This is a genomic window from Mycolicibacterium neworleansense (genome assembly GCF_001245615.1).
Lineage (GTDB): Bacteria > Actinomycetota > Actinomycetes > Mycobacteriales > Mycobacteriaceae > Mycobacterium > Mycobacterium neworleansense.
In genome coordinates this window covers 899,932-1,013,503 of the sequence record NZ_CWKH01000003.1, presented here as the reverse complement: position 1 = coordinate 1,013,503, position 113,572 = coordinate 899,932, and the positions used below count along the sequence as shown (strand labels likewise).

At 66.0% G+C, this 113,572-nt stretch carries 108 protein-coding genes, 1 tRNA gene and 1 pseudogene (2 of these 110 running past the window's edge); 58 read left to right on the top strand and 52 right to left on the bottom strand.

Annotation, left to right across the window (positions count from 1 at the left end):
* Positions 1-3,235 carry the 3' end of a non-ribosomal peptide synthetase gene (locus BN2156_RS29565; protein ID WP_456152360.1) on the top strand. It extends 10,190 nt beyond the left edge of the window, so only the last 3,235 of its 13,425 coding nucleotides appear in the window; the start codon falls outside the window, past its left edge; its stop codon occupies positions 3,233-3,235.
* A gap of 8 nt (positions 3,236-3,243) precedes the next feature.
* Here BN2156_RS29565 and BN2156_RS29560 read toward each other — a convergent pair whose 3' ends face one another.
* From BN2156_RS29560 to pks2, 3 genes are all read right to left on the bottom strand, one after another.
* Positions 3,244-3,909: a methyltransferase family protein gene (locus tag BN2156_RS29560; protein WP_090518390.1), complete on the bottom strand. Its 666-nt coding sequence runs from the start codon at positions 3,907-3,909 to the stop codon at positions 3,244-3,246.
* 36 nt (positions 3,910-3,945) lie between these two features.
* On the bottom strand, positions 3,946-4,758 hold the full coding sequence (locus tag BN2156_RS29555; RefSeq protein ID WP_264035380.1) for a GAP family protein: 813 nt from the start codon (positions 4,756-4,758) through the stop codon (positions 3,946-3,948).
* 450 nt (positions 4,759-5,208) lie between these two features.
* Positions 5,209-11,526 (bottom strand): sulfolipid-1 biosynthesis phthioceranic/hydroxyphthioceranic acid synthase, encoded by a 6,318-nt coding sequence (gene pks2, locus BN2156_RS29550; protein WP_268872695.1) that lies wholly within the window; start codon positions 11,524-11,526, stop codon positions 5,209-5,211.
* 426 nt (positions 11,527-11,952) lie between these two features.
* Here pks2 and BN2156_RS29545 point away from each other — a divergent pair, with 426 nt between their 5' ends.
* From BN2156_RS29545 to BN2156_RS29520, 6 genes are all read left to right on the top strand, one after another.
* Positions 11,953-13,692, top strand: a complete 1,740-nt coding sequence (locus BN2156_RS29545) for an AMP-binding protein (RefSeq protein WP_090518388.1) — start codon at positions 11,953-11,955, stop codon at positions 13,690-13,692.
* A gap of 21 nt (positions 13,693-13,713) precedes the next feature.
* Positions 13,714-14,514 carry an alpha/beta fold hydrolase gene (locus BN2156_RS29540; protein ID WP_090518651.1) on the top strand — a complete coding sequence of 267 codons (801 nt, stop codon included), beginning with the start codon at positions 13,714-13,716 and terminating at the stop codon, positions 14,512-14,514.
* 303 nt (positions 14,515-14,817) lie between these two features.
* On the top strand, positions 14,818-15,237 hold the full coding sequence (locus BN2156_RS29535; protein WP_090518650.1) for an MmpS family transport accessory protein: 420 nt from the start codon (positions 14,818-14,820) through the stop codon (positions 15,235-15,237).
* Positions 15,234-18,116: an MMPL/RND family transporter gene (locus tag BN2156_RS29530; RefSeq protein WP_090518387.1), complete on the top strand. Its 2,883-nt coding sequence runs from the start codon at positions 15,234-15,236 to the stop codon at positions 18,114-18,116. Before BN2156_RS29535 ends, BN2156_RS29530 begins: the two co-directional genes overlap by 4 nt.
* Positions 18,117-18,151: 35 nt before the next feature.
* Positions 18,152-20,986, top strand: coding sequence for an MMPL/RND family transporter (locus tag BN2156_RS29525; protein WP_090518649.1), 2,835 nt, complete (start codon positions 18,152-18,154; stop codon positions 20,984-20,986).
* 148 nt (positions 20,987-21,134) lie between these two features.
* On the top strand, positions 21,135-21,461 hold the full coding sequence (locus BN2156_RS29520; protein ID WP_090518386.1) for a hemophore-related protein: 327 nt from the start codon (positions 21,135-21,137) through the stop codon (positions 21,459-21,461).
* 8 nt (positions 21,462-21,469) lie between these two features.
* On the opposite strand, the gene BN2156_RS29515 is transcribed toward BN2156_RS29520, so the two are convergent.
* Positions 21,470-22,387, bottom strand: coding sequence for an IclR family transcriptional regulator (locus tag BN2156_RS29515; protein WP_090518385.1), 918 nt, complete (start codon positions 22,385-22,387; stop codon positions 21,470-21,472).
* Between the two features lie 100 nt (positions 22,388-22,487).
* Here BN2156_RS29515 and BN2156_RS29510 point away from each other — a divergent pair, with 100 nt between their 5' ends.
* The 4 genes from BN2156_RS29510 (at position 22,488) to BN2156_RS29495 (ending at position 26,727) form a co-directional block, all read left to right on the top strand.
* Entirely contained in the window at positions 22,488-23,615 is a 1,128-nt protein-coding gene (locus BN2156_RS29510; protein ID WP_090518384.1) for a hypothetical protein, read from the top strand.
* 3 nt (positions 23,616-23,618) lie between these two features.
* Positions 23,619-24,398, top strand: coding sequence for an SDR family oxidoreductase (locus BN2156_RS29505; RefSeq protein WP_090518383.1), 780 nt, complete (start codon positions 23,619-23,621; stop codon positions 24,396-24,398).
* Positions 24,399-24,468: 70 nt separating this feature from the next.
* Entirely contained in the window at positions 24,469-25,620 is a 1,152-nt protein-coding gene (locus BN2156_RS29500) for a sulfotransferase family protein (RefSeq protein WP_090518382.1), read from the top strand.
* An 84-nt stretch (positions 25,621-25,704) separates the two neighbouring features.
* A complete protein-coding gene (locus BN2156_RS29495; protein WP_090518381.1) occupies positions 25,705-26,727 on the top strand; it encodes a TIGR03617 family F420-dependent LLM class oxidoreductase in 1,023 nt (340 codons plus the stop codon).
* Here the strand turns inward: BN2156_RS29495 and BN2156_RS29490 are convergent.
* From BN2156_RS29490 to BN2156_RS29480, 3 genes are all read right to left on the bottom strand, one after another.
* A complete protein-coding gene (locus BN2156_RS29490; protein WP_090518380.1) occupies positions 26,724-27,203 on the bottom strand; it encodes a hypothetical protein in 480 nt (159 codons plus the stop codon). The two genes, BN2156_RS29495 and BN2156_RS29490, sit on opposite strands and share 4 nt — an antisense overlap.
* Positions 27,203-28,366 carry a 3-ketosteroid-9-alpha-monooxygenase, oxygenase component gene (locus BN2156_RS29485; RefSeq protein WP_090518379.1) on the bottom strand — a complete coding sequence of 388 codons (1,164 nt, stop codon included), beginning with the start codon at positions 28,364-28,366 and terminating at the stop codon, positions 27,203-27,205. Before BN2156_RS29485 ends, BN2156_RS29490 begins: the two co-directional genes overlap by 1 nt.
* 107 nt (positions 28,367-28,473) lie before the next feature.
* Positions 28,474-29,109 (bottom strand): hypothetical protein, encoded by a 636-nt coding sequence (locus BN2156_RS29480; protein WP_162490998.1) that lies wholly within the window; start codon positions 29,107-29,109, stop codon positions 28,474-28,476.
* Positions 29,110-29,170: 61 nt separating this feature from the next.
* Between BN2156_RS29480 and BN2156_RS29475 the strand changes: the two genes are divergently transcribed.
* On the top strand, positions 29,171-29,695 hold the full coding sequence (locus BN2156_RS29475; RefSeq protein WP_090518647.1) for a gamma carbonic anhydrase family protein: 525 nt from the start codon (positions 29,171-29,173) through the stop codon (positions 29,693-29,695).
* Here BN2156_RS29475 and BN2156_RS29470 read toward each other — a convergent pair.
* Genes BN2156_RS29470 through BN2156_RS29450 form a run of 5 tightly spaced genes read right to left on the bottom strand, consistent with a single transcriptional unit; the run spans position 29,692 to position 34,232 of the window.
* Positions 29,692-30,111, bottom strand: a complete 420-nt coding sequence (locus BN2156_RS29470) for a nuclear transport factor 2 family protein (RefSeq protein ID WP_090518378.1) — start codon at positions 30,109-30,111, stop codon at positions 29,692-29,694. The two genes, BN2156_RS29475 and BN2156_RS29470, sit on opposite strands and share 4 nt — an antisense overlap.
* A 1-nt stretch (position 30,112) precedes the next feature.
* Positions 30,113-30,991, bottom strand: a complete 879-nt coding sequence (locus BN2156_RS29465) for a TIGR03619 family F420-dependent LLM class oxidoreductase (protein WP_090518377.1) — start codon at positions 30,989-30,991, stop codon at positions 30,113-30,115.
* Positions 30,992-30,993: 2 nt separating this feature from the next.
* Positions 30,994-32,169, bottom strand: a complete 1,176-nt coding sequence (locus tag BN2156_RS29460) for a thiolase family protein (protein ID WP_090518376.1) — start codon at positions 32,167-32,169, stop codon at positions 30,994-30,996.
* Complete coding sequence (locus BN2156_RS29455; RefSeq protein WP_090518375.1) at positions 32,169-33,230, bottom strand: thiolase family protein; 1,062 nt, start codon at positions 33,228-33,230, stop codon at positions 32,169-32,171. Before BN2156_RS29455 ends, BN2156_RS29460 begins: the two co-directional genes overlap by 1 nt.
* Before the next feature lie 9 nt (positions 33,231-33,239).
* Positions 33,240-34,232: a Zn-ribbon domain-containing OB-fold protein gene (locus BN2156_RS29450; RefSeq protein WP_090518374.1), complete on the bottom strand. Its 993-nt coding sequence runs from the start codon at positions 34,230-34,232 to the stop codon at positions 33,240-33,242.
* 58 nt (positions 34,233-34,290) lie between these two features.
* On the opposite strand from BN2156_RS29450, the gene BN2156_RS29445 reads away from it, so the two are divergent.
* From BN2156_RS29445 to BN2156_RS29430, 4 genes are all read left to right on the top strand, one after another.
* Complete coding sequence (locus tag BN2156_RS29445) at positions 34,291-35,322, top strand: LLM class F420-dependent oxidoreductase (protein ID WP_090518373.1); 1,032 nt, start codon at positions 34,291-34,293, stop codon at positions 35,320-35,322.
* A gap of 110 nt (positions 35,323-35,432) precedes the next feature.
* Positions 35,433-36,113 carry an acetoacetate decarboxylase family protein gene (locus BN2156_RS29440; protein WP_090518646.1) on the top strand — a complete coding sequence of 227 codons (681 nt, stop codon included), beginning with the start codon at positions 35,433-35,435 and terminating at the stop codon, positions 36,111-36,113.
* The gene (locus tag BN2156_RS29435) at positions 36,110-37,315 is read left to right on the top strand and encodes a cytochrome P450 (RefSeq protein ID WP_090518372.1); all 1,206 of its coding nucleotides are present in this window, start codon (positions 36,110-36,112) and stop codon (positions 37,313-37,315) included. Before BN2156_RS29440 ends, BN2156_RS29435 begins: the two co-directional genes overlap by 4 nt.
* A gap of 147 nt (positions 37,316-37,462) precedes the next feature.
* Entirely contained in the window at positions 37,463-37,804 is a 342-nt protein-coding gene (locus BN2156_RS29430; RefSeq protein ID WP_235625534.1) for a hypothetical protein, read from the top strand.
* Between the two features lie 71 nt (positions 37,805-37,875).
* Here BN2156_RS29430 and BN2156_RS29425 read toward each other — a convergent pair whose 3' ends face one another.
* Positions 37,876-38,676, bottom strand: a complete 801-nt coding sequence (locus tag BN2156_RS29425; protein ID WP_090518370.1) for a crotonase/enoyl-CoA hydratase family protein — start codon at positions 38,674-38,676, stop codon at positions 37,876-37,878.
* 69 nt (positions 38,677-38,745) lie between these two features.
* On the opposite strand from BN2156_RS29425, the gene BN2156_RS29420 reads away from it, so the two are divergent.
* Genes BN2156_RS29420 through BN2156_RS29410 form a run of 3 tightly spaced genes read left to right on the top strand, consistent with a single transcriptional unit; the run spans position 38,746 to position 42,399 of the window.
* A complete protein-coding gene (locus BN2156_RS29420) occupies positions 38,746-40,395 on the top strand; it encodes a medium/long-chain-fatty-acid--CoA/3-oxocholest-4-en-26-oate--CoA ligase (RefSeq protein WP_090518369.1) in 1,650 nt (549 codons plus the stop codon).
* Positions 40,395-41,516 carry an NAD(P)H-dependent flavin oxidoreductase gene (locus BN2156_RS29415; RefSeq protein ID WP_090518368.1) on the top strand — a complete coding sequence of 374 codons (1,122 nt, stop codon included), beginning with the start codon at positions 40,395-40,397 and terminating at the stop codon, positions 41,514-41,516. The genes BN2156_RS29420 and BN2156_RS29415 overlap by 1 nt, the downstream gene beginning before the upstream one ends.
* Before the next feature lie 46 nt (positions 41,517-41,562).
* Positions 41,563-42,399, top strand: a complete 837-nt coding sequence (locus BN2156_RS29410) for a class I SAM-dependent methyltransferase (RefSeq protein WP_090518367.1) — start codon at positions 41,563-41,565, stop codon at positions 42,397-42,399.
* 210 nt (positions 42,400-42,609) lie between these two features.
* Here the strand turns inward: BN2156_RS29410 and BN2156_RS29405 are convergent, their stop codons facing one another.
* On the bottom strand, positions 42,610-44,163 hold the full coding sequence (locus BN2156_RS29405) for a succinic semialdehyde dehydrogenase (protein WP_090518366.1): 1,554 nt from the start codon (positions 44,161-44,163) through the stop codon (positions 42,610-42,612).
* 127 nt (positions 44,164-44,290) lie between these two features.
* Here BN2156_RS29405 and BN2156_RS29400 point away from each other — a divergent pair, with 127 nt between their 5' ends.
* Entirely contained in the window at positions 44,291-44,686 is a 396-nt protein-coding gene (locus BN2156_RS29400) for a VOC family protein (protein ID WP_090518365.1), read from the top strand.
* Here BN2156_RS29400 and BN2156_RS29395 read toward each other — a convergent pair.
* A complete protein-coding gene (locus BN2156_RS29395; RefSeq protein WP_090518645.1) occupies positions 44,623-45,339 on the bottom strand; it encodes a helix-turn-helix domain-containing protein in 717 nt (238 codons plus the stop codon). The genes BN2156_RS29400 and BN2156_RS29395 overlap by 64 nt on opposite strands.
* A gap of 42 nt (positions 45,340-45,381) precedes the next feature.
* Here BN2156_RS29395 and BN2156_RS29390 point away from each other — a divergent pair, with 42 nt between their 5' ends.
* Entirely contained in the window at positions 45,382-45,936 is a 555-nt protein-coding gene (locus BN2156_RS29390; protein ID WP_090518364.1) for a TetR/AcrR family transcriptional regulator, read from the top strand.
* On the opposite strand, the gene BN2156_RS29385 is transcribed toward BN2156_RS29390, so the two are convergent.
* The 4 genes from BN2156_RS29385 to BN2156_RS29370 all read right to left on the bottom strand — a co-directional run bounded on the left by BN2156_RS29385 (position 45,922) and on the right by BN2156_RS29370 (position 50,770).
* The gene (locus BN2156_RS29385; RefSeq protein ID WP_090518363.1) at positions 45,922-46,896 is read right to left on the bottom strand and encodes an NAD-dependent epimerase/dehydratase family protein; all 975 of its coding nucleotides are present in this window, start codon (positions 46,894-46,896) and stop codon (positions 45,922-45,924) included. The two genes, BN2156_RS29390 and BN2156_RS29385, sit on opposite strands and share 15 nt — an antisense overlap.
* 69 nt (positions 46,897-46,965) lie before the next feature.
* The gene (gene fadD17, locus BN2156_RS29380; protein WP_090518362.1) at positions 46,966-48,477 is read right to left on the bottom strand and encodes a long-chain-fatty-acid--CoA ligase FadD17; all 1,512 of its coding nucleotides are present in this window, start codon (positions 48,475-48,477) and stop codon (positions 46,966-46,968) included.
* A gap of 2 nt (positions 48,478-48,479) precedes the next feature.
* A complete protein-coding gene (locus tag BN2156_RS29375) occupies positions 48,480-49,577 on the bottom strand; it encodes an acyl-CoA dehydrogenase family protein (protein ID WP_090518361.1) in 1,098 nt (365 codons plus the stop codon).
* Between the two features lie 14 nt (positions 49,578-49,591).
* Complete coding sequence (locus tag BN2156_RS29370) at positions 49,592-50,770, bottom strand: acyl-CoA dehydrogenase family protein (protein ID WP_090518360.1); 1,179 nt, start codon at positions 50,768-50,770, stop codon at positions 49,592-49,594.
* A 165-nt stretch (positions 50,771-50,935) separates the two neighbouring features.
* Between BN2156_RS29370 and BN2156_RS29365 the strand changes: the two genes are divergently transcribed.
* The 12 genes and pseudogenes from BN2156_RS29365 to BN2156_RS29310 all read left to right on the top strand — a co-directional run bounded on the left by BN2156_RS29365 (position 50,936) and on the right by BN2156_RS29310 (position 62,620).
* Positions 50,936-51,127: a ferredoxin gene (locus BN2156_RS29365; protein ID WP_036391771.1), complete on the top strand. Its 192-nt coding sequence runs from the start codon at positions 50,936-50,938 to the stop codon at positions 51,125-51,127.
* A 12-nt stretch (positions 51,128-51,139) separates the two neighbouring features.
* Positions 51,140-52,057: a 3-oxoacyl-ACP reductase gene (locus BN2156_RS29360; RefSeq protein ID WP_090518359.1), complete on the top strand. Its 918-nt coding sequence runs from the start codon at positions 51,140-51,142 to the stop codon at positions 52,055-52,057.
* 271 nt (positions 52,058-52,328) lie between these two features.
* Entirely contained in the window at positions 52,329-53,093 is a 765-nt protein-coding gene (locus tag BN2156_RS29355; protein ID WP_003879810.1) for an MlaE family ABC transporter permease, read from the top strand.
* Entirely contained in the window at positions 53,090-53,932 is an 843-nt protein-coding gene (locus tag BN2156_RS29350; protein WP_090518358.1) for an ABC transporter permease, read from the top strand. The genes BN2156_RS29355 and BN2156_RS29350 overlap by 4 nt, the downstream gene beginning before the upstream one ends.
* Before the next feature lie 15 nt (positions 53,933-53,947).
* Complete coding sequence (locus BN2156_RS29345; protein ID WP_090518357.1) at positions 53,948-55,153, top strand: MCE family protein; 1,206 nt, start codon at positions 53,948-53,950, stop codon at positions 55,151-55,153.
* A complete protein-coding gene (locus BN2156_RS29340; RefSeq protein WP_090518356.1) occupies positions 55,153-56,199 on the top strand; it encodes an MCE family protein in 1,047 nt (348 codons plus the stop codon). Before BN2156_RS29345 ends, BN2156_RS29340 begins: the two co-directional genes overlap by 1 nt.
* Positions 56,192-57,250 (top strand): virulence factor Mce family protein, encoded by a 1,059-nt coding sequence (locus tag BN2156_RS29335; protein WP_090518355.1) that lies wholly within the window; start codon positions 56,192-56,194, stop codon positions 57,248-57,250. Before BN2156_RS29340 ends, BN2156_RS29335 begins: the two co-directional genes overlap by 8 nt.
* Positions 57,247-58,629 (top strand): MCE family protein, encoded by a 1,383-nt coding sequence (locus BN2156_RS29330; RefSeq protein ID WP_090518354.1) that lies wholly within the window; start codon positions 57,247-57,249, stop codon positions 58,627-58,629. The genes BN2156_RS29335 and BN2156_RS29330 overlap by 4 nt, the downstream gene beginning before the upstream one ends.
* Entirely contained in the window at positions 58,626-59,822 is a 1,197-nt protein-coding gene (locus BN2156_RS29325) for an MCE family protein (protein ID WP_276020985.1), read from the top strand. Before BN2156_RS29330 ends, BN2156_RS29325 begins: the two co-directional genes overlap by 4 nt.
* Positions 59,823-61,437 (top strand): annotated as a pseudogene (locus tag BN2156_RS29320) (MCE family protein). It abuts the gene before it with no gap.
* Positions 61,437-62,135: an Rv1363c family protein gene (locus tag BN2156_RS29315; protein WP_090518352.1), complete on the top strand. Its 699-nt coding sequence runs from the start codon at positions 61,437-61,439 to the stop codon at positions 62,133-62,135. The pseudogene BN2156_RS29320 and the gene BN2156_RS29315 overlap by 1 nt, the downstream one beginning before the upstream one ends.
* On the top strand, positions 62,135-62,620 hold the full coding sequence (locus BN2156_RS29310; RefSeq protein ID WP_090518351.1) for a mammalian cell entry protein: 486 nt from the start codon (positions 62,135-62,137) through the stop codon (positions 62,618-62,620). The genes BN2156_RS29315 and BN2156_RS29310 overlap by 1 nt, the downstream gene beginning before the upstream one ends.
* Positions 62,621-62,627: 7 nt before the next feature.
* On the opposite strand, the gene BN2156_RS29305 is transcribed toward BN2156_RS29310, so the two are convergent.
* The 5 genes from BN2156_RS29305 to BN2156_RS29285 form a co-directional block, all read right to left on the bottom strand.
* The gene (locus BN2156_RS29305; protein WP_090518350.1) at positions 62,628-64,079 is read right to left on the bottom strand and encodes an alpha,alpha-trehalose-phosphate synthase (UDP-forming); all 1,452 of its coding nucleotides are present in this window, start codon (positions 64,077-64,079) and stop codon (positions 62,628-62,630) included.
* Positions 64,080-64,244: a hypothetical protein gene (locus BN2156_RS30965; RefSeq protein ID WP_090518644.1), complete on the bottom strand. Its 165-nt coding sequence runs from the start codon at positions 64,242-64,244 to the stop codon at positions 64,080-64,082.
* A gap of 45 nt (positions 64,245-64,289) precedes the next feature.
* Positions 64,290-64,679 (bottom strand): intersectin-EH binding protein Ibp1, encoded by a 390-nt coding sequence (locus BN2156_RS29295; RefSeq protein ID WP_090518349.1) that lies wholly within the window; start codon positions 64,677-64,679, stop codon positions 64,290-64,292.
* A 97-nt stretch (positions 64,680-64,776) separates the two neighbouring features.
* Positions 64,777-65,115 carry a hypothetical protein gene (locus tag BN2156_RS29290; protein ID WP_407661759.1) on the bottom strand — a complete coding sequence of 113 codons (339 nt, stop codon included), beginning with the start codon at positions 65,113-65,115 and terminating at the stop codon, positions 64,777-64,779.
* Between the two features lie 56 nt (positions 65,116-65,171).
* A complete protein-coding gene (locus BN2156_RS29285) occupies positions 65,172-65,531 on the bottom strand; it encodes an intersectin-EH binding protein Ibp1 (protein WP_090518642.1) in 360 nt (119 codons plus the stop codon).
* 265 nt (positions 65,532-65,796) lie between these two features.
* Between BN2156_RS29285 and BN2156_RS29280 the strand changes: the two genes are divergently transcribed.
* Positions 65,797-66,705, top strand: coding sequence for an enoyl-CoA hydratase (locus BN2156_RS29280; protein WP_090518348.1), 909 nt, complete (start codon positions 65,797-65,799; stop codon positions 66,703-66,705).
* A gap of 2 nt (positions 66,706-66,707) precedes the next feature.
* Entirely contained in the window at positions 66,708-67,544 is an 837-nt protein-coding gene (locus BN2156_RS29275; RefSeq protein ID WP_090518641.1) for an SDR family oxidoreductase, read from the top strand.
* Positions 67,545-67,548: 4 nt separating this feature from the next.
* Here the strand turns inward: BN2156_RS29275 and BN2156_RS29270 are convergent, their stop codons facing one another.
* The 5 genes from BN2156_RS29270 to BN2156_RS29250 all read right to left on the bottom strand — a co-directional run bounded on the left by BN2156_RS29270 (position 67,549) and on the right by BN2156_RS29250 (position 72,956).
* Positions 67,549-68,436 carry an NAD(P)-dependent oxidoreductase gene (locus tag BN2156_RS29270; protein ID WP_090518347.1) on the bottom strand — a complete coding sequence of 296 codons (888 nt, stop codon included), beginning with the start codon at positions 68,434-68,436 and terminating at the stop codon, positions 67,549-67,551.
* Between the two features lie 63 nt (positions 68,437-68,499).
* The gene (locus BN2156_RS29265) at positions 68,500-69,006 is read right to left on the bottom strand and encodes a (2Fe-2S)-binding protein (protein ID WP_090518346.1); all 507 of its coding nucleotides are present in this window, start codon (positions 69,004-69,006) and stop codon (positions 68,500-68,502) included.
* A complete protein-coding gene (locus BN2156_RS29260) occupies positions 68,999-69,883 on the bottom strand; it encodes an FAD binding domain-containing protein (RefSeq protein WP_090518345.1) in 885 nt (294 codons plus the stop codon). The genes BN2156_RS29265 and BN2156_RS29260 overlap by 8 nt, the downstream gene beginning before the upstream one ends.
* A complete protein-coding gene (locus BN2156_RS29255; RefSeq protein ID WP_090518344.1) occupies positions 69,880-70,584 on the bottom strand; it encodes an SRPBCC family protein in 705 nt (234 codons plus the stop codon). Before BN2156_RS29255 ends, BN2156_RS29260 begins: the two co-directional genes overlap by 4 nt.
* A gap of 2 nt (positions 70,585-70,586) precedes the next feature.
* Positions 70,587-72,956: a xanthine dehydrogenase family protein molybdopterin-binding subunit gene (locus tag BN2156_RS29250; RefSeq protein ID WP_090518343.1), complete on the bottom strand. Its 2,370-nt coding sequence runs from the start codon at positions 72,954-72,956 to the stop codon at positions 70,587-70,589.
* A 115-nt stretch (positions 72,957-73,071) separates the two neighbouring features.
* On the opposite strand from BN2156_RS29250, the gene BN2156_RS29245 reads away from it, so the two are divergent.
* The 4 genes from BN2156_RS29245 to BN2156_RS30960 all read left to right on the top strand — a co-directional run bounded on the left by BN2156_RS29245 (position 73,072) and on the right by BN2156_RS30960 (position 75,953).
* The gene (locus tag BN2156_RS29245; RefSeq protein ID WP_090518342.1) at positions 73,072-73,725 is read left to right on the top strand and encodes a M15 family metallopeptidase; all 654 of its coding nucleotides are present in this window, start codon (positions 73,072-73,074) and stop codon (positions 73,723-73,725) included.
* 95 nt (positions 73,726-73,820) lie between these two features.
* On the top strand, positions 73,821-74,522 hold the full coding sequence (locus BN2156_RS29240) for a cutinase family protein (protein ID WP_090518341.1): 702 nt from the start codon (positions 73,821-73,823) through the stop codon (positions 74,520-74,522).
* Positions 74,523-74,613: 91 nt separating this feature from the next.
* A complete protein-coding gene (locus BN2156_RS29235) occupies positions 74,614-75,759 on the top strand; it encodes a glycoside hydrolase 5 family protein (protein ID WP_210436725.1) in 1,146 nt (381 codons plus the stop codon).
* Positions 75,760-75,797: 38 nt separating this feature from the next.
* A complete protein-coding gene (locus tag BN2156_RS30960; RefSeq protein ID WP_090518340.1) occupies positions 75,798-75,953 on the top strand; it encodes a hypothetical protein in 156 nt (51 codons plus the stop codon).
* A gap of 21 nt (positions 75,954-75,974) precedes the next feature.
* On the opposite strand, the gene BN2156_RS29225 is transcribed toward BN2156_RS30960, so the two are convergent.
* The 3 genes from BN2156_RS29225 to BN2156_RS29215 all read right to left on the bottom strand — a co-directional run bounded on the left by BN2156_RS29225 (position 75,975) and on the right by BN2156_RS29215 (position 77,343).
* Positions 75,975-76,379, bottom strand: a complete 405-nt coding sequence (locus BN2156_RS29225) for an HNH endonuclease (protein ID WP_090518339.1) — start codon at positions 76,377-76,379, stop codon at positions 75,975-75,977.
* A 47-nt stretch (positions 76,380-76,426) separates the two neighbouring features.
* Positions 76,427-76,501, bottom strand: a tRNA-Thr gene (locus BN2156_RS29220).
* Between the two features lie 26 nt (positions 76,502-76,527).
* On the bottom strand, positions 76,528-77,343 hold the full coding sequence (locus BN2156_RS29215) for a hypothetical protein (RefSeq protein WP_090518338.1): 816 nt from the start codon (positions 77,341-77,343) through the stop codon (positions 76,528-76,530).
* Between the two features lie 96 nt (positions 77,344-77,439).
* Between BN2156_RS29215 and BN2156_RS29210 the strand changes: the two genes are divergently transcribed.
* Both BN2156_RS29210 and BN2156_RS29205 read left to right on the top strand, forming a co-directional pair.
* Positions 77,440-78,159 carry a response regulator transcription factor gene (locus tag BN2156_RS29210; RefSeq protein WP_003879841.1) on the top strand — a complete coding sequence of 240 codons (720 nt, stop codon included), beginning with the start codon at positions 77,440-77,442 and terminating at the stop codon, positions 78,157-78,159.
* Positions 78,160-78,190: 31 nt separating this feature from the next.
* Entirely contained in the window at positions 78,191-79,624 is a 1,434-nt protein-coding gene (locus BN2156_RS29205) for a sensor histidine kinase (RefSeq protein ID WP_162490997.1), read from the top strand.
* Here BN2156_RS29205 and BN2156_RS29200 read toward each other — a convergent pair.
* Positions 79,584-80,000 (bottom strand): HIT family protein, encoded by a 417-nt coding sequence (locus tag BN2156_RS29200; protein ID WP_090518337.1) that lies wholly within the window; start codon positions 79,998-80,000, stop codon positions 79,584-79,586. The two genes, BN2156_RS29205 and BN2156_RS29200, sit on opposite strands and share 41 nt — an antisense overlap.
* 153 nt (positions 80,001-80,153) lie before the next feature.
* Here BN2156_RS29200 and BN2156_RS29195 point away from each other — a divergent pair, with 153 nt between their 5' ends.
* Positions 80,154-81,122: an acyl-ACP desaturase gene (locus BN2156_RS29195; protein WP_090518336.1), complete on the top strand. Its 969-nt coding sequence runs from the start codon at positions 80,154-80,156 to the stop codon at positions 81,120-81,122.
* Positions 81,123-81,129: 7 nt separating this feature from the next.
* On the opposite strand, the gene BN2156_RS29190 is transcribed toward BN2156_RS29195, so the two are convergent.
* From BN2156_RS29190 to BN2156_RS29150, 9 genes are all read right to left on the bottom strand, one after another.
* The gene (locus BN2156_RS29190; RefSeq protein WP_090518335.1) at positions 81,130-81,957 is read right to left on the bottom strand and encodes an SDR family NAD(P)-dependent oxidoreductase; all 828 of its coding nucleotides are present in this window, start codon (positions 81,955-81,957) and stop codon (positions 81,130-81,132) included.
* Positions 81,958-81,986: 29 nt separating this feature from the next.
* Complete coding sequence (locus BN2156_RS29185; protein ID WP_090518334.1) at positions 81,987-82,412, bottom strand: nuclear transport factor 2 family protein; 426 nt, start codon at positions 82,410-82,412, stop codon at positions 81,987-81,989.
* Between the two features lie 91 nt (positions 82,413-82,503).
* Complete coding sequence (locus tag BN2156_RS29180; protein ID WP_090518333.1) at positions 82,504-83,637, bottom strand: NDMA-dependent alcohol dehydrogenase; 1,134 nt, start codon at positions 83,635-83,637, stop codon at positions 82,504-82,506.
* Positions 83,638-83,729: 92 nt separating this feature from the next.
* The gene (locus BN2156_RS29175; protein ID WP_090518332.1) at positions 83,730-84,278 is read right to left on the bottom strand and encodes a nuclear transport factor 2 family protein; all 549 of its coding nucleotides are present in this window, start codon (positions 84,276-84,278) and stop codon (positions 83,730-83,732) included.
* Positions 84,275-84,487 carry a ferredoxin Fdx gene (locus tag BN2156_RS29170; protein WP_090518331.1) on the bottom strand — a complete coding sequence of 71 codons (213 nt, stop codon included), beginning with the start codon at positions 84,485-84,487 and terminating at the stop codon, positions 84,275-84,277. The genes BN2156_RS29175 and BN2156_RS29170 overlap by 4 nt, the downstream gene beginning before the upstream one ends.
* Before the next feature lie 10 nt (positions 84,488-84,497).
* Positions 84,498-85,856, bottom strand: coding sequence for a lanosterol 14-alpha demethylase (locus BN2156_RS29165; protein ID WP_090518330.1), 1,359 nt, complete (start codon positions 85,854-85,856; stop codon positions 84,498-84,500).
* A gap of 17 nt (positions 85,857-85,873) precedes the next feature.
* Positions 85,874-86,683 carry an SDR family oxidoreductase gene (locus BN2156_RS29160; protein WP_090518329.1) on the bottom strand — a complete coding sequence of 270 codons (810 nt, stop codon included), beginning with the start codon at positions 86,681-86,683 and terminating at the stop codon, positions 85,874-85,876.
* On the bottom strand, positions 86,684-87,886 hold the full coding sequence (locus BN2156_RS29155) for a cytochrome P450 (RefSeq protein WP_090518328.1): 1,203 nt from the start codon (positions 87,884-87,886) through the stop codon (positions 86,684-86,686).
* A gap of 22 nt (positions 87,887-87,908) precedes the next feature.
* Complete coding sequence (locus BN2156_RS29150; protein WP_090518327.1) at positions 87,909-88,520, bottom strand: TetR family transcriptional regulator; 612 nt, start codon at positions 88,518-88,520, stop codon at positions 87,909-87,911.
* A gap of 188 nt (positions 88,521-88,708) precedes the next feature.
* On the opposite strand from BN2156_RS29150, the gene BN2156_RS29145 reads away from it, so the two are divergent.
* The 5 genes from BN2156_RS29145 to BN2156_RS29125 are packed head-to-tail and all read left to right on the top strand — an operon-like array spanning position 88,709 to position 93,489.
* Positions 88,709-90,178 (top strand): aldehyde dehydrogenase, encoded by a 1,470-nt coding sequence (locus BN2156_RS29145; protein ID WP_090518638.1) that lies wholly within the window; start codon positions 88,709-88,711, stop codon positions 90,176-90,178.
* Between the two features lie 10 nt (positions 90,179-90,188).
* Complete coding sequence (locus tag BN2156_RS29140; RefSeq protein ID WP_090518326.1) at positions 90,189-90,938, top strand: SDR family oxidoreductase; 750 nt, start codon at positions 90,189-90,191, stop codon at positions 90,936-90,938.
* Between the two features lie 31 nt (positions 90,939-90,969).
* On the top strand, positions 90,970-91,818 hold the full coding sequence (locus BN2156_RS29135; RefSeq protein ID WP_090518325.1) for an NAD(P)-dependent oxidoreductase: 849 nt from the start codon (positions 90,970-90,972) through the stop codon (positions 91,816-91,818).
* Positions 91,819-91,829: 11 nt separating this feature from the next.
* Positions 91,830-92,273: a carboxymuconolactone decarboxylase family protein gene (locus BN2156_RS29130; RefSeq protein WP_064884702.1), complete on the top strand. Its 444-nt coding sequence runs from the start codon at positions 91,830-91,832 to the stop codon at positions 92,271-92,273.
* The gene (locus BN2156_RS29125; RefSeq protein WP_090518324.1) at positions 92,263-93,489 is read left to right on the top strand and encodes a hypothetical protein; all 1,227 of its coding nucleotides are present in this window, start codon (positions 92,263-92,265) and stop codon (positions 93,487-93,489) included. The genes BN2156_RS29130 and BN2156_RS29125 overlap by 11 nt, the downstream gene beginning before the upstream one ends.
* A 29-nt stretch (positions 93,490-93,518) precedes the next feature.
* On the opposite strand, the gene BN2156_RS29120 is transcribed toward BN2156_RS29125, so the two are convergent.
* The 3 genes from BN2156_RS29120 to BN2156_RS29110 all read right to left on the bottom strand — a co-directional run bounded on the left by BN2156_RS29120 (position 93,519) and on the right by BN2156_RS29110 (position 95,490).
* The gene (locus tag BN2156_RS29120) at positions 93,519-93,992 is read right to left on the bottom strand and encodes a hypothetical protein (RefSeq protein ID WP_235625533.1); all 474 of its coding nucleotides are present in this window, start codon (positions 93,990-93,992) and stop codon (positions 93,519-93,521) included.
* Positions 93,992-94,546, bottom strand: a complete 555-nt coding sequence (locus tag BN2156_RS29115) for a sensor domain-containing protein (protein WP_264035378.1) — start codon at positions 94,544-94,546, stop codon at positions 93,992-93,994. The genes BN2156_RS29120 and BN2156_RS29115 overlap by 1 nt, the downstream gene beginning before the upstream one ends.
* A 68-nt stretch (positions 94,547-94,614) precedes the next feature.
* Positions 94,615-95,490 carry an EspA/EspE family type VII secretion system effector gene (locus BN2156_RS29110; protein ID WP_090518322.1) on the bottom strand — a complete coding sequence of 292 codons (876 nt, stop codon included), beginning with the start codon at positions 95,488-95,490 and terminating at the stop codon, positions 94,615-94,617.
* 119 nt (positions 95,491-95,609) lie between these two features.
* On the opposite strand from BN2156_RS29110, the gene BN2156_RS29105 reads away from it, so the two are divergent.
* Positions 95,610-96,317 carry a M15 family metallopeptidase gene (locus BN2156_RS29105; RefSeq protein WP_090518321.1) on the top strand — a complete coding sequence of 236 codons (708 nt, stop codon included), beginning with the start codon at positions 95,610-95,612 and terminating at the stop codon, positions 96,315-96,317.
* A gap of 15 nt (positions 96,318-96,332) precedes the next feature.
* Here the strand turns inward: BN2156_RS29105 and BN2156_RS29100 are convergent, their stop codons facing one another.
* Together BN2156_RS29100 and BN2156_RS29095 are read right to left on the bottom strand one after the other, a co-directional pair.
* Positions 96,333-96,962: a TetR/AcrR family transcriptional regulator gene (locus BN2156_RS29100; protein ID WP_090518320.1), complete on the bottom strand. Its 630-nt coding sequence runs from the start codon at positions 96,960-96,962 to the stop codon at positions 96,333-96,335.
* A 38-nt stretch (positions 96,963-97,000) separates the two neighbouring features.
* A complete protein-coding gene (locus tag BN2156_RS29095; protein ID WP_210436741.1) occupies positions 97,001-98,227 on the bottom strand; it encodes a cytochrome P450 in 1,227 nt (408 codons plus the stop codon).
* A 109-nt stretch (positions 98,228-98,336) separates the two neighbouring features.
* Between BN2156_RS29095 and purD the strand changes: the two genes are divergently transcribed.
* A complete protein-coding gene (gene purD / locus BN2156_RS29090) occupies positions 98,337-99,605 on the top strand; it encodes a phosphoribosylamine--glycine ligase (protein ID WP_090518318.1) in 1,269 nt (422 codons plus the stop codon).
* Here purD and BN2156_RS29085 read toward each other — a convergent pair.
* Entirely contained in the window at positions 99,602-100,435 is an 834-nt protein-coding gene (locus BN2156_RS29085; RefSeq protein ID WP_090518636.1) for an alpha/beta hydrolase, read from the bottom strand. The genes purD and BN2156_RS29085 overlap by 4 nt on opposite strands.
* Positions 100,436-100,561: 126 nt before the next feature.
* Between BN2156_RS29085 and BN2156_RS29080 the strand changes: the two genes are divergently transcribed.
* Complete coding sequence (locus BN2156_RS29080; RefSeq protein WP_162490996.1) at positions 100,562-101,200, top strand: TetR/AcrR family transcriptional regulator; 639 nt, start codon at positions 100,562-100,564, stop codon at positions 101,198-101,200.
* A 10-nt stretch (positions 101,201-101,210) separates the two neighbouring features.
* Positions 101,211-102,650, top strand: a complete 1,440-nt coding sequence (locus BN2156_RS29075) for an APC family permease (RefSeq protein ID WP_090518317.1) — start codon at positions 101,211-101,213, stop codon at positions 102,648-102,650.
* On the opposite strand, the gene relZ is transcribed toward BN2156_RS29075, so the two are convergent.
* Positions 102,647-104,371: a bifunctional ribonuclease/(p)ppGpp synthase gene (gene relZ, locus BN2156_RS29070; protein WP_090518316.1), complete on the bottom strand. Its 1,725-nt coding sequence runs from the start codon at positions 104,369-104,371 to the stop codon at positions 102,647-102,649. The two genes, BN2156_RS29075 and relZ, sit on opposite strands and share 4 nt — an antisense overlap.
* A gap of 50 nt (positions 104,372-104,421) precedes the next feature.
* Here relZ and purB point away from each other — a divergent pair, with 50 nt between their 5' ends.
* From purB to BN2156_RS29055, 3 genes are read left to right on the top strand one after another with little or no spacing between them, the layout of a single operon-like run.
* Positions 104,422-105,840, top strand: coding sequence for an adenylosuccinate lyase (purB, locus tag BN2156_RS29065; RefSeq protein ID WP_090518634.1), 1,419 nt, complete (start codon positions 104,422-104,424; stop codon positions 105,838-105,840).
* A gap of 2 nt (positions 105,841-105,842) precedes the next feature.
* On the top strand, positions 105,843-107,057 hold the full coding sequence (locus BN2156_RS29060; protein ID WP_090518633.1) for a cytochrome P450: 1,215 nt from the start codon (positions 105,843-105,845) through the stop codon (positions 107,055-107,057).
* Between the two features lie 9 nt (positions 107,058-107,066).
* Positions 107,067-107,645: a DUF1707 SHOCT-like domain-containing protein gene (locus tag BN2156_RS29055; RefSeq protein WP_090518315.1), complete on the top strand. Its 579-nt coding sequence runs from the start codon at positions 107,067-107,069 to the stop codon at positions 107,643-107,645.
* On the opposite strand, the gene BN2156_RS29050 is transcribed toward BN2156_RS29055, so the two are convergent.
* Positions 107,590-108,489 (bottom strand): type IV toxin-antitoxin system AbiEi family antitoxin domain-containing protein, encoded by a 900-nt coding sequence (locus BN2156_RS29050; protein WP_090518314.1) that lies wholly within the window; start codon positions 108,487-108,489, stop codon positions 107,590-107,592. The two genes, BN2156_RS29055 and BN2156_RS29050, sit on opposite strands and share 56 nt — an antisense overlap.
* Before the next feature lie 92 nt (positions 108,490-108,581).
* Positions 108,582-109,205 (bottom strand): hypothetical protein, encoded by a 624-nt coding sequence (locus BN2156_RS29045; protein ID WP_090518313.1) that lies wholly within the window; start codon positions 109,203-109,205, stop codon positions 108,582-108,584.
* 30 nt (positions 109,206-109,235) lie between these two features.
* Between BN2156_RS29045 and BN2156_RS29040 the strand changes: the two genes are divergently transcribed.
* Both BN2156_RS29040 and BN2156_RS29035 read left to right on the top strand, forming a co-directional pair.
* Positions 109,236-110,123 carry a phosphoribosylaminoimidazolesuccinocarboxamide synthase gene (locus tag BN2156_RS29040; protein WP_090518312.1) on the top strand — a complete coding sequence of 296 codons (888 nt, stop codon included), beginning with the start codon at positions 109,236-109,238 and terminating at the stop codon, positions 110,121-110,123.
* On the top strand, positions 110,120-112,267 hold the full coding sequence (locus tag BN2156_RS29035; protein ID WP_090518311.1) for a S9 family peptidase: 2,148 nt from the start codon (positions 110,120-110,122) through the stop codon (positions 112,265-112,267). The genes BN2156_RS29040 and BN2156_RS29035 overlap by 4 nt, the downstream gene beginning before the upstream one ends.
* Here BN2156_RS29035 and BN2156_RS29030 read toward each other — a convergent pair.
* Positions 112,196-112,642 carry a DoxX family protein gene (locus tag BN2156_RS29030; protein WP_090518310.1) on the bottom strand — a complete coding sequence of 149 codons (447 nt, stop codon included), beginning with the start codon at positions 112,640-112,642 and terminating at the stop codon, positions 112,196-112,198. The genes BN2156_RS29035 and BN2156_RS29030 overlap by 72 nt on opposite strands.
* An 84-nt stretch (positions 112,643-112,726) precedes the next feature.
* Between BN2156_RS29030 and BN2156_RS29025 the strand changes: the two genes are divergently transcribed.
* Together BN2156_RS29025 and BN2156_RS29020 are read left to right on the top strand one after the other, a co-directional pair.
* Entirely contained in the window at positions 112,727-113,272 is a 546-nt protein-coding gene (locus tag BN2156_RS29025) for a TetR/AcrR family transcriptional regulator (RefSeq protein ID WP_090518632.1), read from the top strand.
* Between the two features lie 18 nt (positions 113,273-113,290).
* A protein-coding gene (locus BN2156_RS29020) for a glutathione peroxidase (RefSeq protein ID WP_090518309.1) crosses the window boundary here: on the top strand, positions 113,291-113,572 show its 5' portion. Its footprint extends 207 nt past the window's final position; only the first 282 of its 489 coding nucleotides appear in the window; it begins with the start codon at positions 113,291-113,293; its stop codon lies off the right edge, out of view.

Sequence of the window (113,572 nt, the reverse complement as noted above, 5' to 3'; positions counted from 1 at the left end):
GCAGTTGAGTGCCAGTTCTGATGTGGCAGTGGGCTTTGCGATCGCCGGGCGTAATGATCCCGCACTAGACGATCTGGTGGGGTTCTTCGTCAACACAGTGGTGTTGCGGACGGATCTTTCCGGAGACCCCACGGTCGCCGAGTTGTTGGAGCAGGTGCGTCAGCGCAGCCTGGGGGCGTTTGAGCATCAGGACGTGCCGTTCGAGGTACTGGTCGAGAGGCTCAATCCGACGCGGAGCCTGACCCATCATCCGCTGGTGCAGGTGCTGCTGACGTGGCAGAACTTGCCCTGGACGCAGAACAGTGGTGATTCCGCTGTGGAAACGACGATGGGCGATGTTCGAGTCAACCCGCTGGCGGCGGAAACCCGCACCGCCCGAATGGACTTGACGTTCGCTCTGGAGGATCGTTGGACCGAGGCCGGTGAGCCTGCGGGTATCGGTGGTTCGGTGGAGTTTCGTACCGATGTGTTCGATGCGGCGACTATCGAGGGGCTGATTGCGCGGTTGCAGCGGGTGTTGGTGGCGATGACGGTGGATTCGGCTCGGCGGGTGTCGTCGATCGATGTGTTGGACGTTGTCGAGCATGCTCGTTTGGATGTGGTCGGCAACCGTGGGGCGTTGTTGGCGCCTGTGAGTGGTAGGGGCTCGATTCCGGAGGTGTTTGCGCGACAGGTGGCTGGTAGCCCGGATGCTGCGGCGCTGACTTTTGGTGGTTGTTCGTTGTGTTATCGGGAGCTGGACGAGGCGTCGAATCGGTTGGCGCGTTTGTTGGTTGGTGTGGGCGCGGGTCCGGGGACGTCTGTGGGTTTGTTGACGGGGCGGTCGGCTGATGCGGTTGTGTCGATCCTGGCCGTGCTCAAGACCGGGGCGGCCTATCTGCCGATGGATCCGGTGGTGCCCGATACGCGGATCGAGTTCATGATCGGCGACGCCAAGCCAGTCGCCGCGCTGAGCGGCGGTGCTCTGAGTGAGCGTCTGCGTGCCTGCGGGGTTGAAGTCATCGATGTGAGGGATCGGCGGATCGATGATCAGCCGAGCAGTGCTTTGCCGGTGCCGGCTGCGGATGATGTTGCGTACGTGATCTACACGTCGGGTACGACGGGTGTTCCGAAGGGGGTGGCGGTTCCGCATGGCAACGTCACCGGCTTGGTGACGTCGTTGGATGTGGGTTTGCCGTCTGTGGGGGTGTGGTCGCAGTGGCATTCGTATGCGTTTGATGTGTCGGTGTGGGAGATCTGGGGCGCTCTGCTGCATGGTGGACGTCTGGTGGTGGTGCCCGAGGCGGTGGTGGCTTCGCCGGATGAGTTGCACGACTTGCTGGTTGCCGAGCATGTGACGGTGTTGAACCAGACGCCGTCTGCTGCGGCGGCGTTGTCGTCGGATGGTTTGGAGTCGACGGCGTTGGTGGTGGCTGGTGAGGCGTGTCCTGCGGAGTTGGTGGATCGGTGGGCACGGGGCCGGTTGATGGTCAATGGTTATGGGCCGACGGAGACGTGGTACACGTCGTTCAGTGCGCCGCTGGTGGCGGGGTCGAAGGCGGTGCCGATCGGTAGGCCGGTGCCGGGCGCGGCGTTGTTTGTCTTGGATCGGTGGTTGCGTCCGGTGGTGCCGGGGGTGGTTGGTGAGTTGTATGTGGCTGGTTCTGGTGTGGCGAGTGGGTATTTGGGTCGGGGTGGGTTGACCGGGTCGCGGTTTGTGGCGTGTCCTTTCGCTGCGGGGCAGCGGATGTATCGGACTGGGGATCTGGTGCGTTGGGGTGTTGACGGGCAGTTGCACTATTTGGGTCGGGCTGACGAGCAGGTGAAGATTCGTGGGTATCGCATCGAGTTGGGTGAGATCCAAACGGTCCTGGCCGATCTGGAGGGTGTGGATCAGGCGGCGGTGATCGCTCGTGAGGACCGGCCGGGCGACAAACGCCTCGTGGGTTATGTCACCGAGTCAATCAGCGGGACAGTGGATCCGGCGGCGCTGCGGGCGCAGCTGACGCAGCGATTGCCGGCGTATATGGTTCCGGCAGCTGTGATGGTGTTGGACACCTTGCCGTTGACGGTGAATGGGAAGTTGGATCGTCGGGCTCTGCCGGTGCCGGGGTATGTCGATGCTCGGCAGTATCGTGCTCCGGCGACGCCTACTGAGGAGATTCTGGCGGGGGTCTATGCCGAGGTTTTGGGTGTGGAGCGGGTAGGGGTCGATGAGTCGTTCTTCGATCTGGGTGGTGATTCCCTGTCTGCGATGCGGGTGATCGCCGCTGCCAATGCCCGTTTGGGTGCCGAGTTGGCGGTGCGGGTGATGTTCGATGCGCCGACGGTGCGCAGTTTGGCTGCGCAGGTCGGTCGGGATGAGAGTTCGCAAGAAGTGGTCCCGGTCGAGATTCTGAAGGCGGGTGAAGGTGTTCCGTTGTGTTGTGTCCATGACGGTTTCGGGTTGAGTTGGTCGTATCGGGCATTGGGCCAGTATGTCGATGGCCCGATCGTCGGTATCAACCGAGCTTCACCCGATGGCGAGGCCGAAGCGCTGTCCATCCAGGCTATGGCGGCGAACTACGCAGATCGGCTGCAGGAGCTGTATCCGGTTGGGCCGTATCGGATTCTGGGCTGGTCATTCGGTGGTGTGGTCGCTCATGCATTGGCTGTGGAGCTTCAGCGGCGCGGGTGTGAGGTTGAGCGGTTGGTGTTGCTCGACGGCCTGTTGAACCCGAACAGATTCTGGAAGAGCATCACCAGGAAGATCGCGAGCACTCGAGCGGTGGCCGAAGGATGGGTTCTGGATTACATCCTGCGGACCAACAATGCTCGGGTCCCAGTGCATTGGGGACCGCTGAGCTATTCGCGAATGGCTGACATCCTTGCGCAACAGGGTTCCAGTCCTCCGTCGCGGCAGTTGGTCGAATTCATGGCGCGCAGTGTGAGCTCGGGTCAGTTGTTGTTGCTCGACCATGAGCCGGATGTGTTCGACGGCGACGTGGTGATGTTTTCGGCTGCGCGACGTCGAAATGCTGCGATCGGTTCTGGGATCGTGTCGCGGTGGGCGAGTCTGCGGAACCGAGGGGCTGCCCGGTCCCTTCTGCAGAGTTGGCGACCGTACGTTTCCGGTGAGATCGAGGTAGTGCCGGTCGACTGCACCCACTTCGAAATGTTCATCCCGGAATCGCTGGGCGCGTACGCACAACAGCTCAAATCACTACTGGAAAGTGCCAGAGCATCGACTTGTAACGATGCATTACCGGAACCCTAGCCCGTCCGTCACCAAATGAGCGGAAGCATGCGGTAGCGAACCTTTTGTGTGTACTCGCGATATCCGTCCAGTTCTTCGCGAAGTAGCCGTTCTTCGTCGTAGATGCGGAAGACAAGCACCAAAAGGCATGGGACGGCGAAGAGAAGCCCCCAGTAGGAACCGAGCGCAAGAGGGATCCCGGCCAATAGAAATATGTCGCTGGTGTACATGGGATGCCGAACCAGCCGGTACAAGCCGGTGGACACAAGTTCCTGGCCGTCCTCGACACGGATTGTCACGGCCGCATGGCTGTTCTGCGCGAGGACCAGCGTCAGGCCGCCAACTCCGACCGCGACCAGAACGTTGCCGAGCAGAGAGATCGATGTCGGAACCGCGGACCAGCCGAAGCGATGGTCCAATGCGCTGACCACAATCATCGCCGCCCACAGCAGCAACAAGGTGGTCGCAAGGACCTTTTGTGGCTTTCGGGTCTCTGTGGCCGGCATCCGGCGCTCGAGGACAGCGGGATTCGTGCGCAGGAAGTAGCCGCCGGCAACCCATCCAGAGATGACAATCACCGCGAGAAATACCCACCCTTGCCAGTACTGGACTGTGCCGGCCGGCAGGAACACCAGTAGTGCAACGATCAAGATGCCAAGCGTGCCGCTGGCCAGCGTTTTCATCAGAGATTTCATGGCACCTCCAGCCCTCCGCCCTGATCGATCGGCATCTCAGAGACCGCCCATGCCTCGGAGCACCAGGGACGCCCCGACCACCACACAGATGGCTGCCGCGAAAGTCTGACGATGTGCGGTGGCCCATTCATGCAACTTGCGCAGCGCGGCTTGGGTTTTCACCGGTGCAACGGCATTGCTGACGAGAATGAACTCTTCCACGAGAAGTACGCCGAAGACGAACGCGATCAGTGCGACCAACTGGATCTCGAACGAGGCACCCGAGGCGACGACGATGGCCAGGGCGAAAAGAACCCCGTCGAGTGGCGGGACCACAATGACACCGATGACGAAGGGGATCCACGGGGACCCGTTCTGCCACGCCTCGCGGACGCGCCCGACCAATCCCCGGGATTTGGGATCGGCGTCGGCATCGTCGGAGTTGGAGTACAACAGCCTGGTGATCGCCGGAGGTGCGCCGGAATCATCCACGAGTGTCGAGGTGGCGACGCCGCCGTCGCCCGCCGACCTCCGATGGCTGCCGGCGGGGACAGGTTTCCGTAGCACGTTGCGGGCCAACAGGAATACGGCGACCGCCAGGAGCACTATGCCGATGCTGATTGTGATGCGCTGTGTGAGCGGGTCTGTCGTCGGGTGCGCAAACTTCTTCGCGAAAGCGGACGAGGCCGGTGTGGAGTGGAGCACGACCAGTGGAATGACAAGGCTGGCGATCCCGATCAGCACTGCGCCTGCCCAGTAGGCGAGCAGGTTCTGCACGGGCCGCGGCCGCGAGAGTACCAACAGGATGATTCCGAGACGCACAGGATTGATCGTTGTCAAAAGTGCCAGTACTACCAACGAGCCCCACATGACCGGAATCCTACCTCTTGTGATATTTGCTGCTGGGTTTCTCGAAACTTGATCTTGAGTAACTTGGTCGCTCGCGGCCCTGCGATTCCGCCAGGCTGCACAATTCATGACGACGGGAACTCGAACCGCGTGACCTCATCGCCCACCGCCTCCTCGTGCTAGGTGAAACTCTGGTGCCCTTCCTCCGATTCATCGGTATCACGATCTTCAGAATGATTGTCAAATAACCAGTTTCATAACATCGACCCCGGGGTAGCCGTCGTGACGGTCAAGAACCGTCGATCGGCTGAGTACCCGCCGGGAGCTGTGGACGCGGGGTGGGAGGAAGTGGCCGGTGATCCGCCGCGGTATCCGTGCTCTGACTTGTCCGGTCGACAGGCATGGGAGTCTCGACGTCTATATGTGTGTTTGCTGCGAACACGCTGATCGATCTGCATGCCCTTCCGCATCTCAGGCAGCCCCCGCAGGAAGGAGCTTCTCGCACAGCAGGTCCGCCAAACCGCGTACGGTCGTGATCCCCGTGGCAGAGATCCGTATGCCGGTTTCGTTCTCTATACGGGTGCGTAATTCGAGTGCTCCCAGCGAGTCCATGCCGTATTCGGAGAGTGGTCGGTCGGGATCGACACTGCGGCGCAGGATCACGCTCACCTGATCGGAGATGACATGCTGTACCTTCGCAGGCCACTCGTCCGGCGGCAGCGCCTCGAGTTCCGCACGCAACTTGTTGGTGCCCGTCGTTGTTTGACCGGTAGACCTGAATGCCTCGGCGAAGGGGCTCCGTTCAGCGAACACGGACAACCACGGCGCGCCCGTGATCGGCGCATATCCGGTGTACGCGCGGTCATGGCGCAGTAGAGCCTCGAACGCGTAAGCACCTTCGTCAGGAGCGATCGCGATGCCGGCGCCTTCGGCCAAGGCAGTGCCGCGGCCGATCTGGCCCCAGGCGCCCCATGCGATGGCGGTGCCCGGCAATCCCTGCGATCGCCGCCACAAACTGAAGGCATCCAGCCAGCTGTTGGCGGCAGCGTATGCGCCCTGACCCGGTGAACCGACCAGCGCCGCGGCCGACGAGAAGGAGCAGAACCAGTCCAAAGGCTGGTCCGCGGTGGCGGTGTGCAGGTTCCATGCACCGTAAACCTTTGGTGCCCAGTCACGGTCGATGAGCTCATCGGTGATGTTGGTCAGCGCCGCGTCCTCGATAACGCCCGCCGCGTGCAACACGCCGCGCAGGGGATGCCCATCGGCGGTGGCTACGGCCACCAATCGCTCGGCGGTGCCCGGCTCGGCGATGTCCCCGCACTCGACGAGTACGTCGACACCCGTGGCACGGATACGCTCGAGGATCTCCGACGCCCGAGCGGTTGGCTGCGTGCGAGAGGACAGCACAATTCGTCCACATCCACTGGCCGCCATCTTCTCGGCGATGAACAATCCGAGACCGCCGAGGCCACCGGTGATGATGTACGCGCCGTCGGGCCGGAACACCTGCACCTGTGACGGCGGGACCACCAGCCGGCTGGAGCCGGTGTGTGGAATGTCGAGGACGAGCTTGCCGGTGTGTTGTGCGCCGCTCATCATCCGAATCGCGTTGGCCGCGTCGGCAAGTGGGTAGCGCGTGATCTCCGGCACCGGCAGATCACCCTCCGCCGTGAGTAGGTACACCGTTTCGAGCAGCTCACGGAGTCGTTCGGGATGGCTGACGGACATCAGCGCCAGATCGACGGCGTAGAACGACAAGTTGCGGCGGAAGGGGAAGAGCCCCAACCGAGTGTCGCCGTAGATGTCTCGCTTGCCGATTTCGACGAATCGCCCGCCGAATGCCAGCAATTCGAGCCCGGCACGCTGGGCGGCGCCGGTGACCGAGTTCAGCACGATGTCGACGCCATAGCCATCGGTGTCCTGGCGGATCTGATCGGCGAACTCGAGGCTGCGAGAGTCGTATACGTGCTCGACACCCATGTCTCGCAGCAGTTGCCGTCGTTGCTCGCTGCCGGCGGTGGCGAAGATCTCCGCGCCGGCAGCGCGGGCGATGGCCATCGCTGCCTGCCCCACCCCGCCCGTTGCGGAGTGGATCAACACCTTGTCCCCGGATTTGATCCGGGCCATGTCGTTGAGCCCGTAGTAGGCGGTGGCGGTCGCGATGGTCAGTGCTGCCGCCTCGGCGTCGGTCAGGCCGGCGGGCACGGTGGCGGCCAGCTGCGCGTCGCAGGTGACGAAGGTTGCCCAGCAGCCTTCGGCGCACAGGCCGGCGACACGATCGCCGACCTGGTGGTCGGTCACGCCGGGACCGACCGCGGTGACCACGCCGGCGAAGTCGATACCGAGTTCGGGTAATCGGCCGTCGAAGGCGGGGTAGCGCCCGAACGCGACGAGCACGTCGGCGAAGTTGATGCTGGATGCGGCGACCGCGACCTCTATCTGTCCCGGCCCCGGGGGAACATGCTCGCAGGCAACAAGTTCCATCGACTCCAGGTCGCCGGGCGTACGGATCTGCAGTCGCATCCGGTCGCGTTCGAGATGGGCGATGGTGGTCCGGCGTTCCTCGGGGCGCAGCGGGGCCAGGCACAGCCGTGCGGTGTACCACCGGCCATTGCGCCACGCGGTCTCGTCCTCTTCGGACCCGCTGAGCAGTTGCCGCGCGAGCTCCCCCACGTCGGTGGCGTCGTCGACGTCGATCTGCGTGGCGGACAGGTGCGGATGTTCGGTGCCGATCACCCGGATCAGGCCTCTTAGCTCGGCCTGGTCCAGATTGGCCACATCGCCGGCGACGACCGTCTGAGCGTTGCGGGTCACGACGTACAGGCGAGGTAGTTCGCCGCTCATCTCCGGTAGTTGGCGGGCGATGTGCACCAGATGCCGCACATACTCGCGGCCCAGAAGTGGTGACTGCTCGGTGTGGTCGCCGTTGTTGGGCGAAGTCAGGACGACCACGGCGGTAAACCGGCCGTCCCGCAGATGGTTGCCGAGCTGATCGCAGGTCACCGAGTCGTCGGGTTGATTGGGCCAGCTCATGGTGGTGCATTGTGCGCCACGGTCTTTCAGGATCCTGCTCAGCTCGTCGGTGACCGCATCGGGACCGTCGGAGGCATTGATGAGCAGCCAGGATCCGGCTTCTGCGTATTCCACCTCCGGCAGTTCCCGGGGCCGCCATTCGACGGTCAGCAGTCGTTCACTGAGAACCTGATCATCGTGTCGGCTTCCGGAGATACCGGTGCCAAGGCGAAGGCCCTGCACGGTCAGCAGGACTGCGCCGTCTTTGTCGAGCACATCGATGTCGGCCTCGATACCGGAGGCGTCGGCGTTGATCAACCGCGTGTAGCAGTAGTGAGCATTGCGGGCCGAGTTGTAGATGCGTAGGCGACGCACGCCCAGCGGCAATCCCAGCACATCGCCGCCGAGGGCCTGAACGTCGGGATGAGCCTCGACCGATTGGAAGCAGGCATCGAGAAGCGCCGGATGTACGCCGTACGCGTCCTGCTGTGAGCGGATCGAGCGGGGGAGTGCGACCTCGGCGAGGACCGTGGGGGATTTCGCCTCGCCGGTACGTACGGTGACCAGACCGGTGAACGCCGGACCGTACTGGATACCATGCTGACCCACACGACTACGCACCTCGGCGCCGTCGTCGTCGCAGGGGTGGGCGACAAGGATTGCCGGTATGTCGTAGGCGGGCGGTTGCTCATCCGCGGAGGTATGCAGGACCGCGGTTGCGTGCCGGGTCTGCTGGCCGTCCTCGTCGGTCTCGACGGTGAATGTGGCGGCGCCGGGGGACGACACCGAGGCGGAGGCTCCGACCACAGTCTGTTCGTCCAGCAGCAACGCCTGCTCGAAGCGGATATCGCGGACTTCGGAAGCCTCGCCCAGCACAGCCTGGGCGGCGGCCAGTGCCATCTCGCAGAACGCCGCTCCTGGAAGTACTGCCACAGTGCGTATTTGATGATCGGCGAGCCATGGCTGGGCGGCGGTGCCGACATCGGCCTGCCACACGTATCGTTCGGGTTCCTCGCGCAGCCTGACATTGGCGCCCAGTAGCGGGTGGACTGCTATGGTGCAGCCACCGTGGGTCGGGGATTCCTGAGCGCCCCCACTGAGCCACAGCCGGCGGTGTGTCCAGGTCGGCAGTGGCGCATCTACCAGCTGACCGTCCGGGCAGAGCACCGAGAAGTCGACCTCGGCGCCTGCGCTGTGCAGGTCGATGAGAAGCCCGCGCAACCCATTCGGCAACGATTGCTGACGACGCATCGCGGCCAGCGCCGCCATCGGCGTTTCCCGGCTGCCCGCAGTCTGTTCGAGGGCCCGGGTGAGCAGCGGATGCGGTGAGAGTTCGGCGAACACCCGATGGCCGTCCTCCAGGGCAGCCTGCACCGCGCTGGCGAAGCGCACCATCCGGCGCATGTTGGTCACCCAGTAGCCGGCATCGCATACCGGCTGCTCGCGCGGGTCGAACAGAGTCGCCGAATAGAACGGAATCTCCGGTGTCATGGGCTGGAGATCGGCGAGCGCTTCGGCCAGATCATTGACGATCGGCTCCACCTGTGGGGAGTGGAAGGCGACGTCGACCGGAACCTCGCGAGCCATCACCCCACGCTTCTCCCAGTCCGCGACCAGCTCGCGCACCTTTTCTGTGGTGCCGGCGATCACGCTGGATTGTGGCGAAGCCACCACCGCCACCACGACATCGTTGATCCCACGGCCGGTCAGCTCCGAAAGGACCTGCTTGGCAGGTAATTCCACGGCGGCCGTGGCGCCCTGGCCCGCGATTCGCGACATCAGCCGAGACCGGCGGCAGATCAGGCGCAGCCCGTCCTCCAGTGACAAAGCACCTGCGACGACGGCTGCCGCGCCCTCGCCCAGAGAGTGTCCGATGACCGCACCGGGGCGCACGCCGTGCGCCTTCATGGTGGCGGCCATGGCGACCTGCATGGTGAACAAGGTCGGTTGCAGCCGGTCCTGACCTGTGACCACCTCCGGACCCGACATCGCTTCCGTGACCGAGAATCCGGACTCGGCCGCGATGATCGGTTCGGCCTGCGCCACCGTGGCGGCGAACACCGGCTCTGTCGCCAAGAGCTCGGCGCCCATTCCTGCCCACTGCGAACCCTGACCCGAGAACACCCATACCGGACCGCGATCGTCGCGCCCCACCGCGGCTTGGTACGGAGTGTCGCCATCGGCGACCTCCCGCAACACCGAGACGAGTTCCGTTCGGCTGCAAGCATTGACGGCGGTTCGCACCGGGCGGTGTACCCGTCGGCGCGCCAAGGTGTAGGCCAGGTCAGGCAAGGCGACATCGTCGTGTGCCTGCACCCAGTCGGCCAGCCGGCCGGCCGTGTGACGCAGTTCTTCAGCCGAGGTCGACGACAAGGGGAACAGCATGGGTGCCTCTGTCGACCCGGGAGCCGAGTCCTCGGCGGGTGTCGCCGGTTGCTCCGGTGCCTGTTCCAAGATGGCATGCACATTGGTCCCCGACAGCCCGTACGACGACACCGCGGCCCGGCGAGGGTGATGCCCGTTGGTGCACCACGGTGTGGTCGACTGGGGCACAAAGAGATTGGTCCGAATCTCCGCGAGCTTGTCGGGCAGGCGGTTGAAATGCAGGTTCGGTGGAACCTCGCCGTGCTGTACGGCGAGGACCGCCTTCATCAACCCGATGGCTCCCGACGCTGCCTGGGCATGGCCCAGGTTGGTCTTTACCGATGCGAGTGCACAGGGGCCATCGATGCCGTAAACCTTGGCCAGACTGGAGTATTCGATGGGGTCGCCCACCGGTGTGCCGGTGCCGTGCGCCTCGACCATACCGACAGTGCCGGGATCGACACCGGCAGCAGCCAATGCCGCTCGGTACACCGCGGTCTGTGCGGCATCCGAGGGCGTCGCGATGTTGACGGTGTGACCGTCCTGATTGGCGGCAGTGCCACGTACCACGGCGAGGATCCGGTCCCCGTCGCGCAATGCGTCCGGCAGCCGTTTGAGCAGCATCACGACGCAGCCCTCGCCGGACACGAATCCGTCGGCGGCGGCATCGAAGGCGTGGCAGCGACCGGTCGCCGAGAGCATCCCCTCCGCCGAACCCGAAGCGAACTTGCGTGGATCCAGTGCCAAGGTGGCGCTGCCGGCCATGGCGAGATCGCTCTCGCCCTCGTGCAGGCTGCGGCACGCCAGATGCACTGCGGTCAGACCCGACGAGCACGCCGTGTCCACCGTGAGCGCGGGGCCATGGACCCCGAGCGCGTAGGCGATCCGCCCGGACGCCAAGCTGAAGTTGTTGCCACTGAAGCCGTATGCGGCTTCGAGAGCTTGCGCGTCGGCGGCCAGCATCTGATAGTCGGCGTGCGTCAGGCCGACGAACACGCCCGTCGGTGAATCTGACAACGCGTCCTTGGTGAGGCCGGCATTCTCCATGGCCTCCCAGGCGGTCTCCAGCAGCAACCGATGCTGTGGATCGAGGGCAGCACTCTCACGTTCATTGATCCCGAAGAATTCGGCATCGAATCCGGCCACGTCGTCGAGAAACGCGCCCCACTTCGACACCGACCGACCGGGCACCCCGGGTTCCGGATCGTAGTATTCGTCGGCGTCCCACCGGTCGGGCGGAACCTCGGTGACCAGGTCGTCACCCCGGATCAAGGCCTCCCACAAGCGCTCGGGCGAGTCGATGCCGCCGGGGAGCCGGCAAGACATGCCGATGATGGCAACCGGAGTAACCGGCGTGCGGGGCGGGCGGGGAGCATCGAGGCCCGTGTCCGCGTTCGAAAGCCTCTCGCGCACGATTTCAGATGCGGTCAATTGCCCCTCCTCCCGGCAGGCCTTTCCGCGGTTCGGCCGCTGTCAGGCTTCGATGCCCTGTATTCGCGCGTCAGCCGCAGAATTAGGCGGCTTACGTCAAGCGCCTATTAGTGGCCCAACGCCCGTCAGGGCGGTCACAATCAATAACAGTATGTTCGCTGCGGAAAGTTGTCCCAGAATCCGATCAATCCATCGAAAAGTTGCACGCGTTCGCAAGGACTTGATGCCCTTCACCAGGCAAATACGTTGATAGTCAAGATCAGAGCCCATCGTCGTTCGCTGATCGTGACTTCGCTCGAAACGGTGGGATAGGAGGAATGACGTCGTTGTGATTCATATGGTCACGGAAATATAGTTTGCTGGCTGTTCGGGATATATGGCCGCCATTACCGCGATACTCTGGCGTCTGTGGGCGAGGCATCCATTTTGACGCTGCTGCGGGAACGAGCGGGGCTGCAGGGCGATGACACGGCGATGACGTTTGTTGACTACGAAACCGATTGGGAGGGCTCCGCCGAGAGCCTCACGTACTCGCAGCTGTATCGGCGCGCGTGCAGCGTGGCGCGAGAGCTCGGCAGGCTCGGTTCGCCGGGTGACCGCGCGCTCATCTTGGCGCCCCAAGGGCTGGACTACATCGTCGCCTTCTTCGGGGCGCTGCAAGCGGGACTGATCGCGGTTCCGCTGGCGGTACCACTCGGAGGAGTCAGCGACGAGCGGGTCAGCTCGGTACTTCAGGACGCGGCACCGACCGTCATCCTCACCAGCTCGGCTGTTGCCGGCGCAGTGACCGACTTCGTCAGATCGCAGACCGGTGAGTCGGCTCCCGCGATCGTCGAAGTCGACTTGTTGGATTTCGACGCTCCAGTGGCCCAGGGGAGCCAGGCTGAAAGTGTCACGGACACGGCCTATTTGCAGTACACGTCGGGGTCGACCCGGAACCCGGCCGGCGTGATGATGTCGCACCGAAACCTGCTTGCGAATTTCGAGCAACTGATGTCGGGCTATTTCGCGGACTTCGGAAATGTCGTCCCAGACGGCTCGTCGATCGTGTCCTGGCTGCCGTTCTATCACGACATGGGTCTGTATCTGGGGGTCTGCGGGCCGGTGCTGGCGGGCGTTCCGGCAGTGCTCATGAGCCCGGTGGCCTTCCTTCAGCGACCTGCGCGGTGGATGCAGATGCTGGCGACCAACGGCCGAACGTACACGGCTGCACCGAACTTCGCGTTTGAACTGGCGGTGCGCAAGACGTCGGACGAAGACATGGCCGGACTCGATCTCTCGGACGTGCTGGTCATCATCACCGGAAGTGAGCGCGTGCACCCGGCTACCCTCGAGCGCTTCACCCAGCGCTTCGCTCGCTTCAATCTGCCTGGAGAAGTGATACGTCCGTCCTACGGGATGGCCGAGGCCACGGTGTATATCGCAACTCGCGAAAGAGGCGAGCCGCCGGCGATCGTGCGCTTCGAATCGGAACCGCTGACCGCGGGTACCGCGCGGGCCTGCCAGAACGGAGCCGGCACGCCCCTGGTCAGCTACGGCATCCCGGTCTCGCCGATGATCCGGATCGTCGATTCCGAGACGCATACCGAGTGTCCGGCCGGAACCGTCGGAGAGATCTGGGTATACGGAGAGAACGTCGCAAGCGGCTACTGGCGCAGACCACAGGAGACCGAGTCGACGTTCGGTGCCATGATCACCGCTCCATCGGACGGCACTCCCGAGGGGCCGTGGCTGCGTACCGGGGACTCGGGATTCATGTTCGGCGACGAGCTGTTTGTCATCGGTCGCATCAAGGATCTGCTGATCGTCTACGGGCGCAATCACTCTCCCGACGACATCGAGGCCACGATCCAGGAGATCAGCCGGAGCAGATGTGCGGCCATCGCGGTCCCGGACGGCCACACCGAGAAGCTTGTCGTCATCATCGAAGTCAGGAAGTTCGCGGCCGCGCCGGAGACACCGGAGGATCAGCTCTCAGTCGTCAAACGTGAAGTGACATCGGCGATCTTCAATACGCACAGCTTGGGTGTCTCGGACCTGGTTCTGGTGCCGCCTGGTTCGATTCCCATCACGACAAGCGGCAAGGTTCGCCGTGCGGCGTGCGTCGACCAGTACCAGCAGGGCGAGTTCGCCCGCCTGGACGCGTAGTCACCTGTGCGGCGGGTGGGAATGAACCTGGCCTACGAAGACCGTGGCGACGGTGACCCTGTGCTGTTCATCGCCGGCCAGGGCGGCGTCGGACGCACCTGGGACCTCCATCAGGTGCCTGCATTCCGTGCCGCCGGCTATCGGGTCATCACGTTCGACAACAGGGGCGTGGGCGCGACGTCGGAGGCCGAGGGCTTCACCGCCGCCACGATGGTGGCTGACACGGCGGAGTTGATCGAGCGGCTCGATGCCGCACCCGTGCGGGTGGTGGCGGTGTCGATGGGGTCGTACATCGCGCAGGAACTGATGCTGGCCAGGCCCGAGTTGGTGAGCCAGTGCGTGCTGATGGCGACCCGCGGCCGACATGACTGTACGCGCGAGTTCTTCCGTATAGCTGAACGGGACCTTGCCGAGGCCGGTGTTCGGCTGCCGGCCACGTATGACGCGAAATTGCGCCTGCTGGAGAACTTCTCACCGAAGACGTTGAACGACGAGGCCTGTGTTCGGGACTGGATCGACACGTTCACCAGATGGCCGGCGAAGGTGACGCCGGGGATCCGCGCTCAGTATGGCGTCGCCCCGCAGAACGACCGCAGGCCCGCCTACCGGGCGATCGACACTCCGGCGCTCGTGATCGGATTCGCCGATGACCTGGTGATGCCCCCGCATCTCGGCGCGGAGGTGGCAGATGCCCTGCCCAACGGGCGTTATCTCGAGATAGCCGACGCAGGCCACCTTGGCTTCCTGGAACGCCCGCAAGCGGTAAATTCGGCAATCCTCAAATTCTTTGCGGATTCACGCAATGGCCATTCAGCGCGGTGAGAACTGTTAGCCGCGTTAAATTCCGTTCCGCGCCGGAGGCCACGCCAAATGCATTACGATCCCGTATCACCTTGGGAATAGACAGATATGGAGGTCGTCTGAATGCTCTACTGGTCAGGCTCGGATCGTCCTGCCCGAGGCGCCGCGTGTATGCCGTGACCCCTACTCACGGCCGGCCTGGGGTGCGTACCGCATTCGAGTTGCCGGCATGGTGTGGATGGTCGAATATGTGCCTCGCCGGTTCCCGCAACATGGATTGTCCGGACTAGGCCACGGATTCAGGGGGTTCGTGCTTTGGGGGTTCTGAAGCGGTTATGGATTCCGCTACTGGTATTGGTCGTCCTCGGCGCCGGAGGATTCACCGTCATGCGACTGCATGGTGTGTTCGGCTCACAGACCCGGCCCGCGTACGCCGACACGGAGCTCCAGGAACGTAAACCCTACGATCCGAAACAACTGGTGTACGAGGTGTTCGGGCCGCCTGGGACGGTGGCGAACATCAGCTACTTCGATGTCGATGCAGAGCCGCAGTTTGTCGAAGGGGCGAGCCTGCCATGGTCGTTGAAGTTCCCGATGACCGAGGCCACATCCATGGTCAACGTCATAGCGCAGGGCGATAGCAACAGGATCGGCTGCCGCATCATCGTGGACGACGAGGTCAAGGCGGAAAAGGTCGAGAGCGGGGAAAGCGCGTTCACCTACTGCCTTCTGAAGGCCGCATGAGTAGCCAAGCCGCCACTGCCAAACCGCCGTTCATCCCGCGGATGATCCGCCTGCTGGCGGTGCCGATCATCCTCGGTTGGCTGGTGATCGCCTATGTCCTGGCCGCGGTCGTCCCCCCGCTCGAGCAGGTCGAGAAAGAGCACTCTGTATCACTGATTCCCAACGATGCGCCTTCGTTCGAGGCGATCCAGCGGATGGGTGCGAACTTCGGCGAAGCTACGTCGAACAGCGTGGCGATCATTGTCCTGGAGGGTGAACAACCCCTTGGTGATGAGGCGCACCGGTACTACGACGACTTGATTCGTCAGCTGAAGGCAGACCCGGCGCACGTCCAGCACATCCAGGATTTCTGGGGCGATCCGCTGATGGCGGGCGCAGCGGAAAGCGCCGACAACAAGGCTGTGTACGTCCAGTTGGGTCTTTCGGGTGACCTGGGCCAGGCACTGTCGAATGAGTCCCTCGAAGCGGTCCGGGGCATCGTCGAGCGAAGCTCGCCGCCTCCGGGCGTCAAAGCCTATGTCACCGGTCCGGCGGCAACAGTCGCTGACCTGAGTGCGAGTGGCAACCGGACGGTCCTACTGGTGACGGGCCTGAGCCTCGCGGTCATCCTGGCGATGCTCCTGTTCTTCTTCCGCTCGATCTTCACTGCGGTGATCCTGCTTTTCCTGGTGGGCATCCAATTGCAGGTGGCGCGAGGGGTTGTCGCACTTCTCGGCGATCAAGGCCTCATCGGTCTGTCCACCTACGCCGTCAACCTTCTGGTGACCCTCGGCATCGCAGCGGGCACCGACTACGGCATCTTCTTCGTCGGGCGCTATCAGGAGGCGCGTCAGGCGGGGGAGGACCGCGAAACCGCCTTCTACACCACTTATCACAGCGTCGGCAAGGTGGTGCTGGCATCTGGATTGACCATCGCCGGGGCGGTCTTCTGTCTCAGCTTCACCCGCCTGCCCTACTTCCGGACACTGGGTATTCCGTGCGCTCTGGGCATGGTGGTGGCGGTAGCGGTGGCGCTGACGCTGATCCCGGCGGTTCTGTCGCTGGGTAGTCGATTCAAACTGTTCGAGCCCAAACGCAAGATCAGCGTTCGTCGATGGCGCCGGATCGGTACGGCGATCGTTCGCTGGCCCGCACCCATTCTGGTGGCGGCGTGCGCGGTATCGCTGATCGGCCTGCTGGCGCTGCCCGCCTACCAGCCCGGCTATAACGACCAGCAGTATCTGCCCAAAGACATTCCGGCCAACGCCGGGTATGACGCTGCCGCCCGGCACTTTACGCAGTCGCTGATGGCATCGCCCGACGTACTTCTGGTCGAGGCCGATCACGACATGCGTAACTCGGCGGACTTCCTGATTCTGAACAAGCTCGCCAAAGGTGTGCTGTCCGTTCCCGGGGTTTCCCGGGTGCAGTCGGCGACCCGGCCCGAGGGAATTCCCCTCAAGCACACGACGATCCCGTTCATCATCAGTTCCTCGAACGCGGGCCAACTGCAGCTTTTGCCGTTCCAAAAGGCCCGGATGAATGATCTGCTCACCCAGGCCGACGAGATCACGAAAACCATCGCCGTGATGCAGCGCATGTACGAGTTGATGCAGCAACTGGCTGTCACGACCAACAGCCTGGTGGGCAAGACGCACGATCTGGAGGACGTCACACTCGAGTTGCGGGACCACATGGCGGACTTCGATGACTTCTGGCGGCCGGTTCGCAACTACCTGTACTGGGAGCCGCACTGCTTCAACATCCCGCTGTGCTGGTCGATCAAATCCCTTTTCGAGACGCTTGACGGCGTTGACAAGCTCACCGTGACGATGCACCGGCTGATCGGAAACCTCGATCAACTCAACCTGCTCCTGCCGCAGATGATCGCCCAGTTCCCGGCCATGATCGCGACGATGCAGAGCACGCGGACCATGATGTTGTCGATGCGCAGCACCATGGCCGGGATCCTCGCGCAGATGGATGAGATGTCCGATGGCGCAACCGCCATGGGCAGAGCCTTCGACGACGCCCAGAACGACGATTCCTTCTATATCCCGCCTGCTGTGTTCAAGAACGCCGACTTCAGGCGGGTCATGGACGTGTTCTTGTCACCGGACGGGAAAACGGCGCGCCTGCTGATCTCCCAGCGAGGGGATCCGGCGACACCCGAAGGCATTGCACGGGTCAATCCGATCAGGACGGCGGCTGAGGAGGCTCTCAAGGGGACGCCGTTGGAAAGCGCCAAGCTGTACCTCACCGGCAGTTCGGCGATGGCGAAAGATCAGGTCGACGGGTCGACCTATGACCTGATGATCGCCGGAATCGCCGCGCTGTGCCTGATCTTCATCATCATGCTCATCATGATCAGGAGCCTGGTCGCGGCCCTGGTCATCGTCGGGACCGTCGCCCTGTCGCTCGGCGCGGCATTCGGGCTTTCGGTGCTCATCTGGCAGCACATCCTCGGAATCCAGTTGAACTGGATCGTGCTCGCCATCGCTCTGATCATTCTTCTGGCCGTCGGTTCCGACTACAACCTGCTGCTGGTATCCCGAATGAAGGAGGAAATCAGCGCGGGTATCAACACCGGCATCATCCGCGCCATGGCCGGCAGCGGAAAGGTGGTGACCGCAGCGGGTCTGGTGTTCGCCGCAACCATGTTCGCGTTGTTGGCCAGCGACGTGCGCACCATCGGTCAGGTCGGTTCCACGATCGGCATCGGGCTGCTGTTCGACACCCTGATCGTGCGCGCACTCATGACGCCGTCCATCGCTGCCTTGCTGGGCCGGTGGTTCTGGTGGCCGCTGCACGTTCGCCAGCGGCCCGCCAGCGCGCTTCTGCGGCCCACCGGCCCTCGCCCGCTGGTCCGTTCGCTGTTGCTGAAACCCGACGAACGCTGACCGCGGTGAACGACCGTCCACCGTTTGTCGCGCGGATGATCCACCGCCTGGCGGTGCTGATCATCCTCGGCTGGCTCGTTATCGTCGCGGTACTGACCTTCGCCGTTCCCTCGCTCGAACATGTGGGGCGGCAGTATTCGGTCTCGCTGGTACCCCAGGACGCCCCGTCGTTCCAAGCGGCGCAACGCATGGGCAAGACCTTCGGGGAATCTGATTCGGACAGCGTGGCAATGATCGTCCTGGAGAGCGACCAACCGCTCGGGGATGAAGCGCACCGCTACTACAGCGATTTGATCCGGCAGTTGAAGGCCGATACCCGGCATGTGCAGCACGTGCAGGATTACTGGGGTGATCCGCTCACGGCGCCCGCAGTCCAGAGCGCCGACGACAAAGCTGTTTATGTCCAGCTGAATCTTGCTGGTAATCAAGGCGAATCGCTGGCGAACGAGTCCGTGGACGCCGTCCGGGGAATCGTGGACCGGACACCGCCGCCCCCGGGGCTGAAGGCCTACGTCACGGGCCCCGCGCCATTGGTTTCGGATATGAACCACGCAGGCGACAAGTCCATCATCAAGATCACCGTGGTCTCGCTGGTGGTCATCCTGACGATGCTGCTCCTCGTCTACCGTTCGATCGTCACTGCGGTCCTTCTCCTGGTCATGGTGGGGATCCAGGTGCAGGCGGCTCGTGGAGTGGTGGCATTCCTGGGCATGCACCAGGTCATCGGGTTGTCGACGTTCGCGGTCAACCTGCTGGTGTCGCTCGGCATCGCGGTGGGAACCGACTATGGCATCTTTTTCCTCGGGCGGTATCAGGAGGCGCGACAGTCCGGTGAGGACCGGGACACCGCCTTCTACACCACGTATCGAAGTGTGGCCAAGGTGGTTCTGGGCTCGGGCCTGACCATTGCCGGGGCAATCTTCTGCCTCAGTTTCGCTCGACTGCCGTACTTCCAGACGATGGGTGTTCCCACCGCCGTGGCGATGGTCGTCGCGGTCGCGGTGGCGCTCACGCTGATTCCGGCCACACTCGTGGTGGGCGGTCGGTTCGGGCTGTTCGAGCCCAAGCGCAAGATCATCGTCCGGCGGTGGCGTCGGTTGGCGACGGCGATCGTCCGGTGGCCGGCACCCATCCTTGTCACGGCCAGTGTGATCGCGCTCATCGGTTTGTTGGCGCTCCCGGCCTATCAGACCAGCTACAACGATCGCCTTTATGTGCCGGGCGACATTCCCGGCAATATCGGATATGCGGCCGCCGAGCGGCACTTTCCGCAGTCCCGCATGACCCCCGACATCCTCATGCTCGAGGCCGACCACGATATGCGTACTCCGGCAGACCTACTGATATTGAACAAGGTGGCCAAGGCGGTTTTTGCGGTCCAGGGCATATCGCGGGTGCAGGCGATAACGCGGCCCGAGGGCAACCCGATCGATCGGACGTCGATACCGTTCCTGCTCAGCCTGCAGAATGCCAACCAGGAGCAGGTCATGCCGTTCCAGCGGAATCGCATGAAAGACCTGTTGAAGCAGGCTGACGATATGACCACGATGATCAATATCACGCAGCGTCTTTACAACGTCGGTCTCAAGATGAGCAACACGACTCACCAGATGACGCAGGACACGCGTGAATTGGCAGAGGTCACCGATGAGCTGCGCGACCACATCGCTGATTTCGACGATTTCTTCCGGCCCATTCGAAATTACTTCTACTGGGAGCCGCACTGCTTCGACATTCCGCTCTGTTGGTCGACAAGATCTCTGTTCGACGCACTCGACGGCGTCGATGCGGTTTCCGACGGAGTGATGGATCTCAGTCGGGAGACCGATCGACTCGATGTGCTCATGCCCCAGATGATCGCCCAGTTCCCGAAGATGATCGACGGCATGAAGTCGATGCGGGCCTCCATTCTCACGATGCACAGCACCATGGCCGGTTCCCTCGCCATGATGGACGAGGTGAGTGAGGACGCCACTGCGATGGGGCAGGCGTTCGACGCAGCGCGAAACGACGACTCGTTCTACCTCCCGCCCGAAGTGTTGGAGAACAAGGACTTCAAACGCGCGATGAACCTGTTCTTCTCGCCGGACGGGAAGTCGGTCCGTTTCATCATTTCGCACCGGGGCGATCCCGCGACGCCCGAAGGCATTTCACGGGTCGACGCGGTGCAGCAGGCGGCCGAGGAGGCGCTCAAACTGACTCCCCTGGAGAGCGCCAAGATCTACTTGACCGGTACCGCCCCGACGTTCAAGGACATGCGCGACGGCTCGACATACGACCTGTTGATCGCGGGGGTTGCCGCGCTCTGCCTGATTTTCGTCATCATGCTGATGGTCACGCGAAGCCTGATCGCCGCTCTGGTCATCGTCGGCACCGTGGCGCTGTCACTCGGCGCGGCGTTCGGTCTCTCGGTCCTCATCTGGCAGCACATTCTGGGCATCAACCTGCATTGGCTCGTGCTCGCGATGTCCGTGATCGTTCTCCTGGCGGTCGGCTCTGACTACAACCTGCTGCTGGTGTCCCGGATGAAGGAAGAGATCGGGGCGGGGATCAACACCGGCATCATCCGGGCCATGGGCGGTAGCGGAAAGGTCGTGACCGCGGCGGGCCTGGTGTTCGCGTTCACCATGATGTCGATGGTGGCCAGCGATCTGCGAATTATCGGCCAGGTGGGCTCCACGATCGGTATCGGGCTGCTGTTGGACACTCTGGTTGTCCGCGCCCTCATGACGCCGTCCATTGCCGCGCTGCTGGGACGCTGGTTCTGGTGGCCGCAGCAGGTGCGCCAGCGGCCCGCCAGCATGCTGTTGCGCGATACGGCTCCCCGCCCGGTGGTCCGGTCCCTGCTGTTGCCGTCGGACGAGCGCTGATTCACGAATTTGAGGTGCCCGTCCGCGGCAAACTCATTTCTGCCGGCAATTGATATTTCTCGTCGACGACGTAGCAAATTGCCAAAACCCCCAAGCGCATTCGTGATCGGCGGGTAGAGTCCGGGCATCGGGGGGAGGAGGTCCGCAAATGATGAAGCTATCGTCGGCCACAGTGGCTATCGCCGCCGGCGCCTTGACAATGTCCCTGTCCGTCGGCGCCGGTATCGCGTCGGCGGATCCGAGGCTGGAATCAGCGGTCAACACCACGTGCAGTTATTCGCAGGTGATGGGGGCCCTGAACGCGCAGAGTCCGATGGCCGGGGCATCCCCGGCGGTGCAGTCGGTTCTGCAACAGTTCCTGGACGCGCCGCGCGATCAACGCCAGCGCATGGCCGAGGGCATCGCCGCCCAACCGGCCAATCAGCCCTACCTCGGGTTGCTGCAAACGGTGTTCGACACCTGCAACAACTTCTGAGCCCGGCCTCAGCGTTGCGGCTTGGTGCCGCCGAGCTGTCTGGTCAGCGCATCGGCGGTCGCCACCAGCGCGCGGGCGCGTTCGGTGATCTCCTTGTCCGTCAGGGCCGTTCCGATGTGCAGTGACGCCGCCATGATCTGACGCTGATAGTGGTCGAACACCGGCGCGGAGATGACGCTGATGTCATGCGGGGTGGGACCGCCGGGACCCTCGTCGGCCAGGTACACCCGCTCCCCGATATCGGACACCAGCTCGCTCAAAAGCGCCCGCAGTTCGTCGGGCAGATTGCTCGACATCCCCGCCATCAGGGCGTAGAGCCTGCGGCCGCCGGGGGTCAGGCGCTCGACGAGATATCCGTCGGCACGGCAGTTTTCGATCACCCGATGCAGCCGGGCCGATTCGGTGCGCAGTGGGACGGTAGGCGCCTTGGCCAGCCAGGCGCGCAGTGCCTCGTCGTCCCACAACACGAACATCAGGCCGACCGGTGGTGCGAACGGATAGCTCTCCCCGACCCGCACTCCTGGGTCGCGGCCCACCGGTCCGACCAGTTCCAGAACCGTGATCCGATCGTCGACCACGGCGGACAGGCCGACCGAGGTGTCGAATGTGGCTGACAGAGCCAGCAACTCGGCGCGTGCCGACGGGTTGACGCGCATCGACTCCTGCGCCATGTGCCCGAGCGCGATGAGCGCCGGGCCGAGGCGGTACGACTTGTCCTTACCGTTGTCCGCGGTTTCGCGCACCAGGTATCCCGATTCGGTGAGCGTGGTCAGGATGCCCAGGCAGGTGGGCTTGCTCAGCCCGACCCGGCGCGTCAGCTCCGAGAGTCCGAACCGTTCCTGTGGGTGGCGGGACAGAAAATCCAGGATGGCCACCACCCGGGCTGTCGGCGGCGAGGCGCGGCCGGCCGGCTCGGCGTCCGTCATCTGACCTCCCGAACGTTGACGCGAATTGGAACGCGTTCTACTGTCAGGTAGGAAACTCTACCACGGCGGTCCAATATTGGACCGAGAGAGCAGATGCCAGATGTACTCACAACCACTGGTCGAGGCCATAGCCGAGGCGGAACGCCTGGTGACCGCGGCCCCCTTCATCGAATCCGAGGCCGACCTGCTCGAAGGTCTGCAGTACCTGGCCGGGTGCATCGCGGCGTGTACCCATGTCGCGTTCGACTACGACCGGGACCACCCGTTCCTGCACAGCGGAACCGGACCGTTCACCAAGATGGGCCTGGACAACCCCGACACCATGTATTTCGGCACCCGGGTCCAGCCCGGTCACGAGTACGTCGTCACGGGAAAGCGGGGCACCACCACCGACGTCAGCTTCCAGCTGCTGGGCGGGGAGTACACCGATGACAACGTCCCGGACAGTGACACCGCCTTCGACGACCGCAAGCTGGACATCGCCGCTGACGGCACCTTCGAGTGGCGGTTCACCCCGGCGACGCCCTCGCAGCTGGTGATCCGGGAGGTCTACAACGACTGGTCGGCGCAGCGCGGCTCGTTCGCGATCTCGCGTACCGACACGGCCGGGACCGCACCGGCCCCCTTGAGCCGTGAGCTCATCGAGAAGCGTTACGCCACCGCGGGTAAGCAACTGGTGCAGCGCGTCAAGACGTGGTTGCAGTTCCCGAAGTGGTTCTACGACAACCTGCCCGTCAACACGCTGACCGCGCCGCGCCTGACGCCCGGCGGGCTCGCCACCCAGTACTCGTCGGTCGGGCACTACGACCTGACGCCGGACCAGGCGATGATCATCACGCTGCCGGTCTCGGATGCCCCCTACCTGGGCTTCCAGCTGGGCAGCCTGTGGTACATCTCGCTGGACTACATCAACCACCAGACCTCGCTGAACGGCACTCAGGCCCAGGCTGATCCGGACGGCAAGATTCGGATCGTGGTGTCCGACGCGAACCCTGGCGTGACCAACTGGTGCGAGACGTTGGGCCACGGCAAGGGCTATCTGCAGTTCCGGTGGCAACGGGTGTCGCGCGAGCTCACCGAGGCCGACGGCCCGACCCTTGAGATCGTCGACGTCGACCAGATCGCCTCGGCGCTACCGCACTACGACTCCAACAAGATTTCCGAGCAGGACTGGCGCGAGCGAATCGCCCTGCGTCAAAGGCAGATCGGCGAAAGGATGGTGGGCTAGCCCATGGCACTTCTGGAGAACAAGGTCGTCGTCATCAGCGGTGTCGGGCCCGGGCTCGGGACGACGCTGGCCCGCCGATGTGCGGAGAACGGCGCCGACCTGGTGTTGGCCGCCCGCACGGTGGAGCGGCTCGAGGACGTGGCCAAAGAGGTGACGGCACTGGGCCGTCGCGCCTTGGCAGTGGGCACCGACATCACCGACGAGGAACAGGTCGCCAACGTGGTGGCCCGCACGATGGAGGAGTACGGCAAGGCTGACGTGTTGATCAACAACGCGTTCCGGGTGCCGTCCATGAAGCCGTTCGCGAACACCACCTTCGAGCACATGCGGGATGCCATCGAGCTGACCGTGTTCGGCGCACTGCGCATGACCCAGGGCTTTACTCCCGCGCTGGAAGCAGCCAAAGGTTCAGTGGTGAATGTCAATTCGATGGTCGTGCGGCACTCGCAGGCCAAGTACGGCGCCTACAAGATGGCCAAGTCGGCCCTGCTGTCCATGTCGCAGACCCTCGCAACCGAGCTGGGGGAGAAGGGTATTCGGGTCAACTCCGTGTTGCCCGGCTACATCTGGGGAGAAACTCTGGAGGGTTACTTCAACCATCAGGCACAGAAGTACGGCACCACCGTGGAACAGATCTACAACGCGTCGGCGGCCGGGTCCGATCTCAAGCGGCTCCCGACCGAGGACGAGGTGGCCTCGGCCATCCTGTTCATGGCCAGCGATCTGTCCAGCGGCATCACCGGTCAGGCCCTCGATGTGAACTGCGGTGAATACAAGGCATGATGCGAAGGCGACGACCAGTGAGGATCGCAGCGAGGAACGAGCGAGGACCGGAGCGAGAAGGAGTCGAGCCATGAGCGGCGCCCCGCGCACCAACGTGGGCACGATCGAGGATCTGCACGCCTCGGCGGTGAAGGCCTGCGGCCTGGAGGACTTCGGCGGTGACGACGACAACTATCTGGAAGCCCTTGGCGTGCTGCTGGATTCTTATCAGCGCGAGGCCGACCTGACCGAACTCGGCAGCAAGATGCAGCGGTTCTTCACCCGCAACGCGCTGGTGGCCCGGCTGGTGTCCAACGCCGCGTTCAAGCAGTATCCGGAGCATGCCGACGTGCCGATCGAGCGGCCGATCTTCGTCACGGGTCTGCCGCGCACCGGCACCACGGTGATCCACCGGCTGCTGACCGCGGACCCGTCGCACCAGGGACTCGAGATGTGGCTGGCGGAGTTCCCGCAGCCGCGGCCGCCCCGCGAAACCTGGCCGGACAACCCGGTGTTCAGTGCGCTCGATGCGCGGTTCAAGCAGGCGCACGAGGAGAATCCGGACTACACCGGGCTGCATTTCATGACCGCCGACGAGGTCGAGGAATGCTGGCAATTGCTGCGTCAGTCATTGCACTCGGTGTCCTACGAGACGTTGGCGCATGTACCCACCTACGCACAATGGCTGTCCCGTCAGGACTGGACCAAGTCCTACCAGCGGCACCGCAAGAACCTGCAGCTGATCGGCCTCAACGAGCCCGAAAAGCGCTGGGTGCTCAAGAACCCCAGCCACTTGTTCGCGTTGGACGCGCTGTTCAAGGTGTACCCGGATGCGCTGGTGGTCCAGTGCCACCGGCCGGCCGAGACGATCCTGGCCTCGATGTGTTCGCTGTCCCAGCACACCACGGCGGGCTGGTCGAACACCTTCACCGGCGAGGTGATCGGCCAGGACGCGCTGGAGACGTGGTCGCGCGGCCTTGAGCTGTTCAACGCCGAACGGGCCAAGCACGATCCGGCCCAGTTCTGCGACGTGGACTACTTCGAGTTCATCAAGGATCCGGTGGGTGCTGTCGAAGGCATCTACGGCACCTTCGGTCTGGAGTTCACCGACGCCGCACGGCAGGCGATGACCGACAGCCACGCCCAGACCCAGCAGGGGCCCCGGGCTCCGAAGCACACCTACTCGCTGGCCGACTACGGTTTGACCGACGAAGAGGTCAAGGAGCGGTTCAAGGGTCTGTGACCTTCTCCGCGAGCAGACGCGAAAGTACCCAGAATTGCACTTTTTCGGGTACCTACGGGTCTGCTCGCGGGGGAAGATTCGGGCATGTTGGTCTATCTGGCGCTCGACCCGCGTGAACCGCTGACCGCAACCGCGGACTACGCGCGGCGAGTCGAGCGGTTGGGCTGCGACGGCCTGCACGTCGCCGAGACCGTGCACGACTCCCTGGCAGTCTCCCTGCTGGCTCTGGAGCACACCTCGCACATCACCGTGCGCACCGCCGTGACACTGGCATTCGTGCGCAGCCCCACACTGACGGCGTACACGGCCTGGGATCTGTCGGTGCTGTCCGGCGGGCGATTCGAGCTGGGACTGGGCACCCAGATCAAGCAGAACATCACCGACCGCTACGGCATGCCGTGGAGCGATCCGATCGCCCGCCTGCGGGACTACGTGGGCGCCCTCGATGCCCTCTTCGATGCGTTCCGGACCGGCGGCACAGTGCATTTCGGGAGCGACAACTACCGGCTGACCCGGATGCAGCCCTACTTCAACCCCGGCCCCGGTGACGCCGTGCGTCCACCGATCTGGCTGGGCGCGGTGAACGCCGGCATGTGTGAACTCGCCGGCGGCGTCGCCAGTGGGATCGTCACGCACTCGACCAACTCCGATCCCGAATACCTGCGTGACGTGGTACGGCCGGCGTTGGCCCGTGGCGCGAAAACGGCAGGCAGGGCAGACATCCCGCGCATCGTCGCCTCAACGGCGATCGCCACCGGACGCACTGATGAGGCAGTGGCCGTAGAACGGGAACGGCAGCGCCGGATGCTGGCGTTCCTGTATTCGACGCCCGCGTACGCGACCGGTCTGGCCCGCCGCGGCCTGGCGGATCTCCCGGAGCGGCTGCGATCCCTGGTGCGGACCGAGCTGTGGGGCGAATTGCCCTCGGTGCTCACCGATTCCATCCTGGATGAGCTGCTGGTCTGCGGGCGTCACGACGAACTGCCCGCGATGCTCAAGGCCAGGTTCGGTGATGTCGCCGACGGCATCGTGCTGCCGCCGCTGGGCGACGGGGACGACGATCAGTCGTTGAGGGCCTGTGTGGCCGAACTGCAGGCGGCGAACTAGCCGTCGCCGGGGGAGGGGGCCGAGGACACCTCTTCCAGGCACCCTTCGGCGACAGCGTGCCGGATGCTGTCGGTCAGGCGTGGGCAGGCCCGCGCCCGGGCCGGATCCCCACCAGTAGACCGGATTTCCTCGAATGTCGCGCAACGCCGCACCGCCTCGGAACTCCACTGCACCGAAGTGTGTTCCGCGCTGAGCTTCTTGACCTGGACCGCGACATGGCAGAACCGGCAGTCCACCGACACCAGGCCCGAGGTCAGGTAACGCTCGCGGTCGCGTGCGCTCGACTCACGGACCGCGGCGGCGCGCTCCGGATCGGACGCGAAATTCGGTGCCTTGGCCCATGATCCGCTGGACGAGCTCGTAGTGGAGCTGCCGGCGTGATGATCGTCGTCGTCATGCGCGCCGTGTAGCAGCAGCATCGAGCGGGCCAGGTCGTCGACATCTGGCGCCTGGCTCCGCTCGTTGCGTGTCGTCATCAGCTTGACTGCGCTGCTTCTTTTTCGGCCGACTTCTGCTCGGCCTGGAGCTTCAGGTTCTCCTCGACCTCTACGTGCCACTTCTCGTTGGCCGCGGTGGTGTCGATCTCCATCTCGAACCGGTCGGTCATGTCGGGCGTGATGTCCGCGACATCGACGTAGAACTGCTGGTACCAGCGGCGCATCTGGTAGACGGCGCCGTCCTCCTCGACCAGCAGCGGGTTGTCGATGCGGGTCTTGTGCTTCCAGATCTCCACGTCCTGCAGGAAGCCCTGGCTGACGCCGTCCGTCATCGCGTTGGCCAGCTTCTGGGTGGTCTTGTCGTCCATGCCCTTGGGCTTTTCGACGATGACGCCCCACTGCAGCATGAACGAGTCCTGGCTGACCGGGTAGTGGCAGTTGATCAGGATCGACTCGGCCTTGTAACCGCTGTAGTTGTTGTGCAGCCAGTTGATCATGAAGGACGGGCCGAAGTAGGACGCTTCGGAATCCAGGTGCGACTCGCCGTACTGGGTCCCCATGCCGCCGATGTCCTGACGGCCCACGTTGTGCAGGTACTGCGAGGCGATGTGCCCCTCGAAGACGTTCTTGAAGTACGTCGGCAGACCGAAGTGGATGTAGAAGAAGTGCGCCATGTCGGTGACGTTGTCGATGATCTCGCGGCAGTTGCTGCCCTCGATCAACATCGAGTTCCACTGCCACTCGGTCCAGTCGTCGCTGGCCGCCTCTGGAATCTCTGGGATACGAACTTCGTCCGAGGGCGGATTCCCCTCGTGGTCGTGCCAGACGAACAGCAGGCCACCGCGCACGTCGGTGTGCCACGCGCGGGTGCGGGCCAGGCGCGGGGTGCGCTTGGCGTAGGGGACGAGCTTGCACTTGCCGTCGCCGCCCCAGCGCCAGTCGTGGAACGGGCAGGCCACGGTGTCGCCCTTGATGGTGCCCTGTGACAGGTCGCCGCCCATGTGCCGGCAGTAGCCGTCGAGGATCTTCAACTCGCCCTGGGAGTCGGCGAACACCACCAGCTTGGTGCCGAAGATCTCGACAGAGTGCGGCTGACCGTCAAGGAAGTTCTTGACCGGTCCCAGGCAGTGCCAACCCCGCGCATAGCGGTCTGGCAGGGCGCCGGTGTCAATCTCTCTGATGCCGGCATGTTCGGTAGTCACGGTGGGCCTCCCGTATCGGTGCTCTTAACTAGAACACGTTACAGTTTTTCGAGCCCGGATGGCAATAATTAAGGCGTGACCTGGGGCATACCCGTCGCGACCGGCAGTTACTCCCGCTCCGGAAGGCCGATTCTCAAGGCGATCTGCTGCATTCGGCCGACGCTGGCCACAGTCTGCGGCGACACCGGATCATCCGGGTTGCTGTCGAACTCCAGGCGCACCACCGCGCGCCCCTGCGTGTACATCAGCAGTGTCACGGCCTTCTTCCCATCGGGTGCCGTCCCCGAGATGACGGTGCCGTTCGAGCCCACCGGCACCGGCTGCGGCTGCCCCCCGGTCACCATGGTGCTCACCGCAGCGGCGGCCTGTTTGAGCGTCGCCGACGCGGTGGCCACATCCGGGTAGATCAGGATGGTGTCGGCGATCGCCCTGGTGTCGTCGGCGTTGACGAACAGCGCGGTGGCGCCCGACTGACCGTCCGGGTTCACGTTGCTGGACCGGGCGGTGAACGTGTCCGGCGGAATGCTGACATCCTCGGCCTGCAACAGCAGGTGGCTGTAGTCGGACGCCTGCGATTTCGGCGACTTCGGCGCCGTCGCCGATGCCGAGGTGGACGGCGTGGCCATCCACGGCGTACTCGGTGACTGGTCGGTGGGAGTGCAGGCGCCGGCCGTGCCGACGACGGCCGCAGCAAGGCCGATGGTGATCAAGAACCTGGGGTGAAAGAGTGTCGTGAGCGACATAGTTACTGTTCAGGGTACGCGTCGCTGCGCTGACGCCGGTTTCCTGCGGTATATGTGGACGATGCCGCTGTATTCGTTCGAGGGCCGGGCGCCCGTGGTCGACCCCGGCGCATTCGTTGCCCCGACGGCAACATTGATCGGCAACGTGACGGTGGAGGCCGGTGCCTCGGTGTGGTTCAACACCGTGCTGCGAGGAGACTTCGCCCCCATCGTCATCCGTGAGGGTGCCAACGTCCAGGACGGGTCGGTGCTGCACGCGCCACCGGGGATCCCGGTCGACATCGGGCCCGGTGCGACGGTTGCCCACATGTGTGTCGTGCACGGTGCGCACGTGGGCGAGGAGGCGCTGATCGCCAACCACTGCACTGTGCTGGACGGGGCAGTGATCGGCAGGCGCAGCCTCATCGCGGCACATTCACTGGTGGTCGGGGGCACCAAGATCCCCGACGAGGTGTTGGTCACCGGTGCACCCGCGAAGATCCGGGGACCTATCGCGGGCACCGGTGCCCAGATGTGGGTGCAGACAAATCCGGCGGCATACCGGGAGCTGGCCCAGCGCTACCTCACGGGGCTTGCCGAGATCTAGCTGTCGATCTTCTCGGCGGTCGCGCGGTCGACTTCCCAGTAGGCCCGCAACGCCACCAGCTGTCCCGCCTCGTTCGCGCGGTAGGTGAAGACGCCCGGGGTGGTGATGCGGTGTCCGCCCATCGTGGTGACGATGCTGCCGACGTTGGCTTCCTCGCTGCCGCACTGGAACGTGTCGACGAACTTGAACTCGAGGTTGTCGGTCGGTGCAATGGCCTTGTCCCAGAACGCCGCAATGGCGTCCTTGCCCTGGTGACCGTTGCCCTCAGGATCGAAGAAGGACGGGCCGATGGGATCCTGCACGATCGCGTCGTCGGCGAAATTGGCCAGCCAGGCCTGCTTGTCCCGAGCGGCGACCGCATCGCGGGATCGCTTGCCCGCCAAATGTGCCGGGTGTTCGGAGTTCGTCACTGCCATGTCAGTCCTGCCAGCCGGAGTGGATGTAGGTGTCGGCGAAGCGCTTGAGCGAATCCTGCTTGCGCTCCAGCGGCGCGTCGAAGCCCAGGCCCTCGAGCATCCACGGGATGACGATGTTGTCGGTGATGCCGGCCTCGGCCAGCTCCCGATGCCCGTCGAGGTCGAACTTGTCGATGCACACCGACTGGAACTCGAACGGCTCGTCGGCCCGGCCGTATTCGGCCCGCAGCTTGTTGATGGCCGCCACGGTCTCGGCCAGCTGCGCGCACGTCATCATCGCGCTGGTCCAGCCGTCACCCACCCGGGCCGCCCGCTTGAGGGCCACCGGGGTGTGCCCGCCGACGTAGAACGGGACGGGCTGTGACGGTGCCGGGCTCATCTGCAGCCGCTCGAAATCGTAGAACTCGCCGTGGAACTCGACCATCCCGCCGCCGAGCACGAGCTTGAGCACCTCGATCATCTCGTCGACGCGGGCGCCGCGCTTGGCGAACGGAACCCCGCACCACTCGAATTCCTCGGGCGCCCAGCCGATCCCGACACCGAACCCGAACCGATTGTTGGTCAGGTTGGCCACCGAACCGACCTGCCTGGCCAGCAGCAGCGGATTGCGCGACCCGAGCTTCATCACGTTGGTGTAGAACCGCAGTGTCGAGGTCACCGCACCCATCGAGGCCGCCGCGATCAGCGGATCCACCCACGGGGTCTCGGCATTCCACATCCGTGACCCGTCCGGGGTGTACGGATAGTCCGCGGCCTGCTTCTCCATGTAGAACAGCGAGTCCGGCAGCGCGATCGAATCGAACCCGACTTCCTCAGCGGTGCGGGCCAATCCGGTCAAATGCTCCAGCGGGCCCATGGCCACGCTGAGCGTGTACTTCATACTCACTTGTCCGCCGGCTTGTCGCTGGAGACCACCCACATCGAGTAATACTGCGCGCCACCGCCGTAGGCGTGGCCCAGCGCCTTGCGGGCGCCCTCGACCTGATGATCGCCGGCCTTGCCCATCACCTGGATCGCCGATTCGGCGAACCGGATCATGCCGGACGCGCCGATCGGGTTGCTCGAGAGCACGCCGCCGGAGGCGTTGAACGGGATCTTCCCGCCGATGGCGGTCTCCCCGGCCTCGGTGAGCTTCCAGCCTTCGCCCTCGGCGGCAAAACCGAGGTTTTCCAACCACATCGGCTCGAACCAGGAGAACGGCACGTACACCTCGGCCACGTCGATCTCGTCGATCGGGCTGGTGATGCCTGCGTCGCGCCACAGTGCGGCCGCGGCGTCGCGCCCGGCCTGCGGGTTGACCTGGTCACGACCGGAGTAGGCCAGGGGCTCGGTCCGCAGGGCCGTGGCGTGGATCCACGCGACCGGATGACCCTCGGCAACTCGAGCATCCGCTGCGTCTTCATTGCCGATCACCAGGGCCGCGGCACCGTCGGACGACGGACACGTCTCGTCGAAACGAATCGGGTCCCACAGCATCTGCGAGGCCATCACCTTCTCCAGCGTGATGTCGGGCTGGTGCAGGTGAGCCAACGGATTCTTGGCACCGTTGAGCCGGTCCTTGACCGCCACCATCGCGCCGATGTGGTTCGGGGCGCCGGAGCGGCGGATGTATGCCCGCACGTGCGGCGCGAAGTAGCCGCCGGCGCCGGCACCGACCGGCTTGGTGAAGGGCACCGGAATGCTCAACGCCCACATGGCATTCGATTCCGACTGCTTCTCCCACGCCATGGTCAGCACCCGGCGGTACTTGCCGGACTTGACCAGGCTGGCGGCGACGATCGCCGTCGAGCCACCCACCGAACCTGCGGTGTGGACGCGGATCAGCGGCTTGTTGGTGGCGCCGGTGGCGTCGGCCATGAACAACTCGGGCATCATCACGCCCTCGAAGAAGTCCGGTGCCTTGCCGACCACCACGGCGTCGATATCGTCCATCGTCGAGCCAGAATCGGCCAGCGCCTTGTCGATGGCCTCGCGCACCAGCCCGTTCATCGACACGTCGTGCCGCTTGGCGACGTACTTGGTCTGGCCCGTTCCGAGGACCGCTGCTTTGTTAGCCATTATTTGCCCTCCAAGACCGCGACCAGATTCTGTTGCAGCGCAGCGCCACTGGTGGCGTGCGCCAGCACGCGCCCGGCCGAGCCGGAGAAGATGTGCTGCGCGGCGAAACCGATGCGCTCCAGGCCGGCCGAGAACATCGGATTGGCGGCCAGCGCGCCGCCGGAGGGGTTGATCTTCGTGGCATCGCCCAGCCCGATCGCCTCGGTGAGGATGAGCTGCTGGTGGGTGAACGGCGCGTAGATCTCGGCCACCTCGATCGAGCTCACGTCACCACCAGTGGCGGCCTGAGCCGACGCGGCGGTCGAGGTCGAGACGGTCAGATCTCGCGCACCGAGCACGGGGGTCTCGATGCGGTGCTCGAAACCGGTGATCCAGGCCGGGTTTTCGCGAAGTTCGCGGGCCCGGTCGCCGGCCGCCAGGACGATGGCCGAGGCCCCGTCGGTGATCGGGGCGATGTCGTGGCGGCGCAGCGGATCGGCGAAGAACGGGCGGTCCAGCAGTTCGCTGATGCTGCCGGTGACCTGCTCACGGTCGGTGCGGCCACCCGCGGCATACGAATCGAGGGCGACCTGAGCCATCTGCTCAGCGGTCCACTTACCGGCATCCAGGCCGAAGCGGGCCTGAAGTCCGGCCATCGACACCGCATCCGGCCACAGTGGCGCGACGGTGTAGGGGTCGGTCTGCAGGGCCAGCACCCGGCGCAGGACACCTGCGGAGGACTTGCCGAAGCCGTAGACCAGCGCGGTGTCCACCTCGCCGGTCAGGATCTTGATGTAGGCCTCGTACAGCGCCCAGGCCGCGTCCATCTCGACGTGCGATTCGTTGATCGGCGGCACCGCGCCGATCGAGTCGATCGCCGAGATGAACGAGAAGGCACGGCCGGCAAGGTAATCGGAGGAACCCGAGCACCAGAAGCCGATATCGGTCTGCTGCAGGCCGAGCTCTTCGTAGAGGCTGGCGAAACACGGCATCAGCATCTCGACGCCGTTGGTGGTGCCATCCGTGCGGCGCACATGCGGGGCATGCGCGAAACCGACGACGGCTACTTCACGAGAAGTCATGTGATCCCTTTACAGGTGGTGCTTGTAGCTGTCGTAATCGGCGTCGGGCTCACCCGTCGGCCGGAAATGCGAGATGTTGTCGATGCCGAGGCCCCATTCCTCCTGGGGCTTCCACACCGCTTCGACTCGCATGCCCATCCGCACCTCGGACGCATCGATGTCGGTGACCAGATGCAGGAACGGGATGTCGGCACCGTCGAGCAGCACATAGGCCGCGACATACGGCGGCTTGATGCGCTGGCCGGCGAACGGGATGTTGATGATCGCGAACGTGGTGACGGTGCCCTTGTCGACAAGTTCGACGAACTGGTCGAGCTCCTGGCCGGTGGCCGGATCAGCTTCCTTGGGCGGGAAGTACACCTTGCCCGTGTCGCCGGAGCGGGCGCCGAGCAGCTTGCCGTCGCGCAGGCCACGCAGGTAGGTGCTCTCGGGACGCGAGGCGGTGTGCTGGATCTCGATGGCCGAGGGGACGACCAGCATGGTCACCGGATCACGGTCATCGGTCGCCACCGCCGGGACGTCCTCGGCGATCTCGCCGGGCACGAAGTACGCGATGTCGGTGATCGCGCCCACCGGCTCGTCGACCCAATGCACGTGTACGCGGGCACCGCTGCTGAGCTCGCCTTCCTTGACGTCCACCGCATGCAGCAGGGGGGTGTCGGCGCCGTCGAGCTTGATCAGCGCCCAGGCGAACGGCCGGTCCAGCGGCTGACCTTCCAGCGGCTCGGGCTGCCAGGTCCAGGACACGACGGTCCCGACGCTGGACACCGGAACCACCTCGGTCAGGGCCTCGTAGGTGACCGGGTCATACTCAGCGGGTGGCACGTGCACGCGTCCGTCAGACCCGCGCACGCCGACGATCCGGCGCTCACGCAGGGCAGTAAAGAACTGGCTGAGCAGTGGACCTACTGAACGGGTGTAGTCAAACGACAGTTTCAGTGGCGCGGAAAGTGGCGGCTCACGGTGATCTGTCGAGGCCGGGCGGCTTTGGCTGGCTGTCACACATCGAGTAGAACAGGTTCTAACAATCGTGGCAAGGACACGTGGGAAGGCAATCTAAATGAAGCTCGGTCTGCAACTCGGATACTGGGGCGCACAGCCGCCGACCAACCACGCCGAACTCGTGGCCGCGGCCGAGGCGGAGGGCTTCGACACCGTCTTCACCGCGGAGGCCTGGGGCTCGGACGCGTACACCCCACTCGCCTGGTGGGGGCGGGAAACCACCCGCATGCGGCTGGGTACCTCGGTCATCCAGCTGTCCGCCCGTACCCCCACCGCGTGCGCGATGGCCGCGCTGACGCTGGACCACCTGTCCGGCGGCCGCCATATCCTCGGCCTCGGTGTGTCCGGCCCGCAGGTGGTGGAGGGCTGGTACGGCGCGAAGTTCGGCAAGCCGCTGGCCCGCACCCGTGAGTACATCGACATCCTGCGTCAGGTGTGGGCCCGCGAGGCCCCGGTGCACAGCGACGGCCCGCACTACCCGTTGCCGGTGACCGGCGAGGGCACCACCGGCCTGGGCAAGAACCTCAAGCCGATAACTCATCCGCTGCGCGCCGACATCCCGGTCATGCTGGGTGCCGAGGGGCCCAAGAACGTCGCGCTGGCCGCCGAGATCGCCGACGGCTGGCTGCCCATTTTCTATTCACCGCGCATCGCCGGCATGTACAACGAATGGCTGGACGAGGGCTTCGCCCGGCCGGGCGCGCGGCGTACCCGCGAGACCTTCGAGATCTGCGCCACCGCACAGGTTGTGGTGACCGACGACCGGCCCGCGATCATGGAGCTGATGAAGCCGCACCTGGCGCTGTACATGGGCGGAATGGGCGCCGAGGACACCAACTTCCACGCCGACGTGTACCGCCGGATGGGCTATGCCGAGGTCGTCGACGACGTCACCAAGCTGTTCCGCAGTGACCGCAAGGACGAGGCCGCCAAGATCATTCCGGACGAATTGGTCGATGACTCCGCGATCGTCGGTAACCTCGACTACGTCAAGGAGCAGATCAAGGCCTGGGAGGCCTCGGGCGTGACCATGATGGTCGTGGGAGCCCGCTCCGTCGAGCAGATCAAGGATCTCGCCGCCCTGGTGTAGCCCTCGGTGTAGACACTTCTTGAAATCTGTTTACTGCTGGGTCTAGATTCAGTGGTGTGACTGACGCCACTCCTGCCTCGCAGCACACTGTGCTCGGCACGGTTTTGACGATGCCGGTGCAGATCCGTACCGCCGAACAGCACATGGCGATGTTCTCGGTGGACGCCGACGCCGCCCAGCGCATGATCGACTACAGCGGCCTGCGCGTCTACCGGCATCGGCCGCACCGCGCGATCGTCGTGCTGATGCTGATGCGCTACATCGACGGTGACCTGGGCCCGTACCTGGAGTACGGCACCAACGTCATGGTGAACCGGCCCGGGTCGGACGCGTCGGGGCTGCGCGGGCTTGGCTCGGCGGGCGCCTTCGTGCATCACCTCCCGGTCGACGGCGAGTTCACGCTGCAGGCCGGCCGGCAGATCTGGGGTTATCCGAAAGTCTTGGCGGACTTCACTCTTCATGAAGACAGCCCGTTCGGCTTCGAGGTGAACATCGACGGCCGGCCGGCGATCAGGATGGATTTCAAACCCGGGCTGCCGGTGCCCTCGGCGTTCACCGCCAAGCCTCAGGTGCAGTCGACCTTCTCCTGCCTCGACGGCGTCCGGCGTGAAACCGAAGGCCAGATGCGGCTTTCCGGCGTCCGCTACCGCCCGGGTGGAGTCACGGTGCGGCTCGGTGAGCACCCGTACGGCCAAGAACTCGCGGCCCTGGGCCTGCCCAAACGGGCGTTGTTGTCCAGCTCGGTCCGCAATGTACAGATGACGTTTGCTGACGCCAAGGAGATCTCGTGACCCAAGTCCTGCTCAAACCCGATGTGGACCTCACCAACGGCAATTTCTATGCCGACGGTGGCGCCCGGGAGGCCTACCGATGGATGCGGGCCAACGAGCCGGTCTTCCGTGATCGCAACGGGCTGGCCGCGGCCACCACCTATGCCGCCGTCATCGAGGCCGAGCGCAACCCAGAGCTGTTCTCGAACACCGGCGGAATCCGCCCCGAGCAGCCCGGCATGCCGTACATGATCGACATGGACGATCCCGCACATGTGTTGCGCCGCAAGCTGGTCAACTCCGGCTTCACCCGCAAGCGGGTGATGGACAAGGTGCCCTCGATCGTGAGCCTGTGCGACACCCTGATCGACGCGGTGTGCGAACGCGGGGAGTGTGACTTCGTCCGCGACATCGCCGCGCCGCTGCCGATGGCCGTGATCGGTGACATGCTCGGCGTACTGCCGACCGAGCGCGAAATGTTGCTGAAGTGGTCGGACGATCTGGTCTGTGGGCTGAGTTCGCATCTCGACGAGACCGCCATCGGAATGTTGATGGAGACGTTTGCCGCCTACACCGCGTTCACCATGGAGGTGATCGCCAAGCGGCGCGCCGAGCCGACCGACGACCTGTTCTCGATCCTGGTCAACGCCGAGGTCGACGGCCAGCGGATGACCGATGACGAAATCGTCATGGAGACGCTGCTGATCCTGATCGGCGGCGACGAGACCACCCGGCACACCCTCTCGGGCGGCACCGAACAACTGCTGCGCCACCGTGATCAGTGGGACGCGCTGATCGCCGACCAGTCGCTGTTGCCCGGCGCCATCGAGGAGACGCTGCGCTGGACCTCGCCGGTCAAGAACATGTGCCGCACCCTGACCGCGGACACGGTGTTCCACGGAACCGAGCTGAAGGCCGGCGAGAAGCTCATGCTGATGTTCGAATCGGCGAACTTCGACGAAGCCGTCTTCGAGAACCCCGACGATTTCCGGATCGACCGGAACCCCAACAGCCACTTGGCATTCGGCTTCGGCACCCACTTCTGCCTGGGTAACCAGCTGGCTCGGCTGGAACTGCGGCTGATGCTCGAGCGGCTGCTCACCCGGTTGCCCGACCTGCGCTTGGCCAACGACGAGAAGCTGCCGCTGCGTCCGGCCAACTTCGTCAGCGGGCCGGAAGCCATGCCGGTCGTCTTCACCCCGACGGCACCACTGGGGGGATAGCTCTGCGCCGCATGAGCGGTGTCTGTGTATCCCTGTGCCCTGGTTAAGCGTTGGCTGTGCAAGCCCATCACGGGGTTCGCATAGGCATGCTAATTAGATAGTCTCGCGATATCGGGGGATAGACGCGACGATCGAAGGGTGCACGTGATGGCACGACATTTACCTGGGCGAACTGTGTTGAGTGGCGTGGTGCTGGGTGGGGCACTGATGGCCGGAGTCATCGGAACGGCCGGCCAGGCGAACGCGGCACCGGTCCCCGCGCCGACGAGCCTGCAGGTCGGCGCACCGGCTCAGCTGTCCTCGATGCCCGCTCCGCCATTGCGGCCGTGGGGCCCGCCTCCGCCTCCGCCGCCCCCGCCGTTCTGGGGGCCGCCACCTCCACCCCCGCCGCCGTTCTGGGGGCCACCGCCACCGCCCCCGCGGTTCTGGGGCCCGCCGCCCCCGCCGCCGGGGCACTGGGGTCCGCCGCCTCCCGGGCACTGGCGCTGAGAGGCTGAGAAAACCTGAGGCCCTGCTCGAAATATCGAGCAGGGCCTCAGGTTTGCCTCGACGGGCAACAACTACTTCATCTGGAACTTGGGCGCGCGCTTCTCCTTGAAGGCCAGCGGGCCTTCCTTGGCGTCGGCGGACAGGAACACCGGGATGCCGTTGGCGGTGTCGGGCTTGAACGCGTCGTTCTCGTGCATGCCCTCCGTCTCGCGGATGGTCTTGAGGATGGCCTGGACGGCCAGCGGGCCGTTGTTGTTGATCACCTCGGCGATCTCCAAGGCCTTCTCGAGTGCGGTGCCGTCCGGCACGACGTGACCGATCAGGCCGTACTCCAGGGCCTGGGCGGCGGTGATGTGCCGTCCGGTCAGCAGCATGTCGCACGCGATGGTGTAGGGAATCTGGCGGACCAGGCGCACCGCCGAACCGCCCATGGGGTACAGGCTCCACTTGGCCTCGGAGATGCCGAACTTGGCGCTCTCGCCGGCGACGCGGATGTCGGTGCCCTGCAGGATCTCGGTACCGCCGGCGATGGCCGGGCCCTCGACCGCGGCGATCAACGGCTTGGTCAGCCGGCGACCCTTGAGCAGACCGTCGATGCGTGACGGGTCGTAGCTGCCGTCCTTGAACGAATCGCCCGGCGGCTTCTTGGCCGCGCCCTTGAGATCCATGCCTGCGCAGAAGTACCCGCCGGCGCCCGTGAGGATGCAGGTGCGGATCTCCGGATCGTTGTCGACGCGATCCCAGGCCTCGACCATGATCGAGAGCATCTCGGTGGAAAGCGCGTTGCGTGCCTCCGGCCGGTTCAGCGTCAGGATCAGGGTGTGTCCGCGCTGCTCAATGAGGGCGTCGGGGCCCTTTTCAGACTCAGTCACTGGTGTCTGCCTCTCTGCATTTTCGACCCAGACTTGTATCGAAATGTAACACGTTCTAGTTTAGGTTCTGTGGCTCTGAATATTGCTGATCTTGCCGAGCACGCCATCGACGCTGTGCCGGACCGTGTCGCGCTGATTTCCGGCGACGAGCAGCTGACCTACGGGCAGTTGGAGGAAAAGGCCAATCGCCTGGCCCACTACCTGATCGACCAGGGCGTCAAGAAGGACGACAAGGTCGGCCTGTACTGCCGCAACCGGATCGAGATCGTGATCGGGATGCTGGGCATCGTGAAGGCCGGCGCGATCCTGGTCAACGTCAACTTCCGCTACGTCGAGGGCGAGCTGAAGTACCTGTTCGAGAACTCCGACATGGTCGCGCTGATCCACGAGCGCCGTTACGCCGACCGGGTGGCCAACGTGCTGCCCGAGACCCCGGACGTGAAGACCATCCTCGTGGTCGAAGACGGGTCGGACGACGACTACCAGCGTTACGGCGGCGTCGAGTTCTACTCCGCCATCGCCGAGCACTCACCCGAGCGTGACTTCGGCCCGCGCAGCGCCGACGACATCTACCTGCTCTACACCGGTGGCACCACCGGATTCCCCAAGGGCGTCATGTGGCGTCACGAGGACATCTACCGGGTGTTGTTCGGCGGCACCGACTTCGCTACCGGTGAGCCCGTCGCCGACGAATACGACCTGTCCAAGCAGGCCGTCGCCAACCCGCCGATGATCCGGCTGCCCATCCCGCCGATGATCCACGGCGCCACGCAGTCGGCCACCTGGATGTCCCTGTTCTCCGGCCAGACCGTCGTGCTGGCACCGGAGTTCAACGCCGACGAGGTCTGGCAGATGATCCATGACCACAAGGTCAATCTGTTGTTCTTCACCGGTGACGCGATGGCCCGGCCGCTGCTGGACTCGCTGCTCGCCGCGCAGGCCGACGGTAGGGAACACGACCTGTCGAGCCTGTTCCTGCTGGCCAGCACCGCCGCTCTGTTCTCAACGAGCCTCAAGGAGAAGTTCCTCGAGCTGCTGCCCAACCGGATCATCACCGACTCGATCGGCTCGTCGGAGACGGGCTTCGGCGGCACCAGCATCGTGGCCAAGGGACAGAGCCACACCGGCGGCCCGCGCGTGACCATCGACAAGAACACCAAAGTGCTCGACGAGGACGGCAACGAGGTCGTCCCGGGTTCGGGCGTGCGCGGCATCATCGCCAAGTGCGGCCACATCCCGGTCGGCTACTTCAAGGACGAGAAGAAGACCGCCGAGACCTTCCGCACCTACAACGGGGTGCGGTATGCCATCCCGGGTGACTACGCCGAGGTCGAGGCCGACGGCAGCGTGACGATGCTGGGCCGCGGCTCGGTGTCGATCAACAGCGGCGGCGAGAAGATCTACCCCGAAGAGGTCGAGGCCGCCCTGAAGGGCCACCCCGACGTATTCGACGCGCTGGTGGTCGGCGTGCCCGACGAGCGCTTCGGCCAGCACGTCGCGGCCGTCGTGCAGCCGCGCGCAGGTGCCCGCCCGACCCTGGCCGAACTCGATGCCCATGTCCGCACCGAGATCGCCGGCTACAAGGTGCCGCGCAGCCTGTGGCTGGTCGACGAGGTCAAGCGCTCGCCTGCGGGCAAGCCCGACTACCGGTGGGCCAAGGACACCACCGAAGAGCGTGCCGCCGATGACGTGCACGCCAATCACGTGGGAGCCAAATGATGAAGACCGAACTCTGTGAACGGTTCGGGATCGAATACCCGATCTTCGTCTTCACCCCGTCGGAGAAGGTGGCCGCCGCGGTCAGCAAGGCCGGCGGTCTGGGTGTGCTGGGCTGCGTGCGGTTCAACGACGCCGACGACCTCGAAGAGGTCCTGCAGTGGATGGACGCCAACACCGACGGCAAGCCCTACGGCGTCGACGTGGTGATGCCGGCCAAGATCCCCACCGAGGGCACGGCCGTCGACATCAACAAGCTGATCCCGCAGAGCCACCGCGACTTCGTCGCGAAAACCCTTGCCGATCTGGGTGTTCCGCCACTGCCGGCGGATGAGGAGCGCAACGAGGGTGTGTTGGGCTGGCTGCACTCGGTGGCCCGCAGCCACGTCGAGGTGGCACTCAAGCACCCGATCAAGCTGATCGCCAACGCCCTGGGTTCACCGCCGGTCGACGTCATCGAGCAGGCGCACGCCGCCGGTGTGCCGGTCGCCGCACTGGCCGGCAGCGCCAAACATGCGCTGCGCCATGTCGAGAACGGCGTGGACATCGTCGTGGCCCAAGGCCACGAGGCCGGCGGCCACACCGGTGAGATCGGCTCGATGGTGTTGTGGCCGGAAATCGTTGACGCGCTTGACGGTAAGGCCCAGGTGCTGGCCGCCGGCGGTATCGGGACCGGCAAGCAGGTCGCGGCGGCGCTGGCTCTCGGCGCGTCGGGCGTGTGGATGGGTTCGGCCTTCCTGACCTCGGCCGAATACGACCTGGGTCACCGGCTGCCCGGCGGCACCTCCACGATCCAGGAGGCGCTGCTCAAGGCGACCACCGCAGATACCGTGCGCCGCAAGATCTACACCGGCAAGCCGGCCCGGTTGCTCAAGACCAAGTGGACCGACGCCTGGGACGCCCCGGACGCGCCGGAGCCGCTGCCGATGCCGCTGCAGAACATCCTGGTCAGCGAGGCCCATCAGCGGATGAACGAGTCGGACAACCCCGACACCGTTTCCATGCCGGTCGGTCAGATTGTGGGCCGGATGAACGAGATCCGCCCGGTTGCCGACATCATCGGCGAGCTGGTGAGCGGTTTCGAGGCGGCGACCAAGCGCCTGGACGGCATCGCCGGCAGCTGAGTCTGGGCGCAGGCTCGATGTCGTTGAGGTCGGTAGGGTTGAGCCGGTGAACGACGCGCAGGCTCTGGCCGCCAACCGGGCGAACTGGGACGACCGGGCCGAGGTGCACGCCCGATCCGAGATGTACGACGTCGCAGGGTTTCTCGCCGACCCCACCGAGATCTCCTGGGTGGTGCGCAACGACCTTGAGGTACTCGCGCCGCACCTGCCGGAGAGCGGGGTCAAAGGCCGCTCGCTGCTGCATCTGCAATGTCACATCGGCACCGATACCGTGTCGTGGGCGAGACTGGGAGCCCGCGACGTCCACGGCGTCGATCTGTCCCCGAACTCGCTGCGGCACGCGGCCAGGATCGCCGCGGCCGACGGCCGCGAGATCACCTGGGTGGAGGGCGATGCGCGGTTCGCGTCGACGCTGATCCAGCGACGTTTCGAAACCGTGGTGACCAGTACCGGAACCATTGTGTGGCTGCCGGAACTCGCCACTTGGGCCCAGTCGATCCATGACCTGCTGGAGCCCGGCGGAGTGTTCGTGATCCGCGACGACCATCCGATCCTGAGCGCCATGGACTACGAGCCATGGGACGTCACCGACGACTACCTCAGCGGCGGGGGAGTCCGCACCTACGACGACGCAGGAACGTACACCGAGAACTCGGCCGGTCAGATCACCAACGTGCGTAACCATGAATGGCGCCATGACCTGTCCGAAGTCGTCACCTCCCTGCTCCGTGCGGGGCTGGTCATCGAGGCCCTCGCCGAACTGCCCTACATGGACTGGCAGGCATTCCCGGCACTGGTGCCGTGTGAGCAGGGCTGGGCGCTGCCGCCGGGAGCGCCGCGGATCCCGCTGAACTTCGCGGTCGTCGCCCGGCGTCCCCTCTGACAGCGGCCCGGCGGCAGCAGGGCCGCGCCCCAGATCGCCTCACTCGCGCCGAAGGCCATCCAGGTCCGTTTGTGCGGATCGCCCTCGTCGGGCATCCGCCACGTGCGTTGATCCTCGCCGGCGGGCTCGGTGCACCCCGCAGCCAGGGCTGCGCCGAAAACGACCGCGCCTGCGGAGAGGAACCGTCGCCTCAGCATCCCCGGTGTCGTTCTAGCGGCCGGGCAGCTTCTGCAGCGTCCGGATCATCGGGGTCAGCGCCTTCTGCCACACCGTCTGCGAGATCCCCAGCGGCGGATCGAGATTGATCACGCGTGCGGTGGACACAGTCTGGGACTCGGTGTACTTGAGGATCCCGTCGGCGCCGTGGCGGCGCCCGACGCCGGAGGCCTTCATGCCGCCCATCGGGGCCGCGGTGCTGCCGAATGCCAGGGCGTAGCCCTCGTCGACGTTGACCGTGCCGGAATTGACCCGGGCCGCGATCGCCTCGCCTTCGGACTTCGATCCGGCCCACACGCTGGCGTTGAGGCCGTACTCGGTGTCGTTGGCCTTCTCGACGGCCTCGTCCACGGAATCGACCGGGTAGATCGACACCAGCGGGCCGAAGGTCTCGTTGCGCGCGCATTCCATCTCGTCGGTGACACCGGTCAGCACCGTCGGCTCGAAGAACAGCGGGCCGATGTCGGGGCGTGCGTGGCCACCGGCAACCACCTTGGCGCCCTTGGCTTTTGCGTCATCGACATGCCCGGACACGGTCTTGATCTGATCTTCGGAGATCAGGCTGCCCATGTCGGCGGTGAAGTCGTAGGCCGCCGACAGGTTCATGTTGCGCACCTGTTCGGCGAATTTGGCGGTGAACTCGTCGGCGACCTCCCGCTCGACGTAGATCCGCTCGATCGAGATGCACAGCTGACCGGCGTTCGAGAAGCAGGCGCGGGTGGCGGCCTTGGCGGCGACCTTCAGGTTGGCGCCCTTGGTGACGATCATCGGGTTCTTGCCGCCGAGTTCTGCGGAGAAGCCGATCAACCGGCGGCCGCACTGCTCGGCCAGTGCCCGGCCGGTGGCCGTCGAACCGGTGAACATCATGTAGTCGCAGTTCTCGACGATCGCGGTGCCGACCACCGAACCCGGCCCCGGCACGACCGCGAACAGATCGCGAGGCAGCCCGGCCTGATACAGCAGTTCGGCGTTGGCCAGCGTGCAGTACGGGGTCTGGCTGTCCGGCTTGACCACCACCGCGTTGCCGGCCAGCAGGGCCGGGATGGAATCCGAGATAGACAGGGTCATCGGGTAGTTCCATGGCGAGATGACGCCGATGACACCCTTGGGATGGTGGTTGACGACGGTCTTGACGAATCCCGGCAGCAGACCCTGCACGCGCTTTGTGGAGAGCAACCGGCCCGCCTCGCGCGCGTAGTAGCCCGCGTTCAGGATCATGTCGACGATTTCTTCCTGGGCGGCCGAGCGGGCCTTGCCGGTTTCGGCCTGAGCCACATCCATCAGGAAGTCGCGGTTCTCGGCCAGCAGCGCGCCGAAGCGCTTGATGATGGCGGCGCGTTCCTTGACCGGGCGCTTGGTCCACTGTGCCTGCGCGGCGCGGGCTTTGGCGAAGGCCGCGGTCACATCCTCGGCGGTGCCGACCGGGATCGTGGTCAGTTCCTTGCCGGTGAACACCTCGTCGATCGGCTTGGACTGCCGGGCTTCGATGTCTTCGATGGCGACGAGTGCGCGCAGGCGAGCGAAGTCGGCGGCGGACGGAGCGGGCATCGGGGACTCCCTACTGGCAAGTAACTAACAGTCAGTGTCAACCTACTCGGTACCTGCAGTCCGACAAAGGCACAGCTTGTCCGATCTGTTCACGAACGAGGCCGTCCCAGCGTCCTAACCTGTGGATATGGCCTTGAACCTGAACTCGGCGGTCATCGAGATCGTGACCGCGGACCTACCCCGATCCCTGGACTTCTATCGGCTGCTCGGCCTCGACGTGCCTCAACCGGACGGCCCGCACGTGGAGGTCGCACTGCCGGGTGGAAACCGTCTCGCGTTCGACACGGAGGAGGTGATCGCGGGAATGCACCCCGGGTGGACGCCTCCGAGCGGGCCAGGCCGGGTAGCGCTGGCCTTCGGGCTCGACGCACCCGGTGATGTCGACGCGCTCTATGAGCGGCTCACCGCCGCCGGACACCCGGGAACGCTCAAGCCCTTCGATGCGCCTTGGGGACAGCGCTACGCGACCGTCGAAGATCCCGACGGGACCTCGGTGGACCTGTTCGCGGCGCTGCGGAGTTGACGCCACGAAACTCCGGCCAGGGCGCGGACCTCGCGGTGCAGGTGCGGCTGATCGGCGTAGCCGGCCTCCGCGGCGACCGCGCTCGAACTCAACCCCGTGCCGATCAGTCCGACCGCGCGACGGAACCGCAGAATGCGCCGCAGTGTGGCCGGCCCGTAGCCGTAGACCGCCGCGCACTGTCGCTGCATCGTGCGATTCGACCAGCCGACCTGACGTGCTGTCGTTGTGACCGATTCGCCGGCCGCCAGCCGGCGGGTGACGTCGTGCAGCGCGGGCAGGGGCCACGGGGCGGTCTCGGGACGCGGTGTCTGCGACGCGAGCGTTTCGGCGAGCTCTTCGAGCGACCTGCCCCGGTCGAACCGGCGCAGGTCTCGCAGGTCGATCCGGGTGTTGCACAGTTCGGCCGCTGGGACGCCCAGTAGCCGGGGCAGCACCCCGGGCCGAAACCGCAGTCCCTCTACGGGATCCCGGCGGCCGGCCGCGGTGAACGCTGTGGTGTCGGGTCCGGCGACGACGATCGTGCCGTCCATTTCGATCAGGTCCATGCACCCGTCGGGCAGAATCCGGCCGGGACCGGCTGGGCCGGTGCGGACCCAGCGGCACTGGACGAGTTCGCCCAGGCGTGGCGACGGTTCGTATTCGCGGTAGCCCACGTCCACGACGCTACGCGCGCCGCCATGCGGTTGAATCGGGGAATGGCCGGGCGACCACGCGACGCGTCGATCGACGAGCGGGTGCTCGCGGCCACGCGCGAGCTGCTGGTCGAGGTGGGCTGGGACGACCTGAGCGTGCGGCTGGTCGCGGCGCGGTCCGGGGTGGGCAGATCAAGCCTGAACCGGCGCTGGCCGTCGAAGGCCGAACTGGTGCTGCACGCGATACTCGGCGAATCACCTGACATGGCACCGTTTTCCGGTACCGACCTGGCCGGCTGGATCGACTGGGTGGTACGCGGTAGCCATCAGCTGTTCATCCGGCCTGATGTGAGCGAGGCGGTGCCCGGTCTGCTGCTGGCATTACGGGAGAACGATGCCCTGCGAAAGGCGCTGTGGGAGGGATTCAGCGGCCCGGCCATCGAGATGTTCGCCGCCAGTGGATACGGATCGGAATCGGACGCCCGGGCCGCGCTGTCGATGGCGGCCGGTGCGGCGCTGTTCACCACCACGGTGGCGACCGACGACGACACACCCGAACTGCAACAGCAGCTCGTCCGGTTGCTCAGCCGGGCCCTGGGCGTGTCACCGGCCGAATGACGCCAGCATGGCGTCCTGTGGCGAACGCCAGGCGTCGATGCCCAGATCGGTGAGCGTGCTCTTGTCGTCGGTCGGGGTGGCGGCGGTCAGCAGCAGCGCTGCCTCGTGGCTGATCCCGTCACCGAGCGGCAGTACCCCACCCAGCTGATCCGCGACCCACCCGATTCCCCGGAACACCGCTGCCGACAAGGGGATTCGGCGGATCGTATGTCCGCTGCCCTGTTCGAGCACGTCGATCATCTCGTTGAACGACACCATCACACCGCCGCACACATAGCGCTTGGGGCCCTGCCCGGGCACCATCAGCCGCTCGTGCACCAGCGCGACGTCGCGCACGTCGATCATCTGCATGCCGCCGGCCATCCGCGGCGCCAGACCCGCCCTGGCGATCGGTGCCCAGCCGCGTTCGCTCACCCCGGCGGCGGTGAAGTAGGCCGGGCCCACCACGCTGGAGGGGTAGGTGACCACGACCGGGGCGCCGGCATCCTGCAACCGCCGGGCCACGCGATCGGCATAGGCCTTGGTCTGGGCGTACGGACTGCGGCCGGGCGCCGGTGGGGTGTCGGCGGAGATAACGCCGTCCGGCGGCGGGAACAGGGAGCTGTAGCTGCTCACCGAGACGATCGGGTCGAGCCCGGCTTCGGCGGCGCGGTTCAGAATGGCCTCGGTAGCGTGCGCGTTGATCTCCCACATCAGCTTCTCGCGGCGGCGGTCGGTGCCGACGATGCCTGCGGCGTGGATCAGGGCGTCGCACCCCGACAGCAACTTCGTGACGGTGGCCTCGTCACGTATGTCGCCCTCGAGCACGGTCATCTCGCCGAGGGTGGCGAGCTGGCCGATCACGTCGTCCTCACCACACCCCGGTGCGGCCAGCAGCCGGATGCGATGGCCGGCCTGCAGCAGGCCCCGCACGGTATGAGCGCCGAGATAGCCGGTGCCGCCGGTCACTGCGATGTGCATGCTGCGCCTCCCAAGTTTCGATGCCGATGGTATCGAAATGGTTGACGCGGGTGGCGCGCCGGGTACGGGCTAGCGCGAGATCGGCCAGACCGGGTCGGTGCAGTCGGTGCCCTCGGCCGACAGCTGCCGCTTGATCACCTTGAACGTCTCGGTGCGCGGCAACCTGGGGCCGACCCGGACATACGACGGCCACTGCTTGGGTCCCAGATCGGATTGCTCGGCCAGGAAGGCGCGGAACTTGTCTGCGTCGAAGTGTGTGCCCGCCGTCAGCACCAGTGCGGCCATCACCTGATCACCCACAGCGGGATCGGGGATCGGATACACCGCGACCTCGGCGATGTCAGGGTGGCGCAACAGGATTCGCTCGATCGGCGCGGTGCCGAGGTTCTCGCCGTCGACCCGCATCCAGTCACCGAGGCGGCCGGCGAAGTGTGCGAAGCCGTCTTCGTCGAGGTAGGCCAGGTCTCCGGTGTGGTAGACGCCACCGGCCATGCGGGCCGCCTCGGCGTCGGGATCGTTGTAGTAACCCCGGAACCAGCCGGGGCCGGTCGGGTTCACCAACTCGCCGACCACGCCCGGGGGGCACGGTTCACCGGTCTCCACGTCGACGATCGCCACCTGGTCGGTGAGCGGACCGAGGGCGCCCTCGGGGGTGTCGGGAGTGCGGGCGATCGCGACACCGCCCTCGCTGGAACCGAAACCGTCGACCACCGTCACGCCGAACCGCTCGGCGAAGCGGACCAGATCCCGCGGCGCACCCTCGTTGCCGTAGAGGATGCGCAACGGGTTGTCGGTGTCGTCGGGCGCCGGCTCGGTGGCCAGGATGTAGGACAGCGGCTTGCCGACATAGTTGGCGTAGGTGGCGCCGTAGCGCCGGATGTCCGGCATGAAACCGGATGCGGAGAACTTGCGCCGCAACGCAATCGACGCACCGGCCGCCGCCGCGACGGCCCAGCCGGCCATGATCGCGTTGGAGTGGAACAGCGGCATCGACAGGTAGACGGTGTCCGCCGGGCCGAGCCCGAAACGCTCGGCCAGCATCCGGCCCGGAAACGCCACTTTGTCGTGGGTGACCCGCACGGCCTTGGGATCACCGCTGGTTCCCGAGGTGAAGATCAACATGAACAGGTCGTCGGCCGAAAGTTCGGCGAACGTCACCGGGGTGTCCCGGTACGACGCGAGTTCGGCTGCCCAGTCCGCAGATTCGACGTCGATGAAATCCACCCCGGGCGGGACCGCGTCGGGGTCGTCGGCCAGCACCAGCTGACAGTCGGCCTTGCCGATGTCGCGGGCCAGTGCCTCGCCGCGGCGGGTCTGGTTCAGGCCGACGGGCACCAGCCCGCTCAGGCCCGCCGCGACCAGCAGACTGGAGAAAAACGTGGTGTTACCCAGGAGCGCCCCGACATGCGGGGGTTTGGTGGGGTCCAACCGTGCCCGCAGCGCCGCGGCCAGCGCCGCGCCGGCGGCGATGTGGTCGGCCCAGCTGACGAACGAATCCTCTTGGTAGAGGCCACGGTCGGTGACCTCGGCCAGCGGGACCAACAGCTCGGTGACCGTCGGGCCGACGGTTGGACCCCCCATACCTAAACCGGGGTGTCTGCGAGTTCGCGGCCGATGCGCAGCAGCTGCCCGGTCGCCCCGCCGATACCGAACTCGGTCTGCTTGGCGGCCAGGAAGTACCGGTGCACCGGGTGGTCCATGTCGATGCCGACGCCACCGTGCACGTGCACCGCGGTGTGGGCGACGCGGTGGCCGGCCTCGGCAGCCCAGAATGCCGCGCTGGCGACATCGATGTCGGCGGGCAGGTCCTCGGACAACCGCCAGGCCGCCTGGGTGAGAGTCAGGCGCAGACCCTTGACGTCGATGTAGCCGTCGGCCAGCCGCGACGAGACGGCCTGGAAGCTGCCGATCGGGCGGTCGAACTGCTCGCGCTCCCGGGCGTACTCGGACGTCAGCTCCAGCGCGCGTTCCAGCACACCGAGCTGAAAGGCGCTGTGGCCGAACGCCGACTGAGTGGTCAGCCACTGCGTGACCTCTGCGCCGCCGACGAGGCGGGCGGCGTCCACCGCGGTGCCTTGCAGCTCCAGATGGGCGACGCTGCCCTTGCCGGTGGTACTCAGTGCGGTCACGGTGACACCAGGATCGTCTTTGGTGACCAGGAAAACGCCAACCCCGGAATCGGTTTCGGCCGGAACCAGGAAGGCGTCGGCGATCGGCCCGTAGTTCACCTGGGTGCGGGAACCGGTGAGCTTGTAACCCGATCCGTCGGCCTGAGCCTGCACCGGGCCCTGGCCCATCTCGCCGTCCAGTGCCACCGCGAGGATCTTGTCTCCGGCCACGGCGGGCCGGGCCCACTCGGTGCGCAGTTCCTCGGACCCGAACGCGGCCAGCGCGCCGGCGCCCAGTACCACCGAATCCAGGTAGGGCACCGCGGCCAGCTGGCGACCCAGCGCGGTCAGCACGGCGGCCTGCTCGAGCACGCCCAAACCGCCGCCGCCCACCGACTCGGGAGCCGCAGCCGACAGGACGTCGGCCTCGATCAGCTTGGCCCACAGATTGGCGTCGAAACGCTGCTCAAGCCCGTCGAGCTCACGCTGACGTTCTGGCGTGCACACCGACTCGGTGATCGTGCGCACCAGGCCACCCAGGTCGGCGGCCTCTTCGGTCGTCTTGAAATCCATTTGGTGTGCCGTCCTTACCGGTTCACTCGGGGCAGGCCGAGCGCGACCATGCCGATGATGTCACGCTGAATCTCGTTGGTGCCGCCGCCGAAGGTGAGGATCAGCGCCGAGCGGTGGAACCGCTCGATGCGGCCGCGCAGCAGCGCGCCCCTGCTGTCCGGGCGCAGCGTCGCAGAGGTGCCCAGCACCTCCATCAGCAGGCGGTATGCCTCGGTGGCCAACTCGGTGCCGTACACCTTGGCCGCCGACGCGTCAGCCGGAGACGGTGCGCCGTCCGCAGAGGCCAGCTCCCAGTTGATGAGCTTGAGGACCTCGGCCTTTGCGTGCACCCGGGCCAGGTTCAGCTGCACCCACTCGGAATCGATCACGCGCTTGCCGTGCACGTCCTTGGTGTTCTGGGCCCACTCTCGGACCCCGTCCAGTGCGACGTAGATCGGCTGCGAGGACACCAGGGCGACGCGCTCGTGGTTGAGCTGATTGGTGACCAGCTTCCAGCCTGCGTTCTCCTCGCCGACCAGGTTGGTGGCCGGGATCCGGACGTCCTGGTAATAGGTGGCGCTGGTGTCAACGCCGGACATGGTGTGCACCGGCGTCCAGGAGAAGCCCTCGGCGGTGGTCGGCATGATCAGCATCGAGATGCCGCGGTGCTTCTTGGCCTCGGGGTTGGTGCGCACGGCCAGCCACACATAGTCGGCGTAGGCGATCAGGCTGGTCCACATCTTCTGGCCGTTGACCACGTAGTCGTCGCCGTCGCGCACCGCGGTGGTCCGCAGCGCGGCCAGGTCGGTGCCGGCGCCGGGCTCGGAGTAGCCGATAGAGAAGTGAAGCTCACCCGCGGCGATCTTGGGCAGGAAGAACTTCTTCTGCTCCTCGGTGCCGAAGTGCATGATCGTCGGCGCGACGCTGTTGATCGTCAGGAACGGCACCGGGGCGCCGGCGATCGCGGCCTCGTCGGTGAAGATCAGGCCGTCCATCGGCGGACGCTCCTGGCCGCCGAACTCCTTGGGCCAGCTCAGCGTGAGCCAACCGTCCTTGCCCATCTGCGCCACGGTCTCGCGGTAGACGTTGCCGCGTCCCATCTCGCCCTCGGACGAGCTGAGTGCCTCGACACGTTCGGGTGTCATCAACTTGGAGAAGTAAGCGCGCAACTCGCGGCGCAGCTCCTCCTGCTCGGGGGTGTAACCGATCCGCATTCCGCTGCATCCTCACTGCTTGATAGACCTGAGTTCTCACCTGGTTGTAACACGTTCTAGTCTTAGGATCCAGGCCGGTGCCGGACTGGTATCCGTCAGGTGTGGTCGTATTCTGTGGCTGCGCGCCCGCAGCCCCGTGCGTGCACACGTCGTAAGGAGGTCGCCATGCGAGTTGAAGTAGACCGTGATCGCTGCGAAGGCAACGCGGTGTGCGTGGGTATTGCCCCTGATCTGTTCGATCTTGATGACGACGACTATGCCGTGGTCAAGTCCGATCCGGTGCCTGCCGACCAGGAGGATCTGGCCGAGCAGTCCATCGCCGAGTGCCCCCGCGCAGCCCTGATCCGAAAAGACTAGAGGTATTCATAAATGACTGACGACGCTCAGATTGATCTGTCCGGCAAAGTGGCCGTGGTCACAGGTGCGGCCGCAGGTTTGGGCCGCGCCGAGGCCATCGGCCTGGCCAAGGCCGGGGCCACCGTGGTGGTCAACGACATGGCCGGCGCGCTCGATGCCTCTGACGTCCTCGATGAGATCGCGGCCGCCGGCTCCAAGGGCGTCGCCGTGGCCGGGGACATCAGCGCGCGCTCGACCGCCGATGAATTGGTCGCCACCGCCGACGGTCTCGGCGGGCTGGGCATCGTCGTCAACAACGCGGGCATCACCCGCGACCGGATCCTCTTCAACATGAGCGACGAAGAGTGGGATGCGGTCATCGCGGTGCACCTGCGCGGCCACTTCCTGCTGACCCGCAATGCGGCCGTCTACTGGCGCAACAAGGCCAAGGCGGGCGACGGCACGGTCTACGGCCGCATCATCAACACGTCGTCGGAGGCCGGCCTGTCGGGCCCGGTCGGTCAGCCCAACTACGGCGCCGCCAAGGCCGGCATCACCGCGCTGACGGTGTCGGCCGCCCGGGCGCTGGAGCGCTTCGGTGTGCGGGCCAACGCGATCGCCCCGCGGGCGCGCACCGCCATGACCGCCGGAGTGTTCGGTGACGCACCCGACACGGCCGGGGGGCAGGTCGATCCGCTGTCGACCGACCACGTCGTCACTCTCGTGCGTTTCCTGGCCGCGCCCGCGTCCGAAGCGGTCAACGGTCAGCTGTTCATCGTCTATGGTCCAACTGTCACGTTGGTCGCGCCGCCCACGGCGGAGAAGCACTTCACTGCGGACTCCGATGCCTGGAACCCGGCAGACCTCAGCGGGACGTTGCACGATTACTTTGCTGATCGTGACCTGGAACGTGGATTCTCGGCCACTGAGCTGATGAATTCACGAGACTGACGGTCTCGTTGACCGTCGCTCGACGGACGTAGAACGTGTTCTAAATTGAGGTTGAGTCGGTACGCCCTGAGCTGCGAAAACGGCGCCCGACATGAGGATTTTGAATTCTTTGACACTGCGAACATGTTCTAGTTAGTATGATCCGGCTCACTAAGAGCACCGTAAGACCAAGGGGTGGGAGAGCGGCCACGAATCGTGGCCGTCAAACTTTCGCTAAAGCGAGCTTCCGCGGAACTTCCCCCACCCGAGTACCCCGAGAACGGAGCCCAGGTTGATCGAACAGCTTGCGGTTCCGGCCCGGGCCGTGGGCGGCTTTGTCGAGATGTCCTTGGACACCTTCGCCAAGATGTTCCGTCGACCGTTCCAGTTCAAAGAGTTCCTGGATCAGACATGGATGATCGCGCGGGTCTCTCTGGTACCGACCCTGCTGGTCGCCATCCCCTTCACGGTCCTGGTCGCGTTTACCCTCAACATCCTCCTTCGTGAGATCGGTGCCGCCGACCTTTCCGGCGCGGGCACCGCGTTCGGCACCATCACCCAGCTCGGCCCGGTGGTGACCGTGCTGGTCGTGGCCGGCGCGGGTGCCACCGCCATCTGCGCCGACCTGGGTGCCCGCACAATCCGCGAAGAGATCGACGCCATGCGCGTGCTGGGCATCGATCCGATCCAACGACTGGTCGTGCCGCGCGTGCTGGCCTCGACGTTCGTGGCCCTGCTGCTCAACGGCCTGGTCTGCGCGATCGGCCTCGCCGGCGGCTACGTCTTCTCCGTGTTCCTACAGGGCGTCAACCCGGGGTCCTTCATCAACGGCCTGACGGTGCTGACCGGACTCGGCGAGCTGGTGCTGGCCGAGATCAAGGCGCTGCTGTTCGGCGTGGTGGCCGGCCTGGTGGGGTGCTACCGCGGGTTGACCGTAAAAGGAGGCCCGAAGGGTGTCGGTAACGCAGTGAACGAGACGGTGGTCTACGCCTTCATCTGCCTGTTCGTGATCAACGTGATCATGACGGCCATCGGGGTCCGGGTGCTTGTGCGATGAGCTACGACGCCACTCTCCGCTTCCGCCGCCTGTTCCGCGGCGTGCCCAAGACCGTCGACAACGTCGGTGAGCAGGCGCTGTTCTACGGCGAGACCATGCGGTACCTGCCCAACGCGATCAACCGCTACCGCAAGGAGACCATCCGCCTGGTGGCCGAGATGACCATGGGCGCGGGCGCCCTGGTGATGATCGGCGGCACCGTCGGCGTCGCGGCCTTCCTGACCCTGGCCTCCGGCGGTGTCATCGCCGTGCAGGGTTACTCATCGCTGGGCAACATCGGCATCGAGGCACTGACCGGCTTCCTCTCGGCGTTCCTCAACGTGCGCATCGTGGCGCCGGTGATCGCCGGGATCGCCCTGGCCGCCACAATCGGCGCGGGTGCCACCGCCCAGCTCGGCGCGATGCGGGTGGCCGAGGAGATCGACGCCGTCGAAGCGATGGCCGTCCACGCGGTGTCCTACCTGGTTTCCACCCGGCTGCTGGCCGGCCTCATCGCGATCGTGCCGCTGTACTCCCTTTCGGTGCTGGCCGCATTCTTCGCCGCGCGGTTCACCACGGTGTTCATCAACGGCCAGTCGGCAGGCCTGTACGACCACTACTTCAATACGTTCCTGATACCCAGCGACCTGCTCTGGTCGTTCCTTCAGGCGATCGTCATGGCGATCGCGGTGATGCTCGTGCACACGTACTACGGCTACAACGCATCCGGGGGGCCGGTCGGCGTGGGCATCGCGGTCGGCCAGGCCGTGCGCACCTCGCTCATCGTCGTCGTCACCATCACCCTGTTCATCTCTCTGGCCGTCTACGGCGCGTCCGGCAACTTCAACCTTTCCGGGTAGGTGGCAGGAATTCCTATGTCAGAGGCAACGTCCAAGCACCGCCGCCACGTCAGGATCGCCGCCGCGATCCTGGCGGCGATCGTGGCCGCCGCGGTGGTGTTCACCTACCTGTCCTACACAGCTGCCTTCACCCCCACCGACACCGTCAGCCTGACCGCGCCGCGGGCCGGCCTGGTGATGGAGCGCGACGCCAAGGTGAAGTACCGGGGCATCCAGATCGGCAAGGTCACCGACATCGCCTACGCCGGCAACGAGGCGAAGCTGACGCTGTCGATCAAGCGCGGCGAGATGCGCTACATCCCCTCCAACGCCACTGTGCGGATCGCGGGCAACACGATCTTCGGTGCGAAGTCGGTGGAGTTCCTGGCACCTGCCGAGCCGCAGCCGACGTCGTTGCGGCCGGGTAGCACGGTGGCTGCCAAGGACGTTCAGCTCGAGGTCAACACCCTCTTCCAGACGCTGTCCGATGTCCTCAACAAGATCGACCCGGTCAGCCTGAACGCCACCCTGACCGCCCTCGGCGAGGGCCTGCGTGGTCACGGCGACGACCTGGGTGCGGCCATGTCCGGACTCAACAACTATCTGGCACAGATCAATCCGAAGTTGCCGACCCTGCGCGACGACTTCGCGAAGGCCGCCGTGGTCGCCAACATCTACGGTGACGCCGGACCAGACCTCGCCCGTGTGGTCGACAACGTTCCCGCGCTGAACAAGACGATCGTCGACGAGAAGACCAACCTCAACGCCACGCTGTTGGCAGCGACGGGCCTGGCCAACAACGGCACCGCGACCCTGCAGCCCGCCGCGGATGACTACATCGCCGCCATCCAGCGGCTGCGGGCACCGCTGAAGGTGGCCAGTGACTACTCACCCGAGTTCGGCTGCGTGTTGAAAGGTGTATCGGTCGGTGTGGACCGGTTCGCGCCGATCATCGGTGGTATCCGGCCCGGCCTGTTCGTGTCGTCGAACTTCCTGCCGGGAGCCCCGGCGTACACCTACCCGGAGAGCCTGCCGATCGTGAACGCTTCGGGCGGCCCCAACTGCCGAGGCCTGCCGGACGTGCCGTCCAAGCAGTTCGGCGGTAGCTGGTACCACTCGCCGTTCCTGGTGACCGACAACGCCTATGTGCCGTTCCAGCCGAACACCGAGGTGCAGTTCGACGCACCGGCGACGCTGCAGTTCTTGTTCAACGGTGCGTTCGCGGAGAGGGATCGCTTCTGATGGTGTCCAGTGCGCGTCCTGACCGGACCATGCTCAAGGTCAGCATCTTCACGATCGCCATGTTGTTGGTGGCAGCGATGCTGGTCGTGGTGTTCGGCGAATTCCGGTTCGCCTCCGAGAACGGCTATCACGCCACGTTCAGCCAGGCTTCACGGTTGAAGGCCGGGCAGGACGTCCGCATCGCGGGCGTCCCGGTCGGCACCGTCAACGCGGTCAAGCTCAACCCGGACAACACCGTCGACGTGGAGTTCGACGTCAACAAGCGCTACCAGCTCTACACGTCGAGCCAGGCCAAGGTGCGCTACGAGAACCTCGTCGGCGACCGGTATCTGGAGATCACGTCGGGCCCCGGCGAGCTGCGCAAGCTCCCGCCCGGCGGAACCATCACCCAGCAGAACACCCAGCCGGCCCTGGACCTCGACGCCCTGCTGGGCGGGTTGCGCCCGGTGATGAAAGGCCTTGACGGCAACAAGGTCAACGAGATCTCCAACGCGGTCATCGAGCTGCTGCAGGGCCAGGGCGGCGCGCTGGCCAACATGCTGACCAGTACCAGCGCGTTCACCCAGAACCTGGCCGCCCGCGATCAGTTGATCGGTGACGTGATCACCAACCTCAACACCGTGCTGGGCACGGTCGACGAGAAGGGCGCGCAGTTCGACTCCAGCGTCGACGAACTGCAGAAGCTGATCACCGGCCTGGCCGAGGGGCGCGACCCGATCGCCGGGGCGATCGCACCGCTGGCCTCGGCGGAGAACGATCTGACCGACATGCTGGACAAGTCGCGTCGTCCGCTGCAGGCCGTCATCGAGAACGCGCGCCCGCTGGCGCAGCGCCTCGACGAGCGCAAGGCCGACGTCAACAAGGTCATCGAGCCGCTCGCGGAGAACTACCTGCGGCTCAACGCGCTCGGTGCCTATGGCTCGTTCTTCAACATCTACTACTGCTCGATCCGGATGAAGGTCAACGGACCGGCCGGCAGCGACATTCTGATTCCGTTCGGCGGACCGCCGGACCCGTCGAAGGGGAGGTGTTCGGAAAATGGCTAAGCGCGACGGCGACACAGCACTACGCACCGGGATCTTCGGGATCGCCCTGGTGGCATGTGTGGTGCTGGTGTCCTTCGGCTACACCGGGCTTCCGTTCTTCCCTCAGGGCAAGAAGTACGAGGCGTACTTCAGCGACGCCGGCGGTATCGACCCGGGCAATGACGTCAACGTCTCCGGCATCGCTGTCGGCAAGGTCACCGGTGTGGAGCTGGCCGGTGACACCGCCAAGGTGCGCTTCACGGTGGATCGCAACATCAAGATCGGCGATCAGTCGCTGGTGGCGATCAAGACCGAAACCGTGCTCGGGCAGAAGTCGCTCTCGGTGACCCCGAAGGGCAGCGGAACGTCGACCGTGATCCCGTTGGGGCGCACCACGACTCCGTACACGCTCAACACCGCCCTGCAGGATCTCGGGCAGAACGTCAGCAACCTGGACAAGCCGAAGTTCGAACAGGCCCTCCAGACGCTCACCGACACGCTGCGCGATGCCACGCCGCAGTTGCGGGGCGCACTCGACGGCGTGGCCAACCTGTCGCGCAGCATCAACAAGCGCGATGAGGCCCTCGAGGGCTTGCTGACGCACGCCAAGCGGGTGTCGGATCTGCTGGCCGCGCGGGCCGGGCAGGTCAACCAGCTGGTCACCGATGGCAACCAGCTGTTCGCCGCGCTCGACGAGCGCCGTCAGGCGCTGAGCAACCTGATCGCCGGCATCGACGATGTGTCCCGGCAACTCTCGGGATTCGTCGCGGACAACCGCAAGGAGTTCAAGCCGGCACTCGAGAAGCTCAACCTGGTCATGGACAACCTGCTGGAGCGCAAGGAACACATCGGCGAGGCGCTGCGGCGGCTGCCGCCGTATGCGACCACCCTCGCCGAGGTGGTCGGCAACGGTCCAGGCTTCAACATCAACCTGTACGGCCTGCCGCCCGCGTCGATGTCCGAGGTTCTGCTCGACACCTACTTCCAGCCGGGGAAGCTGCCCGACAGCCTCGCCGACATGCTGCGTGGATACATCTCCGAACGCACGATCATTAGGCCGAAATCGCCATGACACAAGATAATTCGGTGTCCAGCCGGAGCCGCTGGATACGTATCGGGCTTGCTGCGCTACTGCTGGCGACGCTGGCGGTGGGCGTATACCAGGTGTGGCCGTCGCGGACCGGTCCCAAGATCACGGCGTACTTCACCAACGCCGTCGGGTTGTACCCCGGCGACCAGGTGCGGATCGTCGGTGTGCCGGTGGGCACGATCGACTCGATCGAGCCGCGGCCCTCCGACGTCAAGATCGAGATGACGCTGGATCGCGGCATCAAGGTGCCCGCCGATGCCAAGGCGCTGATCCTGTCGCCGAACCTGGTGTCGGCCAGGTTCATTCAGCTGACCCCGGCCTACACCGAAGGCGACGTGATGGCCGATGGCGCGTCGATCGGGATGGATCGCACCGGTGTCCCCGTCGAGTGGGACGAGGTCAAAGAGCAACTGACCCAGCTCAGTTCGCAGCTGGGGCCGCAGGCCAACTCGGTCCAGGGGCCGATCGCGCAGTTCGTCGACCAGGCAGCCGCGACGTTCGACGGCAACGGAGACTCGTTCCGCAACGCACTGCGTGAGTTGTCCCAGACCGCGGGTAGGTTGGGCGATTCCCGCACTGACCTGTTCGGCACGGTCAAGAACCTGCAGGTCCTCGTCAACGCGCTGTCCAACAGCAACGAACAGATCGTGCAGTTCACCAATCACGTGGCCTCGGTGTCGCAGGTGCTGGCCGACAGCTCCAGCGGTCTCGACCAGACCCTGGCCACGCTGAACCAGGCACTGGGCGACGTGCGGGGCTTCCTGAACGAGAACAACGATGCGCTGATCGCCCAGGTGGGCAAGCTCGCCGACTTCACCCAGATCATGACCGATCACAGTGACGACATCGAGCAGATCCTGCACGTCACCCCGAACGGCCTGGCTAACTTCTACAACATCTACAACCCGGCCCAGGGCACCGTCGGTGGTCTGCTGTCACTGCCCAACTTCGCCAACCCGACGCAGTTCATCTGTGGTGGCACCTTCGACATCGGCGCCAACCCGGACAACTACAAGCGCGCCGAGATCTGCCGGCAGCGGATGGGACCCGTGCTGCGGCGCATCACGATGAACTACCCGCCGGTGTTGTTCCACCCGGTCAACAGCATCACCGCCTACAAGGGACAGATTATCTACGACACCCCGGCCACCGAGGCCAAGTCGGAGACCCCGGTCCCGTACCTGCAGTGGCAGAACGCCCCGGGCGTGACGCCGCCGCAGATCCCGCACGACGCGACGCTGAGTTCGCTGATCCTGCCGCCGGATGCGCCAGCGCCGGCACCGGGAACAGGAGTCGGTCCCGCGCCGGGACCCGCGCCCGGACCCGCACCCGCTCCTGCTGAGGCTGGTGCCGGCGGATGATGAGGGGTAAAGCATTGAGGGGTAAGGCATCCCGGTTCGGCGGTCGCACGCTGGCGATCGGCAGCGGCGCGATGCTGCTGGCCGGTTGCCAGTTCGGCGGACTCAACTCCCTCAACATGCCCGGCACCGCCGGGCACGGGAAGGGGTCCTACAACGTCACCGTGGAGTTGCCCGACGTGGCGACCCTGCCGCAGAACTCGCCGGTGATGGTCGACGACGTCACGGTGGGCAGCGTGTCCGGTCTCGACGCCGTGCAGCGCCCCGACGGAACCTTCTACGCGGCCGTGCAGCTGTCGCTCGACGGTGACGTGAAGCTGCCGGCGAATGCCGTTGCGCGCGTTGCCCAGACCTCGCTGCTGGGTTCTCAGCACGTCCAGCTGTCCGAGCCGGTCGACGAACCGGCAGAGGGGCAGTTGCGCGAGGGCTCCAACATCGCGCTGGCGCAGACCGGCCGTTACCCGACCACCGAAGAAGTGCTGTCCTCGCTGGGCATGGTGGTGAACAAGGGCAATCTCGGTGCGCTGCAAGACATCACCGATGAGGCCTACGCCGCGGTGGCCGGCCGGGCCGGCAGCTTCGCCGAGCTGATCCCGCGCCTGGCCGAGCTGACCTCGTCGCTGGACCAGCAGACCAACGACATCATCGCCGCGGCCGACGGGCTGAACCGTTTCGCGTCGATCCTGGCCCGGAGCAAGGACAACCTGGGCCGCACGCTCGACACCCTGCCCGGGGCGCTCAAGGTGCTCAACGAGAACCGGTCCAGCATCGTCGAGGCGTTCACCGCCCTGCGCGGTTTCGCCGAGGTGGGTTCGCGGATCCTGTCTGCGACCAAGGACGATTTCGCGGCCGACATCAAGGACCTGTATCCGGTGATCAAGGCGTTCAACGACAACGCCGACGACTTCATCAAGGACCTCGAGTTCCTGCCGACCTTCCCGTTCCACTACCGGTACCTGCGCAACGCGGTTCGCGGTGACTACCTGAACGTGTTCGTCACCTTCGACCTGACCCTGCGCCGGTTCGGTGAGTCGATCTTCACCACGGGCGGGTTCGACCCGAACATGAAGCACCTCGACGAGGTGATCAATCCGCCGGACTGGCTGACCGGTCAGATGGCCAACCTGTCCGGGCAGGCCGCCGATCCGTTCAAGATCCCCGCCGGAACTGCCACCCAGCACGAGGAGAAGCCGTAGATGATCGACCGGCTTACCCGTATGCAGCTGATGATCTTCGGGGTCGTCACCGTTCTCACCGTCGGTGCGATTTCGCTGTTCTATCTGCATCTGCCTGCTGCCGTGGGTATCGGCACCTATCACGTCAACGCCAACTTCGTCACCGGCGGCGGGATCTACGAGAACGCCAATGTCACCTACCGCGGCGTCACCGTCGGCCGGGTGGACCGGGTGGGCCTGGCCCCCGACGGCGTGGTCGCCAGGATGCAGCTGAACAGCAGCACGGCGATCCCGGACAACGTCACCGCCACGGTCAAGAGCGTTTCGGCGGTCGGTGAGCAGTACATCGACCTGATTCCGCCGGAGTCACCTTCGACCGACAAGCTGCGTAACGGCGCGACGATCGATCAGCAGAACACCCGGGTCGGCCAAGACATCGCCGGCATGCTGCACGAGGCCGACACGTTGGTCAGCAGCATCGAGAACAGCCGGCTGCAGGATCTGCTGCGCGAGACATTCAAGGCGTTCAACGGATCCGGGCCCGAACTGGCGCGGCTCATCGAATCGTCGCGCCTGCTGATCGATGAGGCCAATGCCAGTTCCGGCGAGACGACCCAGCTGATCGACCAGGCCGGGCCGTTCCTGGAAGCGCAGATGCGCAGCGGCGACAGCATCCGGTCGCTGGCCGACGGGCTGGCCCGGTTCACCGGTGAGGTGAACAAGGCCGACCCGCAGCTGCGCACCACCCTCAAGACGGTTCCCGGCGCCACCGAGGCGGCCAACACCGCGTTCAGCGGTATCCGCCCGACCTTCCCGGTGCTGGCGGCCAACCTGGCCAACTTCGGCCGGATCGGCGTGATCTACAGCAAGTCGCTCGAGCAGGCGCTGGTGATCTTCCCGGCCCTGATGGCGGCGCTGAACACCGTGGCCGGTGGTGTCCCGGTGGACGAGGGCGGCAAGCTCGACTTCAAGGTCGACCTGGGCGATGCGCCGCCGTGCCTGACGGGATTCCTCCCGCCCACACAGACCCGGTCCCCGGCCGATCTGACCTTGCGTGACCTGCCGACCGACATGTACTGCAAGACGGCGCAGAACGACCCGGCCGTGGTGCGTGGCGCGCGCAACTACCCGTGCCAGGAGTTCCCGGGCAAGCGGGCACCCACGATCCAGCTGTGCCGCGACCCCAACGGCTACATCCCGGTGGGCACCAACCCGTGGCGCGGTCCGCCGGTTCCGTACGGAACCCCGATCGAGGACGGGCGCAACATCCTGCCGCCCAACAAGTTCCCGATGATCCCGCCACAGGTCGATCCGGATCCAGGTCCGCCGGTGGTGCAGTTGCCGCCGGGGGTCGAGCCGGGTCCGGGCCCGGCGCCGCACCGTGCCGCCGTACGGCCGGACGCCTCCGGGAGCGGAAGCCCCGGCTCCGGGGCCCGCGCCGGAAGCCGCCCCGGATGCACCTTTGCCGGCCGAGGCACCACCTCTGGCCAGCGCTCCCGGGATCGGCACCTACGATCAGCACAGTGGGGTCTTCGCTGACGCCGATGGAGGCACCGGCGTGTACGCGGCCGGAGCCGACAACCTGGCACCCGCGGAGACCTGGGTAGATCTGATGCTGGATCCAAGGCAGGCTTGATGACTGAAGAAACGGCCTCGAACCCGAGGCCGGTGCGTAGGCGCGCGTCCAGGGCGGCCGGCCCGACCGGGGCGGCGCCCGCGGGCGAGGCGACCACAACCACCGTGGTGGTCGATTCACCGACCGGCACGGCGCCCAGGGCGCCGAAGCTGACGCCGCTGAAGCCGCCACCGCGGCGTCGTCCCAACGCTCGCCTCGTGGGGCTGGTTGCCGCTGTGGTGCTGGGCCTGACGACCGCGGGACTGGGAGCCCTCGGCTACCTCATGTGGGATCAGCAACGCGGCGTCGACGACATCCAGGCGCGCAACGAGCGCTTCGTCGACACCGGCAAGCAGACGGTCATCAACATGTTCAGCTACACCCAGGACACCGTGGATGAGAGCGTGAACCGCTTCATCGACGGCACCAGCGGCCCGCTGCGCGACATGATGAGCCAGGGGAACAACGCCGACAACCTCAAGGCTCTGTTCCGCGACACCAACGCCAGCTCGGAAGCCGTGGTGAACGGTGCTGCGCTGGAGAAGGTGGACGAGATCGCCGGTAACGCCTCGGTTCTGGTGGCCGTGCGGGTCACGGTCGCCGACATGGACGGCGTCAATTCACCGACCCGTCCGTACCGGTTGCGGGTGATCGTGCACGAGGACGACAACGGGCACATGACCGGATACGACCTCAAGTACCCCGACGGTGGAAACTGATGCGCTCTAAACTCACTGCCTCGCTGATCGGCCTGTTGGCCGTGGCGTTCGTCGCGGCGGCAGGACTCGGTGGCTCGCTGTACTGGAACCGCGTGATGCAACGTGGCCAGGAGGCCACCCGAGCCGCGCTGCCCGCCGTGGCGGCCGACCAGATCCCGAGGGTGTTCGGCTACGACTACCAGACCGTCGAGCGCAGCTTGACCGAGACCTATCCGCTGCTCGCCCCTGACTTCCGGGAGAAGTTCCAGCAGGATGCCACCGCCAAGGTGATCCCCGAGGCACGTAAGCGTCAGCTGGTGGTGCAGATCAGCATCGTCGGCGTCGGCGTGATGACCGCCGAGCGCGAATCGGGATCGGTGCTGGTGTACATGAACCGCACGGTGACCGACCAGACCCGTCAGCCGTTGTACGACGGCAGCCGGCTTCGCGTCGACTACCGCAAGATCGGCGGGGACTGGCTGATCAACGCGATCAGCCCGATCTAGCCCGCGCTCAGCTCGATTTCGACTCAGCGAGCGCGTCGAGGAAGGCCCGCGCCCAGCGGTCGACATCGTGCGCCAGCACCTGCCGGCGCAGCGCACGCATCCGCCGCTTGCCCTCTTCCGGGCTCTGTTCCAGCGCCGCTTCGATCGCGTCCTTGACGCCCTCGAGGTGGTGCGGATTGGTCAGGTAGGCCTGACGCAGCTCGGCCGCCGCACCGGTGAACTCAGACAGCACCAACGCCCCACCGAGGTCACTGCGGCAGGCCACGTACTCCTTGGCCACCAGGTTCATGCCGTCGCGTAATGGAGTGACCAGCATGACGTCGGCCGCCACGAAGAATGCGATGAGCTCGTCGCGCGGCACCGGCCGGTGCAGGTAGTGCACCACCGGATGGCCGACCTCGCCGTACTCGCCGTTGATGTGCCCGACCTGACGCTCGATGTCCTCGCGCATCGCCTTGTAGCTCTCGACGCGTTCACGGCTGGGAGTGGCCAGCTGAACCAACACGGTGTCGTCGCGTTTGACCCGACGTTCTTCGAGCAGTTCGGAAAACGCGTGAAGCCGCACGTCGATGCCCTTGGTGTAATCAAGTCGGTCGACGCCGAGCAGGATCTTGCGCGGGTTGCCCAGCTCGGCGCGGATCTGCCGGGCGCGTTGGCGCACCGTCCGGTTCCGGGCCTTGGCGTCCAGGTCGGCCGAGTCGATCGAGATGGGAAAGGCGCCGACCTTGATGGTGCGGAAGCCGTAGGAGACCTCGCCGAAGCGGGAGCGGACGCCGATCGAGGCGCGGGTGGTGTTGGCTCCGACCAGGCGGCGGGCCAGGACGAGGAAGTTCTGTGCACCGCCGGCCAGGTGGAACCCGACCAGATCGGCTCCGAGCAGGCCTTCGACGATCTCGCTGCGCCACGGCATCTGCATGAACAGTTCGACCGGTGGGAACGGGATGTGCAGGAAGAAGCCGATGGTGACATCGGGACGCAGCATGCGCAGCATCTTGGGGACCAGCTGCAGCTGATAGTCCTGGATCCAGACCGTCGCGCCGGGCGCGGCGGCGCGAGCCGTGGCTTCGGCGAAACGCCGGTTCACGTCGACATAGCTGTCCCACCACTTGCGGTGGTAGACGGGTTTGACGATGAGGTCGTGGTACAGCGGCCACAGGGTGGCGTTGGAGAACCCCTCGTAATAGTCCGCGACGTCCTGTGCGGACAGCTCCACGGGGTAGAGCTGCAGGCCGTCTTCGACGATGGGCTCTTCGCCGCTGTCGGGAATGCCGGCCCAGCCGATCCACGCGCCACGGCGTTTGCGCAGCAGCGGCTCCAGCGCGGTTACCAGGCCGCCCGGGCTGCGTTTCCACGTGGTGCTGCCGTCCGGCAACCGCTCCATGTCGATGGGCAGCCGATTGGCCACCACGACGAAGTCGGAGTTACCGGAGGCGGCCGCGGGGCCGCCCTCCGGACTCACTTAAGCCTCGGTTTTCGAGGGTCCAATGCCGAGCATGGACAGGAACATGCGGCACTCGTCGGCGTCGGCTGCGTAGGTCGCGACGACGCGGCGGGCCTGGCTGGCGGTGCTGTCGGCGAGCGGTTCGACGTCGTCGATCTCGGCGGGGTCAGTTTTCGCAGGCATGACACAACTGTATGCGACCGGGACGGTCCCGGTCGCCACACGTCGTCAGCCGATGGATCCGTGCACGGTCGGGCTGCTGCCGACGGTCGACTCGGGAACCGGCTGCGGTCCCTGGGCCTGTTGCTCCTCGGCCAGGCCGATGCACTCGCCCGAGTTGGCGCCGGTGCACGGGATGGAGCCACCGCCGCCGGGCAGGTTCACCGAGGGCAGATCAGGGTTGGCCGCGGTGCCGCTGAACGGGCTGGGGGAGTTCGGCACGGTGTGCGGGACACACGCGCCGGAGTAGAGGTCTTCTTCTTCGCCCGTCGGGCAGGCCACCGCCGGGCCGGAGGACATGGGTACGGCGAAGGCTGCGATCGCCGGGGCAGTGGCCGCGGCGACCACAAAACCGCCGGCAAAAATGAGTCGTCGCATCGAGATCGGGAAGGTCGCCATCGTCACGCTTTCTCTAGTTATTCGATTGTTGTTGTTGACTGGGATTCTATGGATGCTGTGAGAGATCTGCATCAGATCTACGAGTTGGCTGGCAGTGCTACGGGCTGGCACTGATCGTCGACCGCGGAACGGGCCGGGGTCCCTCGGCCTCGTCCTCCTCGGCCAGGCCGATGCACTCGCCGGCGTTGTGCCCGGTGCACGGGATCGCCCCGCCGCCGCCCGGCAGGTTCACCGCCGGCAAATCCGGATTGCCGGGGATTCCGCTGAACGGCGACGGAGAATTCGGCACCAGAAACGGCGTGCAGGTGGTGGTGTAGACGTCCTCTTCCTCACCGGTTGTGCACGTCGCCTGTGCGACCGGGGAACCCAGCCACACCGACAGTGCGCAACCGGCGCCGGCGACGGTCAGCGCGGCGGCGGCAACACGTGACTTCACCTCAGCAGTCTAGGACTACTGGGGGTTTACTGTGCAGTCTCTGCGGTGGGCCTGTGTCAGCCGATGGAGCCGGTGACGGTGGGGCTACTGCCGACCGTCGACTGCGGAACGGGTTGCGGGCCCTGGGCTTGTTGCTCCTCGGCCAGGCCGATGCACTGGCCGGAGTTGCCGCCGGTGCACGGGATGCCGTCGATTTGCGGGAGTTGGCCCGGGGCCGAGCTGAACTCGGGGGAGTTCGGCACCAGATCCGGGACGCAGACCCCGGTGTAGGTGTCTTCGGTCTCGCCGTTGGGGCAGGATGTGGCCGCGGAGGCAGACGGGGCCGCCAGGACCGTCAATGCGGGGGCGGATGCGATGGCCGCGGCAATGCCTGCCGCGACCGCGAAGCGACGGGCGATATACGGGGAACGGGCCATGGTCATGCTTTCCTTCTGGGTCGTGAAGTGTTTGCTGAGCATCCGGCGGTGGCGTTCGGTCGACGGTCGTCGAAGTGTCATCCGGTGATCGCTATCTTACGCCCTACTAGGGAATATCGCTGTGAGAACGTTGCGGTGCCGGTTGCGTGAAGGTTTCGGCTGTGAAGCGGCTGCGTGGTAGCTGTGATCCCGGTGTGAGCCCGGTTGCGCGATACACGTAATGTGCAGTTCGTAACGTACTTACCCTGCCTAAGAGGTGGTCCGAATGGTCAGTCCCGACGACGCAGGCCGTCAGGTGGAATACGAGACACTCGACGACGGACGTATCGCCCGGATCTGGCTCAATCGGCCGGACGCGCAGAACGCCCAGTCCCGAACCCTGCTGGTGCAACTGGACGAGGCCTTCGGCCGCGCTGAGGCCGACGACGCGGTCCGCGTGGTGATCCTGGCCGCGCGGGGGAAGAACTTCTCGGCCGGCCACGACCTCGGTTCCGAGGAGGCCCTGGCCGAGCGTCAGCCGGGCCCGACCCAGCACCCGACGTTCCGGTCCCACGGCGCCACCGCCGCCGGCGTCACCGAGCGGACCTACCTGCAGGAGTGGCACTTCTACTTCGAGAACACCCGCCGGTGGCGCGATCTGCGCAAGATCACCATCGCTCAGGTGCAGGGCAACGCGATCTCGGCGGCCCTGATGCTGATTTGGGCCTGCGATCTGATCGTGGCCGCCGACGACGCCAAGTTCAGCGACGTCGTCGGGGTGCGGATGGGGATGCCGGGCGTCGAGTACTACGCTCACCCATGGGAATTCGGCGCTCGCAAGGCCAAAGAGCTACTGTTGACCGGCGATTCGATCGATGCCGACGAGGCCTACCGGTTGGGCATGGTCTCCAAGGTTTTCGCACGCGACGAACTCGAAGACAAGACACTGGAATTCGCGCGGCGTATCGCCGAGCGGCCGACGATGGCGGCCTTGCTGGTCAAGGATTCGGTCAACGCGGCCAGCGACGCGATGGGCTTCACCGAAGCCCTGCGCCATGCGTTCCACATTCACGAACTCGGGCACGCGCACTGGGCGTCGGCCAACGAGAACCGCTGGCCGGTGGGTATGCCACCCGATGTTCCCGACTGGCGGACGCTCGGGGCTCCCAAGCCCGCCCGGCGTGATACACCATGACCATGCAGATTTCGTTAGAGGATCGAACTTATCTGGTCACCGGCGGCGGTAGCGGCATCGGCAAGGGTGCCGCGGCTGCGATCGTCGCCGCGGGCGGTAACGCGCTGCTGATCGGGCGCAATGCCGACAAGCTCAGCGCCGCCGCCGACGAGCTCGCCGCCCAGGGGTCAGGTTCGGTGCGCTACGAACCCGCCGACGTCACCAACGAGGACGAGGTCCGCCGTGCGGTCGACGTGGCCACCGCCTGGAACGGCCGGCTGCACGGCGTGGTGCACAGTGCCGGTGGGTCGCTGACCATCGGTCCGATCACCCAGATCGACTCCGAATTGTGGCGCCAGACCGTCGATCTGAACATCAACGGAACGATGTACCTGATCAAGCACGCGGGCCGGGAGATGGTCCGCGCCGGCGGCGGGTCGTTCGTCGGTATCTCGTCGATCGCCTCGACCAACACCCACCGCTGGTTCGGTGCGTACGGCGTGAGCAAGGCAGCGTTCGACCATCTGCTCAAGCTGGCCGCCGACGAACTCGGGCCGTCCTCGGTGCGGTTCAACAGCATCCGGCCCGGGTTGACCCGGACCGAGATGGTCGGCCCGGTCTTCGACTTGCCGGCAGCCAGCGACGACTACAAGGCCTGCACGCCGATGCCGCGCTTCGGTGAGGTCGAGGACATCGCCAACCTGGCGGTGTTCCTGCTCAGCGACGCCGCGGGCTGGATCACCGGTCAGTCCATCGGTGTCGACGGTGGGCACAGCCTGCGCCGGGGCCCCGACATCTCCGGGATGCTGGAGCCGCTGTACGGCGTCGACGGCCTACGCGGGGTTGTCCCCAGCGAGTAGGGAGCTAGGCCGGAGCTTTTCCTCCGGCCTCCCATGCGGTGAGCGCACCCATTGCCGACCAGTCCAATTCCCCGCCGCCCGTGGCCAGCAGGGTGAGGAAACGGTCGCGCAGCAGGCTCGCGACGGGCAGCGGCACCCGTAGCTCTTCGCCGGCGCTCAGTGCCAGCTTGACGTCCTTGAGGCCGAGCGTGGCGGCGAACCCGGTCGGGCTGAACTCCTCACGCGCCAGCAGTCCGCCGTAGGTGCGATATACCGGGGCGTCGAACAGCGTCGAGGTCAGCAATTCCAGGTACTGCTGTTTGTCGACCCCGGCCTTGCCGACGAGAGCCATTGCCTCGCCGAGAGATTCGATCACCGAGGCGATCAGGAAGTTGCCGCTGATCTTCACGAGGTTGGCCGCGCTGGGATCCTCGCCGAGGACGAATGTGCGCTGTCCGATCGCCTCGAACACCGGGGTCACCGCAGCCACCGTGGCCGGCGCTCCGGCCGCGACGACGAACAACTTGGCCGCTGCGGCGGCCTCGGGCCTACCGAACACCGGGGCCGCGACAAAACTCTGGCCGGCCTCCGCGTGGGCCCCGGTGAGGCGCTCGGCCAGTGCTGTGCTGATCGTCGACGACGAGACATGCACGGCGCCTTCGGACAGGGCGGCGACGATGCCGTGACCCCCGAATGTCACTGCCTCGACCGCATCGTCGTTGGCGAGCATGGAGACCACGACGTCGCCCTGACAGGCTTCGGCGACCGAAGTTGCCGGTCGAGCACCCTCGGCGGCCAGCGCCGCCACCTTGGCCGGGCTCCGGTTGTACGCGGTGACCTCATGGCCGGCCTTGAGCAGGTTGGCGGCCATGGCCGCGCCCATGTTGCCCAGCCCGATGAATCCGATCCTCATGTCTTCACTTGTACCGGCTGAGTCGGCGAGTGGTCCAGGCCGGCAACAACACCGGCGGTGAGGTTACTGCTGGCCCAAAACCTTGAGCTCAGCGTCGTCTTCGGCGTGTTCGCAGACCCGGTGCACCGCGTTGACGATGCCCTGGTAGCCGGTGCAGCGGCAGAAGTTGCCCGACAGCCCCTCGCGGATCTCCTCGTCGCTGGGTTTCGGATTGTCACGCAGCAATGCGGTGATCGAGGTGACGAAACCCGGTGTGCAGAAGCCGCACTGCAGGCCATGGCATTCCTTGAGGGCGGCCTGCACCGGCGACAGCTGACCGTCCGGCCCGGCGATGCCCTCGACCGTGGTCACTTCCTGACCGTCCACCTGAACCGCGAACACCAGACACGATCGGACCGCCTGGCCGTCCAGCAGGACGGTGCAGGCGCCGCAGGCACCGTGCTCGCAGCCCAGGTGGGTACCGGTGAGACCACAGTTGTCGCGCAGGAAGTCGGCCAGCGTCACGCGCGGCTCGACCGCACCTTGGTAGTCCCGCCCGTTGACCGAAACCGCAACCGGCAGTTCATGCATTGAGGGCCTCCTCGGCGTGCGTCGTTGCCTGGGTCCAGGCTCTGGACACCATGGCGGCCCCGACCCGGGCCCGGTATGACGCCGAGCCCTGCAGGTCGGAAGGAATGTCGGTGAGCTCGGACATGGCCAGGCGCCCGATCTCGTCGGCGGTGATACCGCCGATCGGGGTGCCGATCAGCGCCGCCTCGGCCGGGGTCGCCCGTAACGGGGTGGACCCGAGCCCCAGCAGGCCGATGCCGCAGCGGGTGATCCGGTCGTCCTCGTCGAGGTCGAACCCGACGACGGCGCCGGCGATCGCGAAATCACCGTGACGTCGCGCGAATTCGGCGATCCCGAAACCGCTGCGGCCCGATGCCACCGGAAAGCGCACCGCGGTCAGGATTTCGTCGGTGGCCAACGAGGTTTCCCACAGGCCGGTGAAGAACTCGGCGGCCGGGATCGTCCGGGTGCCGCGGGCCGAGGTGGCCTCGATCGTGGCGTCGAGGGCCAGCGCGACGGCCGCGTACTCGGCTGCCGGATCGGCGTGCGCGATCGCCCCGCCCAGTGTGCCGCGGCTGCGGATCTGGAAGTGCCCGATGTGCGGTGTGGCCAGGGTCAGCAGCGGGACCGATTCGGCGATCTCGTCGTCCAGCCCGACCATGGCGTGCGGCGTGGCCGCGCCGATCCGAACCTCGTTGCCCTGCAGCGTGATGTCGTTCAGCTCCGGCAGCCGCGTGATGTCGATCAGGTTCTCGAAGTGGGTCAGGCGCATGGCCAGCATCGGCACCAGGCTCTGACCGCCGGCCAGGATCTTGGCGTCCTCGCCGTACTCGCCGAGCAGGGCCACCGCCTCGGTGACCGTGGCGGGTCGGTGATACGCGAAGGGGGCGGGCTTCATGACACCAACCGCAGCAGCGCGGCGTGCAGGTCCTCGGCGGTCAGCCCGCTGCTCTTGCGCTTGTTGCGCCCGGCCCGGCCGAACAGGAAGCCGAGCACACCCGCGGCCGCGACCGCGCCGATGGCCGGGGCGAAGCGCTTGGCCATCGGCACCGCCATCACCTTGGCCAGCGCGAGCGCGTTGATCGGGGCGGCCTCCTGCGGTGCCTGCTGGGCCGCGGTGGCGCCGGCGCCAGGCTCGGCAGCCGGTGTCGCCCCGCCGAGCAACTCGGCCTCCAGGCTGCGGGCGAACTGGTCGATCAGGCTGCCCGCCACATCCGCCAGCACGCCGCGGCCGAACTGCGCCGCCTTGCCGGAGATGGCCAGATCGGTGGTGACCACCACGAGCGTGGAGTCGGCGCCCTCGTCTTTGAGCTGAGCGGTCACGATGGCCGAGGCGGTGCCGTTGCCGCGGGTCTCCTTGCCGTTGGCCTTGAGGACCACCCGCTGCGCCGCCGCATCTTTCTCCTGGAACGTCGCATCCCCCTTGTAGGACACCGTGATCGGACCGACCTTCACCTTGACCGCGCCGGTGAAATCGTCGCCGTCGACGCTCAGCAGGGTGGCACCGGGCAGGCAGGGTGCCACGCGTTCGACGTCGGTGAGCACCTCCCAGGTTTTCGCCGCAGGTACCGCGACCCGGAATTCGTTGTTGAGCTCCACGATCAGTGATCCCTTCCTGATGGTTTCTGCGAGCGGGGTTCCTGCGCCTGCTCTATGGCTTCGACGATGGCCGCCGGGGTGGCGGGCAGTGTGGTCAGGGTGACGCCGAGCGGGGCCAGTGCGTCGTTCACGGCGTTGATCACCGCGGGCGTCGAGCCGATGGCGCCGCCCTCGCCCGCACCCTTGTAGCCGCCGACGCCGGGGCCGGGGATCTCGACATGGCCGTATTCGATCACCGGCACCTCGGTGGCGGTGGGCAGTAGGTAGTCGACAAATGTTGAGGACAAAGGGTTTCCGGCGTCGTCGTAGGACAGCTTCTCCAACAGCGCGCCGCCGATGCCCTGGACGGTGCCGCCGGCGATCTGGCCTTCGACCACGTTGGGGTTGATCATCGGGCCGACATCCTCGCTGACGATGTAGCGGGTGAGGGTGACGTGCCCGGTGACGACATCGACCTCACACGTGCAGGCGTGGGTGGCGTTGGCCCAGTGGATCGGGGCCGTCGGCGGTGCGGTGTAGCGCGCGGTCGCCTCCAGGTTCGCCGACATACCCGGCGGCAGCATCTGCGGTTCATAGTGCGCGCGGAAGGCGAGATCGGCGAAGCTGACGCTCTTTTCGGGATCATTGCGCGCGACTGCCTTCGATCCGCCGAGCTCGATCTCGGACTCGTCGACCTCGAGGCGGGCCGCGGCCATCGCGACCAGCTGCTTGCGCAGGATGGTGCCGGCCTCGTTGACCGCGCCCGCGGTCATCGGCGCGCTGCGGCTGCCCTGGGTGCCTGCGCCGTACGGCGTCACCGCGGTATCGCCCTGGATCGTGGCGACGTCGTCGATGTCGGCGCCGAGTGCGTCGGCGGTGAGCTGAATGACGGTGGTTTCCAAGCTGTTTCCGGTGGATCCACCGTTGACGTACACATTGATCTTGCCGGTGGGCTCCATCCGGATGGTGCAGCCTTCGCTGGCCAGGTGCCCGGTGGCCGCCCCGGTCGGCTCGATGTAGGCCGAGAAGCCCAGCCCGAGGTAGCGGCCCTTGGCCAGCGCCTCGGCTTGCTCCTTGCGGAAGCCCTCGTGGTCGAGGATCTTCACGGCCTGCTCGAACGTCTCGATCGGGGCTACATGGTCGTAGGGCATGCCGTTGGGGTTGAAATACGGCATCTCGTCGCGGCGGAGCAGGTTCTTGCGCCGCAGCTCCACCGGATCCATGCCCATCTTCCGGGCAGCGATGTCGAGAAGTATTTCGCGGGTGAGCGTTTCGTACTGCCACGGTCCGCGGTAGGCGTGCAGGCCAGCGGTGTTGGAGAACACAGTCTTGTAGTTGAAGCTCGCTTTGGGAACCCGGTACGGGCCGGGAAAGAACATGCCGATGGCCGCGGTGGTCAGCACCGGGTACGGGGTCGGGTAGGAGCCGACGTCCTGGATGAAGTCGATGTCGGCGGCAAGGATGGCGCCGTCGTCGTCGAACGCCATGCGCACGTCGCCGTCGACGTGGCGCGACTGGCCGGCCGACATCAGGTTCTCGCGGCGATCCTCGATCCACTTCAACGCGGTCGGCACTCTGCGCGCGGCCAACATGATGCACATGTCCTCGCGCATCGGCACGACCTTCTGGCCGAATCCGCCGCCGGTATCGCGCATGATGACCCGCACGTGCTGGGCCGGGATGCCGAGCAGGCGGGCGGCGAATGCCCGCAGTTCGTGCGGGGTCTGGGTGGATGCCCAGATGGTCAGTTCGCCCGAGGTTGCCGACCATTCGGTGACCATGCCGCGCGTCTCGATCGGAACCGGCACGTGCATCTGCTGATAGATGTGCTCTTTGACCACGTGTGCCGCCGCGCCGAAGACCTCTTCGTCGGGCGGCATCCCGGCCATGCCGCCGGCGTTGTTGTCCGGGAAGGCTTCGTGGACGGACACCTCGGAGGTGAGTGCCTGGCGGAAGTCGGCGATGGCGGGCAGCGGCTCGTAGTCGACGTCGACCAGGTCCACGGCGTCCTCGGCGAGGTAGCGGTTCTCGGCGATGACGAGCGCCACCGGGTCGCCGACGAATTTCACCTCGCCCTCGGCCAGGGGTGGCCGCGGGGTGTCGGGGACGTCCTTGCCGGCGACGGCATGCCAGGCCTCTTTGACCTCGGGGTTGAGGTCGGCGGCGGTCAGTACCGCGTGGACGCCGGGAAGTGCCAGGGCGGCGGCGGCATCGATGGTGGTGAACTTCGCGTGCGCATACGGGCTGCGGACGAAGCAGGCGTGCAGCATGCCGGGCCGCGCGATGTCGTCGACGTAGGTGCCGCGTCCGGTGAGCAGGCGGGTGTCCTCGACCCGTTCGACCCGTCTGCCGGCATAGCGGGTTGCGGCGGTCTCCGGTACGGCTGACGCCATAGGATCGCTCCAATCCGTCGGTTCACTCGTGTGCACTACTTATGCGCATAACCAAGCGGCCGCCGGGGTCCCGACGCCGCATCAAGAGTGTGGTTATCGTACATCGGAAAGCGATATGCCTAAAGAAGAGAGTGTCATTTCCGCAGGAGTTCGGCCGCTGCTGGCAACGGTGCTGGCGGCCGTCGGCTGTGCCGTCCCCGTCGCCGGGGCGCCGGCCGCGTCAGCCGGGCCGGCAGCCGAGGCCGGACTGGTCGACGTGCGCTCCGTGGTCCCCGACGCGGTGATCGACCTGCGGTACGCAACCAGCGACAACTTCGTCGGCCAACGGCTCTATCCCCCCGGGGCGCCATGCCTGGTCCACGAGTCGATGGCCCCCGGACTGGCGGCCGCTGCGGCCGCGCTGCGGCCTGACAGGTTGGTTTTCTGGGACTGCTACCGGCCGCACGAGGTTCAGGTGAGCATGTTCGAGGTGGTGCCCAACCCCAACTGGGTCGCCCGGCCGGGCGCCTACGCCCGCAGCCACGAGGCAGGCCGCTCCGTGGACGTGACGATCGCAGGGGCCGACATGGGTACCGGCTTCGACGACTTCACCCCGCGCAGCCTGGCCTACGCCACCGACGGGATCAGTCCGGCAGCCCAAGCCAACCGGGCCCGCTTGCGCGACGCAATGAGTGCCGGCGGACTGACCGTGTACCCCGGGGAGTGGTGGCACTTCGACGGCCCGGGCGCAGCCGATCCGCGGCCACATCTGGACGTCCCGCTGGAGTAGTTCCGTCCGTAACCAAACGGGTTTTATCTCGGTTTGGATTGTGTCAGCATGGGGAACCGTAACGTTCGTCACGATCCGGTAGGCGTGGAGTCGAAATGAACGTCCTCAAAGTAATCCAGGGTGCGACGCTGATTGCTGCTTGCGCCATACCAATTGCCCCCATGCCCGCCGCGGCGGCGCAGCCGTGCCCCGACGTCGAGGTGGTGTTCGCCCGCGGCACCTACGAGCCGCCCGGCGTCGGCGGCCCCGGACAATCCTTTGTCGATGCGCTGCGCGCGCGTGCCGGAGAACGTTCGGTCGAGGTCTACCCGGTGAATTACCAGGCCAGCGGAAACTTCGGTGACCGGATCGAGTTCGCCAGGACGGTCGTCGACGGGATCCGCGACGCGGCCGACCACATCAAGGCGACGGCCAGGGACTGCCCCAAGACAAAGGTTGTGCTGGGCGGCTACTCCCAGGGCGCGGTGGTAGCGGGCTACACCACCGCGGCCACCCTGCCGGACGGCATACCCCCTGAGTACAAGCAGTACATCCCCGAGCCCATGGCGCCCGAGGTCGCCGACCACGTGGCATCGGTGGTGTTGCTGGGGACACCGTCGGATGAGTTCATGCGCGACATCGGTGCGCCGCCGATGGTGATCGGTCCGCGGTACAAGGACAAGACCATCGAGCTGTGCGAGCCCGGTGACACCATCTGCGACGGAACACCAGCGGGGGTCCCCAACTTCGCGCACACCGCATACGTGCTCAACGGCATGCCGGGTCAGGCCGCCGATTTCACGGTGGGACGGCTCTGACGGTGCCGGCTTGATAACAATATGAAACCTCAATGATTGCAATGTGATACGGGATCCCGGACCGTTTGCTGGGGCCCACTATGTTCACTAAGTGCACCGTCGAACGGCCCTCAAGATCCCGTTGGTACTGGCAGCAGCAGCGGCTCTCCCTCAGGTACTGGCCCCTCTTCCGGTGATCCCGCGTGCCACCGCGGCACCGGGCCAATGGCCGGTCGAGCGCGCCAACGCGTGGTATCAGGCGCAGGGCTGGCTGGTCGGCACCAACTTCGTCACGTCGAACGCGATCAACCAGCTCGAGATGTTCTCCCCGGGCACCTACGACGCACGGCGCATCGACAGCGAGCTGGGGGCGTGCCGGCTCCTCGGGTTCAACACCGTCCGGGTGTTCCTGCACGATCTGCTGTGGGCGCAGGACCGGGCCGGATTCCAAAGCAGGCTGGGCCAATTCGTCGGGATCGCGGCCCGTCACGGCATCAAGCCACTGTTCGTCTTCTTCGACTCCTGCTGGGATCCGCACCCCAAGATCGGGCCGCAGCGGGCGCCGACCCCGGGTGTGCACAATTCGGGCTGGGTGCAGAGCCCCGGCGCGCAGCGCATCGATGACCCCCGCTACCGCCCCGTGCTGCGTGACTACGTGGTCGGGGTGATGAGCCAGTTCCGCAACGACAACCGGGTGCTGGGCTGGGACCTGTGGAACGAGCCGGACAATCCGGCGAAGCAGTACCGCAAGGTCGAACGCAAGGACAAGATCGACGCGGTCGGCGGTCTGTTGCCCCAGGTGTTCGGCTGGGCGCGCTCGGTCAACGCCGTTCAGCCCCTGACCAGCGGGGTCTGGCAGGGGAGCTGGGACCGCGGAAGCCGCAGCGAGATGGACAACTTCCAACTCGACAATTCCGACGTCATCTCCTTCCACTCCTATGCCGGTCCTGACGAGTTCGAGGCCCGCATCGCCGAACTGGCCCCGCTGGGGCGGCCGATCCTGTGCACTGAATACCTGGCCCGGGACCAGGGCAGCACCGTCGAAGGCGTGCTGCCGGTTGCCAAGCGGCACAACGTCGGTGCCTACAGCTGGGGGCTGGTGGCCGGCAAGACCCAGACCTATTTCCCGTGGGATTCGTGGGACAAGCCCTACGCCAAGGTGCCGAACGTGTGGTTCAGCGATCTGCTGCAACCCGATGGGCGGCCCTACAAGGACAGCGAGTACCAAACACTGCGGAAGCTGACCACCCGGGTCTAGGCGTTTAGTCAGCGGTGAAGTGGGCGACTCAACCGGTTATGAATCAGCGTGACGGCGGCCGGCCGATACCCAAAGACGCCCGCGAGGTGACCGAGGAGCAAGAGGAGTTGCAGGACGAGTTCGACCGCCGGGGTGAGGACCCTCAGGGGCCGGGACTGCACGAGAGTCACGAGCACATCGCCGACGAGACCTGAACGTGTGCAGCCGCTCTGCCCTCAATAGGACTGGCCGTTGGCATAGCGCTCTCGGCGGAAGTAGCGGCCGTTGCCCCGGTTGCGGGCCTTGTACGTCGGCAGCTGCGAGTCACAGTTCGGACAGACCAGGCGCAGGTTCTCCCGTCGATTGTTCGTCGGGTTTCCGTCGATGTGGTCCATGACCAATGTCAGTGGAAGGTCCTGCCAGATGCTCGTTGCGCCGCAGATCGCACAACAGCCTGACTGGGCTTCGGCGAGATACAGCCGGATGTAGTTGCCTTGCTCGCCGCGGACTCGGGCTTCGCCGGACGCGAGCCAGAGTTCTGTCATGGCCTCGCGTCGGGCTGCTGCCTGACATGCATTACCGCAGTAGACCTTCTGACTGCGTTTCGACAGCGGTGCAGCGCAACTGCGACAGAGCCTCATGGATTGACGCTACGAGGAAGCACCGACAAGCGGCCGCCGCCGGCGCTTGGAGCCCCCTGTCAGGATTGAACTGACGACCTACGCTTTACAAGAGCGTTGCTCTACCGCTGAGCTAAGGAGGCAGGTGGAACGCGCCTAGCTTAACGGGTCAGTCGTCGGCGTCGATAATTCGCTGCGAAGTAACCGGTCGCGGGGATGTCCGGCGGGACGAGCGGCGAGGCAGCGGGATGCGGTCGGCGATGCTGCTGAGCGGGTTGACCACCTGGCTCAGCGTGATCACCGCGTCGTGCAGGGCGTCGATGGTGGGCGCCAGCGCCTCGAGCCCGGGCGCCAGCCGGTTCAGCGTGTCGGCCACGTCGGCGAGTTTGAGTAGCGGGCCGTCGGGATCGGTCAGGGTGTCCAGCAGGCCGCCTTCGGCGAGCAGGCGGTCGGCCACCCCGTCCTCACGCAGCACCCGCTCGATGAGGCCGTCGTTTGCCAGCAGCTGATCGGCCAGCCCGCCCGGCGCGACCACTCGTGACAGTGCGCCGTCGTCGGTGGTCAGCCGGTCCAGCAGGCCGCCCTCCATGGTGACCTGGTCCACCAGCCCGCCGGGGGCCACCGCCCGGGCCACAGCGCCGTTGTCAGCGGTCAGCCGGTCCAACATGCCGCCCTCGGCCGTCAGTTGGTCCACGAGGCCGCCCGGTCGTAGCAAACGGTTGATCGGGCCGTCGGGAGCCAGGGCGCGGCCCAGCGGGGCGTCGTCGTCCAACAGTCGTGCCAGCCGGTTCGCGCGCTCCACCGCATCATCGATCCCGAACAGTGAGGCCATCGATGACCTGCCATTGAGCGGGCTCGCGTCGGCGATGCTGCGTTGCACCGCGTTGAGCGTCTCATTGGCGATGCCGAGACCGGCATCTGCCACGGCCAACCCGATCCGCACGGGCGCGGTAGCAACCTGGACGAGCGTCTTGCCGAGGTTCATGGGCGTCAGTGTAGTTACCCGCGTCACAGCTAAACTCACAGGAAGTGCACAGCGTGCATGCAGGTTGAGTTCAACAGGCACCTTCAACATCAGGGGATGGCCATGCCTGCAGTTCCTGAGAGCGTCCCCGAAGCCCGGATCCTCGTCGTCGACGACGAGGCCAACATCGTGGAGCTGCTGTCCGTCAGCTTGAAGTTCCAGGGTTTCGAGGTTCACACCGCGTCCAACGGCGCTGCCGCACTGGACAAGGCCAGGGAAGTCCGGCCCGATGCGGTGATCCTGGACGTGATGATGCCCGGCATGGACGGCTTCGGATTGCTGCGCCGGCTGCGTGCCGACGGCATCGATGCCCCCGCCCTGTTCCTCACCGCGCGCGACAGCCTGCAGGACAAGATCGCCGGGTTGACCCTGGGCGGCGACGACTACGTGACCAAGCCGTTCAGCCTCGAAGAGGTGGTGGCCCGGCTCCGGGTCATCCTGCGCCGGTCCGGCCGGGGCGTAGAAGAACCCCGTAGCGCCAAGCTGTCGTTCGCCGACATCGAACTCGACGAGGACACGCACGAGGTGTGGAAGGCGGGCGAGCCGGTGTCGCTGTCGCCGACCGAGTTCACGCTGCTGCGGTACTTCATCATCAACGCGGGCACCGTCCTGTCGAAGCCCAAGATCCTCGACCACGTGTGGCGTTACGACTTCGGTGGCGACGTCAACGTGGTCGAGTCCTACGTTTCGTACCTGCGTCGCAAGATCGACACCGGCGACAAGCGCCTGCTGCACACGCTGCGCGGTGTCGGCTACGTTTTGCGCGAGCCACGCTGACGTTCAGCCCGTCGGGGGCATACTTTTTCCAGTGTTGGACCGTGTAGAACGGCGCGGTGTGCCGTTGCGTATCGGCTTGGTGGCCGTCGCACTCGTTCTGGTGGCGTGCGGGCTGCTGGCTTCCGGCGTCGCGGTGACCTCGATCATGCGGCACACCGAGGTCAGCCGCATCGACCAGACCCTGCTCGACGCCGCCGGTAGCTGGGCCCAGGAGCCGCGTCAACTGCCCTCGACGCCGCTGGAAGGGCCGAACCCGGCACGCCCGCCGTCGAATTTCTACGTCCGCGGGGTCGATCAGGACGGCCGGACGTGGATCGCGATCAACGACCGTGAGGCTGAGCCCGCGCTGCCCGATGACAACGATGTCGGTCCGGTGCCGGTGACGGTCGAATCCGTCGGGAGCTCCGATGTGCAGTGGCGCGCCGTGACCGTGGAAGGCCCGAACGGTGAGCGCACCACAGTCGCGATCGACCTGTCCGATGTCCAGTCGTCGGTGCGCGCCTTGATCTGGTCGCAGGTGGGCATCGGCACAGTGGTCCTACTGGTGCTCGGCATCGTCGGCTACGCCGTCGTGAACCGCAGCCTGCGCCCGCTCGTCGAGGTGGAACGCACCGCCGCCGCCATCGCGGCCGGTCAGCTGGATCGCCGTGTCCCCGAACGGGATCCGCGTACGGAAGTGGGCCGGCTGTCCTCGGCTCTGAACGGCATGCTCGCGCAGATCCAGCGGGCGGTGGCGTCCTCGGAAGCCTCCGCCGAACAGGCGCGCACCTCCGAGGAACGGATGCGCCGCTTCATCACCGATGCCAGCCACGAACTGCGGACGCCGCTCACCACGATCCGCGGGTTCGCCGAGTTGTACCGGCAGGGCGCGGCCCGCGACGTCGAGATGCTGATGGGCCGGATCGAGAGCGAGTCCCGCCGCATGGGCCTGCTGGTCGAGGATCTGCTGCTGCTGGCCCGCCTCGATGCTCAGCGGCCGCTGGATCAGCATCGCGTCGACCTGCTGGCCCTGGCCACCGACGCCGTGCACGACACGCAGTCCATCGCCCCCAACCGTCGGGTGCGCATGGAGGTGTTCGACGGCCCCGGAACCCCGGAGGTCCTGGGTGACGAGGCCCGGTTGCGCCAGGTGCTGAGCAACCTCGTCGCCAACGCGGTGCAGCACACCCCCGAGACCGCCGGGATCACGGTGCGCGTCGGCACCGAGGGCGACGACGCCATCATCGAAGTGTGTGACGAAGGCCCCGGGATGACCGGGGAAGACGCACGGCGGGTGTTCGAACGCTTCTACCGCGCCGACACCTCACGCACCCGGGCGAGTGGCGGTACGGGACTTGGCCTTTCGATCGTGCATTCCCTGGTGCTGGCGCACGGCGGCACGGTCAGGGTGACCACCGCGCCCGGTCAGGGCTGCCGATTCACCGTCAGCTTGCCGAGGATTGCAGATCTGCCAGCGCGGCTTTGATCTTCGCCTGGGCAGCGTCAAGGGATTCGGCCGAAGGATTGTGGTCGACGTGGGCGAAGCCGAAGTCGGCCAGGTTGTAAGCCGGGAACACGTGCACGTGCAGGTGCGGCACCTCAAGGCCGGCGATGATCACCCCGGCACGTTCGGCACCGAACGCCTGGCACACGGCCTTGCCGATCAGCTGTGACACCGCCATCACCCGGCTGAACACCGCGGGCTCGACGTCCTGCCAGTTGTCGATCTCGGCCCGGGGAACGACCAGGGTGTGGCCCTGCGTCATCGGGGCGATGGTGAGGAACGCGACGATCTCATCGTCCTCGTAGACAAATCGCCCGGGCAGTTCTCCGTTGATGATCTTCGTGAAGACGGACGCCATATCGCAAGCATAGTGAGCGGCCGATGGGAGCCGGTCGGGAGTTTGGCCGAGCCCGTCGAGTCGCCGTGAGGACCGCCCGTGCTCTATCTTTGCTGGGCGGGTGGGGGATTTTAGCTGGTCGGATGTGGCCACGCGGCAACTTTGAGGGGATACATGCAGCAGGAGCTGACCGATGCGGTTTTGCAGGCCGAACTCGAGCTGATAGCCGAGCAAAACCTCAACCGGCACCTGGCCACCACCAAGGACTGGTACCCGCACGATTACATCCCGTGGGAGTCGGGGAGCAACTTCGCCGCCGCCGGGGGTCGGGACTGGGACCCCGAGCAGTCACAGCTGAGCGACGTGGCCCGGGCGGCGATGATCACCAACCTGCTCACCGAGGACAACCTGCCGTCATATCACCGCGAGGCCGCCGGGAGCTTCTCCCAGGACGGGCCCTGGGGCGCTTGGGTGAATCGGTGGACCGCCGAGGAGAACCGGCACGGCATCGCCATCCGCGACTATCTGGTGGTCACCCGCGGTGTCGACCTCGTCGCCCTGGAGCAGGCCCGCATGCAGCATGTGACCACCGGCTTCACGTCGACAGACGAAGAGCGGGCGATGCACAACTCCGAATTCCTGATGTCGGTCGCCTATGTGACCTTCCAGGAGCTGGCCACCCGGGTCAGCCACCGCAACACCGGCAAGGTCTGTGACGATCCGATCGCCGACCGGCTGTTGCAGCGGATCGCCGCGGACGAGAACCTGCACATGATCTTCTACCGGAACATGTGCGAGGCCGCGCTGGAACTCTCGCCCGACCAGGCCCTGGATGCCGTCGGTGCGGTCGTCGAGAACTTCCGGATGCCGGGGCAGGGGATGCCGGACTTCCGGCGCAACGGTGTGCTCATGGCCAAGCACGGCATCTACGACCTGCGTCAGCACCTCGAAGAGGTCGTCATGCCGAATCTGCGCAAGTGGCGGATCTTCGAGCGCAACGATTTCAGTGCCGTCGGCGAGGCGCGCCGCGATCAGTTGGCGGCGTTCCTGGAGGACCTGCAGGCGAAGGTGGTGAAGTTCGAGGAGCAGCGGGACCGCATGCTCGCCCGTGAAGCCGCCAAGCTAGAGCGTCAGGCGTCCTGAACTCCGGTCACGTCCCGGAGATCGCCTCGTGCAGTTCCTCGGCCGTCCACGGTGGCGCACTGTGGTGGTCGCGATATCCGATGAAACCCGGTGAGGGGCGGGCGAATTCGCCGATGAACCCGCCCGCGGCGATGAAGATGCGGCCGGTCACGTCTTTGGCCTGATCGCTGACCAGGTAGGCGTATGTCGGGGCGACGTATTGCGGTGGGGCGGCGTCCAGCGCGCCCTGCATGCTGACGTCGTCGAGCAGCCCGCGCCGGTTGAGATCGGCGATGTGCTGCTCGTAGTCCGATCCGGTGGACAGCCGGGTGCGCGCGCCCGGGCACACCACGTTGGCCCGCACGCCGTGCTCCTTGAGTTCGGCGGCGATGGCCAGGGTCAACCCGTTGACGGCGCCCTTGCCGGCTGGGTAGCCGCTGCCGCCGTAATCGCCGAGGAAGGCGAAGGAACTGGTGTTGACGATGGCGCCGCCGCCCTGGGCCACCATCTTCGGCGCTGCCGCGCGGCAGGTTTCGAACACCGTGCCCAGGTGCGCATCGAGCAGGTCGCGGAACTGGGCGCTGCTCACGTTCAGGATGGAGGAACCCGCCGGTTCGGCGGTACCGGCGCAGTTGACCAGGATGTCGACGTGGCCGAACTCGCCCACGCAGGTGTCGATCAGCGCGTCGGCCACGTGGGGATCGGCAGGTGAACCGGCAAGGGCGACACCCGAAATCCGCTGCGCGGCAGCATGCGTCGCGTCGGCGTCACGGCCGTTCACCACCACACCGGCGCCCTGGGCGGCCAGCAGCTCGGCAACCGCCAGGCCGATACCGCGGGTGCCGCCGACCACGATCGCGCCGCGGCCGGCGAGCGTTCCGCCGCTCAGTTCTCTTCCTGCGCGAACTGCATGGCTTCCAGATTCCAGTAGCCGCGCAGGTTGGTGATCAGCCCTTCGACGTTGACCTTGTAGGTGAAGACACCACGCACGGTGGCGGTGAACCCGTTGGGGAACTTGGTGCGCAGCACCAGGATGTAGGCGATCTCGTTGGGCGAGCTCGACGGGAACGTCTCCTCGCAGGTGACGGTCAGCTCGTTGGGCCCGATGTTGGTGTCGTAGAAAGCGCCGAGGGCCTCTTTGCCGCGTACGCCGGTGCCGTCGGGGTTGGTGACGGCCTCACCGATCGGGTCCTCGACCACCACGTCATCAGCCATGAGCGCCAGCCAGCCCTCGCGGTCACCGGACTGCACACACCGCCACGACGACCGTGAGGCGACGACAACGGGTGTCTCGGTGGTTGTTTCGGTCACGAGTTTCCTTTCCTAGATATGCCGAAACGGTATTCCAGCAGGTAGTTACTCGACCTTTTCCTGCTGGAATACCGTTTCGCGAGGCAGTTGATTACCGGTCGGCGTCCGTGTAGCGGATGACGCCGCGGATGTTGCGACCTTCGAGCATGTCGGCGTAGCCGTCGTTGATCTGCTCGAGCTTGTACTGCCGGGTGACCATGTCATCGAGATTCAGCCGGCCTGCCTTGTACATGCTCAGCAGCTGCGGGATGTCGTGGTGCGGGTTACCGCCGCCGAAGATGGTGCCCTGCAGGCGCTTCTGCAGCAGCGTCAGCATCGACAGGTTGAGCTTCACGTCGTTGCTGGCCATGTTGGCGACGGCGGTGGCCACCACGGTGCCGCCCTTGGCGGTGATGTTCATGTAGTGGTCGATGTCCTCGCCCTTGAGCTCACCGACGGTGACGATCGTCTTGTGCGCCATCCGGCCCTGGGTGACCTCGGCGACGCCGGCCATCGCGGAGAAGATGTCCGGGTAGGCGTGGGTGGCGCCGAACTTCAACGCATTCTCCCGCTTGAACTCAACCGGATCCACCGCGAAGACGTTGCGTGCACCGGCGGCCAGCGCGCCCTGCAGCGCACCCGTGCCGACACCGCCGACACCGACGATGACGACGTCGTCACCGGGGCGGACGTCACCGCTGCGCACGGCCGAGCCGTAGCCGGTGGTGACACCGCAACCCACGAGGCAGGCCACCTCGAACGGGATCGACGGATCGATCTTCACGACCGAGCTCTTGTGCACCACCATGTAGGGGCTGAACGTGCCGAGCAGGGTCATCGGGATGACGGGCTGCCCGTTCTTGACGGCGTGGATGCGATGGGTGCCGTCGGAGACGGCGGTGCCGGCCAGCAGTCCCGCGCCCAGATCGCACAGGTTGCGCAGCCCCTCCTGGCAGGCCGGACACTCCCCGCACGACGGGATGAACGACAGCACGACGTGGTCGCCCGGCTGGATGTGGTCGACGCCGGGGCCGACCTCGGTCACGATGCCGGCGCCCTCGTGGCCGCCGAGCACCGGGAAACCTGCCATCGGGATGTCGCCGGTCACCAGGTGGTGGTCCGAATGGCACATGCCCGAGGCTTCCATCTGAATCTTGACCTCGTCCTTGACGGGGTCACCGATCTCGATCTCCTCGATCGTCCACGGTTGGTTGAACTCCCAGATGAGAGCGCCTTTGGTCTTCATCGCGTGTGCCTTCCACTAGAGCCGTTGACCACAGACTAGAGCCATTAGTTGCGTGGGTCACACCCACCCCCAAGCAACTGCTTGGCCGGGAATTACCAGATCTTGACCGGGGCCTCGCCGAGCGGGTAGTAGCCGGGCAGCTTCTCTCCGGCCAGCGAACGCTCGATGCGCTTCTGCATGGTGGGGGTCAGGTCGCCGGACTCGATGAGCTTGAGGAACGCCTTCTGCACATGGCCGAAGTCGAAGAAGTCCCGCTGCCACTCGATGAGCAACTGATCGTTGAGCCGGAACCAGCTACCGCCGATGCCGTAGATCTCGTCCTTGCTGCCGTCGCTCTTGTTCGCGATCTGCTTCCAGAAGCCCACGATCTCGTTCTGCTTCTCGTCGATCAGCACCCGCTGGTACTCGTAGACCCAGTTCTCCAGGCCTTCCATCTCCAGACCCAGTGCCACGTCGCGAATCTCATCCCGCCCGACGCACATCACGTCTTCCTTGGGCCCGATGTTCCAGCCGTAGGTGGCATCCTCGGTGTAGAAGTCGGCCAGCGGCTTCCAGTCACCGGCTTTCTCGGCCTCCTGGTTGGCCTTCAGCCAGCGATCCGACCAGGCTTCTAGCGCTTCGCGTTTGGAAGATGTGGTCATTGTTCCGTTTTCTCCTTGATGGATAGTGCTTGGGTAGGACACATTTCGACGGCCATCTCGACGGCTGCACGGAGCTCGTCGGGTGGTTCACGGTCGAGGATCTCGACGACGCCGCGCTTGGGCACCCGGAACACGTCGGGTGCTTCCAGCTCGCACATGGCGTGGCCCTGGCACAGGTCTTCGTCGACCTCCACGCGGTAGCAGCCCATGAGTGCTCTCCTAGACTCGCTTCCGGTAGCGCACCTTGGCCGGGCGGGCCAATTGCACCACCATCTTCGAATGGTCGTTCTGATAGCTCTCGGCCGGCTGCGCCATCTCGAACTCGTACTCGCGCAACAGGACCGAGAAGATCGCCTTGATCTGCATCTGGGCGAACGCGGCTCCGACGCACCGGTGCTTGCCGGCCCCGAACGGGATCCAGGTCCACCGGTTGATCAGGTCTTCCTGGCGCGGCTTCTCGTAGCGGTTCGGGTCGAACGCGTCGGGGTCGGGGAAGTCCTCGGGGATCCGGTTGGAGATCGCCGGCGAGGCCGCGACCATCTGCCCCTTGTGGATCGGGTGGCCGGCCACCTCGAACTCGTCCTGGGCCACCCGCATCAGGATGATCAGCGGGGGATGCAGCCGTAGGGTCTCCTTGAGGGCATTGTCCAAGTTCGGAATCTGGCGCAGCGCATGGAAACTCACCTCCTGGCCGTCGGCGTAGAGATCGTCGAGCTCCTGCTGGACCTTGGCGTAGAAGTCCGGATGGCGCAGCAGTTCGATCAGCGTCCAGGACGACGTGCCCGAGCTGGTGTGGTGCCCGGCGAACATCAGCGAGATGAACATGCCGGTGACCTCGTTGGCCGAGAACCGGGGATTGCCCTCCTCGTCCTTGATGGACACCAGCACGTCGAGCAGGTCACGGTCGCTCTTGTCCGTCGGCGGATTGGCGATGCGGCCGTTCATGACCTCCTGGACCAGCTCCACCAGGTTGGCGCGGGCCTCGTCGCGGATGCGGAAGCTCTCGATCGGCAGGTAGGGGTCGACGTAGCAGAGCGGGTCGGTGCCGCGCTCCAGCAGGTGGTAGTAGTTGGCGAACCGCGAGTCGAGCTGGTTGCGGAACTTCTCGCCGATCAGGCAGGCCGTCGAGGTGTAGATGGTCAGCTCGGCGAAGAAGTCCAGCAGGTCGATCTCGCCGGAATCGCCCCAGTTCTCGATCATCCCGCGGACCTGCCGCTCGATCGTGGCGGCGTGGCCCTTCATCTGCTCGCCGCGCAGGGCGGTGTTGTGCAGCATCTCGGCCCGGCGCTCGGGATCGGCGTCGAACACCACGCCCTCACCGAAGATCGGGGTCATGAACGGGTAGGCCTCGGCCTGGTTGAGATCGCTGTCGCTGGAGCGGAAGAAGAATTCGTTGGCCTCCGCGCCGCTCAGCAGCAGCACCTGCTTGTCGGCGAGCTGGAACCAGCCGACGTCACCGCACTCCTCGCGGATGCGCTTCATCAGCCCGATCGGGTCGGTGCGGAACTCCTCGAGGTGGCCGTGTTCTTCTTCGCCACCGGAGACGCGCTGTACTTCCTTGAGTTCTGAGCTCGTCATGATCTTCTAAGTCCCTCTCAGCCTTCAACTCTCAGCTTCTGGCGATCCTTGACGTCGGCCAGCGGCGCCTCAGGCTGAATCTCCAGTTCGGCGATGAAGCCGCCGCGGGGGGTTTCCGCGACGAAGGTGATGGCCCGCGCGAGATCGGCGGCGCGCAGGAAGTAATCGTGCCGGGCCTGGCCCCACTTGGCCCAGTCCTCCAGCATCTCGCCGACCTTGTCCATCGGCGCGCTCCAGCCCATGGCGGTCTTGGTGGGTCCGGGGTGGACGACGGAGGCGCGCACACCGGTGCCCTCCAGTTCCATCTGCAGGGTCTTGGCCATGCCCAGCAGGCCGGCTTTGGCGGCGCCATAGCCGCCCATGTACGGCCGCGGCCGCAGCGACACATCGGAGCCGACGAAGATGATGTCGCCGCGCCGGCGCTCGACCATGCCCGGAAGCACTGCTGTGGCAAGACGATTGGCACCGATCAGGTGAATCTGGACCTGATTCTCGAATTCGTCGGTGCTGATCTCGTGGAGCTGACCGAAGAAGGTGTCACCGGCGCCGGCCACCAGCAGTTCGATGTCCCCGAGTGCCTCGGTGGCACCGTGCACGAACGACTTGACCGACTCGGCGTCGGTGACGTCGAGCGGCAATGCGATCGCCTCCCCGCCGGCAGCCGTGATCTGGTCGACGAGCTCCTGGCATTTCTCGACACGCCGCGCGCCGAGGGCGACCGGGAAGCCGTGCGCGGCCAGTTCGGTCGCCGTGGCGGCGCCGATGCCGGACGACGCGCCGGCCACGATGGCCGGTCTGCGGTCGGGATGGGGTTCGAAACGGGCCATTTAGCGTGCCTCCACCGTCATTGGAAGATGAGCGAATCCACGGACACTGCTGGAGTGGACGCGGACGGCGTTGGCCTCGTCGACCTCGTATCCGCGGATTCGCTTGAACAACTCGGTCAGCGCCACCCGGGCCTCCATACGGGCCAGGTGCGCGCCCAGGCAGAAGTGGGCGCCGCTGCCGAAACTCACCAGCTTCGAACCGATGTCACGGCCGATCCGGTACTCGTCGGGGTTTTCGAAGACGCGCTCGTCACGGTTGGCCGAGCCGGCCAACAGCACCAGAACGTCGCCGGCCGGGATCGTGGTGTCGTAGAACGTCATGTCCTCGACGACGGCGCGGGCCAGGATCTGGCTGGAGGTGTCGTACCGCAACGTCTCCTCGATCCACGGCGGGATCAGATCATGGTTGTCGAACACCGGGGCCAGCTGGTCGGGGTTCTTGAAACCCCAATATGCGGCATTGGCAAGCAGTTTCGTGGTGGTCTCATTCCCGGCGACCACCATCAGGAACAGGAAGGCCATGATCTCGTCGTCGGTGAGCTTGTCTCCGTCGATCTCGGCTTCGACGAGCGCCGAGGTCAGGTCGTCGGTGAGCGCCTTGCGTCGCTGTTTGACCATGTCGGCGTAGTAGACAAGCAGCTCACCCGAGGCCGCGATGGCCGATTCGGGCACGTCGGCGATACCGTCCTCGCGGTGCATGACCCCGTCGGCCAGGGCGCGGATGCGCACCCGGTCTTCCTCGGGCACGCCCATCAGCTCCGAGATGACGTCCATCGGAAGCTTGCCCGCGAAGTCGTCGACGTAATCGAAGCTGTTGTTCTGCAACGCCTCATCCAGGTGCTGCACGGCGATCTCGGTGACCCGGCCCTCCAGTTCGCGGATGCGCCGCGGCGTGAAGCCCTTGGACACCAGGGTGCGCAGACGCAGATGGGCCGGGTCGTCGAGGGCCAGGAAGGACATCACCCGGTGGGCTTCGTCGTTGCGTGAGATCGGATCCAGTGCGACCCCGTGCTTGTTGGACAGCGCAACGCTGTTGCGGAATCCGGCGACGACGTCCTTGTGCCGGGACAACGCCCAGAACTTGAGTTCGTCGTTGCGGTACAGCGGGGCCTCGTCACGCAGGCGGCGGTAGTACGGATACGGATCTTCGTGGAAGTCGTAGTCGTACGGGTCGAGGATCAGCTCGACAGCGTTCACACTCATTTGTCTTCTCCCAAACTCAGGCTCATTTGTCCTCTCCGAGGACGAGTCCGACCACATAGGTCAATCGGTCGGCGATCTGGTGGTAGGTGAAAGCGCCGCTGCCGGCATTGACCAGCGCGCCGAAGAACGTCATCTCCAGGGCGGAGACGATCCGGGAATCGGCGTCCGGCCCGACGGCCGAACGGATGCGTTTGTGGATCTCGGCGCCGATGCGGTCACGCACCTTGCGCACCGCGGGGTCGGTGCCGCCGCCCAGCAGGGCTGTGGTGCAGGCCGCCGCCACCTCGGGTTCGTCGGCGACAACCAGGGTCAGCGCCCGCAACGCCTTGTCGACCCGGGTGGTCATGGAGTCGTTCACGTCGGTGAAGTACGGACACTGGCTGACCAGGTCGAGGTACATCTCGGCGATCAGGTGATTCTTCGACGAGAAGTATGTGTAGGCCGTGGCCGGTGCGACCCCGGCGCGTGCGGCGACCGCGCGCACCGTCAGATCGGCATAGGACGACTCGCGCAACATCTCGGTGCCGGCGGTCAGGACCTTACGGAAGGTCTCTTCCTGCCGGCGGTTGCGCGGGGCCTCCTTGCCTGGCTCTGGAGCTGCTTCTGTGACTGCGGACACCGCATCGCTGGACACATGTCCAAGTTATCCGACGATGTTGAGATTGGGCAAGTGCGGATCGAGATTCGGCGGGATGAGCAGCGGATTTTGGCGTCAGATCAGCACTGGTGGGGTACGCCCTTGCGGCTCGACATTGTCTGCGGCTATCGTTCGAGACGAGACAGCCGGACAGTTGTCCAGAATTCGTGAAGTGGAGTTCACCGATGCCGGTACTGGCCGATCGCCAGAGTCAACTGCTTATCGACGGCAAGCTCGTGGCCGGGGGTGGCGGAGCATTCGAGACCGTCAACCCCGCGACCGAGGAAGTGCTCGGTGTCGCTGCCGACGCGAACGCCGAGGACATGGGCAATGCCATCGAGGCGGCCCGCCGCGCCTTCGACGACACCGATTGGTCGACGAACACCGCGCTGCGGGTGCGTTGCCTGCGTCAGCTGCGCGATGCGTTGCGTGAAAACGTCGAGGAACTACGGGAACTGACGATCGCCGAGGTGGGCGCCCCGCGCATGCTCACCGCAGGCGCCCAGCTGGAAGGCCCGATCGACGACCTGGCCTTCTCGGCCGACACCGCCGAGAACTACGAGTGGCGCACCGACCTGGGACATGCCACCCCGCAAGGGATTCCGACCAATCGCGTGGTCGCGCGCGAAGCCGTCGGCGTCGTCGGCGCCATCACCCCGTGGAACTTCCCGCACCAGATCAACCTGGCCAAGGTCGGGCCCGCCCTGGCCGCGGGTAACACCCTGATCCTCAAGCCGGCCCCGGACACCCCGTGGGCGGCCGCGGCCATCGGCCAGATCATCGCCGAGCACACCGAATTCCCGGCCGGCGTGATCAACATCGTCACCTCCAGCGACCACTCGGTGGGCGCGCTGCTGTCCAAAGATCCTCGAGTGGACATGGTTTCGTTCACCGGGTCGACCAACACCGGACGCGCCGTGATGACCGACGCGGCGCTGACGCTGAAGAAGGTGTTCCTGGAGCTCGGCGGCAAGTCGGCGTTCCTGGTGCTCGATGACGCCGACCTGGCCGGGGCCTGCTCGATGGCGGCCTTCACGGTTGCCATGCACGCCGGCCAGGGCTGCGCGATCACCACGCGCCTGGTGGTGCCCAGGGCCCGCTACGACGAGGCCGTCGAGGCCGCGGCCGCGACTCTCGGCTCGATCAAGCCGGGGGATCCCAACAGCAAGCGCACCGTGTGCGGGCCGTTGATCTCGGCGCGCCAGCGTGACCGGGTGCAGTCCTACCTGGACCTGGCGCTGCAGGAGGGCGGCCGATTTGCCTGCGGCGGTGGACGTCCCGCCGATCTCGACACCGGGTTCTTCATCGAGCCGACGGTGATCGCCGGTCTCGACAACAACGCCCGGGTGTCCCGTGAGGAAATCTTCGGCCCGGTGCTGACCGTGATCGCCCACGACGGCGACGACGACGCGGTGCGGATCGCCAACGACTCGCCCTACGGCCTGTCCGGCACGGTGTTCTCCGGCGACGACGCCCGTGCGCAGGCCGTGGCCGCGCGCATGCGGGTTGGCACCGTCAACGTCAACGGCGGCATCTGGTACTCGGCCGACGCCCCGTTCGGCGGCTACAAGCAGTCCGGAGTCGGCCGCGAGATGGGCGTGGCCGGCTTCGAGGAATACACCGAAATCAAATGCATCGCCACTCTGGCCAACTAAGGAGATTTTGATGGGACAGTTCGACAACAAGGTGGCCATCGTCACCGGGGCAGGTGGCGGCATCGGCCAGGCCTACGCCGAGGCGCTGGCACGTGAAGGCGCAGCGGTCGTGGTGGCCGACATCAACACCGAAGGCGCGCAGAAGGTTGCCGACGGCATCAAAGGCGAGGGCGGCAACGCGCTGGCCGTGCGGGTCGACGTCTCCGACATCGACTCGGCCAAGGACATGGCCGCGCAGACGCTTTCGGAGTTCGGCGGCATCGACTACCTGGTGAACAACGCCGCGATCTTCGGCGGGATGAAGCTGGACTTCCTGCTCACCGTCGACTGGGACTACTACAAGAAGTTCATGAGCGTGAACCTCGACGGCGCGCTGGTGTGCACCCGCGCGGTGTACCGCAAGATGGCCAAGCGCGGCGGCGGCGCAATCGTCAACCAGTCCTCGACCGCGGCCTGGCTGTACGCCAACTACTACGGCCTGGCCAAGGTCGGCATCAACGGCCTGACCCAGCAGCTCTCCCGTGAGCTCGGCGGGCAGAACATCCGCATCAACGCCATCGCGCCCGGCCCGATCGACACCGAAGCCAACCGCACCACCACGCCGGCGGAGATGGTGGCCGACATCGTCAAGGGAATCCCGTTGTCCCGCATGGGCCAGCCCGAGGACCTGGTCGGCATGTGCCTGTTCCTGCTGAGCGATCAGGCCAAGTGGATCACCGGCCAGATCTTCAATGTCGACGGCGGACAGATCATCCGATGAGCGCTTGCGCGAAGAGCAACGGGCACGGCTCATGAGCGATCCGAAGTACGGATACATCGGCCTGGGCAACATGGGTGCCCCGATGGCCAAGCGGCTGGCCGAATGGCCGGGCGGGTTCACGGTGTTCGATGTGCGCGCCGAATCCATGGAGCCGTTCGGGGAGCTCGGCGCCACGTTGGCGGATGACGTCACCGGTGTTGCTGATGCGGACATCATCAGCATCACGGTGCTCAATGACGAGCAGGTGAGGTCGGTGATCGCGGACCTGGCGCCGAAGGTCAAGCCCGACACCGTGATCGTGATCCACTCGACGATCAGCGACACCACCGCGGCCGAGCTCGCCGAGCAGTACAAGCCGCAGGGGATCCACATCGTCGATGCCCCGGTCAGTGGTGGCGGCGCGGCCGCCGAGAAGGGTGAGCTGGCCATCATGGTCGGCGCCGAGCGGCCCGTGTACGAGCGGATCAAGCCGGCGCTCAAGCAGTTCGGCTCGATGGTGATCCACGCCGGGGAGCCCGGTGCCGGCACCCGGATGAAGCTGGCCCGCAACATGCTGACCTTCACCTCGTACGCCGCGGCGTGCGAGGCGATGAAGCTGGCCGAGGCGGCCGGCCTGGACCTGGGTGCCCTGGGCCGGGTGGTGCGTCATACCGATGCGCTGACCAGCGGGCCGGGTGCGATCATCGTGCGCGAGAACATGGCCGAGCTGACCCCGGATCACTGGCTCTACGACGCGTTCACCCACACCCGCGGGTTGGGGGAGAAGGATCTGAGCCTGGCCATCGGCCTGGGCGATGTTGTGGGAGTTGACCTTCCGTTGGCCCAGGTGGCCTTGCAGCGGCTCGCTGAGGGCCTCGGCGTACCGCACGAGAACGACTAGGAGAGCTTTCGATGGACGAGTTGCGCGCCAAGGGCCTGGCCAAGATGAACGAGGTCTATGGCTGGGAGATGCCGAACATCGAGGGGGATCCGTACTTCGATCTCACTGTCGATCACCTGTTCGGCACCATCTGGTCCAAGCCCGGGTTGTCGATGCGGGAGAAGCGGCTGATGACGTTGTCGGCGGTCACTGCCGTCGGATCGCAGGACCTCGCTGAAATCCAGGTCAATGCCGCGCTGCTCAACGGTGAGTTCACCGAAGAGGAACTCAAGGACATCGCCATCTTCCTCACCCAGTACCTCGGCTTCCCGCTGGGGTCCGGCCTGAACGGCACCGTGTCCAAGGTTGTGGCCAAGCGCCGCAAGGCCGCCGAGAAGGGGCTGGCCGAAGATCGTAAGGCGAACGTCAACGCAGCGGTCAAGATGAACACCGGGAGCGAGCTCGATGACAAGTAGGTACGCCTCGCTGAGCCACGAGCAGCTGGTCACACTCGTGCCCGAGCTGCTGCTCATGGGGCAGATGATCGACCGCTCCGGGATGGCCTGGTGCATCAGCAATTTCGGCCGTCCGGAGATGCTGCAGATCGCGATAGAGGAGTGGGCGGCGTCGAGCCCGATCTACACCAGGCGGATGCAGAAGGCGCTCAAGTACGAAGGCGTCGACATCATCACGATCTTCAAGGGGCTGCAGCTCGACATCGGTGCTCCGCCGCAATTCATGGACTTCCGCTACACCGTCCACGATCGCTGGCACGGCGAATTCCACCTCGATCACTGCGGGGCATTGCTCGACGTCGAGCCGATGGGCGAGGACTACGTGCGCGGCATGTGCCACGACATCGAGGACCCGACCTTCGATGCGACTGCCCTGGCCACCAACCGGAAGTGCCAGGTGCGTCCCATTCACCGGCCGCCCCGGACACCCGCCGACCGGCAGCCGCACTGCGCGTGGACCGTGATCATCGACGAGTCCTACCCCGAGGTCGATGACATCCCCGCACTCGAGGTGATCGGCCGGACCCGCGCTGCCCAAACGGTTCTGGACCCGATCGACCCCTCCGACGAGGGTGCCTCCGACTACTCGGGGCCGCTGCTGTCGGACTTCGACTTCGCGGCGTTCTCCCATTCCGCGCTGGTCCGGATCGCCGACGAGGTGTGCCTGCAGATGCATCTGCTGAACCTGTCGTTCATTCTCGCGGTGGGGGCACGGGCCGGCGCGAATACCGAACTGGCCACCGATATCTGCACGAAGCAGCTGATCGGTGTGGCCGGCATCGGGGCTGAGCGCATCCACCGCGCCCTCGGACTGCCGGGTGGCGTCGAGGGGGCCGTGCGCGTGCTGGAACTGCACCCTCTGTTCAACCCCGCGGCCTACGTCGACGCCGAGTTCGGCCCCGACACAGTGTCGGTGCGGCGTTCCCCGGCCCACGAGGACGGTTCCTGGGTGGCGCTGACCGGCCCGGCCGAGACCCGGCCGTTGCGGGCCATCGTCGCGGCCGTCGATCCACACCTGTCCGTCGAGGTCATCGGTGCGGATACCGAGTGGACCGCCCGGGTGATCGAAACGGAGACCGCGGCAAAGGAACTCGATGAGGTTGCGGTGACGAAGTTCAGCGGCGGTGCGTCGTTCGTGTTCGAGCCGCGAAAGTCGTTGCCGCTGACTGTGGTGTGAGCGGGTCGCCGCTCCGGGTGAACGGGTCTCTAGTCGGCAGGAACAGTCAGCATCAGATACCCGTCGCCCCAAGGCTGCACAATCACGTCGGCTGGGAAAGTGGCGCGGTGATCCTCGCTACGCAGGTAATCGCCGCTGACCCCAGCGGCTTTGATCGGTTTCCCGTTGTTCTCGAAGACCAGCAGGCTTGCTTGCGAGTCGTAGGAGCTGCTCTTGATGACCGGTGAACCGACGGTCTCTTCGATCGACTCGCGGCTGGTGTATTCGTGGAACAGATGCACCTCGTCCCAATCCCAGCTGGTGAACTCGTTGAGTCGGCCTGTCTTCTTCTCGTGCAGAAGGATTTCCAGGCCGTCGTTCAGCTTCTGGTCGTTGTAATCGATATCCATCGACGGCCTCAGCACCTGCCGGACCAGGTCGCAGCCGGTCAGGGAGGGACAGAGAAGCGCAACGATGAGCGAGATCGTTGTGGTCCTGACGATATTCACTCGGGGCGTGCCCACTAGTGCTCCGCTCTTTCGAGACCGTCGAGTATCGCCAGAGCGACCCGCTGGCTGTCTGGGAGTCCGAGCGCGCTTGAGCTGATCAGCGCAGTACCGGTGAGCCGATACGCGCTGTGGCCCCCGTCGGCCTGTTCACTGTTGAGTAGCAGGGTGTTTGGGTCGGGGCTCTCCGCCGTGCGGCGGTAGTATCCGGTACCCGTGCTGATGCAGCCGGGTACCGCCGCTGCGAGCCGGTCGAACGTTGCCTGTGCGGTCGCCGCGTCCGGGTAGACGGCAATTGCCTGCCGGACATCGGCCATGATGGGAAGCACCGGAGCGTCCAGATCGGCACCGTAGCCTGCGGCATCGAACTGCTTCCAGTCGGATCCGAAAACGGTGGGCGGGTCGAACACCGCGCGACATGGTTCGGGGATGTCCGGGATCGCGGCGGGTGCGGTGGCGTTCAACTCCGGTATGTCGTGAAATCCAGCAACCCCGGATATGGTTCGCACCTCTTCGACGGGAAGGACCACGCCTGCAAGTGCATTCGTGCTCTGCACCGTCGCTGACGGCATGGGTGCGTCAGTTCCGCATGCTGTCATCGCGACGGTGAAACAGCAGAAAGCTGCTGTACAGAAACGAATCACAGCCGCCTCGTCCTCGGCATGTCGACATTGTTGGTCGTGGGCGTCGTCGGAACCCCGGCAGCACCAGAAAGGCGCGGCTGATTACTCGGCCCTCCACCCTGCGCAACGGGGGGTGGAACTCCCGCTCCTTCGATACCGAGCTCGACACCCTCCTGCGCCAAGTCGGCCTGTTCTTTGGCCAATGCCCTCCGCTCCTCATTCCAGGCAATCTTCACACCCTCAGGCGCGCTCTCCGGTGGCCTGGTCGCCGTGAGTTTCGCGACCTTCTGATTCCACTCGTTGAGCTTCACGAACCATTCCGCGACCTTCTCGTCGTGGGTGCGGTTGTCGTCTGCAGTGACCGGCGGCGGATTCTCCTTCCAGCCCGCAGCCTTCTTGCTTTCGCCCATGATCGCGTCGTATTGGCCTCGGATGTCGTCGACTCTGCGTCCGATGGCGCTCATTTGCTCAGTGGACCGGTGGACGGTGTCGCCGACCTGGCTGAGACCCTTACGGGCCAAGATCATTCGCATCGTCTCGCCGGACTGTCCGCCGGGGATCGAGGCATCGGCAGCCTCGACCCATTTTTGCAGTTCGTCGAGGTTACGTCGGCCCGCGGAGACTACTGCCGCGGAGTTGGTGACTTCGGCGGCCATGCGCTGATCGAGATCTGCGAGCTTGCCGTAGACGGCGGCATGTTCAGCGTTCTTGGTGGCATAGGCCTGCGACGCCGTGCCTTGCCATCGGTCGTCGGGTGCTGCGGACTCGATGGTGGATTGCATCTCGCGGAGCCGTGCGCTGCCGTCGAATGAGTCACCCGTCGTCGGGGCACCCTCGCCGAACGTGGTGCGCGCCTGCGACCACGTCGTGTAGAAGGCGTCGAGTGCCCCCACCGCTCACCCCCGCTGGATCGAGGTCTCAAGTCTAGATCCGGGCAAACCCCACCTCGGGCGCCAATTTTCCCAGGCCGGGGCTGACCCCCGGCCCCCGTTCCGCGATCTACAGTCGCGGGGTGGGCATCGCAACCGTCCGCGTGTGTGCCCTGGTGGTGGGTCTGTTCACCGGGTGCACGGCGGCGTGTGCCGGTGGTGCGCCGGATTCGGTGCGGGCGCCGCAAACCATCTCCGCCCCGCCACAGAATCCGCAGCCTGGTGCGAAGCCGGAGCAACCCGCGCGGGTGGAGCCGCTGGACGCGACTGGGCTGGGTGCCAGCTGGCGGCCGGGGTGTCCGGTGCCTCCGGCCGAACTTCGCCGAATCACTTTGTCGTATATCGGTTTCGACGGCCGTTCGCACCGGGGTGAGTTGGTGGTCCACCGCGACTCGGTCAGCGATGTGATCGCGATCTTCGGGAACTTGTATTCGGCGCGGTTCCCGATCGAGAAGATGCGCACGGTGGACCACTATCCGGACGCCGCCGACGAGCTGTCCATGCAGGACAACAACACCTCGGCGTTCAACTGCCGGCCGCTGCCGAGTGGATCGTGGTCATTGCACGCCTTCGGTCGTGCGATCGACATCAACCCCTTGATCAATCCCTACATCTCGGCTTCTGGCGACCTGCAGCCGGTCACTGCGGGGGCATACCTGGACCGCACCCGCACCGATCAGGGGATGATCCGCGACGGCGACGCAGTGGTGCGGGCTTTCGCCGAGCGGGGCTGGCATTGGGGAGGGCATTGGCACAACCCGGTCGACTACCAGCATTTCGAACGACGCTGAGCTGACCAGACCGGTCTAGATCCCTGCCGAGGGCCTCTCGGACGCCAGATGTCCGCCAACGACGGCTGAACCCATCCACCGTGTCATGTAGCTGCGCAGGGCCGCTCCGGTGCGCGGAGGACGGCCCGGGTCGACGACGAACGACTGGATGATCCGAAGCACGTGCTCGGCGAGTTCGTCCAGCTCGGCGTCGGTGTAACCGACCTCAGCCCAGTCGACGTCCAGCCTGCGCAACATCTCCCGGGCAAAGTCGACGGCCACATCCGAGGTCACCGATTCGGTGTGCGCGTTGGGGCGACCCGGAGCGACGAGCAAACCGATGTGTTTGTCCTCGGGCAGCCACTCCAAGGAGGTGGCAATGCACTCGGTGATGGCCTCCACCGGATCTGTCACCCCTTTGACATGGGCGGCGAGCCGGTCCAGGAAGTCGCTGGCCGCATGCACTGCGGACGCCACCAGCAGGGCGTCGGTGCTCGGGAAATAGCGGTACACCGTCTGGCGGGTGACTCCGAGGGTGCGTGCCACGTCGGCGATCGAGAAGTCCGCACCCCGCTCGTCGATGGCGTTGCCCGCGGCGACGAGGATGCGGGCAATCGCCTCCTCGTCGCTGGCCGGCGCTGAACCGGACCACCCGTGCGTACGCATGGGCGAATCCTAGAACAACGGGCCGGTCACACCACCGGTCAACCGTGGTAGGACACCTGCAGGTCCTTGATGCCATTGATCCAACCCGACCGGAGGCGTTGCGGCTCACCCAGTTTGGTGATGTCGGGAATCTGATCGGCGATCTCGTTGAACATCAGCTTGATCTCCATCCGCGCCAGGTTGGCGCCGATGCAGAAATGCGCGCCGTTGCCGCCGAAGGCCAGGTGCGGGTTGGGACTGCGCAGGATGTCGAAGGTGAAGGGCGACTCGAAGACTTCTTCGTCGTAGTTCGCCGAGCTGTAGAACAGGCCGGCGCGTTGCCCGGCCTTCACGGTCACATCGCCGATCTGGGTGTCGACGAGTGCGGTGCGCTGGAAACAGTGCACCGGGGTGGCCCAGCGGATGATCTCGTCGACCGCGGTCTCCGGGCGTTCACGCTTGAAAAGCTCCCACTGGTCCGGGTTTTCGAGGAACGCGTTCATCCCGTGGGTCATGGCGTTGCGGGTGGTCTCGTTGCCGGCCACGGCCAGCAGGATCACGAAGAACGCGAATTCCACCTCGCCGAGTGAGTCTCCGTCGACGTCGGCCTGCACGAGCCGGGTCACGATGTCGTCGGCCGGGCATTGCCGCCGCTGCTCGGCCATGGTGTAGGCGTAGCCCATCAGCTCGGCGTTGGCCATGGTCGGATCGCTGTCGAAATCCGGATCGTCGGTGTTCATGATGGCGTTGGTCCAGTGGAACAGCTTTTCCCGGTCTTCCTCGGGCACGCCGATCAGGTCCGCGATGGCCTGCAGCGGCAGGCTCATCGCTATGTCGTCGACAAAGTTGCCGCTGTCCTTCTTGGCGGCCTCGGCCACGATGTTGCGGGCCGCCACGGCCAGCTTCTCCTCCAACGCTGCCACCGAACGCGGGGTGAACAGTCGCGACACCAGCTTCCGTAGCCGGGTGTGCTCGGGGGCGTCGTGGTTGATCAGCAGCGCCTTGGTGAGGTCGAGCTGTTCTGAGGTCACGCCATCGGGCAATCGCATGACGGCACCCTTGGCGTTCGTCGACCAGACCGTGCCGCCGTCGCGGGAGATGGTCTTGATGTCCTCGTGCCGGGTGATCACCCAGTATCCGCCGTCATCGAAGATCGACTCGTCCTGCTCGTTCCACCACACCGGCGCGGTCTTGCGCAGCTGGGCGAACTCGTCGACGGGAATCCCGCGCAGCAGGACGTCGGGATCGGTGAAGTCGTAACCGGCGCCGAACGGGCAAGCATTCATGGTGGTCAAGCCGGATCATCTCCTCGTGTGACGGCGAGCACATTCCTGGTGTCGACCATACACTGTGGCGTCAAGTGTATGCCCGTGTGTTTCCCGCTACGCTACGTCCGTGCGCGTCCTCGTTATCGGATCCGGTGCCCGTGAACACGCCCTGCTGCTGGCCCTGCGCCGCGACCCGCAGGTGGAGGAGTTGGCGGTGGCACCCGGCAACGCCGGTACCCAATCCATCGCCGATCAGTACGACGTCGACATCACCTCCGGCGAGGCCGTGGTGAAGTTGGCCCAGCGCATCAACAGCGACCTGGTGGTGATCGGCCCCGAGGTTCCGCTGGTGCTCGGCGTGGCCGACGCGGTGCGGGCCGCCGGCATCGCCTGCTTCGGCGCGAGCAAGGACGCCGCGCGTATCGAGGGTTCGAAGGCCTTCGCCAAGGACGTGATGGCCGCGGCCGGGGTCCGGACCGCCGGCAGCGAGATCGTCGACAACCCGGCACACCTCGACGCCGCACTGGACCGCTTCGGCCCGCCCGCCGGCCAGGCCGCCTGGGTGGTCAAGGACGACGGACTGGCCGCCGGTAAGGGTGTGGTGGTCAGCGCCGATCGCGACGCCGCCCGGGCGCATGCCGCCGGCCTGCTCGATTCCGGGCATCCGGTGCTGCTGGAATCGTTTTTGGACGGTCCCGAGGTGTCACTGTTCTGCGTGGTCGACGGCGCCACGGTGGTGCCGCTGCTGCCCGCACAGGACTTCAAGCGCGTCGGCGACGGCGACACCGGACCGAACACCGGCGGCATGGGCGCCTACGCCCCGTTGCCCTGGCTGCCGGACTCGGTGGAAACTCAGATTGTCGAGGAGGTCGTCAAACCGGTTGCGGCAGAATTGGTTGCGCGCGGCAGCTCGTTCTCGGGCCTGCTCTACGCCGGCCTGGCCATCACCTCCAACGGCCCGGCGGTCGTGGAGTTCAACTGCCGCTTCGGCGATCCGGAGACGCAATCGGTTCTGGCCCTGCTTGATTCACCGCTCGGGCAGCTGCTGAACGCCGCGGCCACCGGCGAGCTCGCCTCATTCGGCGACCTGCAGTGGCACGACGGCTACGCGGTGACCGTTGTGGTGGCCGCGGAGAACTACCCCGGCCGGCCCCGCGTCGGCGACGTCATCCACGGATCCGAAGCCGACGGTGTGCTGCATGCCGGCACGGCACGGCGCGAGGACGGCGAGGTGGTGTCCTCAGGCGGCCGGGTGCTCTCGGTGGTCGGCACCGGCGCGGACCTGCTCGCCGCCCGCGATGCGGCCTACGCGCTGGCCAAGTCGATCCGCTTGCCGGGCAGCCACTTCCGCACCGACATCGGTCTGGCCGCCGCCGAGGGGCGCATCAGCGTCTAGGCGACCAGCAGTGGGGCCATCCAGGCGATCTCGGCGGGCAACTGCGAACTCCAGAAGCTGCCGTCATGGCCGCCGGGGGAGAAGCCGCCGGCCGGCGGATTGGGCAGCTCGGCGATGAACTGCTTGGTGGCCGAATAGAACGGATCACTGTTGCCGCAATCGATCCGGATCGGGATCGAGCCCAACGCGGGCTGGCCCCAGACACTGTTGGCGGCGTAATCCGCCGCGCTGTCGAAGGCCCCCGGCGCAGCCGCCCCCGAGGATGTCCACAGCGCCGGGCTGACGGCACAGATCGCCGCGGTGCGCGCCGCACCGAGGCGTGAACCCAGCAGCAGCGCGCCGTAGCCGCCCATCGACCAGCCCAGGAACCCAACCCGTGAGGTGTCCAGGCCCTGTTCGCCCAGCATCGGGATCAGCTCGTCGAGCACCATCGCGCCCGAATCCTCACCGGATGCACGCTTGTGCCAGTAGCTTCCACCACCGTCGACCGCGACCACCGCGAACGGCGGCAGCCCGGCGGCCACCGCCTCGGCCAGGCCCTGCTCCACTCCGCCGGCCATCACACCGGCGGCGTCCTGCCCTTTGCCGTGCAGGGCGATCACCGGACGAAGTTTGCCGGTCTGGCCCGGCGGGCGCGCGATGGCCCAGTTGGTGTTCGTGCCGCCGCGCGCGGCCGAGGGGAAGGAACCGCTGCTGAACGTCGGGGCAACCACCGGGCTGGCCGGTACGACAGGGGCGGAGGCGAGGGCTACAGCACCGGCGGCGCCGGCAGCCGCACCGACGCCGAGGCGCAGGACTGCGCGACGGGTCAAGTTGGGCATGCGGGCCATCTTGCCATCGCCCGCCAATGGCATCGGTCAGTGGCATTCTCGTCGCATTGCCGATGCGTTGGCAAAACCTGAGTAAAGCCTGATGATTGGCCGAAAGCCCGATGTGGAGGGGGCCCGGCTGGCAGCATGTGGAAGGTGACGGCAGCGGTCACTCCTAAAGGGGAGCGTCGGCGGTACGCCCTCGTCAGGGCGGCCGCTGAATTGCTCTGTGAAGGCGGTTTCGACGCCGTCCGGCACCGTGCTGTGGCGCGTCGTGCCGGCCTTCCGCTGGCGTCCACGACGTACTACTTCTCCTCACTGGATGACCTCATCGCGAAGGCCGTCGAGTACATCGGAACCCAGGAAGCCGAACAACTCAGCGCCGGCGTGGCCGCGCTCTCGCGGCGGCGTCGGGGCGCCGAATCGACCGCCGACGTCCTCGTCGATTTGTTGCTCGGGGAATCCCGGGAACGCCGCGGAACCGAGGAACTGATCTCTCGCTACGAGCGCTACATCGCCTGCGCCCGGCAGCCCGGGTTGCGCGATATCCAGCGCCGCATCCTCCAGCAGCGCACCGACGCCGTGGTCGAGGTGGTGGAACGCTCGGGCCGCTCGGTGCGCGCAGAACTGGTCACCGCACTGGTGTGCGCCGTGGACGGAGCAGTTGTGGCATCGTTGGTCGACGAAGGGGAGGGGCCCAGAGCCAGCGCCCGCGCCACGTTGATCGACGTCATCGACGTGCTGGCGCCCGTCGACGAGCGGGCGGGTACGCGTCTGACCGGCTGAAGGAGGGGGAATGTCGCAACCCGCAACCGCGGAGGAGCCACAGCTCAAGCGGGTGATGGGACCCGGACTGTTACTGCTGTTCGTCGTCGGCGACATCCTCGGCACGGGCGTCTATGCGCTCACCGGTCAGGTCGCCAAAGAAGTCGGCGGTGCCGCATGGCTTCCGTTCCTGGCGGCGTTCGTGATCGCCACCATCACCGCGTTCAGCTACCTCGAGCTGGTCACCAAGTATCCGCAGGCGGCCGGCGCTGCGCTGTACGCGCACAAGGCATTTGGCATCCAGTTCGTCACCTTCCTGGTGGCGTTCATCGTGATGTGTTCCGGAATTACCTCGGCCTCAACGGCTTCGCGGTTCTTCGCGATCAGCTTCTTCGACGCGATCGAGATCAACTTCGACCACATCTTCAGCTGGCAACGGCTGGGAACCGTGGCGCTGGCGCTATTGTTCATGCTGCTCATCGCGACCGTGAACCTCCGCGGCGTCAGTGAAAGCGTCAAGCTCAACGTCGTCCTCACGTTCATCGAGATCACCGGTCTGGTGATCGTGGTCGTGGTGGGGTTGTGGGCCATCGTCAGCGGTGTCGACGTCGACTTCTCCCGGGTCGTCGCATTCGACACCTCCGAGGAGAAGAACGCGTTCATCGCGGTCACCGCGGCGACGTCGCTGGCCTTCTTCGCGATGGTCGGATTCGAAGATTCGGTCAATATGGCCGAGGAGACCAAGGATCCGGTCCGGATCTTCCCCAAGGTGTTGTTGACGGGCCTGGGTATCGCCGGCTGCGTCTACATCGTCGTCGCCGTGATCGCCGTGGCATTGGTACCGGTCGGCGAACTCGCCGAAGCCGATTCCTCCCCGCTGGTGAAGGTCATGCAGGCCGCAGCGCCAGGGCTGCCGTTCGCGAACATCCTCCCGGTCATCTCCATGTTCGCCGTATCGAACACCGCGCTGATCAACATGCTGATGGCCAGCCGCCTGATCTACGGGATGGCCCGCCAGCACGTGCTGCCGCCGGTGCTCGGGTCGGTGCATCCGAAGCGGCACACCCCCTGGGTGGCAATCATCTTCACCACGCTCATCGCCTTCGGGCTGATCTTCTACGTGTCGGCGTTCGCGAGCGGGGACACGGTTGCGATCCTCGGAGGCACCACGTCACTGCTGTTGCTCGCGGTGTTCGCCATGGTCAACGTCGCGGTCCTGGTGCTGCGCCGCGATGTCCGAAAAGAGGGCGGGCACTTCAAGACTCCGACGGCACTGCCGGTCATCGGCTTCATCGCCTCGCTGTATCTGGTGCTGCCGACATCGGGCCGCCCACCCGAGCAGTACATCCTCGCCCTGGCGCTCGTCGCCACCGGCGTCGTACTGTTCGGCATCACCATGCTGATCAACCGGCAGCTCGGTATTCGCGGGGCGGGCATCACCGACCCCACCCACCTCAGTGACGCGCCCTAGAGCTCTTTACGCAGCTTTTCGATCCGGTTCTGCAGCAACGGGATCCGGTGTGCATTGCCGTCCAGCCCGATGTAGCGGTCACCGAACACGGCCAGCAACGCGTCATCGAGGCGGCGCACCGCACCCGGCGGGTACCGGTAATCCATCAGCCGGTTGATCTCATCGGTGTCCACCGAATCCAGCACGCCCGTCAGCGCATCCAGTGAGGTGATGCCGAGTTCGAGCAGCAAACCCGAGATCCAGCCGTAGTGGTCCGTGCGTGACCAGCCGGCGTCGGGGAAGCGGTTGCCCAGATAGGTGGCCAGCACCGGGGTGGGGATGCGCGCGTCCCTGGCGAACCCCGGGGGTTCTACCTCCCCTTCGTCGGTCATGGTCTGCCGCAACCGTTCCCGGATCTCGGTGAACTCACGGTCGGCCAATTCCAGCAGGCCGGCGGCCAAGGTGAAGCGGCGGTCCAGCTCGCTCACATGCTCAGCCGGTATCGAGCCCTTGTACCGCACGTCGTGCTCGAACTCGGCCCATGCGTGCTGCAAGACGGTGCGCACCTGGATGGACGCCGGATACTGCTCGCCCTCGACCCCGAACAACAGATGCCGGCTCGCGTACCCCCACCGGCCCTGACGGGCGGTCTGCAGACCCATGTCCTGGTCGTCGAGCAGCCGCATCTCCTCGGCCAGCAGGTTGGCCACCGCGTCGACGTCCTCACGCAGATAGGTGATGACCCGCAAGCCCACCTGATCGGTGATCTCCACCAGCGGGTCGCTGTACATCGGCGTGCCGTCGACAGCCCGGCGATTGGCCTTCATGGCGAACGAATCGACGCTCTTGGTGCGGGCCGTGATGCTCAGGTAGTTGATGCCGGCCTCATCGAGCAGTCCGGTGACCAGCTTGAGGTACTGCTCGGTGGCGGCCACCAGGTCGGGGCGCCGGGCCGCGTACTCGGCGACCGCCTTGGAAGGTGCGGCCTGGCGCACCGGTGCGGGACGCGGCCGGGGAAGCCGGTCCGCGGGCAGCGACGGGGTCACGATGTAGCCCGAGGCGAAGTCGCCGTAGATCGTCACGTCCTCGGGCCGGTGGTACCAGTACAACGCGATGTAGGCGCACAGCAGCGCGTCGACGGGATCCTCGTCGCGGTCCAGCTGCCCGGGCCGGGTGGCGGCCTCGATCCGCCGACGCAGCTCCACCCAGTTGACATTGCGGTTCGCCCGCAGCCGAGGCGTAGCGGTGTCGAGTTCCTCGATGAACGTCATCAGCTTCAGCAGTTCGCGCTGCCGGTCGCCGAAGGTACCGCGCTTGTACTTGAGCGTCTTGTCCAAGCCGAACAGCACGATGCTCGCCGGGTGCGGGTAGACCTCGATCGCCCGCCGGTTCGACGCCGATGACGGATCCATGTCCAGGCCCAGCGCCGACGCGATCCGCGCGCCACGCGGATGCTTGAACTCCGGACGCTCGGTGAAGGCCGGCCGCGCCCCGGCGTCGAACCGCTGGAAGTCGCGGTTGAGATCCCGCTCGCACGGCCGGTGGCCCGTCGAGTTCTCCACGATGAGGGGCGCGTCGATGGCGACCAGGCAGTCGCCGCTGACGTACGGCTCTATGGTCGCCGCGATTTCGTCGTCGTCCTGCGCCACCCCGACGTGGAGCACCCGCCCACCGGAGTCGATCGCGGCCACACCCGTCTGGTTCTTCTCGCCCCACGCGAGGTCGAGTCCGACGAAGTACATCCGTCCACTGTCTCATTGGTACCCCGGCGCGGGCCGTAAGCTGTGTGTTCGTGACGATCCCGAATGTTCTGGCCAACCGCTACGCCAGCGACGAAATGGTCGCGATCTGGTCGCCGGAGGCCAAGATCGTCGCCGAACGCCGACTCTGGCTCGCCGTGCTGCGGGCACAGGCTGAGCTGGGCGTGCCCGTGCCAGACGGCGTCGTCGACGACTACGAGCGCGTCCTGGAGAACGTGGACCTGCCGTCGATCGCCGCGCGCGAACGCGTCACCCGCCACGACGTCAAGGCGCGCATCGAAGAATTCAACGCGCTGGCCGGCCACGAGCACATCCACAAGGGCATGACCAGCCGCGACCTCACCGAGAACGTCGAGCAGCTGCAGATCCGCCGCTCCCTCGAGCTGGTGTTCGCCCACGGGGTCGCGGTGGTGGCCCGGCTGGCCGAGCGTTCCGTCGTCTACCGCGACGTGGTGATGGCCGGCCGGTCGCACAACGTTGCCGCCCAGGCCACCACGCTGGGCAAGCGGTTCGCCTCGGCAGCCGAAGAAAGCCTGGTGGCCCTGACCCGGCTGCGTGAGCTGATCGACCGCTACCCGCTGCGCGGCATCAAGGGCCCCATGGGCACGGCCCAGGACATGCTCGACCTGTTCGACGGAGACACCGCCAAGCTCGCCGAGCTGGAGCGTCGGGTCGCCCAATTCCTGGGATTCACAGAAGTTTTCACCAGTGTCGGGCAGGTCTACCCGCGCTCGCTGGACCACGACGTGCTCTCCGCACTGGTGCAGGTGGGCGCCGGGCCGTCCTCGCTGGCACACACCATCCGGCTGATGGCCGGCCACGAACTGGTCACCGAGGGCTTCGCGCCCGGTCAGGTCGGCTCCTCGGCCATGCCGCACAAGATGAACACCCGTTCCTGCGAGCGGGTCAACGGCCTGCAGGTGGTGCTGCGCGGCTATGCCTCGATGGCCGCCGAACTGGCCGGGGCGCAGTGGAACGAGGGCGACGTGTTCTGTTCGGTGGTGCGCCGCGTCGCCCTGCCCGACGGGTTCTTCGCCCTCGACGGGCAGACCGAGACCATCCTGACCGTGCTCGACGAGTTCGGCGCTTACCCGGCCGTCATCCAGCGCGAACTGGACCGCTACCTGCCGTTCCTGGCCACCACTCGCATCCTGATCGCCGCGGTGCGGGCCGGGGTCGGCCGGGAAACCGCGCACGAGGTCATCAAGGAACACGCTGTCGCCGTCGCACTGGACATGCGTGAGCGCGGGATGGAGCCCGACCTGCTCGACCGGCTCGCCGCCGACCCGCGGCTGCCACTGGACCGGGCCGCCCTGGAAGCCGCGCTGGCCGACAAGCAGGCATTCACCGGCGCCGCCGGCGCGCAGGTCGACGGAGTCGTCGCCGCCGTCGACGAACTCGTCAGCCGCTACCCGGAAGCCGCCAAGTACACCTCGGGCGCCATCTTGTGAGTTTGGCGGCCGACCTCACCGATCTGGACAACTTCGCTGCCGGATTCCCGCACGAGTTGTTCGCCGCGCACCGCCGCGAAGCCCCGGTGTACTGGCATCCGCCGACGGAACACACACCGGACGCCGAAGGCTTCTGGTCGGTGGCCACCCACGCCGAAACCCTTGCGGTACTGCGTGATGCGGAGACCTATTCGTCGGTGACCGGCGGAGATCGGCCCTACGGAGGCACCCTGCTGCAGGACCTGTCCATCGCCGGGCAGGTGCTCAACATGATGGACGACCCGCGACATGCCGAGATCCGTCGACTGGTCAGCTCCGGGCTCACCCCGCGGATGATCCGGCGGGTCGAAGACGATCTGCGCGCCCGCACCCGCCGGTTGCTCGACGGGATTGAGCCCGGTGTGGGGTTTGATTTCCTGGTCGACGTGGCCGCCGAGCTGCCGATGCAGATGATCTGCATCCTGCTGGGAGTGCCTGAATCCGAACGGCATTGGCTGTTCCAGGCGATCGAGCCGCAGTTCGACTTCGGCGGCTCGCGGTCGGCGGCCATGGCACAGTTGTCGGCCGAGGAGGCCGGCTCGCGGATGTACACCTACGGGTCCGAGTTGATCGCGGAGAAACGGGCCGAGCCGACTGACGACATGCTCTCGGTCGTGGCCAACGCAAAGCTGGACGACTCGCTGCTTCCCCTCTCTGAAGTGGAGCTGTACCTGTTCTTCAGCCTGCTGTTCAGCGCCGGTGCCGAGACCACGCGCAACGCCGTGGCGGGCGGGCTGCTGGCCCTGATCGAAAACCCTTCACAGATGGCGTTGTTGCGTGAGGATCTCACCGAACTGCCCACCGCGATCGAGGAGATGGTGCGCTGGACCTCGCCGTCACCGTCCAAACGCCGCACGGCGACCCGAGCGGTGACATTGGGCGGCTGCGACATCGAGCCCGGCCAGAAGGTCCAGGTCTGGGAAGGGTCGGCGAACCGGGACTCACTGGTGTTCTCCGATGCCGACACCTTCGACATCACCCGTAAGCCCAACCCGCACTTGGGTTTCGGCTACGGCATCCACTACTGCCTGGGCGCCAATCTGGCCCGGCTGGAGTTGCGGGTGCTGTACGAGGAACTGCTGTCCCGGTTTTCGTCGGCTCAGCTGGTCAAGCCCGTCGAATGGACCCGCAGCAACCGGCACACCGGCATCCGGCACATGGTCGTCGAGTTCGCCTAACCTCGGGACATGGACTCAGGCCAACATGACCATCTCCGAGTCTCAGACGCCGAACGCGCGAAGGTGGGGCACCTGCTCGAACGCGCGGTAGCCGAGGGCATGATCACGCTCGACGAATTCAGCGAGCGCTACGACGCGGCACTGGCCGCGCGCACCCGTGGCGAACTGTCAGCGGTCGTGGCGGACCTGCCGATGACGCTGCCGGCGGCACAGCTTCCGCCCGAGGAGCTGCGTGGCTGGATGTCGTCGATCGTGCGGCGCGGGCAATGGCGGGTGGCCCCCGCCCTGCATGTGAAAAGCCGGATGTGCAGCACCACGCTGGACTTCACCTCGGCGGTACTGCCTGGGCCGGTAGTCGAAGTCCTCCTCGACGATTACTGCAGCTCGACCGAGCTGATCGTGCCCGCATCGGCGACCGCAGATGTCAACGGCGTCAACGCTGTCGCAGGCAGCGCCACGGTCAAGGTGCGCAGCAGCCCGCCCTCAGATCAACTGCACCTCATCGTGCGCGGCCGCGTGCGGATGGGGTCGGTCACCGTGCGGCACCCGTTCGGAAGCTGGCTGCGGCGCCTGAGCGGCACTCGATAGCGAAACGGACCTCGGCGATCACCCGCTGCGGATACTCGGTCAGATCCAGCCAGGTGAACCGCAGCACCTGCCAGCCCGTCAACGCGATTTCGTTCTGCTTGACCCGGTCTTTCTGGAAATCCTCCTGATCACTGTGGAACGCCCAACCGTCGGTCTCGATCGCCAGCCTGTGAGCCGGAAAAGCCACGTCGATGACATACCGGCCGAGGCGGTAATTGGCCTTCCAGCCGGTGAGGCCGGCTTCTCTGAGCAGCTTGATCAGCAGCCGTTCGGCCGCCGAGCGCGCGCCGTCGGCGGCGGCGATGAGCAATATCCGGGCGGCGGGGGAGCCGTGCCGGCCCTTGTTCCGCAGATGCGCCCGCCACAGGTCACGCAGTTCGGTGTGGCGCTGCAGGGCAGAATCCATGAGCTTGGCGCCGCCGCCTCGGCGGGCGGCGGCCTCGACCACGGTCAGCGGTAGTGCGGTCACTCGCAGGCCCCTGCGTTCGATGACGTCCCGTGGGTCGAGGTCCCGCCTGCGAGCGCGGATGCCGGGCCGCCGCGAGTGGTTGCTCACCCTTGGAACGGTGACCTCGACATCGTCGGGGGCGTACTTGGTCACGCCGTGCCACCACGCGGCAGCCAGGCCACTGGCAGTCGCCCGCGGACCGAGTGACCAGACGGAGGCGCGGATCCTTGCGGCCTCGGTAAACGGGCGGTCGTCGGCGAAGTACACCCCGCGTGAACAGCGCAGCCAGCGTCCAGAGTGGACCCGCCGGTTCACTGCCTGCTGGCTCAGCCCTGCCTGTTTGGCTTGGGCCAAGGTGATCACCCCGTCCTGGTCTCGCAGAAAGTCCTCAAGCACATGCGTTTGGACGCGGTTGCGCCGTCAACCGGTTCCCACCCCAGTGATTTGTGCACGCGCACACACGCTCACCGAGTGTCCGGGTGCACAAATCACTGGATGCGGCGCCAACGCATGCCGGCCGAACGCAGCTCCAGGGCCGCCAGGCCGCGAATGGCCTGCTGATCTTGACTGCGCCACGCACCAACGGGGTCATCGGTCACCGCGGTCAGCTTGGCCAGCGGCCGGTTGGCCAGTGCCCGCAGCGCCAGCAGTTGTTCGCCGGCAGCCGTGGAGGCCAGGGTGATCGCGGTCCACTTGCGCCGGAAGAACCGCACCCGCAGATACAGCCACGGCATCATCACGAACAGGATCGGCGCGGCGGCCACCGCCAGGGCCAGCACCCAGGCCAGCCAGCTCGCCGTGCTGTCCAGGTTGGCGCCCGCCCCGGCGATGTCGAGGGCCGCTTCGCTGGCTGCGCGCAGCGGCTTGCTCAACGTGTCGCCGATCAGGGGAACGTTGTCGGTGCTGTCACCAGCGGAGCCCAGGTTGTCAGCAACCCCGTTGGCGCCGTTCTGGACCTGCCTGCCGACTTCGGCAATGGTCGCCACCGCGGAATGCACGGCCAACCCGACCAATATCCACACGGCGGTCCAGGTGATGACGGCCACGTCGCTGAACAACTGCGCCAACAAGCGGCCGGGTCTGGTGGCATAGGGCAGGTACCGCGATCTCATGAAACCGATCCCAACACATAGGCTGGCCCAATGCGCCCTGCTCTGTCCGACTACCAGCACCTGGCCAGCGGCAAAGTCCGCGAGTTGTACCGCATCGATGACGAGCACCTGCTGTTCGTGGCGACCGACCGCATCTCGGCCTACGACTACGTCCTCGACTCGCAGATCCCGGACAAGGGCCGGATCCTGACGGCGATGAGCGTGTTCTTCTTCGACCTGATCAGCGCGCCCAATCATCTGGCCGGGCCGCCGGACGACGAACGCATTCCCGCCGAGGTGCTGGGCCGTGCGCTGGTGGTGAAGCAGCTGAAGATGCTGCCGGTGGAATGTGTGGCCCGCGGTTATCTGACCGGCTCGGGCCTGCTCGACTACCAGGCCTCGGGTTCGGTGTGCGGTATCCCGCTGCCGCCGGGGCTGGGCGAGGCGAGCAAGTTCGACGAGCCGCTGTTCACCCCGGCCACCAAGGCCGACATCGGCGAGCATGACGAGAACATCTCGTTCGCCCATGTGATCGATCTGGTCGGGCCCCAGCTGGCCAACCAGTTGAAGGAACGCACGCTGCAGACCTACATCCAAGGTGCCGACCACGCGTTGACCCGGGGCATCATCATCGCCGACACCAAGTTCGAGTTCGGCGTCGACGACCACGGCAACGTGGTGCTGGCCGATGAGGTCTTCACCCCGGACTCGTCGCGGTACTGGCGCGCCGAGTCCTACCGGCAGGGCGTGGTCCAGGACAGCTTCGACAAGCAGTTCGTCCGCAACTGGCTGACCGGGCCGGACTCGGGCTGGGACCGCAAGGGTGATACCCCGCCCCCGCCGTTGCCCGAGGAGATCGTGGCCGCCACCCGCGACCGGTATATCGAGGCCTACGAACGGATTTCGGGCCTGCGCTTCGACGATTGGATCGGTGCATGAGCCAGTCCGTGCAGCCGCCGGTCGCCAAGCGCGGCAACCATCGCCGCGAGCACCACGGCGACGTGTTCATCGACCCCTACGAATGGTTGCGCGACAAGGACAACCCCGAGGTGATCGCGCACCTGGAGGCCGAGAACGCCTACACCGACGTCGCCACCGCCCACCTGGAGCCGTTGCGGCAGAAGATCTTCGACGAGATCAAGGCGCGCACCAAGGAGACCGATCTGTCGGTGCCGATGCGCCGGGCCGGCTGGTGGTACTACGCACGCAGCTTCGAGGGCAAGCAGTACGCGGTGCACTGCCGGTGCCCGATCGACGATGCCGACGACTGGACTCCGCCTGAGCTCGACGGTGACGCCGATATTCCCGGTGAGCAGGTTCTGCTCGACGAGAACATCGAGGCCGACGGTCACGAGTACTTCTCGCTGGGCGCGGCCACGGTGAGCCTGGACGGCAATATCCTGGCCTACTCCGTCGATGTCTTGGGCGACGAGCGATACACCTTGAAGTTCAAGGATTTACGCACCGGCGAGCTCTACGACGACACCATCACCGGGATCGGCGCCGGCGGCACCTGGGCGGCCGACAGTCGCACGCTGTACTACACGACGGTCGACGAGGCCTGGCGGCCCGATACCGTGTGGCGGCACCGGTTGGCATCGGGCCTGCCCGCCGAGAAGGTGTATCACGAACCCGACGAACGGTTCTGGGTCGCGATCGGCCGCAGCCGCAGCGACAAATACCTGTTCGTCGCGTCGGGCAGCGCCGTCACCACCGAGGTCCGCTATGTCGACGCGAACGATCCGACCGCCGAGCTCACCACGGTGTGGGAGCGCCGGGACCTGGTGGAGTACTCCGTCGAGCACGCGGTGGTCGGGGGCGAGGACCGGTTCCTGATCCTGCACAACGATGGTGCAGAGAACTTCATGCTGGTGGACGCCCCGGTCGACGACCCGAGCGATTTCCGCACCGTGATCGAGCACCGGTCGGACGTGCGCCTCGACGGGGTCGACGCGTTCGACGGTTTCCTGGTGATCAGTTACCGCAGTGAGGCATTGCCGAAGATGGCACTGTGGCCGCTGACCGCCGACGGGTACGGCAGGCGCGAGGAGCTGACCTTCGACTCTGAGCTGACCGCCGCGGGAATGGGTGGCAACCCGAACTGGTCCACCCCCAAGCTGCGCATCGGCGCGACGTCGTTCATCACCCCGGCACGGATCTACGACCTGGACCTGGCCACCGGTGAGCGCACCTTGCTGCGCGAGCAACCGGTGCTGGGTGGTTACCGGCCGGAAGACTATGTGGAGCGCCGGGATTGGGCGACCGCTTCCGATGGGACGCGGGTCCCCGTTTCGATCATCCACCGGGCCGGACTGCAGTTCCCGGCGCCGGCGCTGCTGTACGGCTACGGCGCCTACGAGTCGTGTGAGGACCCTCGGTTCTCGATCGCCCGGTTGTCGCTGCTGGACCGCGGCATGGTGTTCGTGATCGCCCATGTGCGTGGCGGCGGCGAGTTGGGCCGGCCGTGGTACGAGCACGGCAAGCTGCTGGAGAAGACCAACACGTTCACCGACTTCATCGCGGCGGCACGGCATCTCGTCGACTCCGGGGTGACCCGCCCGCAGAATCTGGTGGCCCTCGGCGGCAGTGCCGGCGGATTGTTGATGGGCGCGGTGGCCAACATGGCGCCGGAGCTGTTCGCCGGGATCCTGGCTCAGGTGCCGTTCGTCGATGCGTTGACGACCATCCTCGATCCATCGTTGCCGTTGACGGTGACCGAATGGGATGAGTGGGGAAATCCGTTGGAGGACCCCGAGGTCTACCGCTACATGAAGTCCTATACGCCCTACGAGAACGTGACGGCGCAGGACTATCCGGCGATCCTGGCGATGACCTCGCTCAACGACACCCGGGTCTATTACGTCGAACCGGCCAAATGGGTTGCGGCTCTGCGGCATACGAAGACCGACGGTCATCCTGTGCTGCTCAAGACCGAGATGGTGGCCGGTCACGGCGGTCTGTCCGGTCGGTACGAGCGGTGGAAGGAAGCCGCGTTCCAGTACGCCTGGCTGCTAGCTGCCGCCGACCGCGACAACTACGGCAGCGGCCAGGTAGACAGCCTCTTCGGCGGTCCGGACGCTTAACCGCGAGGTCATCGACTTCGGCGGGTTCGGCATCCGGGCCGCATAGACGTTGGCCGGGAACATCGCCAGCATGAGCAGCAGCAGGCAGACGGCGGCCACCACGCGGGTGGGCGGATAGAGCAGGCCCACGGCACCCGCCAGTTCCAGCACGCCGGTGACGGTCACCAGGGTGCCGGGCGCGGGCAGGGCCGGCGGCACGATCGCGATCATGTCGCGCCGCAGCGGATTGACGAAGTGCGCGACGCCGGTCATGACGAACATGGCGGCCAGTCCGACCGTGATGGCCTCGGGCCAGCTGTCGAGGTAGTCCACGCCCAGCAGGCCGATGGTCCGGGCGGCCACGCTACCGAGGATCAGGGTCAGGAAGACAGCCATCGCAGCTCCGATCTTGTCGGTGTCTAGATGGACACGCTACCCGCAATCTAGGCGCTGTCAAGATATGGGATTACGATGGCCCACATGAGTTATCACCACGGCGATCTCAAGGCCGTGATCCTCGCTCAGGCCGCCGCTCTGGTGGCGGAACGGGGCGCCGACGGCATCTCGCTGCGCGAACTCGCGCGCGCCGCGGGCGTTTCGCACGCCGCCCCCGCGCACCACTTCACCGACCGGCGCGGGCTGTTCACCGCACTGGCCACCGAAGGGTTCCGGCTGCTGGCCGCCGCGCTGACCGACGCCAGGCCGCAGTTCATCGACGCGGCCAAGGCCTATGTGCGCTTCGCCCTGGACCATCCCGGCCACTATGAGGTGATGTTCGACAAATCGCTCTACGACGACACCGACGCCGAACTGGTCGTGGCCGCATCGGCTGCGGGGGCCGAGCTGAACCGCGGCGTCGGCACCCTCGCCGACCCAAAGGCGGCCGCCGATCCGGCAAGTGCCGCACTGGCGGCTTGGTCTCTGGTGCACGGATTTTCGATGCTGTGGCTCAACGACGCGATCGACACCGCCGGTGATCCGATTGCCAAGGTGGAGAGCCTGGCCGCGATCCTGTTCGACGGCTAGTCCGGTACCGTCCCAGGCATGAGCCTCAACGACATTCCGCTGACCACCCTTGACGGCAAGCCGACGACGCTGGCCGAGTTGGCGAGCGGCGCCGTCCTGGTGGTGAACGTGGCCTCCAAATGCGGGCTGACGCCGCAGTACACCGCGCTGGAGAAGCTCGCGCAGGACTACGCCGCCCGGGGGCTGACCGTCGTCGGTGTTCCGTGCAACCAGTTCATGGGCCAGGAGCCGGGCACCGCCGAGGAGATCCAGACGTTCTGCTCGAGCACCTACGGCGTGACTTTCCCGTTGCTGGCCAAG

Excerpts from the sequence above, each read along its gene's own strand:
- BN2156_RS29375 (WP_090518361.1), bottom strand. The coding sequence starts at position 49,577 with ATGGATTTCAAGACGACCGAAGAGGCCGCCGACCTGGGTGGCCTGGTG.
- BN2156_RS29360 (WP_090518359.1), top strand. The coding sequence starts at position 51,140 with ATGACTGACGACGCTCAGATTGATCTGTCCGGCAAAGTGGCCGTGGTC.
- BN2156_RS29400 (WP_090518365.1), top strand. The coding sequence starts at position 44,291 with ATGGCCTTGAACCTGAACTCGGCGGTCATCGAGATCGTGACCGCGGAC.
- BN2156_RS29465 (WP_090518377.1), bottom strand. The coding sequence starts at position 30,991 with ATGAAGTACACGCTCAGCGTGGCCATGGGCCCGCTGGAGCATTTGACC.
- BN2156_RS29530 (WP_090518387.1), top strand. The coding sequence starts at position 15,234 with ATGAGTAGCCAAGCCGCCACTGCCAAACCGCCGTTCATCCCGCGGATG.
- BN2156_RS29560 (WP_090518390.1), bottom strand. The coding sequence starts at position 3,909 with ATGAAATCTCTGATGAAAACGCTGGCCAGCGGCACGCTTGGCATCTTG.
- BN2156_RS29310 (WP_090518351.1), top strand. The coding sequence starts at position 62,135 with ATGCGCTCTAAACTCACTGCCTCGCTGATCGGCCTGTTGGCCGTGGCG.
- BN2156_RS29415 (WP_090518368.1), top strand. The coding sequence starts at position 40,395 with ATGAAGACCGAACTCTGTGAACGGTTCGGGATCGAATACCCGATCTTC.
- BN2156_RS29130 (WP_064884702.1), top strand. The coding sequence starts at position 91,830 with ATGGACGAGTTGCGCGCCAAGGGCCTGGCCAAGATGAACGAGGTCTAT.
- BN2156_RS29270 (WP_090518347.1), bottom strand. The coding sequence starts at position 68,436 with ATGAGGATCGGATTCATCGGGCTGGGCAACATGGGCGCGGCCATGGCC.
- BN2156_RS29265 (WP_090518346.1), bottom strand. The coding sequence starts at position 69,006 with ATGCATGAACTGCCGGTTGCGGTTTCGGTCAACGGGCGGGACTACCAA.
- BN2156_RS29195 (WP_090518336.1), top strand. The coding sequence starts at position 80,154 with ATGCAGCAGGAGCTGACCGATGCGGTTTTGCAGGCCGAACTCGAGCTG.
- BN2156_RS29125 (WP_090518324.1), top strand. The coding sequence starts at position 92,263 with ATGACAAGTAGGTACGCCTCGCTGAGCCACGAGCAGCTGGTCACACTC.
- fadD17 (WP_090518362.1), bottom strand. The coding sequence starts at position 48,477 with ATGGGGGGTCCAACCGTCGGCCCGACGGTCACCGAGCTGTTGGTCCCG.
- BN2156_RS30965 (WP_090518644.1), bottom strand. The coding sequence starts at position 64,244 with ATGCCTGCGAAAACTGACCCCGCCGAGATCGACGACGTCGAACCGCTC.
- BN2156_RS29100 (WP_090518320.1), bottom strand. The coding sequence starts at position 96,962 with ATGCGTACGCACGGGTGGTCCGGTTCAGCGCCGGCCAGCGACGAGGAG.
- BN2156_RS29525 (WP_090518649.1), top strand. The coding sequence starts at position 18,152 with ATGATCCACCGCCTGGCGGTGCTGATCATCCTCGGCTGGCTCGTTATC.
- BN2156_RS29280 (WP_090518348.1), top strand. The coding sequence starts at position 65,797 with ATGGTCAGTCCCGACGACGCAGGCCGTCAGGTGGAATACGAGACACTC.
- BN2156_RS29475 (WP_090518647.1), top strand. The coding sequence starts at position 29,171 with ATGCCGCTGTATTCGTTCGAGGGCCGGGCGCCCGTGGTCGACCCCGGC.
- BN2156_RS29155 (WP_090518328.1), bottom strand. The coding sequence starts at position 87,886 with ATGAGTGTGAACGCTGTCGAGCTGATCCTCGACCCGTACGACTACGAC.
- BN2156_RS29045 (WP_090518313.1), bottom strand. The coding sequence starts at position 109,205 with ATGAGATCGCGGTACCTGCCCTATGCCACCAGACCCGGCCGCTTGTTG.
- BN2156_RS29365 (WP_036391771.1), top strand. The coding sequence starts at position 50,936 with ATGCGAGTTGAAGTAGACCGTGATCGCTGCGAAGGCAACGCGGTGTGC.
- BN2156_RS29200 (WP_090518337.1), bottom strand. The coding sequence starts at position 80,000 with ATGGCGTCCGTCTTCACGAAGATCATCAACGGAGAACTGCCCGGGCGA.
- BN2156_RS29115 (WP_264035378.1), bottom strand. The coding sequence starts at position 94,546 with ATGCCGTCAGCGACGGTGCAGAGCACGAATGCACTTGCAGGCGTGGTC.
- BN2156_RS29315 (WP_090518352.1), top strand. The coding sequence starts at position 61,437 with ATGACTGAAGAAACGGCCTCGAACCCGAGGCCGGTGCGTAGGCGCGCG.
- BN2156_RS29480 (WP_162490998.1), bottom strand. The coding sequence starts at position 29,109 with ATGTCGCTCACGACACTCTTTCACCCCAGGTTCTTGATCACCATCGGC.
- BN2156_RS29285 (WP_090518642.1), bottom strand. The coding sequence starts at position 65,531 with ATGGCCCGTTCCCCGTATATCGCCCGTCGCTTCGCGGTCGCGGCAGGC.
- BN2156_RS29075 (WP_090518317.1), top strand. The coding sequence starts at position 101,211 with ATGTCGCAACCCGCAACCGCGGAGGAGCCACAGCTCAAGCGGGTGATG.
- BN2156_RS29385 (WP_090518363.1), bottom strand. The coding sequence starts at position 46,896 with ATGCACATCGCAGTGACCGGCGGCACCGGCTATCTCGGCGCTCATACC.
- BN2156_RS29495 (WP_090518381.1), top strand. The coding sequence starts at position 25,705 with ATGTTGGTCTATCTGGCGCTCGACCCGCGTGAACCGCTGACCGCAACC.
- BN2156_RS29080 (WP_162490996.1), top strand. The coding sequence starts at position 100,562 with ATGTGGAAGGTGACGGCAGCGGTCACTCCTAAAGGGGAGCGTCGGCGG.
- BN2156_RS29490 (WP_090518380.1), bottom strand. The coding sequence starts at position 27,203 with ATGACGACACGCAACGAGCGGAGCCAGGCGCCAGATGTCGACGACCTG.
- BN2156_RS29430 (WP_235625534.1), top strand. The coding sequence starts at position 37,463 with ATGGCACGACATTTACCTGGGCGAACTGTGTTGAGTGGCGTGGTGCTG.
- BN2156_RS29345 (WP_090518357.1), top strand. The coding sequence starts at position 53,948 with ATGTCAGAGGCAACGTCCAAGCACCGCCGCCACGTCAGGATCGCCGCC.
- BN2156_RS29325 (WP_276020985.1), top strand. The coding sequence starts at position 58,626 with ATGATGAGGGGTAAAGCATTGAGGGGTAAGGCATCCCGGTTCGGCGGT.
- BN2156_RS29505 (WP_090518383.1), top strand. The coding sequence starts at position 23,619 with ATGGCACTTCTGGAGAACAAGGTCGTCGTCATCAGCGGTGTCGGGCCC.
- BN2156_RS29340 (WP_090518356.1), top strand. The coding sequence starts at position 55,153 with ATGGTGTCCAGTGCGCGTCCTGACCGGACCATGCTCAAGGTCAGCATC.
- BN2156_RS29390 (WP_090518364.1), top strand. The coding sequence starts at position 45,382 with ATGGCCGGGCGACCACGCGACGCGTCGATCGACGAGCGGGTGCTCGCG.
- BN2156_RS29170 (WP_090518331.1), bottom strand. The coding sequence starts at position 84,487 with ATGGGCTGCTACCGCGTGGAGGTCGACGAAGACCTGTGCCAGGGCCAC.
- BN2156_RS30960 (WP_090518340.1), top strand. The coding sequence starts at position 75,798 with ATGAATCAGCGTGACGGCGGCCGGCCGATACCCAAAGACGCCCGCGAG.
- BN2156_RS29330 (WP_090518354.1), top strand. The coding sequence starts at position 57,247 with ATGACACAAGATAATTCGGTGTCCAGCCGGAGCCGCTGGATACGTATC.
- BN2156_RS29540 (WP_090518651.1), top strand. The coding sequence starts at position 13,714 with ATGAACCTGGCCTACGAAGACCGTGGCGACGGTGACCCTGTGCTGTTC.
- BN2156_RS29240 (WP_090518341.1), top strand. The coding sequence starts at position 73,821 with ATGAACGTCCTCAAAGTAATCCAGGGTGCGACGCTGATTGCTGCTTGC.
- BN2156_RS29295 (WP_090518349.1), bottom strand. The coding sequence starts at position 64,679 with ATGGCGACCTTCCCGATCTCGATGCGACGACTCATTTTTGCCGGCGGT.
- BN2156_RS29350 (WP_090518358.1), top strand. The coding sequence starts at position 53,090 with ATGAGCTACGACGCCACTCTCCGCTTCCGCCGCCTGTTCCGCGGCGTG.
- BN2156_RS29470 (WP_090518378.1), bottom strand. The coding sequence starts at position 30,111 with ATGGCAGTGACGAACTCCGAACACCCGGCACATTTGGCGGGCAAGCGA.
- BN2156_RS29160 (WP_090518329.1), bottom strand. The coding sequence starts at position 86,683 with ATGGCCCGTTTCGAACCCCATCCCGACCGCAGACCGGCCATCGTGGCC.
- BN2156_RS29440 (WP_090518646.1), top strand. The coding sequence starts at position 35,433 with ATGCCGGTGCAGATCCGTACCGCCGAACAGCACATGGCGATGTTCTCG.
- BN2156_RS29510 (WP_090518384.1), top strand. The coding sequence starts at position 22,488 with ATGTACTCACAACCACTGGTCGAGGCCATAGCCGAGGCGGAACGCCTG.
- BN2156_RS29135 (WP_090518325.1), top strand. The coding sequence starts at position 90,970 with ATGAGCGATCCGAAGTACGGATACATCGGCCTGGGCAACATGGGTGCC.
- BN2156_RS29215 (WP_090518338.1), bottom strand. The coding sequence starts at position 77,343 with ATGAACCTCGGCAAGACGCTCGTCCAGGTTGCTACCGCGCCCGTGCGG.
- BN2156_RS29455 (WP_090518375.1), bottom strand. The coding sequence starts at position 33,230 with ATGACTTCTCGTGAAGTAGCCGTCGTCGGTTTCGCGCATGCCCCGCAT.
- BN2156_RS29445 (WP_090518373.1), top strand. The coding sequence starts at position 34,291 with ATGAAGCTCGGTCTGCAACTCGGATACTGGGGCGCACAGCCGCCGACC.
- BN2156_RS29165 (WP_090518330.1), bottom strand. The coding sequence starts at position 85,856 with ATGACGAGCTCAGAACTCAAGGAAGTACAGCGCGTCTCCGGTGGCGAA.
- BN2156_RS29140 (WP_090518326.1), top strand. The coding sequence starts at position 90,189 with ATGGGACAGTTCGACAACAAGGTGGCCATCGTCACCGGGGCAGGTGGC.
- BN2156_RS29250 (WP_090518343.1), bottom strand. The coding sequence starts at position 72,956 with ATGGCGTCAGCCGTACCGGAGACCGCCGCAACCCGCTATGCCGGCAGA.
- BN2156_RS29055 (WP_090518315.1), top strand. The coding sequence starts at position 107,067 with ATGGACTCAGGCCAACATGACCATCTCCGAGTCTCAGACGCCGAACGC.
- BN2156_RS29030 (WP_090518310.1), bottom strand. The coding sequence starts at position 112,642 with ATGGCTGTCTTCCTGACCCTGATCCTCGGTAGCGTGGCCGCCCGGACC.
- BN2156_RS29145 (WP_090518638.1), top strand. The coding sequence starts at position 88,709 with ATGCCGGTACTGGCCGATCGCCAGAGTCAACTGCTTATCGACGGCAAG.
- BN2156_RS29460 (WP_090518376.1), bottom strand. The coding sequence starts at position 32,169 with ATGGCTAACAAAGCAGCGGTCCTCGGAACGGGCCAGACCAAGTACGTC.
- BN2156_RS29040 (WP_090518312.1), top strand. The coding sequence starts at position 109,236 with ATGCGCCCTGCTCTGTCCGACTACCAGCACCTGGCCAGCGGCAAAGTC.
- BN2156_RS29405 (WP_090518366.1), bottom strand. The coding sequence starts at position 44,163 with ATGCCCGCTCCGTCCGCCGCCGACTTCGCTCGCCTGCGCGCACTCGTC.
- BN2156_RS29035 (WP_090518311.1), top strand. The coding sequence starts at position 110,120 with ATGAGCCAGTCCGTGCAGCCGCCGGTCGCCAAGCGCGGCAACCATCGC.
- BN2156_RS29260 (WP_090518345.1), bottom strand. The coding sequence starts at position 69,883 with ATGAAGCCCGCCCCCTTCGCGTATCACCGACCCGCCACGGTCACCGAG.
- relZ (WP_090518316.1), bottom strand. The coding sequence starts at position 104,371 with ATGTACTTCGTCGGACTCGACCTCGCGTGGGGCGAGAAGAACCAGACG.
- BN2156_RS29085 (WP_090518636.1), bottom strand. The coding sequence starts at position 100,435 with ATGGCCCGCATGCCCAACTTGACCCGTCGCGCAGTCCTGCGCCTCGGC.
- BN2156_RS29180 (WP_090518333.1), bottom strand. The coding sequence starts at position 83,637 with ATGAAGACCAAAGGCGCTCTCATCTGGGAGTTCAACCAACCGTGGACG.
- BN2156_RS29210 (WP_003879841.1), top strand. The coding sequence starts at position 77,440 with ATGGCCATGCCTGCAGTTCCTGAGAGCGTCCCCGAAGCCCGGATCCTC.
- BN2156_RS29515 (WP_090518385.1), bottom strand. The coding sequence starts at position 22,387 with ATGACGGACGCCGAGCCGGCCGGCCGCGCCTCGCCGCCGACAGCCCGG.
- BN2156_RS29095 (WP_210436741.1), bottom strand. The coding sequence starts at position 98,227 with ATGAATGCTTGCCCGTTCGGCGCCGGTTACGACTTCACCGATCCCGAC.
- BN2156_RS29245 (WP_090518342.1), top strand. The coding sequence starts at position 73,072 with ATGCCTAAAGAAGAGAGTGTCATTTCCGCAGGAGTTCGGCCGCTGCTG.
- BN2156_RS29370 (WP_090518360.1), bottom strand. The coding sequence starts at position 50,770 with ATGCGGATCGGTTACACCCCCGAGCAGGAGGAGCTGCGCCGCGAGTTG.
- BN2156_RS29275 (WP_090518641.1), top strand. The coding sequence starts at position 66,708 with ATGCAGATTTCGTTAGAGGATCGAACTTATCTGGTCACCGGCGGCGGT.
- BN2156_RS29500 (WP_090518382.1), top strand. The coding sequence starts at position 24,469 with ATGAGCGGCGCCCCGCGCACCAACGTGGGCACGATCGAGGATCTGCAC.
- BN2156_RS29520 (WP_090518386.1), top strand. The coding sequence starts at position 21,135 with ATGATGAAGCTATCGTCGGCCACAGTGGCTATCGCCGCCGGCGCCTTG.
- BN2156_RS29555 (WP_264035380.1), bottom strand. The coding sequence starts at position 4,758 with ATGTGGGGCTCGTTGGTAGTACTGGCACTTTTGACAACGATCAATCCT.
- BN2156_RS29025 (WP_090518632.1), top strand. The coding sequence starts at position 112,727 with ATGAGTTATCACCACGGCGATCTCAAGGCCGTGATCCTCGCTCAGGCC.
- BN2156_RS29175 (WP_090518332.1), bottom strand. The coding sequence starts at position 84,278 with ATGACCACATCTTCCAAACGCGAAGCGCTAGAAGCCTGGTCGGATCGC.
- BN2156_RS29335 (WP_090518355.1), top strand. The coding sequence starts at position 56,192 with ATGGCTAAGCGCGACGGCGACACAGCACTACGCACCGGGATCTTCGGG.
- BN2156_RS29225 (WP_090518339.1), bottom strand. The coding sequence starts at position 76,379 with ATGAGGCTCTGTCGCAGTTGCGCTGCACCGCTGTCGAAACGCAGTCAG.